This window comes from Saccharopolyspora gregorii, assembly GCF_024734405.1.
GTDB lineage: Bacteria > Actinomycetota > Actinomycetes > Mycobacteriales > Pseudonocardiaceae > Saccharopolyspora_C > Saccharopolyspora_C gregorii.
In genome coordinates, this window is the sequence record NZ_CP059556.1 from 3,664,890 (window position 1) to 3,779,816 (window position 114,927).

The window sequence follows — 114,927 nt, forward strand, 5'->3', positions numbered from 1 at the left end:
GACCCGCCGAACCCGAACTGCATGTCCGAGAAGGCCAGGCCCGCGTCCCGCAACGCCTCCCTCGCGGCGTGCACCGCCTGAGCCCGGCCGGAGACGCCCTTCGTCCGACCGAACCGGTGCATCCCGATCCCGACGATCGCCACACCGTCCGTCATGCGCGCACCTCCCGGTCCGGGGCGAACGCGAAGGTGTGCACCGGCTCGCCATCGTCGGCCGTCCGGAACGGCACCAGCTCCAAGTGCATCGGCATCCCGATCTCCAGTGCCTCCGGGTCCGGTTCCGTCAAGCGGGTCGCCACCAGGAGCTGCCCCGGCAGTTCGACGTACCCCACTCCGAACGGTTCGAACTCCTCCGGCCCCGTGTACGGATCCTTCGGCCGGAAGCCCTGGATCGTGAACGTCCACAGCGAGCCGTGCCGTGCCAGCGGGGTGTCCATCATGGACGCTCCGGTGCACCGCGGACACCCCGCCTGCCGCGGGAACGTGCAGGCGGCGCAGGCGGAGCACCGGCTGCCCAGCAGCGCCGGACCGTCCGGCGTGTCGGTGACGAGCGCGTCGTCCACCAGTCTCATCGCGACTCCCGTCATGGCGCGGCCAGCCTTCCTCCGTCGACGGCCAGCAGCGACCCGGTCGTGTAGCTCGACGTCGGCCCGCACAGGTACAGCGCCGCGCCGACGATCTCCGCGGGGTCACCCCCGCGCTTCGAGGGCCAGGCCGCGGCCATCTCCTCGAACGCGTCCATGTCCCACGCCGTGCTGATGTCGGTGAAGAACGGCCCGGCGAGGATCGTGTTCACCCGCACCAGTGGTCCGTACTCCTGCGCGAACCCCGCGGTGAGCGTGTTCAACGCCGATTTCGCCGCCGCGTACGGCAGGTCGCCGCGGGTCGGTCTGCCCGAGGCGATCGAGGAGATGTTGAGGATCGATCCGCCGTCGCGGGACGCCATCCGCTCGCCCGCGAGCGCCATCAGGCGGAACGGCCCTTTGAGGTTGACCCCGACGACCTTGTCGAACAACTGCTCCGAGACCTCGGACAGGCTCGGGTAGACGGGGGCGATTCCCGCGTTGTTCACCACGATGTCGACCGGCCCGAGGGATTCCTCCACCTCGTCGAGCAGGGCGGGAAGTCGATCCCACGCACCGACATGAGCCCCGTGCGCGCTCACCCGGCGCCCGGTGGCCTCGGCGAGCTCACCCGCGAGCCGCTCGCAGGCGTCCTTCTTCCGGGAGACCACGGCCACATCCGCGCCGGCGGCCGCGAAGGCGATCGCGATCTCCCGGCCGAGTCCGCGCGAACCACCGGTCACCAGCGCGGTCCGCCCTCGGAGCGGGCTCGGCTGCGGGCGTGCTTCGGCGACCGCTTCCGCCACGGTGCGCACCGGACCGGTGCTGTCTGCCTGCATGGCCACTCCCGTCTCGTGTCCCTCTTGCCGTGCCGCCGCTACCGCGGGATGTCTCGCCACGGAACGTTCTTGTCCCCGCGCGGTTCGGTGGGCAGGCCGAGGATGCGTTCGGCGATGATGTTTCGCTGGATCTCATCCGACCCGCCCGCGATGCGGTACCCGGGCGCACCGAGCACGTGTTCGGTCCACTGGTAGACCTCGTCACCGGTGTCGGCGATCAACCGGTTTCCGAGCACGGTGGACGCGACTTCGCTGACCTGTTTCAACTTCTGCGCCCACGCGAGTTTGCGCAGCGAGCCGATCGCCGACGGCCTGGCGCCGTCCAGTCGTGCCTCGCGGTCCCGGGTGGCCGCCAGTTCGCCGAGCTTCTCCTGCACCCACACCTCGGCCAGGCCACGCCGGACGTCGGGGTCGTCGAGCCTGCCCAGTCTGCGGGCGGTCGCCACCAGGTGCCGGTATCCGCCGCCGAGTTCGGTGTTCGCACCGGAGTGGCTGCGCTCGAATCCCAAGGTGGCGAGGGTGACCTTCCACCCCGCACCGACCGCACCGAGACGCCACGCGTCGGGGATGCGGACGTCGTCGAGGAACACCTCGCAGAACGACGCCCCGCCCGACATCTGCCGCAGCGGCCGCACGCCGACGCCCGGGGTGTCCATCGGGAGCAGGAACGCCGTGAGGCCGCGGTGCTTCGGGACGTCCGGGTCGGTGCGCGCGATGAGCTCGCCCCAGCCCGCGAACTGGGCACCGGAGCTCCACACCTTCTGCCCGTTGACCACCCACTCGTCCCCCCGCCGCTCGGCCCGGGTGGCGAGCCCGGCGAGGTCGGATCCCGCGGATGGCTCGGAGAACAGCTGGCAGGCTAGTTCGTCACCGCGCAGCAACGGCCGGACTAGGTGCCGGCGTTGTTCGGGGGTGCCGAACAGGTCGATCGTCGGAGCGATCAAATGCGCACTGGCCGACGCCAGCTCGTGCTGACCCGGTGTGTCGAACTCGCGCTCCAGCTCGGCGAACGCCTCCTCGTGCGCGGGGGTGAGCCCAGCACCACCCTCGGATTCGGGCCAGGTCAGCGCGCCGTATCCGGCGTCGAACCGCTGTCGCTGCCAGGCGCACACGCGGTCGAGCAGCGCGCGTTCCTCGTCCGCGGGCAGGTCGTGGAACACCGACACCGACGTACGGGACGCGTCGATGTCCTGACGTGGAGTCGCGTTCTGCTCAAGCCACTCGCGCGCCTCGGCGGTGAATTCGTCGATGCTCATCATCGGGCCGTCCACCCTCCGTCGACCGCCAGTACCTGGCCGGTGCAGTAGCTCGACGCCGCTGATGCGAGGAAGAGCAGCGCACCGTCCAGTTCGGACCCTTCACCGGCCCGGCGGAGCATGGTGTTGCGTTCGATCCAGCGCACCGACCGGTCGTCGGCGAACAGTGCCTCGTTCATCTCCGTGCGGAACCACCCCGGCGCCAGCGCGTTGACGCGCACACCGCGACCGCCCCAGTGCCCGGCGAGTTCCCTGGTGAGGCCGATCAGGCCGGCCTTGCCCGCGGCGTAGCTCGCCCCGCCCAGCGGTGCCGCGGAGACCAGTCCGAGGATCGAACTGACGTTGATCACCGACAGCGGACCGCCGCCGGCCGCGCGAGCCGCGAGCTGGGCCAGGTGGAACGGGGCGACCAGGTTGGTGCCGAGCACCCCCGCGAATCCGGACGGCGTCTCGTCCGACGGCTTCGCACCGCTTTCCGTGCCGGCGTTGTTCACCAGTACGTCGACCGCTCCGGTCTCGGCGATCAGCGCTTCCCTGGCCGCCTCGTCGGCGAGGTCGGCGGGTAGGACTCGCAACGCCGGATTCGTCGCCGCCAGCGCGTCGAGCTTCTCCTTGCGCCGGGCCGTGATCCACACAGTCGCGCCCGCGGTGGCCAGCACGGTCGCGAACCGTGCGCCCAGTCCTGACGACGCCCCGGTGACCAGCGCCGTCTTGCCCTGCAGTCCGAACAGTTCCCCGGGAGCCGGCACCGTCATCGCGGCCCTCCTTCGAGGATCGAGCGCCCCGAAGCGATCAGCGCGTCGATGGTGGCCGGTAGTTGCTCCTGGACCGGATCGTGGTGCACGCCCTCGCGATGCCGCTTCAGGTTGTGCCCCATGATCGCGGCCATCTTCATCCGCCCGAGCGCGCGGAACCACGCGTGGTCCGGCGGTTCCGGGTTCCCGTAGACCGCCAGCAGCTCCGCTTCGGACGGCAGCTCCGCCACGACGCGACCGACACCGGGGAACAGCGCGCCGTCGGTGAACACGCCGAACCAACCGAGGTCGACCCGCGGATCACCGAGGCTCCAGATCTCCCAATCGACCAGTGCCGTCGGTTCGGCACCGACGCAGAGCAGGTTGCCGAGGCGGAAGTCGCCGTGCACCAGCACCGGATCCACGGCCACGGGCACCGCGGCCCGGAGCGCGGACAGCAACGCCTCCGAACCGGAACGGAGTTCTTCGGGAACGGCGTGCATCGTTTGCGTCCAGCGCGCGAGCTCGTCGGCGGGTCCGAGCGGTTCCGGCACCTCGCCCCCGGCCGAGCGCAGACCGGATTCGACACCCGCGAGCGGGACGGCGTGGAGATCGCCGAGGACGCGTGCCGCCGCGACCATCCGCTCCCGGGCGACCCCCGGTGGCAGCGGCTGCTCTTCCAGCACTGGTTCCGCGGCCGTTCCCGCAGCGCACTCCATGGCGAACCAAGCGGGCTCCGCCTCGCTGCGAGCGGTGACCGCGGGAAGCGGCACCCCCGGCCCGGCGCCTGCCGCGGCCAGGGCCGACAGCACGTGCGACTGCCGCAGGACGTCGTTGCGTCCCACGGCACGGCGTCCCGGCGGCACCGCCTTGACGACATGATCGTTCCCGGCGGCGTCCGTGACCCGGTAGGTCAATCCACTGCGGCCGCCTTCCAGCGTCCGCAACGGGCCGGATCCGCCGAGCTCGGCACGCACCCGCGCACCGAGCTCGGGATCGTCGTCCACGACGGCCGGCTTCGTCATCGCAAGCTCCTTCGCCAGCAAGGTCACCACTGCTCGATCACCGCGGAACGGACCACCGGCTCAGCGACCGGTCCACTTCGGGTCGCGCTTCTCCAAGAACGCCGAGACACCTTCGGCCGCGTCCTGGGAGTTGAGCGTGACGCCCACCGCGAGGTGCTCCAGCACCATCAGCGAGGCGATGTCGGCGTCCAGCCCCCGGTCCACCGCCATCTTGGTGAGCTTCATCTGGAACGGGCTCTTGTCCGTGAGGTGGCTGATGAACTCCTCGACCGTCTCGTCCAGCTTGTCGGCCGGAGCGCTGGCGTTGACGAGGTCGAAGTCGTCGGCCTCCTTGCCGCTGAGCAACTTGCCGGTGAGCATGAGCTCCTTGGTCTTGCGGATGCCCAACATGCGCGGCAGGCGGTAGATCGGGCCGGCACCACCGAACAGGGCGCGGCGGATGTGGAAGTCACCGATCTTCGCGTCGTCGTCGGCGATCGCGAAGTCGCAGGAGATCATGACCTCGAACCCGCCCGCGGTGGCGTAGCCCTCGATGACGGCCACCGACGGCGTCGACATGTTGTAGAGCCGGTCGCAGACCTTCGCCGACACGACGGCGACGTCCATCGCGGTGCTCGAGCCGATGAAGTCGGACTGCAAGCTGTCCAGGTCGAAGCCGGACGAGAAGGTGTTCTCCCGGCCGCGGAAGACCAGAACGCGCAGTTCCGGGTCGTTGTCGATCTCGGTGATGATCTCGTCGAGCCGGTTGAGCATCGGCACCGTGATGCAGTTCCGCTTGTGCGGACGGTTAAGCCAGACGCGTGCGACGTTGCCGTCCTTCTCGAACTGGATGTCGTCCTCGACTGCCATGGTTCCTCCTTGAACTGACTTCAATTCGATAATGAGTCGCGGGCTCTCCCGTGTCAATACTTCGGACACCTCACCCGTCTCTCGGACGGCACTGGAGCCAGGGGGTCGCCGACCTGCGCCGCCACGCCCAGCGTTGCGAAGAAGGCCGCATCCCGCCCATGCTGAACTCACTTCACTTCAGATCCCAGGCCTGACGCGATGAGGAGCAGCATGCGTGCGTATCGGATGTTCAGCGACGGCCACAGCGGACTGACCGAGGTCGCCTCACCCGTGCCGCAGGCCGGCCAGGTTCGGCTGGAGGTGCTGGCCACCGGTCTCTGCCAGTCGGACCTGCACGTCCTCGACGCGACCGGAGTCCGCTCGGCCACGGCCTGGCCGACGCCGTACACGCTCGGCCACGAAACCTGCGGCCGGGTCGCCGAACTAGGGACGGGCGTGACCGGCGTGCACGTCGGCGACCAGGTGATCGTCCACGGCCCGTGGGGATGCGGGCAGTGCGCGCGGTGCGCGACGGGAAGGCCGAACTACTGCGACCAGCCCGATCCGGACGCGGCGGGGATCGGACTCGGGGTCGACGGTGGGCTCGCCGATGAGATGGTGGTCGAGGCCGGGCGCCTTGTGCCCGCCGACGGCCTTGATCCCGCTCTCGCGGCGACCCTGGCGGACGCGGGACTCACGTCCTTCCACGCGATCGGCGGCTGCCGAGACGCGCTCGCCGAACCGGACGCGCTCGTGCTCGTGATCGGCGTCGGCGGGCTGGGACACCTCGCGGTCGGTATCCTCGCCGCCCTGTCGAACGCGCACGTCATCGCCGTCGACGTCCGCGCCGACGCGCGCGATCTCGCACGCGCCTGCGGCGCCGCGACCGCCTGCGCGCCGGACGACGTCGTCGGCGCGCTCCCTGCCCGGGGAGCGGACGTGGTGCTGGACTTCGTCGGCAGCGACGCGACGATGGCGCTGGCGGCGCGATCGCTGCGCCGGGCCGGCGACCTCGTCGTGATCGGCAGCGCAGGCGGCACGCTGCCGATCGCGAAAGGGACCGCGCTGCCACTCGGAGCTCGTGTTCACGTCCCGTTCTGGGGAGCCCGCGACGAACTCGCCGAGGTCGTCGGGCTCGCACGCGACCGCGGTCTCCGCGCCGAGATCACGACCTACTCGCTCGACGACGCGGACCAGGCCCTCGACGACCTGCGGCACGGCAGGCTCCTCGGCCGCGCCGTGGTCCTTCCTTAGCGCCGCGCGAGGCGGACCCGTCCATCGGCGTCGGCACGCCCGGCGAAGCATTTCGCTGCCGGACGCGCGGACACCAAGTCAGGAACATCAACGATCTTGGGAGAACCCATGGAAAGCGTTCAAGTGCAGGTGCTCGAGCTGCCGGTCGGCGAAGTCGGTCGGCACCACTTCAAGATCGCGACCGTCGCCCTGCCCGATCTCGAACCAGGGCAAGTGCTCGTGCGCAACACGTGGACCTCGGTGGATCCCGGGCTGCGGCTGCGGTTGCGCGCCGACGCACCGCAGGGGTACTTTGCCGCGTTCCCGATCGGCGAGGCGATGGACGGCATCTTCACCGTCGGCGTCGTCGAGGAATCGCTGGCCGAAGGCTTCCCCGCCGGCAGCACAGTGTGGCACTCCTACGGCTGGCGCAGCCACGCCGTGGTCGATTCCGGTGAGGTCGCGATGAACGGCATCGCGAACCTGCGCCTGCTCGACGTCGACAGGGCTCCGGCCCAGGCGTACCTGGGCCCGCTCGGCCCGATGGGCCTGACCGCCTATGCGGGATTGCACGTGATCGACGCGCTGGGCGGCTCCGGCACGATCTGGGTGTCGGCCGCCGCAGGCGCCGTCGGCAACCTGGTGTGCCAGATCGCGAAGCGCAGCGGCCTTCGGGTCGTGGCCAGCGCCGGAAGCGACGAGAAAGTGGCCTGGCTGCTCGACGAGATCGGTGTGGACGCGGCTTTCAACCGACGTTCGCGACCGTTGGCGGAGTCGCTGGCACAGGTCGCGCCCGAGGGGCTGGACTTCTACTTCGACGGTGTCGGCGGCGCTCACCTCGATGCCGCGCTCGACGCGTTGAACAACGACGGCCGGGCCGCGCTGTGCGGCTCGATCTCCGAATACGAGGGCGAGACGGCAGGGCCGCGCAACCTGTTCCTCGCCACCTCGAAGAACCTTACCCTGCGCGGATTCCGCGGCAGCGCGCACGTTCCGCTCCTCGACGAGATGCAGCGGCGCCTCGGCGGCTGGCTGGCCGAGGGACGACTGGTCCACCGGGAGAGCGTTTACGACGGTCTCCAGGCGGCACCCACCGCCCTGGTCGACATGCTGGCCGGACGCACGATCGGCAAGACCCTCGTCCGGATCTGAGCTGCGCACGGGCCACCGGATGCGGGTGTCCCGTTGACATCCCGCGTCCCTCCCGCCCGAAGTCAGTTGAACTGACGTCAATTCATGTCTACCTTATCGGCACTGCGGCCAAACGACTCCGACGGTCGTTGCAGAGCGCAAAGGAGCGCCGATGTCGACACAAGCAATGCGCGATCGCGACCGCCTGGCCCGCCGCGCCAGCGTGGCAGCGTCAGCCGGAACGGCCATCGAGTACTACGACTTCGCCATCTACGGCTACCTCGCGGTCGTCCTGGCACCGCTCTTCTTCCCCGCCGGTGACAGCCTCGTCGGACTGCTCGGAACACTGGGGGTGGTCGCCACCGGGGCACTGGCCCGGCCCATCGGCGGGTTGATCTTCGGCCGCATCGGTGACCGGCGCGGCCGCAAGGCCGTGCTCATGGCCACCGTCGCGGTGATGGGGACCGCCACGATGCTGACCGGAATCCTGCCGACCTACGCCTCGATCGGCATCTGGGCCCCCATCCTCCTGACGCTCCTGCGCATCGTCCAAGGGCTCGCCGCCGGAGGCGAGATCGGCGGGGCCGCCTCGCTGTCCACCGAATCGGCCCCCTCCCGGCGGCGCGGCCTGTTCGGTTCCGCGACCTCGATCGGAGTGTCACTCGGCATCGCGAGTGCCGCGGGAACCGTTGCGATCCTGAGCGCCCTCACGTCCACGCAGCAGATGGCCGACTGGGGCTGGCGCGTACCGTTCCTCGTAGCCGCGCCGCTCCTGGCAGCCGCCGTGGTCTACCGGATGCGGGTCGAGGACTCCCCGATGTTCGTGCAGATGGCCAAGAAGTCCGCTGCTCCCAAAGCGCCCGTGCTCGAAGTCCTCCGGACGCACAAGGCCTCCGTCCTCCGGGTCATCGGCATCGCTTACTCGACCATGACCACCGGCGGGATCGCGTCGGTCTACTTGCTCGTCCACCTCTCGGCGGTCCTGAACTACCCGCTGACCGGGTCGCTGTGGCTGATCGTCCTGATCGTGCTCATGCCGTTGGCGGCCATCCCGTGGGCAGGTGCTCTGAGCGACCGCCTCGGTCGACGTCGTGTCCTGGCGGGCGCGATGATGGGGTTCGTCCTGCTCGCGATCCCCTGCTTCTGGGTCATGCAGCAAGGTTCGCTCCTGCTGGCCATCGTCGCGGCCCTGGTCCTGAACATCCCGTTCAGCATCCAGCAGGGCGTGGTCTACACGCAGTACAGCGAGCTCTTCCCGACCAGGGTGCGCTACACCGGGATCTCGCTCGGGTTCAACATCGGCGGTGTCATCGGCACGGGGCTCGTATCGCTGATCGCGACCGGACTGGTCAAGGTCACCGGACTCACGATCTCCCCGGCGTTCTACGCGGTGTTCGCCGCGCTGGTGGGCCTGGTCGTCGTCGCGACGATGCACGAGACCTCGCGCGAGGACATGACGGGGGAACCGGCCGCCGACGAGCCGGAACCCCGACCGGTCCGGTCATAGGCGGTCCGACGCGCCCACTCCTCGACGCACCGGAGCGGGCAGCCAGGACCCCGCGACGACCTCCTGCCCCGGCGAATAGATGCGCAGGATCAGGTAGAACTCGCCTTCCGGACACGGAAGCCAGTTCGCGGCGCCGGGATCGGCGTGGCTGATCACCAGCCGCGCCGGTCCCTCGTCACCGAGCGCCGCACTGCCCAAAGCGTGGCGATGCGCGGAGTTCGCGTGCAGCCGTCCCGTTTCTGCGCGGTAGAGGGTCACGCTCCAGAACGCGATCTGCGGTGGCTGCTCGGCGAATTCGAGGGTGTACGGCCCGTTGCGCCCGGCCAACCGCTGCCCGGTGGAGTCCACGTGCGTGTTGAACGACGTGTTCTCCTCCGCGACGTTCGCGCCGAGACCGACGTGGTTCATCACCGCGCGAGCGAGGAAGTTGTGCCCGTGCGCCCCCTTGTCGAGGACCCGCGTCCAGCCCGTGCCGGTGGCCACGCCCAACTGCGGACGTGAGGAGCGGAGCAGGGACTGGGCGGTCGCGAAGGAACGCTCCAGCGCCCCCGCTGTTGCCGGGTCGAGCACGTCCGGATCCCAGGGCCTCGGCCCGAGCAGCTCCAGCCCCCGGAACTGCCGCACGTGGACCCATTCGTCACGCGGGAAGGAGTTGAGGCGCAGCACCGCGTCGAACGCCCGGAAGAAGGCGCGCCAGTCCTCCTCCACCTCATCGGCACCCACAACGGGACCAAGACCGTCACCGGGTTCGCCGCCTGTCAACCCGACCTGGTCCTGCAGCTCGTGGACCACGTCGAGGTCACCGTCCAGCACCTGGATCCGCAGCAACAACCAGATGATGGTGGTCGCCACCCGCACGACCGCGACGTCGTCGGGCGCTTCTCCCGACCAGCCGGGCGGAACCAGCCAGTAGCGGGCCGCGGCGCTGCCGAAGGTCCGGGCGCTGATGTTGATGGAGTTGCTGTAGGCGTCGACCACCTGAACGGTGAAGTAGCGGTCTCCGAAGTCCGGGAGCCGAAGCTCGACCGGCTCCGCACCCAGGCGCACCCACGCGTTGGAGTAGAGAGTGTCCACATTGGGCGCCCGGAACGCCTGGAACTCAGGGCCGGCCGGAATGCGCTCGTGAGCGAACGAGGCCATTCGTCCCGCTGCGCCCGGACGCAGCACCTGCTCCGACATCTGCGCGTACTGCAGCACGGCGGGTGTGGCGTAGATCGTGGCCTGCACGCCCAGCACCTCGATCCAGGACGTGCGACTCCCCTGCTCTGCGGGAGTGATGTCGTCACTCGCGGATCTCCTGACCTGGGGCAGATCGTTCGTGTCATAGCCGAGCGGACCCATGTCCCACCCATCCTCACGTGCGCGTCTTTTTTAGGACAGCTCCCTCTCGCCCCTGAGGGCCGTGGTTCGACTATGCTAATTGAACCGACTTCAGCTCAGTAGGGAGCGGCGTGTCCGGCGATCGAACGATGAACCTGGCCGAGGCCGCGCGGGCGGTCCAGGTGTGGGCCTATCCCCTCGTCTTCGCCCAGCGGGTGCGCCTCAACTTCACCCAGCCGCTGGACCCGACCGCGAAGCGACCCCTCAACTCCGCGGGTGCTCCGCTGAACACCTTCGGACACCAGCGCCGGCTTTCCGATCCGACGCTGACCGCCGGCGTCGCGCCCAACGTCGACACCCTCTACTCGGTGGCCTGGCTGGACGTCCGGCACAACCGCTTCACCCTGCGATTCCCGGACTTCGGCCCCGGATACGCGAGCTTCCAACTCGCCCTGCCCGACACCAGCACTCCGATCACGGTCAGCGCACCGCCGGTGGGCGAACACCTGCCCGTGGTCTCGATCGCAGGCGGACCGGACCGGCTCGAAGTCACCGCGGACGAGGTCAGCCTGCACACCTCGTGGCGCTACGTCATGGTCGTCGGGCGGATCTTGGTCGAGCCGGAGGCGTCGGACGCCGACCTCGCCGCCACGCATCGGTTGCAGGACGCGATCGAGCTGCAGCGCCTGCCCGTCGGCGAGGCGCCGCCACCCACCGGGGACCTGGCCCTCGCCCACTTGTCCCGCGAAGACGAGACGACGGTTCCCGAAGCTTTCGCCCGCGCGCTGCGGCAGGTTCTGGACGACGCCGACCCCGCGCTCCTCGACGGCCCCCTCCGCCGGACACTGACCCGGTTGCGGCTGCTGGACAGCCCCTCGCCACCGGAATCCGCCGACGGACTCAAGCACGGGATGCAGGACATCCGTGAACACGTGCGCGGACTCAGCCGACCCGCCAACGGCTGGGCGATCAACGACAACGGAACCGATTTCGACGGAGACCACCTTGTGCGGGCCGCCGTGGCCCACTCGCAGATCTTCATCAACCCCGTCGCCGAAGCGCTGTACCCGGTGTGCGAAGTCGACTCCAACGGAGACCTCCTCGACGGCAGCGTGCACGATTACCGGCTGACCTTCGAGGCGGGATCACTGCCCCCGGCCCACGCGTTCTGGTCCCTGACCGCGTACCACGCGAAAGGCCTGCTGGTGGCCAACGGGACCGGCCGGTACGCCATCAGCGACCGCACACCCCGGCTCACGTACCGCCCGGACGGATCGCTGACCATCGAGCTCGGCGCCGCGCGACCTGACACGACGGCGAACTGGCTTCCAGTGCCCGCGGGTCCGTTCCGGCTGATGCTCAGGCTCTACCGACCGACGACCACGGAATGGGATCCACCACCCGTAATCCCGATGCCCCTGCGAAAGATGCCCTGATTTGTCCACCCACCACCCGCAGCGACATGTCGGGGCGCGCCCCCGACTGCCCAGACGCTTCCGCCCGGACACATCGCCGCCACCACCGGCAACGAGCCAGCACAAGACACCCTCATACCGCGCCCGCTAACCGAAAACGTCGGCCACCGCACCGCAACCGCCCTACGAGCACGCGACCTCGACCATGACGGCGCACCAACCAGCACCTCTCGTCCCCCCGAGTCCGACAGGGATTTCGCCGCCTCCGCGGGAAAGCCGGCGCCAGCCACACATCAGCGCCCTCCCAACCGTTGAACTCCCTTCGGGGCGATCTAGCGCTCGAGCAGGATGCGGGCGGGATCCGGCTACGTGGCCCGCTATGCAGGTCGAGCTGGGAACGGCAGCAAGAGAGGTTACGATCGCCGCATGGAGACGCGCATTGCGCGAATCCGCTACGCAGCGAGACTTGAGTCCCCCCTCGGACACGCACCAATACCCCAACGAGTCCGGGTCGAGAGTCATCTCGACCCGGACTTCGTCGTTGTGGGGATGATAGGTGAGGCGGAGGCCGAGGTTGCCGTAGAGGTCGGCCTTGTCGTCGTTGTCCGCGTTGCGGAGCAGCTCGTGTGGATCACCGATCCGGGTGACGAGTTGGTGGATCTCGTCTCGGGTGAGCTGCCGTTGGCCCTCGTGGCGGATGCGCCGCAACCCAGCGGTGGCGTCGGCACGTGTCGTGCGCTCTCTGCGGCTCTGAAGATTCCCGCGCTGCGTCGAGCACGGTTCCGGCACGTCGTAACGGGACACGACAGGGGCAGGGCAATTTTTCTGGTTGCGCATTTTTGCGTGGTGCGCAAGTTGGCGGTACGGTGGGCGGCGTGGACGGTGAGCGGAGCGGGCTGCGCGAGCGCAAGAAGCAGGAGACGCGGCTCGCGCTGAGCTGGGCGGCCATCCGGCTCGCGGTGGAGCGCGGGCTGGAGAACGTGCGGGTGGAGGACATCGCCGCCGAGGTCGGCGTCTCCCCGCGCACCTTCAACAACTACTTCGCCGGCAAGGGCGAGGCGATCGCCGCGCGGCACCTGGAGCGGGCCCGCCAGATCGCGGTGGAGCTGCGGGCGCGGCCCGCGTCCGAGCCGTTGTGGACGGCCATCACCAACGCCGCGTTGGCCCGGTTCGCGCTGGGACAGGGCGCCGGCGAGCGCGAACCGGAGCAGCAGTGGCTCGACGGCGTGCGCTTGATGATCTCGGAACCAGCGTTGCAGGGCGAGTTCATGAAGGCCAACGTCGCGGCTGAGGCCGAGCTCGCCGCCGCCGTCGCCGAACGCACCGGCACCGATCCGGCCCGCGACCTGCATCCGCGGCTCGTGGCCGGAGCGGTGGGGGCTGCGATCGCGGTCGCCACCGAGCACTGGCTGAGGGCCGCCGAGCCCACTCCGCTGGCACCGGTGCTGCGCGACGCGCTGCGGCAGCTCGCCGCGGGGTTGCCCGTGCCGTAGTCCCGACCACCACCGGACGACGCGGTCCAGCGCGTCGTTTTCCCGCGGCAGCGAGGAGAAATCCGTGACCACCGATGTCGTCATCGCAGGCGCCGGGCCGAACGGGCTGATGCTGGCCTGCGAGCTGAGCTTGGCCGGGATCCGGCCGCTGGTGCTCGAACGCCTGCCGGAGCGGACGGCGGAGCACCGCGCCAACGGACTGGTCGGCCAAGTGGTGCGGATGCTCGACCGCCGGGGCCTGTACGAGCGCCTCAGCGGGAGTTCCGGCCCGCCGCAACCGATCCCCGCCTTCGTCTTCGGCGCGATGCGGCTCGAGCTGGAGGACCTCGACGACAACCCGATGTACGCGCTGGGCGTGCCGCAACGCCGGATCGAGCAGGTGCTGGAGGAGCGCGCCGTCGAACTCGGCGCGGAGATCCGTCGCGGGCACGAACTCGTCGGGCTGGCCCAGGACACCGATTCCGTCGCCATCGACGTCGTCGGGCCGGACGGAGCACATCGGTTGCGGGCCCGCTACCTGGTCGGCGCGGACGGTGGGCGCAGCCAGACGCGCAAGCTCTCCGGCATCGGCTTCCCCGGCGCCACCAAGGACGACGTGGTCTCCCGCCTGGCACACGTCACCGTCCCGCCCTCGCTGGTGGACCCGGCGACGCTCGGCCTGAACGTGCCCGGGCACGGCTTCGTACCACCGTTCATCCACCACCGCACCGAGCGCGGCGTGCTCGCCTACGCCCCGTTCCCCGGGGGAGCACCGCTGGTGTCCACGATGGAATGGTCGGCGAACCCCGCCGACCAGCCGATGACGGTGGACGAGCTGCGCGCGAGCGCGAGCCGCGTGCTCGGCGCCGACCTGCCGCTCGGCCCGCCCGCGGGCGACGGCCCGCACCAGTTGCGCCGGTTGACCAGCGGCAACACCCGGCTGGCCGACCGGTTCCGGGACCGCCGGGTGCTGCTGGTCGGCGACGCGGCCCACGTGCACTCGGCGATCGGCGGCCCCGGGCTGAACCTCGGGCTGCAGGACGCCGTGAACCTCGGTTGGAAGCTCGCCGCCGAACTGCACGGCTGGGCCCCGTCCGGGCTGCTGGACAGCTACGAAACCGAACGGCGAACGGTGGCCCGGCGGGTCGTCATGCACACCCGGGCCCAGTCCGCGCTGCTCTCCCCCGGCGACGAGATCAGCGCGCTGCGGGAGCTGTTCGGCGAACTCCTCCACGAGCCGCGCAACGTGCAGCACATCGCGGACCTGATGTCCGGCGCGGACGTCCGCTACGAGATGGGCACCGACGCCGAGCACCCGCTGGTCGGCCGGTGGGCGCCGGACCTGCGGCTCGACACCGCCGGCGGATCCGTCCGGCTGGCGGAGCTGACCGCGGGTGCCCGGCCGCTCCTGCTGGACACGACCGGCTCGCTCGTCGACGCGCTGTCCGGCTGGCGGGACCGGGTGCAGGTCGTCACCGGTCGCGCCGACACCTCGACCACCGCGATGCTCCTCCGCCCGGACGGCTACACGGCCTGGGCGTCGAACGACGCCCGACCGGACGCCCGATCCCTCCGCGAGGCCCTGACCAAGTGGTTCGGCCCCGCCACAGCAGGTGCGTGACCACGCTCCGGGAGGAATTCCTCCGACCCGGCCCCCTCCTCGTCCGTGCGGGAGCTTCCAGCGCGACGCCGGGTGGGCGGGGACAGCGGATTCGGGCCTCACCCAGCTGATTCAGGGCCTGGGGACGCCGCGACCGACCACCCGCGACCGGCCCGGAGGAGGTCCGGGTGACGCACGAGCCGCCCGGCCACCGCACACCGGCCGGGCGGCTGCTGGACGGAATCGCGCGGGGAAGACAGCTTTGGGGACGCAGGGAGAGCCACGAGGACGAGGAGCCACGGGTGCGATTCGGCGTCAACGTACTGAACTTCGGGCCGGGCACGGACCCGTCGACGCTGCTGGGCTGGACCCGGTACGCGGAGGACCGCGGGTTCGACTTCGCGATGATCTCCGACCACGTCGCGGTCACGCCGGACGCGGCCGGACCGTACCCGGCGCCGTTCTACGACCCGTTCACCACGCTCGCCTGGCTCGCCGGGCAGACCGAGCGGATCGAGCTCGGCACGACGGTCGCGATCGTGCCGTACCGCCACCCGCTGCACACCGCCCGCGTCACCGCCAACATCGACCGGTTCAGCGGCGGGCGGTTCCTGTTCGGGGCCGGGATCGGCTGGGCGCGCCAGGAGTTCGAGGCGCTGGGGCTGCCCTTCGAGCGCCGCGGCCGGATGACCGACGAGTACCTGGAGGTCCTGACGCGGGCGTGGACCGAGGAGACGCTGTCGTTCCACGGTGAGTTCGTGTCCTTCGACGAGGTGTCCACCGGCCCGCTCCCGACCCGCCGTCCCCCGTTGTGGGTGGGCGGCAACGGGCACGCGGCGATCCGCCGGGCGGTGCGGTTCGGCGACGCGTGGCACCCGTTCAACCAGCGGGTCGCGTGGCTGCGCGACCAGGGCGTGCCCGCGCTGCTGCGCGCCGCCGAGGACGCCGGTCGCGCGGCGCCCGGCTTCGCGCCGCGGCTTCCCCTGCTGCTCACCGATTCCGCGCTGGACGACGACACGCGCCTGGCCGGGCAGGGCACGCTGGACCAGGTTCGCCGGGACCTCGGCGGGCTCGCGGAGCTCGGCGCGACGCACGTCCTGTTCGACACCTACCCCGGGACTCCGGACGAGATGCGCTCGCAGGAGGCGGACCACCGGATGCTCGACGCGCTCGCCGCGCACGTCCTCGACGGACCACGCCCCGGTCGGCGAGTGGGCCCCGGCCCGCGGGGGCCCACGCCGGACGATTCGCGGGCCCGGGCCGCCGTCGGTCGTGCGCCGGGTTCGCTCGGCAGGCCACGCTCGTCCCGGCGGGGTGATCAACGGCGATCTCCGCTGCCTTGCGGTGCGCACCCGGCCCGGCGAGGAACATCCTGCGCCGGGCATTGCCGGAGGCGGTGCCGCGTTCTTCGGCGGGCCCCGGAGGCAGGCCCGCCGAAGAACGCGGTGCTAGGCCAGCGCGTCCCGCAGGGCGCGGGCGCTCTTCACCAGCTGGGTGGGCCCCTTGCGGGCGGCGACCTCCGCGACGGCCGGGATCTCGCCCGTGGCGCCGCAGCGCGCGGCGCATTCGGTGGCGAGCGCGAGCAGGCGTGCCGAATCGCGGGGGATGTCGCCGCCGAGCAGCCCGGGCAGCGCCGCGGCGAGCACGGACCAGGTGGTGCGGTAGGCACCGGTGTCGGCCGCGGCCTGGAGCGTGGCGTGCACGTCGCTCACCTTCATCCTGCCCCCGCTCAACATCGCCCCGAGCTGCTCGCCGAGCAGTCCGGTGTCCAGCTGCCCGCGGGCGGCCAGCACCAGGAACGAGTCGAGCACGAGGTCGCGCAGGGCAGGACGGCAGCTGCCGATCTCGCCGGCCAGCAGGCGGTGCACGGCGAATCCCGCAGGGCCGCCCGCGGCGGCGAGGTGCGGCAGGAACCGCTCGTTGCCCCACCCCCGCACGAACGCGGTGTTGATGTCGCGGGCCACCACCTCGTCGCGGTGGTGCGGCAGCTGCGCGAGCCAGAAGGGGTCCAGCACGCAGCGCACCCGCTCCCGCTGCGCGTCGCCGACCAGGTCTCCGGCCGCGGGCGGCAGCGGCAGCTCGATCCCCGGGCCGGGGTGCGCCGGTCGGCACAACGCGTCGCGGTGCGCGGCCGGTTCCGCCCAGCCGGCGGGGGTGGAGTCCTGGTGCGGCAGGCCGCCGCCGCGCAGCCACCGCGCGAGCCGCCGCCCCGGTTCGGAGCGCAACGCCTCGGCGGCGCGCACGACCCGCTCGCCGGGGGCCGGGTCGACCCGCAGCAGCGCTTGGGCGAAGTCGTGCTCGGCCGCCAACACCCCGTGCTCCTCGAACACCGCGATCCGCTCCACCAGCGCGTCCGCGTCGAGAGCGCCCGTGGACCACGTGGGCGTGGCGAGCAGGAACGGCTGCGAGCCGGACTCGACGATGCGCAGCACCTCCAGCATCCGCGCGTCCAACATGGACTCCGGCGGTGACAGCACGGCCTCGTCCCGCCGGTACCGGTTCCAGATCGCACCGGTGAGAGCGAACTCCCGCGGCTCGTCACCGCGCAGCGTCCGCACGACGTCGAACAGGTACGGCCCCTGCCCGTAGAGCCCGCGCGGCTCCTTGCGGGCGACCGGGCGCAGCGCCTCGGTGAGCCCGGCCCGGTCGAGCGCGGCGTGGCGGACCACGCCGTCGAGGGCGCGTTCGAAACCGATCGGTTCCCAGTCGTCGGCGATGGCCACCGCCACCTCCTGCGCGACCTCGACCACCGTCTCGATCGGACCCGGTACCGGTTCCGGTTGCGGAGCGGGCGGAAGCGCCTCGACGCAGGTGCCGCCCGCTTCCTCGCTGCCGAGGACTTCCGCGGCACGCGGTGCGAGGCTCGCGTGCAGCCGCGCGGCCGAGGTGCGCAGCCGGGGCAGCACGTCGTCCCCCGCGGACCGCAGGTGCCGGGCGATCACGTGGAGCGCGCGCTCCTGCAGCACCACCTCCCGGTTGTCGAAGGCCAGCGCGGCGTCGAGCACCACGCGGTCCGCGCGGGCGGGATCCCCCTTCGCCAGCCGGTCGAGCCAGGACAGCTGGGTGCGGACCAGCTTCTTCTCCTCCCGCAGCAGGATCCGCGCGGACGCGTCGGAGACGAGCTCCGGTTCCAGCGGTTCCACCCGGTCGACCTCGACCAGCTGCTCCTGGGCGAGCGCGGCCACCGGCAACGACTTGTCCAGCAGCGCGAGGTGGTCCCGGACGTACCGGACGTTGTCCGCGGGGTCGGCGAGCAGCACGCGCAGGTAGTCCCGCGTCGGCTCGGTGGTCTTCCGGGTGCCGTCCTGGTGCAGGCGGGTCAGCTGGGCCTCGACGATCGCGGCGAGGTCGTCGGCCAGTTCGGCCCGCTCTTCCCGGGTGGGGGCGAGCAGCTCCCACTCCTGCGCGTGGCCGAAGGGAACCCTGCCGTCCTGCCGCACCTCCGCCACGACCCGCCGCAGCAGCGCCCGCCGCTCCAGCAGCCCGTCCTCGGCGAGCTGGACGAACGGCAGCAGCCAAGACCGCACCGGCACTCCGGGCCGTTCCAGGGCCAGGGGCAGGAACACCGGGGTGAGCGGGTCCGCACGCAGCCGCTCGACGTCCGCCGGGTCGAAGCGGGAGCTGCCTACGCGCCGGTAGTGCCCGAAGTGGTTGAACAGCCACGCGCGGAGGAACACGTCGCGGTCCGGCATCGGCGCCCCGGTTCCGCGGGCGATGTGCTCGACGAGCCGGAAACAGCACGAGTACCCCTCGTCGGGCACGGCGTCCCGGATCCGTGCCACCAGTTCGATCCGCCAGGCGACCGGGTGCACGTCGACGGCACCGCTGAGCTGCCCGCTCCGGTCGGTTGTGGTGCCGCGGAACCTGATGAGCTGCTCCGCGGCCTCCGCCGGGCTGATCGCGCAGCCCAGCGTCGCCGCGAGCCAGGCCCACTTCTGCGCGAACGTCCACTCGTCCGACCGCGCGCGTCGCGCCGCGAACAGCCGTTCGCCGCATTCGGCGTCGCGCTCCTCGGGCGGCAACCCGGGCAGGGCCTCGATCACCCCGTCGCAGTCGGCCGCCTCCACCAGTTCGAGCAACGTCACTTCGCGACCTCCTGGAACATGCGGGTGGCGAGCACGTGCGCGCACGGCCCCCGTCCGCCGCGGTACCTCGCCCACCACGGGCAGGTGCAGCTCAGCGCCCCCGCGCCGTCCGCTCGGACCAGCTGGGCCCGGGCGGGCGTGCCCACCTGGAAGATCTCGCGGTCGCGCCGGACCAGGCCCTCGGCGATCAGCGCCCGCGCCCGCCGCAGCCGGGGGTTGCGGGTCTCGACGGCACCCGCCGAGAACGGCAGGCAGCGGTGGAAGTACGCCTGCTCGGCGAGGTCGTAGCCGACCTGCCCGGAGGTGCCGAGCACGGTCAGCGCGGCGCGCACCCGTTCCGGCGGCAGGTCCGCCTGCCGGGCCAGTTCGGGCACGTCGATCGTCGGCTCCCACGCCAGCAGCGCGGAGATCAGGTCGGCGTCGGCCTCGGCGCTGCCCGTCGCGAGATCGTCGAGCACGCCGCCTTCGCCGGAGAACCCGCGCCCGGGTTCCGGCGAGAGCATCAGGGTGAGCCGCAGGTGCGGCAGCTCCACCTCCCACGCCACCGCGGTGCTCTCCTCGGCCGCCGGGGAGTACGCGCGCAGCGCGACGGCGTGCGGCAGCACGTGCCGCACCGCGTGCAACCGCTCCGGACCGGGCAGCGGGATCGCGCCCGGCACCGGCCGGGTGACGGGCCGCAGCGCGCCGCCCACCGGCAGCACCCACCGCGTGCCGCGGGCGCCGGCGGACGGGTTCGGCCGGGGCAGCGTCCGCAGCAGGGCCGCCGCTTCCGCCGCGGGCACCTCGGCACGCAGCTCGAAACCCGCGCCGAGCACCTGGGCTTCGGCGAAACCGCGCAACCAGCGCTCGGGCAGCGGGACCCGCTTCTCCACGAACCGGCCGTCGAAGGTGCGCACCGCCAGCTCGTCCGGGCCGATCGCCAGGTGCAGCGGGTCCAGACCGCCGAGCGTGGCGAGCGCCCGCTGCAACGCCGGGTTGACGTCGACGTTCGTGGTGCCGTGGCCGATCTCGTCGCCGTCGAGCCCCGGAGCCAGCACGTCGAGGCGCGCGTACACGCCGCCGCAGCCGGAGAAGGACTCCACCCGCAACCGGTCCCCGTTCGCGGTCACCACCGGGTCCCGGGACCGCGCGGCGTCGTGGCGGACGTAGCGGGCCTGCGCCACCTCCGCGACCGCCAGCACGCCTGCCGCGGCGGCGAGCGGCGCCGTCAGGAAACCGCGGAAGAACACCGGGTGGGCGACGTCCCCGCTCGGTGTGGAACCGCCGGAGGTCTCCAGCGCGAGCGCCCGGCCGGAACCGGATCCGCGCACGGCCGACGGCCGCACGTAGGAATACGTCTGGACTGCTGTCATGCGCGAACCCTACGAAGGGTCTCCGACGATTCCCCCGCGCAACGCAGAACCGCGACCGACGCCTTCGAACGAGCATCCGCGCTGCTCGAACCGCAGGTAGAACGGGTGCGCACCAGTTCGCGTGCCGACGATTCCGGCGAAAGCCGCGGTGGCGCTGAGCCGATCAGCGCAATGCGCGATCGTCCCGTTCCGACCGCCCGGAATGCGGTCCTCCCGCGAATCGGCACGATCGGGCACGGGCATTTCCCCTTCGCCCGCCGAGAACGTTCTGCCCCGGTGATCGACCCGGGCGCTGATCCGCGGGAGGAACCGGAGCGGGCGGTGCTCGCGGCGCCGGGTCGCCGAGGGGGCGGGGGTTTGCCCGCCCTGGCGGGCGGGGCACCCGCACGGTGAGGCCAGACCTCGGGAGGGCAGACCGCCCGAGGTGCTCGCCGGGGAGGCGGACGGGCTCCGGCCCGCACCGCGAGGAGGCACGAGCGGCGTCCGCAGCCCGCGAACGGTGTCGGCGAGCCTGGTCCTCCACCGGAGATCCGCGCGGGGGAAAGAGGAACCGCCATGGCGCACTCGTACGACTCGCACGACGTGGAACGGCAGACCGACCCGCGGCAGGTGCGGCGGCAGACCGGCTCCGGCCGGACCGGCGCCCCGGAGGCCGAAGCGCAGCACCCCGGTGCGAGCCAGGTCGATCCGCGGCAGACCGACACCGGGCAGCAGCCCGAGCGGGGAACTTCGTGGACGACGGGCACCCCCACCGAGATGCCCAGGGCCAAGACCAGTCCGATGGCCGTGTTCGGCCTCGTGCTCGGGTTGCTGGCGCTGCTCTGCGGGCTGACCGGCGTGCTGGCGCCGCTGGCGATCGTGTTCGGGATCGTCGGCATCGTGCTCGGCATCCTCGGGCGCAAGGACGGCATGCAGCGCGAGCGCACCGGCAAGGGCGTGGCCACGGCGGGTCTCATCATGGCCATCATCGGACTGGTCCTGGGCGTGCTGGCCGGGATCGCGTTCGTGCTGGGCGCGATGAACCCGGACCTGTTCATCCCGGCGCAGCAGCAGGTCGGTGACCTGATGACGCAGGTGCCGCGCTGATCCGCGGGGCGGGCTCCCCGGGCCACCGGGGAGAATCCCGCGGGTGGCGTGCGATCTGACGTTGTCGGTGCTGGACACCTCGCCGATCGTCGACGGTTCTTCGGCGGCGGAGGCGCTGCACCGGACGCTGGACCTGGCCCGGCTCGCCGATCGGGCCGGGTTCCACCGCTACTGGGTTCCCGAACACCACGGGATGCGCGGCGTGGCGTGCGCGGAGCCCGCGGTGCTGGCGGGGGCCATCGCGTCCGCCACGGGCTGCGCGTCGGCGCGGGCGGGGTGCTGCTGCCGAACCATCCGCCGCTGCTGGTGGCCGAGCGGTGGGGCATGCTCGCCGCCCTGCACCCGGGCCGGATCGACCTGGGGATCGGCCGGGCTCCCGGCGGTACGCCCGCGACGGCCGCGGCGCTGCGGCGGCCCCCGGACGCGACGACGGCACCGGCGCACGCCGCCGCGCTCGGCGAACTGCTGTCCTGCTTCGAACCGGAGTCGCGGGCGGTTCCCGCGCGCGGGAACCGGCCGGAGATCTGGCTGCTGGGCTCGTCCGACACCGGGGCGCGGTTGGCCGCCGAGCACGGGTTGCCGTGCGCGCACGCCCACCACCTCGATCCGGAGGGCGTGCCGGAAGCCGCGCGGGTCTACCGGGAGTCGTTCCGTCCGTCGGCGCACCTGGCGGAGCCCGCGAGGCTGGTCAGCGTGGCGGTGATCTGCGCGGAGAGCGACGCCGAGGCCGAGCGGCTCGCCGGGTCGACGCGTTGGAAGACCCTCAGCCGCTGGCGCGGGCGGCGCATCCTGCTGCCGAGCCCGGAGCGGGCCGTCGCGGAGCTGGCCGGACTGGACCGGGCGGAGGTCGAGTCCTGCTCCCCCGGCCTCGTCGTCGGCTCTCCACGAACCGTTCGGCGGGAACTGCTCGCCATCGCGGCGCGGACCGGCAGCACCGAGCTGATGATCACCACGCCGGTGCACGACCACGCGCGGCGGCGGCGCTCCTACGAACTCCTCGCCGACGCGGTGCACCCGCCCCGGCCGGGGTGACCGAGCGGGTTCCCGGCCTCGTCGGCCCACCGCCCGGCGAACTCCCGAATGAGTCGGCGTCGCGCCACGGCGGTGGGGGCGCCGGTGCCGGGCGGCGGCACCGGCGCCCTGCGTCACCAGCGGACCGCGCGGAGGTAGTCGAAGCCGACGCCCGCGGTGCGCAGCGGATCGGTCGGCTGGTCGTGCTCGACGATGTACTCGCAGGCCGACCGGGCGTGCGCGAAGATCGCCGGGAAGTCCATGGTGCCGGTGCCCGGGTCGGCCATCTCGCCGTCGGGAGCGCGGTCCTTGACGTGCAGCTGGCGGATGCGGTCCCGTTCGGCGTCGATCAGCGCGAGCACGTCCTGGCCCGCGTGCACCGCCCAGTACAGGTCGAGTTCGAAGTGGACGAACCGGCGATCGGTGCGCTCCCGCAGCACGTCGTACGGGAGGACGCCGTCCACCGGGGCGAATTCGTGGTCGTGGTTGTGGTAGCCGAACCGCAGCCCGGCGGCGCGGCACTTCCGGCCCGCTTCGTTGAGCTCGTCGGCGAAGACGCGCCAGCCGTCGGCCGTGTCGAACACGGCGTGCGGGACGACGACCTGCCGGTGGCCCAGGGCGTGGGCGTCCTCGATGAGCGCGTCCACGCCGTCGTCGAGGTCGACGTGCCCGGAGGTGGCGCGCAGCCCGAGGTCGTCGAGGATCGTGCGGAATTCGGCGGCGGTGCGCCCGTGCAGGTCCGCCGTCTCGACGCTGCGGTACCCGAGGTCGGCGACCTGGCGCAGCGTGCCGGGCACGTCCTCGTCCAGCAGGGTGCGCAGCGTGTAGAGCTGGATGCTGATGGACTCGTGCGGGATGCGGCCGCGTGGATGTCCGGTGGCCGCGGCGGCGGTGCCCGTCGCGGCGGTCGCGCCAGCGGCGGCCAGCAGGGCGGTGGTGTGCAGCAGGGTTCTGCGGGTGAGCGGCATTGCTCGTCCTTTCGAAGCGTCGTTCTCAGCGGATTCCGTGCAGCTCCAGCAGCAGGTCGTGCACGTCGGTGGCGGCGAGGCGCCCGGTGCGCTCGACGGCGGCCGGGACGCGCGGGTCGGAGCACAGCAGCACCGGCCCGTAGTCCGGGGAGTCCGGCAGCCGGCCGTGCGAGCCGCGGACGGCCCGCCCGTCGAGCGGGACGACGTTCATGGCGTAGCGCAGACCGGCCTTCTTCTTCACCAGGTTCAGCGCGGCCTTGGCGCGCACCCACCGGTCGTCGGGATCGAGGAACAGTTCGGCCGGGTCGTAGCCGGGTTTGCGGTGGATCTCCACTCCCCCGGCGAAATCGGGTGCGCGGTCCCGGTCCAGCCAGTAGTAGTAGGTGAACCAGGAATCGGGTTCGGCGACCGCGACGAGGTCCCCGGCGCGCGGGTGGTCCAGCCCGTAGCGGGCCTGCGCGGCGCGGTCGAGCACCTCGTCGACGCCGGGCAGCGCGGCGACCAGCGAGCGGACCCGGTCCACATCGGACTCGTCGCGGATGTGCAGGTGCGCGACCTGGTGGTCGGCGACGGCGAACGCGCGGGAGGCCCACGGGTCGAGGTACTCCATGCCCGCCTGGGTGTGCACGTCGAGCAGGCCTTCCGCGCGCAGCGCCCGGTTGAGGTGGACCTGCCGGTGCACCGGGGTGATGCCGTACTCGCTGAGCACCACCGTCGTCGCCCCGGCCTCGCGCGCATCGGCGAGCAGCCCGCCGAGCACTCCGTCGACCTCGGTGGCCGCGGTGCGGGCCTGCGGGCCGTGCGGGCCGTGGCGCTGCAGGTCGTAGTCGAGGTGCGGGACGTAGCACAGCAGCAGGTCCGGCCGGTGGTCGCGCAGCACGCGGCGGGCCGCGCCGGCGATCCACCGGGAGGAGGCCAGGCCCGCGGTCGGCCCCCAGTAGTGGAACAGCGGGAAGGTGCCGAGTTCGGCGGTGAGCTCGTCGTGCAGCTCCGGCGGCCGGGTGTAGCAGTCCGGGGACTTGCGCCCGTCGGCGTGGTAGATCGGGCGGGGCGTGACGGTCCGGTCGGTGCCCGCGCCCATCGCGTACCACCAGCACACGTTGGCCGCGGTGTAGCCGGGGTGGTGGCGGCGCGCGGTGTCCCACACCTTGTCGCCGAGCACGAGACCGTTGTGCTGCCGCCAGAACAGGACCTCGCCGAGCTCCCGGAAGTACCAGCCGTTGCCGACGATCCCGTGCTCGGCGGGCATCGTCCCGGTCAGGAAGGTGGATTGCACGCTGCAAGTGACCGCGGGCAGCACGGTGCCCAGTTCGGCCTGCCACCCGTCGGCGGCGACGGACCGCAGGTTCGGCATGTGGGCGAGCAACGCGGGCGTGAGGCCCACGACGTCGAGCAGCAGCACGGGTTTCACGAGACCTCCCGATCGTCGATCAGCCGCCGGGTGAACGCGAGTTCCGCGGCGATACCCGCCGCCAGGTCCGCGGGCGGCTCGGGCAGCACGGTCCAGGTGTAGGTCTCCACCTCGACGTCCGGCAGCGGACCGGGCAGGGCGGTGAGGACCTCGCGCAGCACCCCGGTCGTGGGCCGCACCGGCCCGTCGGCGGCCCAGTGCACCGGCACGTGGAAGTGCACGCGCCACGGCCCGGCCCCGGGGAGGTCGTCGAAGGCCCGTGGGAGGTCGTCGCAGCAGCTGATCCCGTCGGGACCGCGTTCCCGGACCTGGTGCAGGTAGCGGGGTTCGGCGTAGCGGGCGAGCTCGGCGCGAGCCGCGGCGGGATCCTCGACGTGCAGCGCGGCGGAGGCCTGCACCTTGACGACGTCGACACCGCTCGCCGCGATGGCGCGCACGGTCTCGGCGGGGTCGGCGAAGGACACCGCGAGGTGGCAGGTGTCCAGGCACAGTCCGATGTGCTCGGTGTCGCAACCGGGCAGCCAGGCGAGGGCGTCGGCGACGGTGTCCAGCCGGCAGCCGGGTTCGGGTTCGACCGCCAGGCGGATCCGGCGTCCCGTCCGCTCCGCCAGCAGAGCGAGCCCGCGCGCGGCCCGGTCCAGGTTCCGCCGCGCCGCGTCCTCGTCGTGGCCGGTCCACGGCGTCCGCCAGCCGAGCGGCAGCGTGGAGATGCTGCCCCGGCCGCCTTCGGGCAGCAGCGCGGCGAGGACGTCGGCGCAGTGCAGCGTGTAGCGGAGCCGTTCCGGCGTGGTCCAGGACGGCTCGTACACCCGGTGCTTGACCACCGGCTGGTGGAACCCGCGGTGCGGGAAGGCGTTGAGGGTGCGCACCACGAGCCCGCGTCCGTCCAGTTCGGACCGCAACCCGCCCAGCGCGGCGGGGTCCGCGGCCAGCTGCTCCGCGAGGTCCGCCGCCAGCCACAGGCCGACGCCGAGCACGTCGGCGCCCAGCGCCTCCCGGACCGGCTCGGCGTGCTCGGCGAGCTGGGCGCGGACCCCGTCGAGGTCTTCGGCCGGGTGGACGTTCGTGCAGTAGGACAGCATCGGCTCACTCCCGGGATCCGCGGAGCACGGAGTTGTCGGCGAAGGTGGCCGCGTCGGCGCTGAACCCGGGCAGCGGCTCCAGGTTCAGCCGTCCGCTCTGCCCGTAGAAGGCGACCGGGTTCTGCCACAGCACCCGGTCGACGTCGGCGTCGGTGAAGCCGGCGCGCAGCATCGCCTCGCCGGTGGCGCGCGTCTTCAGCGGGTCCGAGCGGCCCCAGTCGGCGGCGGAGTTGACGACCATCCGCTCGGTGCCGTGCCGCCGCAGCAGCCGCACCATCCGCTCCTCGTCCATCTTGGTGTCCGGGTAGAGGGAGAAGCCCAGCCAGCAGCCGGTGCCGGCGACCAGCTCGACGGTGACCTCGTTGAGGTGGTCGACGAGCACGCGCTCCGGGGGCAGCCCGGATTCGCGGACCACGTCGAGGGTGCGGCGGGTGCCGGCGGGCTTGTCGCGGTGCGGGGTGTGCACCAGCACCGGCAGGTCGGCCGCGGCGGCGAGCTGGAGCTGCTGGGCGAACGCGTCGTCCTCCTCGGGGGTCATCGAGTCGTAGCCGACCTCGCCGACCGCGACGACCCCGTCCTTGGCCAGGTACCGGGGCAGGACGTCGAGCACCTCGCGACATCGGGGATCGTTGGCCTCCTTGGGGTTGAGCGCGACCGTGGCGTGGTGGCGGATGCCGAACTGCGCGGCGCGGAAGCGCTCCCAGCCGATCAGCGCGTCGAAGTAATCGGTGAACGAGGTGACGCCGGTGCGCGGCTGGCCGAGCCAGAACGCGGGTTCGACGAGGGCCCGGATCCCGGCGGCGTGCATCGCCTCGTAGTCGTCGGTGGTGCGGGACGTCATGTGGACGTGCGGTTCGAAGATGCGCATCACGCCTCCAGGAGTGCGCGGGCGTCACCGGGGACGTCGCGCCCGGCGGCGCGGCGTTCGGCGGCGAAGTCGGTGACCATGCGGCGGAGTTCCTCGTCGGCGCGCCGCGGCAGCCCGGCGACGGCGGCGAGCGGCACGCCGGTGAACAGGCACTTGAGGACGCCGTGCCGCCAGGAGTGGTCGTCGAGGTGCCGGGCGAACGGCCCCATCGCGGCGGCGATGAGCCGGATGTCGTTGGCGCGCAACGCATCCCGCACCAGCTCCAGGCCCGCTCCCACCACGTCCGGGCCGAGCCCGTCGAGCGCGCGGAGCACGCCGCGCCGTTCGGCGTCGTCGCCGTGCCGGTACAGTGCCGCGACCTCCGCCACCAGCCGGTCGGGTTCCGCGGTGTCGGCGAGGGCGCGCAGCAGCCGCCCGCGCACCCGGTCGTCGACGGTGCCGTGCACGAGCCCGTGCGGATCGTCCCGGTCGAGGGGGCGGCGGCCGACGTGACGGCCCACCGCGGGGAACAGGGTCGCGATGCTCGCCGGGTCCCGGCGCACCGCCGCCAGCGCCTCGGCCACCCACGGCTGCCGGAGCGCGCCGATCGCGCGGCGCGCGACCTGCGGGGCGGCGTGGCCGTGCCGGGGCAGTTCGACGGCGGCGAGGCCGGTGTACCCGATGCCGGCCAACGCCTCCAGGGTGCCGGGGAGGTCGAGCTCGCCGTCGCCGAACTCCAGGTGCTCGTGCACCCCGGGCCGCATGTCGTCGAGCTGCACGTGCACCAGGTGGTCCCGCAACCGCCAGGCGCACCCGGCGGCGGTGTCCTGCTCCACCGCGACGCAGTGGCCGACGTCGAGGGTGATGCCGAGCGGTTCCGGCGCGCCGAGCCGGTCGAGCACGGCCAGCGCCGCGTCCACCGTGTCGACGAGCATGCCGGGTTCGGGTTCGAGCCCGAGCCGCACGCCGTGGCGCGCGGCTTCCTCGACGACCTGCGCGCTGCCGTCCAGCAACCGCTCGAACGCAGCGTGCTCGTCCACTTCGGACGGTCGAATTCCGGACCAGAACGACACGACGTCGGATCCGAGATCGGCGGCGACGCGCACCGCGCGCCGCAGGAAGTCCACCCGGCGCCCGCTGTCCGCGGAGACCAGCGTCGGGTGGTGCTTGCGGTGCGGGTCGAGGAGGTAGCGCGCCCCGGTCTCGACCACCACCGACAGGCCGAACCGGTCGAGCAGGCCGCGCACCCGGCGCACCTGCTCGGCGAGACCGGCGTCGAACGGGTCGAGCCGGTGGTGGTCGAGGGTCAGCGCGACCCCGTCGTAGCCGAGCTCGGCGATCACCCGCAGCGCGTCGTCGAGCCGGTGATCCCCGAACCCGTTGGTGCCGTAGCCGAAGCGCAGCGCCGTCACGTCGCCGACACCACCTTCCCGGAGATCCGGACCACCGGCGGGAGCGCCGCCAGCAGCGCCGCCGTGCCGAGGTCGTGCCGGGCGGTCAGCGCGATCTGCAGCGGCACCATGCCGTGGATGCCCGCGCGGGTCGCCGCGCGCGCGGTCGGCGCGTCCGGGTTCCGGCAGGCGCGCAGCTGCACCTCGCCGACCCGCGCCGCGTACCAGGCGGCTGCGGCGAGCGCCGCGATCCGGTGCAGCGGGGAGGCGCAGCGCCCGCCCACCGCGGCGACCGCCACCAGGGCGGTGGTGCCCGCGGCCGCGGCGGCCGTGACCGGGTCGGTGCCGCGGACCTCGCCGCGGGAGAGCGCGGTGACCGAGCAGGTGTGCGCGGCGAGCAGCGCCGCGGCGGGCCACGCCGCCCGGGCCCCGCCCGCCCCGAGCAGCACGTCGAGCCCGCGGCAGGCGGCCATCGCCACCGGCCCGGCGGGGCCGGTCTTGAACACCACGTCGTAGCCGACGACGGCCGCGGCGAGCGCCGCCACCAGCCCGGCCTCGGCCGACCCGACGACCGCCGCGGCGGCGGCCCCGGAACCCGCGAGCACCGCTGCGATCCCGAGCGCGGCACCGGCGCCGAGCCGTCCGGACGGGATGGGCCGCTCCGGGCGCTCCGCGGCGTCGAGCTCGCGGTCGGCCCAGTCGTTGAGCGCCATGCCCGCCCAGTACAGCGCCACCGAGGACACCGGCAGCAGCGCACGGCGCCCCCGCAGCGGACGTCCGGCGGCCGCGGCGCCGACCGCGGTGTCGCCGAGCGCGGTCAGCGCGGCCGGGGCGCGGGTCAGCGCGATCAGCGCGCGCAGCCGGCTCATCGCGCACCTCCGCCGCTGAGCGAGCGCACCCACTCGTGCAGCTCGCGGACCTGGTGGTCGAAGCGGTGCCGATCCGGGTCGCCACCGGCGCCGAACGGGGCCTTGAAGAAGCACCCGAGCGCGGTCAGCGGCCCGCTGCACCCGGCGTGGTGCCCCAGCGCGACGAGCCGGGTCAGGTCCAGCACCAGCGGCGCCGCCAGCGCCGAGTCGCACGCGGACCAGGTCAGCTGCAACGTCACCGGCGAGCCGAGGAAGCCCTCGGCGTGCACGTGGTCCCACGCCACCTTCGTCTGGCCGAGGTCCGGCACGTTGTCGATGTGCAGCGGTGCGGCGACCTCGTCGCCGAGCAGGGCGTGCAGCCCGCGGGACTTCGCGGTCAGCTTGCTCGCCGCGGTGCCCGGGTCGGCGAGCGTCGCGCCGTCACCCCCGCCGAGCAGGTTGGTGCCCGCCCAGGACCGGACCGCCAGCGCGCGTTCGGCGAACATCGGCGCGAGCGCGGTGCGCAGCAAGGTCTCGCCGGTCTTGCCGTCGGCGCCCGCGTAGGGCAGGCCGCGCTGCCGCGCCAGGGCGCCCAGCGCGGGGACCGAGATCCCGGTGGACGGGGTGAACTCCACGTACGGGCAGCCCGCCCGCACCGCCGCGCGGGCGGCCACGACGCTGGCCGGGACGGCCTCGTCCGCGGCCAGCACCGCGTCCAGGTCCGCGGCGGTCAGCAGCCGCGCCCCGGCCGGCCACGGCGGTTCGGTGGAGGCGACGTCGACCACCACGACCCGGTCCAGGTCGTGGCGCCGCGCGAACGCGGACATGTCCCCGGCCAGCCGGACGGCGGCGTCCGCCCCGGTCTCGGCGCGGGTCGCCGGGTCGAAACCGGGTCGCAGCTCCGCTTCCGCCTCGGCCAGCTGCGGTGCCACCGCGGCCACCACCCCGGCGGGCAGCACGCCCGCCGCCACCAGGCCGTCCGCGGTCTTGCGCAGATCAGCGGCGGAGATGTCGTGCCCGCCGACCACGATCTCGTCCCAGCCCGGCAACGGCGCCGAGCCGAACGCGGGCAGCTCGGTGACGCAGCCCGTCGGCGGCACCAGGCCGGCCCGCAGCGCGGCCAGTCCGACGATCGCCGTGGTCGCCACCGAACCGCGCGCGCCGATCAACCACATGCCGGTGCGACCCGGCCGTGCGTGGTCCCCCATCTGGTCACCTCCTGGAGCAGGAATGGCGGTGGCCCGACCCGCGCGGGCCACCGCCACGCTGATCAACGGTCGCCGCGCGCCCGCGCCGACCGGTCGTCCGGGGGCACGGGCCGGGACACCCCGTCCCCGGTGAAGTGCACCGCGTCGAGCGCGAACAGCTCGGTGCCCTCGCCGCGGAACACGAAGAACAGCGCGCCGGAACCGCCCGGGTCGAGCACCGGGGACGACGGCACGTCCACGTGCTCACCACCGGTGCCCGCGATCTCGACCGACTGCAGCAGTTCCCCGTCCACGGCACCGGCCCGCACTTCGATCACGCCGCCGTCCCCGGCCGCCGCGACGCGGTAGCCGATGCCGTCGACACCGGTCAGGTCCACCGGGTCGATCGAGATCCAGTCGCCGTCCTCGACGGCACCGACCTCCCGGCCACCGGCCGCATCCGGGTTCGCCACGACCTCGACGCCCTCGGCGTCGGTGAAGAACTCGGCCTGCTTCTCCGCGGGCTGCAGCACCACGCGGTCGCTGCCGGTCACCGGCGGCAGGTCTTCGGCACCGCCGTCGGTGTAGTCGGCGGTGAGCACGCCGAACACGTTCGCGTCCAGCCCGTGGCCCTCGTCGGCCGGGGTCTCGATGACGCCTTCGCAGCCGCGTTCCTCCTTGAGCGGGTGCGCGTGCGTGTCGTGGCCGAGCGCGTAGCTGACGGCGACCCGGGAGCAGTCGATCCGCTCGTCCTCGGCGTCGGTGACGCTGACCCGGAACGGAACCTCCTCGCCGAAGGCGAACACCCCGCCGTCCGGCGGGAGTTCCACCCGCACCTGCGGCGGCGTGTTACCGACGACGATCTGCACGCTGGCGTACCCGGTCTTGCCGGTCTCATCGGTGACGGCGAGCTTCGCGGTGTGCGCGCCGCGCTCGTCGTAGGTGAACGACACCGGGCCCGGTTCGGTCGAGTCGACGACGCCGTCGCCGGTGAAGTCCCACGCGTAGCTCAGCTCGCCGCCGTCGGGATCCGCGGTGCCCGCGGGGTCGAAGCCGACCGTCAGCGGTGCCTGCCCGGCGGAGGTGACGTCGGCGGCGAGATGCGGCCGCGGGGTCTTCGCGTCCGGGCTGTGCTCGATGCGGTACAGCGCCGAGTCGTCCGCCCCGCCGAAGTAGCTGGAGCCGTAGTCGAGCACGTACAGCGCGCCGTCCGGGCCGAACTCGACGTTCATCGGCCGCACCAGGTCCATCGAGTCGAAGAACGGCCGGATCGCCGCCAGCGACCCGTCCTGCCCGACCTCGAACTCCTTGATCCAGCCGCGGTCCCACTCGTAGTTGAACGCCTTCCCGTCGTAGTGCGCCGGGAACTTCAGCGGCTCGTCCAGGTCCGGGTCGAAGTGGTACACCGGTCCGCCCATCGGCGATTCCGGTCCCGCGCCGAGTTCGGGGACCGAGTCGTCGTCGTAGGCGAGCCACGCGGGTTGCGCCGGCGGCAGCTCAACGAGCCCGGTGTTGTGCGGGCTCTCGTTGCGCGGCGCCGCGCAGTCGAACGGCTCGCCGGACTCGCCGGTCGCGAAGTCGTGGTCGACGAACGGTTCGTCGTCACCGATGCAGTACGGCCAGCCCAGGTTCTGCGGTTCCCGGATCAGGTCGTACTCGACGATGCCGCCGGGTCCCCGATCCGGGTCGGCGGCGCCCGCGTCCGGCCCGTACTCGCCGAGGTGGATCCAGCCGGTGCGCTCGTCCACGGCGAACCGGAACGGGTTGCGCAGGCCCATCGCGTAGATCTCGGGCCGGGTCCGCTCGGTTCCGGGCGGGAACAGGTTGCCGTCGGGGACGGTGTAGGTGCCGTCCGGTTCGACGTGGATGCGCAGGACCTTGCCGCGCAGGTCGTTGGTGTTGCCCGCGGTGCGCTGCGCGTCGAACGCCGGGTTGCGCTCGGGGCGTTCGTCGATCGGCGTGTAGCCGTCCGAGGAGAACGGGTTGGTGTCGTCCCCGGTGGACAGGTACAGGTTCCCGTCGGCGTCGAAGTCGATCTCGCCACCGGCGTGGCAGCAGGTGCCGCGGTTCGCCGGGACGCGCAGGATCTCCTGCCCGGCGTCGAGGTCGAGCGCGCCGTCGTCGGTGAGCGGGAACCGGGACAGCGAGTTGTAGCCGTCGAACGGCGCGAAGTCCGCCGCGGTGCCCTCCTCGGGGGCGTCGCCCTCCGGGGTGTCCAGCGGGGGCGCGTAGTACAGGTACACCCACCGGTTCTCGGCGAAGCCGGGGTCCACGGCGACGCCCTGCAACCCGTCCTCGTCGTGGTTGTAGACCGGCAGGTGCGCGGCCAGCGTGGTGGTGGCGTCCGGCGTGGTGAGGAAGACGTCGCCGTCGCGGGAGGTGTGCAGCACGCGGCGGTCGGGCAGCACCGCCAGCGCCATCGGCTCGCCCAGCTTGGTCTCACCTCGGGCCAGCGTGATCTGGTCGAACGCGGTGTCCGGTGGTGGCTCGGCGGTCGCGGGCGGCAGGGTCAGGGCGGTCGCGGTCACGACCGCGAAGGTCGCGCAGGCGACCGATCCGGGTAATCGCACCAGGAGGCTCCTCATCTTCGCGGTCCCGGCGGCGGTGCCGGGACGGGTCGGGTGGTCCGCCCGGTGGCGGTGCGGAAGCCGCCGGGCGTCGGGATTTCCGGTTCGCCGGGTCCGCTCACGAGGCGAACCCGACGTCCAGGTACTGGTCGACGTTCTGCCGGGTCACCACGGCCGAGTAGGTCGTGATCGCGCGGGGGATCTCGTGCTCGGCGAGGTCGCCCATCCCGCGCGCTTGGCCGAGCAGCCGGGCCAGCGAGATCGCCGAGGAGCACATCGACGGGTTGTAGAGCACCGTCGCCTGCACCACGCCGTCGCCCGCCTTGATGCGGTCCATCATGTTGCGCGAGCCGGCGCCGCCGACCAGGAAGAAGTCGTCTCGCCCGGCGGCCTGCACCGCGGCGAGCACGCCGATGCCCTGGTCGTCGTCGTGGTTCCACACCGCGTCCAGCCGCGCCGCGGCCTGCAGCAGGTTCGTCGCCTGCCGCTCGCCGGATTCGGCGGTGAAGTCGGCGGCGACGCGCCGCGATACCCGGATCCCGTGCCGGGCGAGGCCGTCGCGGAACCCGGCGCTGCGCTCCTGGGTCAGCGGCAGCGAATCGGTGCCCGCGATCTCGGCGACGACCGGGTCTGTGACGCCGCGGCGCCGCAGCTCGGCGGCGATGTGCTCGGCGGCGTTGACGCCCATGCCGTGGTTGTCCCCGCCGATCCACACCCGGTAGGCGTCGGCGGAGTCGAAGACGCGGTCCACGTTGACCACCGGGATCCCGGCGCGGGTGGCGCGGCGAGCCACGTCGGTCAGCGCCTTGCCGTCGGCGGGCAGGATGACCAGCACGTCGACCTGCTCGTTGATCAGCGTCTCGACCTGGGCGACCTGCTGGTTGACGTCGCTGCTGCCCTCGGTGGGGCGGAACGTGACGTCCGGCAGCGCTTCGGCTTGCGCGCGGGCGTTGGTGGTCATGGCCGCCATCCAGCCGTGATCGGCGGCGGGCGCGGAGAACCCGATGGTCACCGGGGCGCCGGGGGCCGCGCCGTCACCTCCGGCGGCGACGGCGGCCGGTCGTTGCTGCTGCGGCGGATCGTTGGCGAGGCACCCGGTCAGCAGCGCGGTCGCGCCGAGTGCGCCGGTGCCGAACAGGAATCCACGACGAGGAGTTGCGGACATGGCGGTCTCCGGGAGGGGAGGAGGGGTTCAGCGGAGGGCGGTGCCGCGGCGGCGCGTGCGGGCCTGCAGCAGCACGGCGAGCACGATGATCGCGCCCTTGACGATGTTCTGAACGTCGGTTTCGAGGTTGTTGAGCGTGAACACGTTGCTCAACGTCGTGAAGATCAGCACCCCGAGCACGGTGCCGGTCATGCTGCCGCGCCCACCGGCGAGCAGCGTGCCGCCGATGACGACGGCGGCGATCGCGTCCAGTTCGTAGTACAGGCCGTTGGTGGAGGCCCCGGAGGTCGTGCGCGCCACCACCATGATCGCGGCGATGGCGCAGCAGAACCCGGCGAGCGCGTACACCAGCGCGAGGTGCCTGCGCACGTCGATCCCGGCCAGCCGGGCGGCTTCGGCGTTGCCGCCGACGGCCAGCGTGCGCCGCCCGAACGTGGTGCGGTTGAGCAGCGTCCAGCCGCCGGCGAACACGGCGGCGAAGATCCAGATCAGCACCGGGACGCCCAGCAGGTCGGCCTGGAACACCGCGCCGAACGCGGGGACGTCGACGACCTGCGTCTGCCTGCCGCTGATCCGCTCGGCCAGCCCGCGCGCGGAGGCCATCATCGCCAGCGTCGCGATGAACGGCACCACCCGCCCGTAGGCGACGAGCAGCCCGTTGACCAGCCCGCACCCGGTGCCCACCAGCAGCGCGCACCCCACCATCGCGAACGCCCCGTACGACTGGGTGGCCCAGGTGGTCATCCACACGCTGCACAACGCGACCATCGAGCCGACGGACAGGTCGATACCGCCCGCTGAGATCACGAAGGTCATGCCGACGCTGACCACGCCGATGGCGGCGGCCAGCCGCAGCACGGTGGAGATGTTGCCCTCGGTGAGGAACGCGTCCGGCCGGGTCGCGTAACCGACCGCGCACAGTCCGACGAGGACGAACACCAGCGCGGTCAGCCGGATGTCCGCCCGCGCCCACCAGCGGCTCAGCCGCGAGGGGCGGGTCGAGGCGGCGAGAGCCTGCTCGTTCATCGCGCACCCTCCACGACCAGGTCCAGCACATCGGATTCGGTGAGCTCACCGGCGGCGGCGGTGCGCACCGCGGTGCCGTCGCGCAGCACCAGCACCCGGTCGGCCAGCGCCAGCACCTCCGGGATGTCGCTGGAGACCACCACGATCGCGAGGCCTTCCGCGGCGAGTCCCCGCACCAGCGCGTACAGCTCGGCCCGGGCACCGACGTCGACGCCGCGGGTGGGTTCGTCCAGCAGCAGCACGCGGCAGCCGCGCAGCACCCACCGGCCGATGACGGCCTTCTGCTGGTTGCCGCCGGAGAACGCGGCGATCGGCCGGTGCGGGTCGGCGGGGCGCAGCTGGAGCCGGTCGACGATCTGCCGCGTCGCGGCGATCTCCCGGGCGCGGTCGACGAATCCGAACCGGCTGAACCGCGCCAGCGCGGCCAGGGTGGTGTTCGCGGCCAGCGACAGCCGCGGCAGCAGCGCCTGGTCCTTGCGCTCCTCCGGGGTGAGCCCGATCCCCGCGGCCACGGCGGCCGGGACCGAGCCCGGCCGCACCCGGCGGCCGTCCACTCGCACTTCCCCGGAATCCGGTGCCCTGGCGCCGAAAACGGTCTCCAGCAATTCGCTGCGGCCGCAGCCGACGAGACCGGCGATGCCGACGATCTCGCCCGCGTGCGCGGTGAGGCTCACGTCCGCGAACTCGCCGCGGCGCCCGAGCCCGCGCACCTCCAGCACCGGGCGCCCGGTGGCGGAACCGCCCGCCGCCTCGACCTCCGGTGGCACGCCGCCCGTCATCAGGGCGACGAGCTCGCCGGTGGTCACCTCCCCCACCGGGAGCCCGGCGGCGACCGTGGCGCCGTCCTTGATGACCGTGACGCGGTCGGCGATGCGGCGGATCTCCGCCATGCGGTGGGAGATGTAGACCACCGCGACGTCGTCGGCGGTGAGCTCGCCGATGACGCGGAACAGGTTGTCCACCTCGCCCGCGGACAGCGACGCGGTGGGCTCGTCCATCACGATCAGCCGCGCCTCGTAGTGCAACGCCCTGGCCATCGACACCAGCTGCCGCACCGCCGCGGGCAGGCTCCCGACCGCGCGGTCCGGGTCGATCTCCGGATGTCCCAGCCGGGTCAGCAGCCGCGTCGCCTCGGCGCGCGCCCGGCCGCGGCGGGTGAACCCGGCGGTGGCCCGCTCGTCGCCGAGGAAGATGTTCTCGGCGACGCTCAACCCCGGCACCAGGTCCAGTTCCTGGTACATCGCGGCGATGCCCCGCCGCAGCGCGCCCGCCGGGGAGCCGGGCGCGACCTCCGCGCCCAGCCAGCGGATCGTGCCGCCGTCCGCGGGGTGCGCGCCGGAGAGCACCTTGATCAGCGTGGACTTCCCGGCGCCGTTCTGCCCGAGCAGGCAGTGCACCTCGCCCGGGCGCACCCGCAGGTCCACCCCGTCCAAGGCGCGCACGCCCGGGAACACCTTGACGATGCCGGACATCACCAGCACGTCGTCCGCCCGCGGCCGGGTCATCTGCCGCCTCCGACCGGTGTCCACCTGCTGTGGTCGGCGGCGCTGCGCTGCACCGCGTCGAGCACCCGCTGCACCCGCAGCCCGGCGGCGAAGTCCGGGCTGGGGCTGGTGCGCTCGCCGATGGCGGTCACGAAGTCCCGCAGCTGGTGGGTGAACGTGTGCTCGTAGCCGAGCACGTGGCCCGGCGGGTACCAGGCGCGCAGGTACGGGTGATCGGCCTCGGTGGCCAGGATGCGGCGGAACCCCGCGGTGGCCGCGTCCTCGGTCGCGTCGTAGAAGGACAGCTCGTTCATCGACTCGAAGTCGAACGCGAGGCTGCCCGCGCTGCCGTTGACCTCGACGCGCAACCCGTTCTTGCGCCCCGCGGCGTAGCGGGTCGCCTCGAAGGTGCCGAGCGCGCCGCCGCCGAAGCGGGCGGTGAACATCGTCGCGTCGTCCACCGTCACCGGGCCGGTGCGGTCGGTGCCCGCGCCCAGCGGCCGTTCGGCCACGAAGGTGTCGACCAGGCCGCAAACGCTGGTGATCTCGTCGTCCAGCAGGAACTGGGCGAGGTCGACCAGGTGCGCGCCCAGGTCGCCGAGCGCCCCGGATCCGGCGCGTTCGGCCTGCAACCGCCAGGTCAGCGGGGCCTGCGGGTCGAGCAGCCAGTCCTGCAGGTACTGGGCGCGCACGTGCCGGATCCGGCCCAGCCTGCCCTGCGCGACCAGCGTCCTCGCCAGCGACAGCGCGGGAACCCGGCGGTAGTTGAACCCGACCATCGACCGGATCCCCCGCTGCCGCGCGCGTTCCGCGGCGTCGGCCATCGCGACCGCTTCGGCGACCGAGTTCGCCAGCGGCTTCTCGCACAGCACGTGCTTGCCGGCTTCCAGGGCGCTCATCGCGATCTCGGCGTGGCTGTCGCCGGGGGTGCAGATGTCGACGACGTGCACGTCGTCGCGCACCAGCGCGGATTTCCAGTCGTCGCTGGCCTCCCGCCAGCCGAGCCGGGCGGCGGCGTGGTGCACGGCGTCCTTGCGGCGCCCGCACAGCACCACCATCTCCGGCCGGACCGGGAGGTCGAAGACCCGCCCCACGGTCCGCCACGCCTGCGAGTGGACCACTCCCATGAAGGCGTGGCCCACCAGGGCGACACCGAGTGCGTTCATCCCGTCCTCCTGTCGTGCGGAGCGCGTCCAGAGCGGTGCGCGAAGCGGGGTGGTGCTGCGGGAGCTCGGGCGGCTCCTCGCCGATCGGTGTGCCGGGGATTCCCCGGTCACGGCGCGGCTGCGCCGCCGAGCACGTGGTCGCTGATCAGTCCGGCGGCGCCGACGACGCCGGCGGTCCCGCCCAGTTCGGAGAGCGCGATCGGCAGGCTGCTGGTGGCCAGCGGCGTGGATCGCCGGTAGAGCTCGCTGCGCACCTCCGCCAGCAGCGGGTGGCCGAGCCCGGCCACTCCCCCGCCGACCACGATCATCGCGGGATTCGCGAAGTTCACCAGCCCGGCCAGCACCGTGCCCAGCCGCCGCGCGCCCTCGCGCACCAGGCCGAGCGCCAGCGGATCGCCGTGGCGCATCGCGGTTCCCACGTCGTGCGCGGTGAGCACGTCGCGACCGGCGAGCAGTTCCCGCAGCTCCGGTGATTCGCCGCTGCGCGCCAGCGCGGTGGCGTCGCGGGACAGGGAGGCGCCGCTGAACCACGCCTCCAGGCACCCGGTCCGCCCGCAGCCGCACACCGGCCCGGTGTCGTGCACCGCGATGTGCCCGATGTCCCCGGCGCTGCCGTTGCTGCCGCGCAGCACCCGGTTCCCGGTGATGATGCCGCAGCCGATCCCGGTGCCGATCTTGACGAACAGGAAGTCCGGCACCGAACGGCCCAGCCCGCGGTACATCTCGCCGAGCGCCATCAGGTTCACGTCGTTGTCCACCAGCGCCGGCACGCCCAGCCGCTGCGCGAAGTACTCCCGCACCGGGTAGCGGTCCCACCCGGGCATGATCGGCGGGGAGACGGTGAACCCGTCCCGGAAGCTCACCGGACCGGGCACCCCGACGCCCACGCCGTGCAGGCCCGGCAGGTGCCCGGCGACGCGCATCTCCTCGACCACGTCGACGGCGCGGCCGAGCACGGCGTCCGGACCGTCCTTGATCTCGATGCCTTCGCTGGTGTGCGCGACCAGGTCCAGCAGTCCGTCGGTGACCCCGACGTCCAGCGAGGTGGCGCCGATGTCGATGCCGACGAAACGCAGCCGCCGGGACAGCTGCACCAGGCCGGAGCGCCGCCCGCCCCGCGAGGCGGCCTTGCCTGCGCGTTCCACGAATCCGAGTTCCTGCAACCGGGCCAGCTCCTGACCGATCTTGGAGCGGGACAGCGACACCTGCGCGGCCAGTTCCGCCGCCGCTTGGGCGCCGCCGAACCGCAACGAGGTCAGCAGGCGAGCTTGGTGTGCGTTCTCCGGTTGCACCGACTACCCCACTTCTTGCGCGGAGCGTACGAAGTTCGTCACAGAGTAGGCGAACGTTTTCTCCTGCGGTCAAGGAGAAATCGGCGATGTCCCCCGGATGTCCGCTGCCCGGACGGGTGCAGCCGACCGCGTCCGTTCGGGCGCTGCCCGGGGAATCCGGAATGCGGGGGGAAGAACGCGCCGTCTCGCCCGGAACTCCTCGCCGAGTCCACAGTGGAACGGCAAGGGCGCTGCGGGAACACCGGTCCGGACCGCCGATCGCCGACCAGCGGGCCACCCGCCATCGCGCCGAGCCGCCGCAGCGCCGAAGGATCCCTCGCCGACTGGGCCGAACGCGCCATTCCGCGCAAAACGGACGCGAGTTCCGCGGTGCCCCAGGAGCGGAGAACGGCGCCGCCGTCGAGGTGACGGCGACGCCGGAGTTCCGCGGACGCGCCTACGCCTCGGTGCTGAACGCCGCGTCGAAGGCGACCGCGGGCGGCTCGATCGCCGCCAGCTTCCGGACGAACGCGAGCGCGTCCGGGGCGCCCAGCATCCGGTCCATGCCCGCGTCCTCCCACTCCACCGAGATCGGCCCGGAGTAGCCGATCGCGTTGAGCCCCCGGAAGATCGGCTCCCACGGCACGTCCCCGTGCCCGGTGGAGACGAAGTCCCAGCCGCGCCGCGGATCCGCCCACGGCAGGTGCGAGCCGAGCCGGCCGTTGCGGCCGTTGAACTGCTTCACCGACTCCTTGCAGTCCACGTGGTAGATCCGGTCCTGGAAGTCCCACAGGAACGTCACCGGGTCCAGGTCCTGCCACAGGAAGTGGCTCGGGTCGAAGTTCAACCCGAACGCGGGGCGGTGCCCGATCGCCTCCAGCGCGCGCCGCGTCGTCCAGTAGTCGTAGGCGATCTCGCTCGGGTGGACCTCGTGCGCGAACCGCACCCCCTCCTCGTCGAACACGTCCAGGATCGGGTTCCACCGCTCGGCGAAGTCGGCGTAGCCGCGCTCCACCATCTCCGCCGGGACCGGCGGGAACATCGCCACGGTGTGCCAGATGGAGGAGCCGGTGAACCCGACCACGGTGGACACGCCGAGCTTCGCCGCCGCCCGCGCGGTGTCCTTCAGCTCCTCCGCCGCACGGGTCCGCACGCCCTCCGGTGCACCGTCGCCCCAGATCCGGGACGGCAGGATCCCGCGATGCCGCTCGTCGATCGGGTGGTCGCACACCGCTTGACCCACCAGGTGGTTCGACAGCGTCCACACCTCCAGCCCGTGCGCGGCGAGCAGGTCCAGCCTCCCCTGCACGTAGTCGTCCTCGGCCAACGCCCGGTCCACCTCGAAGTGGTCCCCGGAGCAGGCGATCTCCAGCCCGTCGTAGCCCCATCCGGCGGCCAGCCGGCACACCTCCTCGAACGGCAGGTCGGCCCACTGGCCGGTGAACAACGTGACCGGTCTCGGCATCGTGATCTCCCTTGCTCGACGGCGGGGAAGGAGCACTCACCGGGGGCCGCCGACCTCGCGGCGGAGTCGGTCCACATCGGACCGACCGGGCGCACGGCGCCCCGCATCCCGGGACACCGCCCATCTTGGAGGAGGCGGGGAGCAGATGCCAGGGGCTCAGTGCGCCGTGGGCACCAGTCGGCTCCCGGCGACGCCTTGCCCCAGCATCTCGCCACCCGGATCGAAGGTGACGGCCAGCATGACGTCCATCAAGGTCCCGACCTGCTGGTCCGGCACCGAGGCGCCACCGACCATCCGGACAGGTCGTCCTTGCCTCGGTAGAACGCGTGCAGCGCGCCATTCCCGTCCCGGTGCACACGCGCATCGGATCGCACACCGCCCTCGACGGTCGCGACAGTGCGGCCGTCGGGACGGGGACCGGCCCGAACGCATCCACCATCGAATCCCCCGACTCGACTTCGTCGACACCAGTGAAAGGTGTTGATCACGAGAACACCGCCACAATCGATCACGCCTGCGTCGAACGGCCGATCGCATGCTGTGAACGGTCGATCACCTCCGGTGAACGGGTGAACCGGGCGCCGGACCGCCGAAAGGGATCGTCGAGAATCCGATCTCGCAGCAGAACTTCCGATCCGCACCTGCCGGTGCGGTGCGCCGAATACGATCTCCGACCGCAGGGTGGGGGCGAAGGACGGGAACGGGACATGTGGCTGGTGGGATTGGTCGTGGTGGCCCTGGCGGTCGCCGGGTTCTTCTGGATGCGCCGCACCCGCGGCGAACTCCACGCGATGATCGGCACCGAGACCTCCACGATCGACGAGCTGGAGGAGCTGCGCCGCATCTCCGATGACCTCGGCGCGCGCGGCGGGTTCCGCAGGACCGCCGAGGTCGTCGGCGCCGCCCACCCCCGCCCGGAAGGCCTGCTCACCGCCGCGCTCAGCGAAGCGCCCTGCGTCTGGTACCGCTACCAGGTGGAACGGATCTACGAGCAGGTCGAGCAGCGCGACGGCCGGACCAGGCGGGTCCGCAAGACCGAAACGGTCTCCGAGCACACCTCGGAGGAGGGCTACGCGCTGATCGACGAGCAGGGCCGGACCATCGGGATCGCCCCGGCGGGGACGAAGCCCGAGGGCGTCGAGCAGTCGGTCGAGCGGTTCGAACCGCACAACGGCGGCGGTGGCGGATTCAGGTTCCAGCTGGGCGGGTTCAGCTTCGGCGACCGGAGCTCCACGATCGGCATGCGCTACAAGGAATGGCTGATCCGCCCGGGCACCCGGCTCTACGCGCTCGGCGAGGTGCACGACGCCATCGGCCCGCTGGTCCTCGGGAAACCGCAGGAGAAGGGGCACTTCATCATCGCCGCGAAGACCGAGCGGCAGCTGCGGGAGGAGCGCACGAAGCGGCACCGGCTGCTCGCCATCGGCGTGCCCGTCGCGTTCGTCGCGGGCGCCGCCCTCACGATCTTCGACCTGGTGCGCTGATCCGCGCAGGTCACGGCGCCGGCGGCTGCGCACCGCAGGGCAGGGCATACTGCTGTCGGTGAACCTGCTCGGTGAGTTCTTCGGCTGTTTCCTGTCAGCGGCGAAGCCGATGAGCAGCAACCACCCGCAGGTTCTCAGCGGTTCCCTCGCGAGGACAGCGATCTCTCCTGTGGCGGAGCCACCGGGGACATCGATCCCGCAGCGAGGGAACCGCTGAGGTTCCGCCACCCGAGTGCTACGCAACACGAGTTCGGAAGGCAGGCAGTTCACATGACATCGACCGCCGACAAGGCCGCACGGCTGCAGGAACTGCACGCGGCACCCGAACTGCTGCTCGTCGTCAACGCGTGGGACGCGATCACCGCGAAGGTGGTGGCCGAGACCCCGGGCACCAAGGCGCTGGCCACCCCGAGCCACGGCATCGCCGCCTCCCGCGGCTACCCCGACGGGGAGCGGATCCCGCGCGACGAGATGATCGCCGAGGTCGGGTTGATCGTGCGCGTCGCCGGGGACCTGCCGGTGACCGCGGACCTGGAGGCCGGGTACGGCGACCCGGGCGGCACCATCGCCCGCGCCATCGACGTCGGCGCCGTCGGCGCGAACCTCGAAGACCAGATGAAACCGCTGGACGAGGCGGTGCGGGCCGTCGAGGCCGCGGTCTCCGCCGCGCGCTCGGCCGGGGTCGACTTCGTGCTCAACGCGCGCACCGACGCGTTCCTCAAGGCGGGTGACCGGGACCCGGAGGCGGTGCTCGACGAGGCGATCACCCGGGGCCGGGCCTACCTGGACGCGGGCGCGTCGAACTTCTTCGCGCCCGGCAAGCTCACCGAGGACCAGATCTCCCGGCTCGTCGCGGAACTGGGCGAGCGCAAGGTGAACATCATCGGGGTGCCCGGCTCGGTGCCGCTGGAGACCGCGCAGCGGCTCGGGGTGTCCCGGGTGTCCTACGGGCCGTGGAGCCAGAACGTGGCGCTCACCGCGCTCGCCGAACTCGCCGAGGACGTCTACGCCGGAGGCGGCCTCCCCGAGAACACCCGCAAGCTCAACTGACGTCCCGGGTGAGTGGCCCGTTCGCCCATTCCCGTTGGGCGGGTGGGCCACTCACCTCGCTCGGAGCATCCGGCGCTGGTGCAGCAGCGCGGCGGAGCGGTGATGCCAACCATGACTCTCCTTTCGAGCACGGGACTTCGGCGCGGGGCGGGCGTCAGCCGGGCAGCAGCGATCGGTAGGTGCCGCCGTGGAACACGAGCGGTTCGGCGTCGGCGGCGATGCCGGTGGCCAGCACGCGCAGCAGCACGATGCGGTGGTCCCCGGCGGGCAGTTCGTCGTGCGGGGTGCATTCGAACCAGGCGGCGGCGTCCTCCACGAGGACCGCGCCGCGGTCGGTGGCGTGCCAGCGCACCCCGCGAACCGGTCGGCGCCGCGCGCGGCGAGCCCGCGGCTGAGCTCGCCCTGCCGGGCGCCGAGCACGCTCAGCCCGAGGCTCGGCAGCCGGGCCAGCCGCGGCCAGGTGGTGGAGGTGCGCTGCACGCACACCGACACCAGCGGCGGTTCCAGCGAGACGGAGGTGAAGCTGCTGGCGGCCATGCCGACCGGTCCGCCGTCCAGCCCGCACACGGCGAGCACCCCGGCGGGCACCGTGCCGAACACCTCCCGCAGCGCGGAGGTGTCCCGGACCGGGTGCAGCGGTGGGCGGCTCATGCGGGCACCTCCAGGTCGAGCAGCGGCGCGTGCTGCTGAGCGCCGAAGGTGTCCCGCTCCCCCGCGCCGCCCTGCGCACCCGGCCGGACCAGGGTGAGCTTGAAGGCGAGCGCGGGGGCGAAGAACGTGCACACCCGCACCTGGTCGACGCTCGTGCGGTAGAGGGCGGCGAGCCGTGCCGGGGTGAGCACGCCGCTGTCGCGCACCCGCGCGAACGTCGCCTCGTCGGTGAACATCACGTCGAAGGTGATCTCGTAGGGCCCGGCGTTCTTGCTGCGGACCACCTTCGCCAGTTCGCGCAGCGCGGTCATGCGCCGACCTCCTCGCGCACCACGGCGTGCTCGATGCCCTCGGCGTCCACCAGGTGGTAGAGGCTGAACGCGCACACCGGTCCGATCGGGTTGTCCAGCGGGGTCAGCGGCAGCGCCAGGTTCCCGGCGGTGGCCAGCTGACCCGGGTAGTTCAGGTGCAGCACCCCGACCCGCGCGCTGGTGCAGATCGCCTTCGCCAGTTCCGGGGTGGGCGCGACGGCTTCGCCGAGCACCCCGACTTCGTGGCCCGGCACGGGATGCGGTTCGCGGTCGCCCATCACCGCGTCCCGGCCGTAGACGTGGAACCGGACGGTCGCGGTCCCGTCGGCCAGTTCCGGGTGCAGTGCGGCGGTCTCCGCCTCGACGCGGGCGAGGAAGTCGTCGAGCTGCCCGATGAGGACGGGATCGTGGATGCCGCCGATGAACACGCAGCGGTGCCCGGTGATCCGGGCGCCCTCCAGCTTGAGCAGCCGCCGCTCGGTGGGTTCGAACCGGCTGCCGCGGACCCGCACGGTGCGCTCGTCGAGCTGCTCGTAGTCGCAGCCGCTCACGTCGAGCACTCCGCCGGGCCCGGCGAGCAAGTCCGGTCTGCTGTTCTCGTAGAGGGTGTGCGCGGCCACCGACAGCGGGGTGCAGCGCTGCTCGGGCCCCATCGGGCGGATGTCGAAGGAGTCGGCGCGGGCGGTGGCCAACGCACCGCCGCCCTTCGGCTCGGCGCACACCCCGCCGCATTCGAGGATCTTCCCGAGGTGCCAGGCGATTCCGGGTTCGACCCCGCGCGGCACGAGGAACGCGGCGTAGGGCGCCGGGTCGTAGGCCCGCCCGGCGACGACGACGTCGACCGGTTCGGCCAGCGCCTGTTCGAAGGGTTCGGCGCCGATCTGCGCCACCACCGCGAGCGTGTCGTCCACATCGGACTCGGTGGGCAGTTCGCCGCGCACGTTCGGCTCGATCCGGCCCTGCGCCAGGCGGTCCCGCACCAGCCCGTGCGGCACCTGCGAGTGGATCGCCGCGACGCGCAGCGAGATGCCCTGCTCGGCGGCGATGCGGCCCAGCAGCGCCACCATGCCGTCGACCTGCTCGTCGGTGCCCGCCCCGCCCGCCGAGCCGATGAGCAGCGGAATCCGGTGCCGGTGCACGGCGCGCACCATGGGGCGCAGGTCGCGCAGGTAGGACTCCTCGGTGACCAGGGTGTGCCCGAGCCCCAGCATGGACGGGCCCGGATCGGTCGAACCGGAGTCGACGACGATGGCGTCCACGCCCTCGGCCACGCACGCGTCGAAGTCCGCTTCCCGGTAGCCGTAGCCGAGCATCCCGACCGGCGAGAGCACGGTGAACTCGCCGCTCATGCCGGTACCCCGTCCACCGCCGGGAGTCCGAGGTTGCCGCGCAGCGTCTCGGCCGCGTAGTCCGGGCGGACCAGGCCGCGGCGGCGCAGCTCCGGGGTGACGAGCCGGGAGAAGTCGTCGTAGCTTCCGGGCACCGAGGCGGCGGCGAGGACGAACCCGTCCCCGCAGGTGCCGTGCAGCTCCTCCAGCCGGTCGGCGACGACCTCGGGTGTGCCCGCCACGATCTCGGCCTCGCGCAACCGGCCGCGGCCGGAGAACTCCACGAAGTCCCGCACCGACGGGTTCTCCTTGCCGCTCAACGTGATCACGCGATCGCGCAGGCCCTGGTAGGACATCGCGCGCAGCTCCGCGTCGGTGAACGGCTCCTCGTAGGGCCGGGCGCCGAAGTCGGTGTTGAGCGCTTCGCACAGCAGCGCCAGCCCGTCCTCCTCGCGGGCGAGATCTTCCAGCATCGCCTGCTTGCGCTCCACGAGCTCCGGGGTCTCCGCGGTGACCACGTTGATCAGCGGCGCGATCACCACCGAATCCGGATCGCGGCCCGCGTCCTCGATCCCCTGGCGCAGCCGGGCGTAGGTGCGGGTGCCGGATTCGACGTTCGCGAAGTGGGTGAAGATGACGTCGGCCCAGCGCGCCGCGAACTCCTGGCCGCGCCCGCTGGCCCCGGCCTGCAGCAGCACCGGCCTGCCCTGCGGCGATCGCGGGACCGGGAAGGTGCCGTGCGAGGTGAAGAACCGCCCGTCGTGGTCGAGCCGGTGCACCTTCGCCGGGTCGGCGAACTCGCCGCTGCGCTTGTCCACGCTCAGCGCGTCCGGTTCCCAGGTGTCCCACATGCGCGTGACGATGTCGACGAACTCGTCGGCGCGCTCGTAGCGCAGGTCGTGGTCGAGGTGTTCGGTGCGGCCGAAGTTCGCCGCCTCCGAGTCGTTCAGCGAGGTCACGATGTTCCACCCGGTGCGCCCGCCGGTCATCAGGTCGGCGGTGGCGAAGTGCCGGGCGATGTGGAACGGCTCGTAGTACGTCGTCGAGTAGGTGGCGGCGACGCCGAGGTGCCGGGTGGCCATCGCCATCGCCAGCATCACCACCGTCGGGTCCATCTTGACCGAGCGGATGCCGTGCCGGACGGCGAGCTCGTGGCTGCCCCGGTAGATGTCGGGCATCGCCAGCCGGTCGTCGAAGAAGGCGAGGTCGAAGCCGCCGTCCTCCAAGGTCCGAGCGATGCGGGTGAAGTAGTCCGCGGTGAGGAAGTCGCTCGCCGAGCCGGGCGCACGCCACGACCCGACGTAGTTGGAGCAGTTCTGCGCCTGGAGGAACGCGATCAGCGCCATGCTCCGCGGTGAGCTCGTCATCAGCACTCCTGGGTTCGCCGTGCCCGTTTCGCACCTCCGGCCGTGGCCGGCCGGTGGTTCCACAGCGTCGGCGAGCCGTGGCAGCATCTCCAAGCGGAGTGGCAGCATCTGCAACCAACGAGGGTGGCGGGGATGGGTGAGGAGCTCTCCGGACCGGCGCGCGTGCTGCACGTGCTCGAAGCGCTGGCCGGGCTGGAACAACCGGCGAACCTGGACGTGGTCGCGGCCGAGGCGGGGCTGGGCAAGTCGAAGACCTACCGCTCGCTGCGGGTGCTGCAGGAGGAGGGCTACGTCGACCACGTCGGCCGCAGCGGATACCGCATCGGCAGCCGCGCGGTGGCGCTGTCCTCGCTGATCGGCCCGCGTCCCGCACTGCTGCGGCTGGCCCGCCCCACCATGGCCAGGCTGGCCGCGGAGGCCGCGGAGACCACCCACCTGCACCTGCGCAGCGGCACGCACCGGGTGGTGATCCTCTCCGAGGATCCGCCGCGCAACCCGGAACGCCAGGGCGGCACCGTCGGCGAGCGCTCCCCGCTGACCTCCGGCTGCGGCGGCACCTCGATCCTGGCGTTCCTGCCCGCCGAGCAGGCACGTGAGGTGCTGCGCAGCGCCGGGACGCCGAAGCCCCGCGGGCTGCGGGCGCGGCTGTCCCGCGTCCGCGACACCGGGTTCGCACTGTCGTTCAGCGACAACCACCCGGCGCTGAACGGGATCGCCGCGCCGCTGTTCGACCCGGAGGACGGCTCCCCGATCGGGTCGATCTCCATCGCCGGGCACGAGAGCCGGCTGCCGGAGCGGGTGCTGCTGCGCCTGGTGGACCCGCTGCGCGCGGCGTGCGCCGATCTGGCGCCGCGCCTGGCGGCGTTCCTCGGCCCGAACTCCTCCGCCCGGCTGGCGAAGCTCGACGTCACGGTCCAGAACCTGCTGCCCGGCTGAGCGAACCGCGCACCCCCGTGCCGCCGGACGTCACGCTCGCGGCGGATGCCGCGCGGTGATCGAGCTGCTTGGCTGGTGGTGCTGACGGGCTTCGCCGTCGACGGAGGGAGCGTCGGTGTCCACTTCCGGGGGGTTCGGAACGCTGGTCGTGCTCCGCGCGAAGCAGGGCGAGTTCGCCGCGCTCCACGCCGTGGACGAGCGGGCGCACGTCGAGCGCGTGCAGCCGCTGCTCGAATTCATCCCGAACGGATCGACACCGGCGGGTCAGCTGGACGGGGTGGAGGCGGTGGCGCGGCGGCTGCACGGCCTCGGCCGCACGATCATGGTCGACGCCGCCGAAGTGACCGGCGAACCCGGGTTCGGTGCAGGCCCGGTGGGCGCACTCGGGGAGCTGGCCGACCGGCTGGCGCACCCGGTGGACCTCTTCGACGAGCAGGTGCCGGTTCCGTTCCTCCCGGTCGTCCGCGGCACCGCGACCGCTGACGAGCTCCCCGCGCTCGGACGCCTCTGCCAGGAGCTCGGGGCGGGCGGGGCGCTGCGGATCGGGGCAGCCGAGGTGGAGCGGGTGAGACGGCTGCTCGGCCGGCTGCGGGTCGAGCCGGGCGACCTCGATCTCATCGTCGATCTCGGCTACCTGCCGGAGCTGCCCGCGCGGGTCGTCCACCGGGCCGCCGCCGCGGTCGACGCCGCCGCCGGGTGCGGCCCGTTCCGATCGGTCAGCGTGCTGAGCGGTTCCATCCCCCGGTCGCTCGGCCGCACCTCGCTCTGGGAGCAGCCGCGCGTCGAGGAGCGGCTGTGGCGCACGCTGGTCGAGGACGGGCGCACCGACCTCCGGCTCGGTGACTACGGCATCGCGCACCCGGTGATCGGCGAGGGGCGTCGCAGCAAGCACGTCGCCCTCCGGTACTCCTGCCCGGACCACTGGCTGTACTCGCGCGAGCGGCAACCGGTCGCGGACGGCGCGGCGGAGGCGGAGAACGGGCGGGCGCGCACCGTCCGGTCGGTGTGCCGGAACCTCGTCGAGTCCGACGGGTACGCGGGTCCCGGATTCTCCTGGGGCGACCGGGAAATCCTCGACGCGGCGGAGAGCCGGGGCAGCGGGCTCGGCGCGACGAGCAAGCCGCCCGCGCTCGCCACGTCGCACCACCTCGCCTACCTCGCCGCCCACGCCGCGTAGCGGGAGCCCGGGGGTCCGCACGGGACCGAAGTGTCCGATGTGGACTCCACCGGATGCCGCCGCAGCACCGCGCCCGAACCGGGGGGTGGCTTTGCGCGCCGCCGATCTTGCCGGTACCTTGCGTGGCATGGTTCTAGACGAGAGCGGCGTGCTCACCCACTTGCGCCGCGGAGTGCTGGAGTACTGCATCCTCGCGATGGTCGACGTCGAACCGCTGTACGGCCTGGAGATCGCGCGCAGGCTCGGCGAGCACGACATCCTGCTGCAGAGCGAGGGAACGCTGTACCCGCTGCTCGCACGCCTCCGGCGGCAGGGACTCGTGGAGACCAGCCAGGTGAAGTCCACCTCCGGCCCTCCGCGCCGCTACTACGCGCTCACCGCGGAGGGCAGGTCGGCGCTGGCCACCTTCCGCAGCACCTGGTCCACCTTCCGCAGCGCCGTCGATTCCGCCATGACAGGAGAACAACGATCGTGACCAAGACCCACGCCCGCGTGCACAGCTACCTGGAAGAGCTCAACGACCTGCTGCGCGACGCACCCGCCTCCGTCCGCCGCGACGTGATCGCCGGCGTGCACGAGCACTTCGACGCCAGCGTCGGCCCGGACGCGGACGCGGCCACCGTCGACGACGCCATCGAGCGGATGGGCACCCCCGAGCAGGTCGCCGCGGAGGCGGGCGTCGAGCCCGGCCGCGCGCAATCCGCCCGGCAGGGTTCCGTGCTCGCCGCAGCGCTGGCCTGCCTCGCCCTGGCAGGCGCCTGCTCGCTCACCTACCTCATCGGCGGCCTCATGGCGCTGTCCGCGGGCTTCGACGCCGACTCCGACTGGGAGATCAACGGCCCCACCATGGCCGCCGCGTTCGTGCTCTCGTTCGCGGCCTGGCTCTGCGGCACGGTGCTGGTGGCCGTGAACCGATCCTGGTCGCGGCGGCAGAAGGCGCTGCTGATCGCCTCCTGGCCCGCGGCCCTGGTCCTCTCCGAGCTCTGCAACCTGCCCACCGGGCCGCTGTTCGCGGTCAACGTGATCAGCTTCGTCGTGCAGGGCGTCATCGGGGTCCTCGTCGTCGTCGCCCTCGCCAAGCTCTGGTTCGCGACGCGGCGTTGATGGGAATGCCTGCCGCCCGGCGCCGGAAACCCGGCGCCGGGCGGTTCCGCTGCCGACGTCAGCCGCGGAGGAACCCCAGCAGCGCTTCGTTGAACCGCGCGGGGTGGGAGGCGTTGACGGCGTGCGGACCGTTCTCGACCACCACGAGTTCGCTGTTCGCGAGCGCCTCGGCGGAACGCCGCCCGCTGACCTCGAACGGCACGATGGCGTCCGAGTCGCCGTGGATCACGAGGGTCGGCACGGTGATCTCGGCGAGGTCGCCGCGGAAGTCGGTGCGGCCGAACGCGGCGATGCAGTCCAGGGTGCCCTTCGGGGACGCGAACGACGCGATCGTCTGCGCGTGGGCGCGCTGCTGCTCGCTGACCAGCAGCCGCCCGTTCGCGGAGAAGAAGTCGGTGGTGAAGCCCTCCAGGAAGGCGAACCGGTCGGTGCGGACGCCGTCCTCGAACCGGGCGATGGTCGCGTCGTCCAGGCCACCGTCCGGGTTCTCGGCGGTCCGGTGCAGGTACGGCGGCACCGCGGCCGCGAGCACGGCCTTGTCGACCCGGCCGGAACCGCGGGTGCCGAGGTAGCGGACCACTTCTCCCCCGCCCATCGAGAACCCGACGAGCGTCGCCCCGCGCACGTCGAGGTGGTCCAGCAAGGCGTGCAGGTCGGCCGCCAGGGTGTCGTAGTCGTACCCGCCCCACGGCTGGGAGGACCGGCCGAAACCGCGGCGGTCGTAGGTGATCACGCGGTGTCCCGCGTCGATGAGCGCCGGGACTTGCTGCTCCCAGGAACGTCCGCTCAGCGGCCAGCCGTGGATCAGCACGACGGGCGGGCCGGAGCCGTGGTCCTCGTAGTGCAGCTCGATCGGGCTGCCGTTCTCGGTCCCGACGGTGACGACGGGCATGGGCTCCTCCGGTGCGGTCGATGCCGGTTGCGCGCCATCCGCATGCCCTCTCGGCCGCCGCACCAAACCTCCCGCCGCGCCGGAACGCCGCGCGCGGAGCACTCGCGAGAGCGTCCCGGAGCTCGGCGCGAGCCTCGGATCACCGCCCGCAGCAGCGGGACATCCCGCGCCAGAGGAGGTCGATGAGGGCTTCGGTCTGGGCGCGCCAGGGGCCGCGCTGGTCGAGGAAGAGGAGGCCGCCGAGGCCGCGCAGCACCACCTCCGGGTCGAGGCCGGCGCGGACGGTCCCGGCTTCGACGTTGGCGGCGAGCAGCGTCGCCACCGAGCCGACCAGCGCTTCGTGCGCGGTCTTGGGCAGCTCGCCGCGGGCGGCGGTGGCGGCGCTGAGCGCGTTCGCGAGGCCGCGCTTGGTCATCATGTAGTGCGCCAGGTGGTCGGTGGTCCACACCCGGAACGCCTGCTCCGGCGGGTGGTTCTCCAGCAGGCTGGGCACCACCTCGACCAAGTGCCGCACCTCCCGCTGGTAGACGGCGAGGATGAGGTCCTCCGGGGCCGGGAAGTGGCGGTAGACGGTGCCGACACCGACTCCGGCGTGCTTGGCGATCGCGTTGAACGACACCTCGCCGCAGCTCGTCAGCGATTCGGCGGCGGCCGCGAGGATCAGCTCGTGGTTGCGCCGCGTGTCGGCGCGCCGGTGGTTCACCGCACCCGTGCTCATCGTTCCCTCCCCTTCCGCTCTGCCCCCGAGAGCCTCCTGACCTGCGTGAAAAGACCGCGCCTAGGCATGTTTGCCGACCGGATACTAATCCGCTAGCCTCGATGAGGACAGCGGATTTTTATCCGGTTCCCGGCGCGGCGTCGTGCGCGACGTGGCCACCACCCCACCACATCATGCCGCCCGGCTCCGGGGCGCGGTTCCAGCGGAGAAAGAGTTCCTTTGCACATCTCACTCGAAGTCAACGGCAGCCAGGAGCAGCTCGACGCCGAACCCGGCGTGACGCTGCTGGACGCGCTGCGCGAACGGCTCGACATCACCGGCCCCAAGAAGGGTTGCGACCGCGGCCAGTGCGGTGCGTGCACCGTGCACGTCGACGGCCGCCCCGTGCTCTCCTGCCTCACCCTCGCGGCCGCGGTGAAAGCACCGGTGACCACTGTGGAGGGTCTGGCCGAAGGCGAAGAGCTGACCCCGTTGCAGCAGGCGTTCGTCGACCAGGACGCCATGCAGTGCGGGTTCTGCACCTCCGGGCAGATCATGTCGGCCCAGGCGGCCATCGACCAGGACGTCACCGACGTCCGCGAGTTCATGTCCGGCAACCTGTGCCGCTGCTCGGCCTACCCGAACATCATCGCCGCGATCGACCAAGCTAAGGGCACCGATGCGACAGTTTGAGCTCACCACCCCTGCCTCCGTCGAAGCGGCCACCGCGGAGCCGGCCACCTACCTGGCGGGCGGCACGACGCTGGTCGACCTGATGAAGCTCGACGTGCTCACCCCGCAGCGGGTGCAGGACATCAACGAGCTGCCGCTGCGCGGCCTCGACGCCGCGGACGGGCTGCGGATCGGCGCGCTGGAGCGGATGAGCGACGTCGCGGCGCACCCGGGCGTCTACCCGATGATCTCCCGGGCACTGCTGCTCAGCGCGTCCCAGCAGCTGCGGAACATGGCCAGCATCGGCGGGAACCTGCTGCAGCGGACCCGCTGCACCTACTTCCGCGACGTCGCGATGCCCTGCAACAAGCGCGAACCCGGCAGCGGCTGCCCCGCGCTGGACGGGGCGAACCGGATGCACGCGGTGCTCGGCACCAGCGACTCCTGCCTGGCCACCCACGCCAGCGACGTGGCGGTCGCGTTCACCGCGCTCGACGCCGAGGTGCGGCTGCTGAGCTCCGAGGGCGCGCGCACCGTGCCGCTCGCCGAGTTCTACCGGCTGCCCGGCGACACCCCCGACGTCGAGAACGACCTGCGGCCGGGCGAACTGATCACCGAGGTCGTGGTCCCGCGCCTGGACTGGGCCGCGAACTCCACCTACGTCAAGGTGCGCGACCGGCAGTCCTACGAGTTCGCGCTGTGCTCGGCCGCCGTCGCGCTGGACGTGCGGGACGGCCGCATCGCGGACGCCCGGGTGGCGGTCGGTGGCGTGGCCACCGTGCCGTGGCGGCTGCACGCCGTCGAAGAGGCGCTGCGCGGCGCACCCGCCACCGAGGAGTCCTTCGAGCACGCCGCCGGGGCTGCGGGCGAGGGCGCCCGGACGCGGGGCGCGAACGGCTTCAAACCGGCCCTGCTGAAGCGGACCGTGATCCGCGCGCTGCTCGAACTGACCGAGGGGAACCGCTGATGACCAGCCGACTCGACGGGCCGGTCAAGGCCACCGGCCGGGCCAAGTACGGGGTGGACCACAACCTGCCCGGCATGGCCTACGGATACCTGGTGCTCAGCACTGTCGCGCACGGCGAGATCGCGTCGATGGACCTCACCGCGGCCCGCGCCGCCGACGGGGTGCTCGCCGCGTATTCGCCGTTCGACCCGCTGGAGCTGGGGACGCCGACGCTGCCCGCGTTCGGCAACACCTGGGTTCCGCTGCAGGACAAGGAGGTCGCCTACTACGGGCAGCCGATCGGGTTCGTGGTCGCCGCGACCTTCGAGCAGGCGCGCGACGCCGCGCTGCTCGTCGAGGTCGAGTACCACGAGCGGCCCGCGCTGACCTCGCTGGCGGACGGGCTCGCGACCGCCGAGGACGCGCCGACCTCCGGCCACGGCGGCGGGCCGTCCCTGGACATCCTCGCCGACGGCGTCGAGTCCATCGAGGACGCACTCGCCGCCAGCACCGTGGTGGTGTCCGAGACCTACTCGACCGCGCCGCAGAACCACGCACCGATGGAACCGCATTCGGCCGTGGCGCACTGGGATTCCACCGGACTGACCATCCACAGTGGAACCCAGGCGTCGGACATGCAGGCCGCGGAGCTGTCGATGGCGCTCGGGGTCGAGATGTCCCGCGTGCACGCGGTGAACCCGTACGTCGGGGGCGCGTTCGGCGGCAAGGGCCGCACCTCGGCGCCCGCGTTCCTCGCGGCGGCCGCGTCCCGCGACCTCGGCAGGCCGGTGAAGGCGTCGCTGACCCGCGAGCAGGTGTTCACCGCCACCGCGGGCCGCGCCGCCACCGTGCAGGAGGTCTCGCTCGGCGCCGACGCGGACGGGACGCTCGTCGCGGTGCGGCACGACTCGTGGTGCAGCACCGGCGCGGACCGCTCGTTCGTGGAACCGACCTCGCACGGCACCTCCCGCGAGTGGTACGCCACGCCCAACCTGTCGCTGCGGCAGAAGATGGTGCCGCTGAACCTGCCGCCCACCACGTTCATGCGCGCCCCCGGCGAAGCCCCCGGGTCGTTCGCGCTGGAGAGCGCGATGGACGAGCTCGCGGTGGCGCTGCGGATGGACCCGATCGAGCTGCGGCTGCGGAACAACTCGATCGCGCCGCCCGGCAAGGACCTGCAGTGGTCGGCGAAGTACCTCGACGACTGCTTCCGGATCGGCGCGCAGCGGTTCGGCTGGGACCAGCGCACCCCGAACGGGCGCACCGACGGCGACTGGCTGGTCGGGCTCGGCACCGCCACCGCCATGTTCCCGGCGCTGCGCTTCCCCGCCTCGGTACGGGTCACGCTCGGCGCGGACGGCAGGGCGGAGGTCGCCACCAGCGGCGCCGACCCGGGCACCGGGCTGCTGACGGTGCTCTCCCTGGTGGGCGCGGAGACGCTGGACATCGCGCCGGAACGGGTGACGCCGAAGCTGGGCGACTCCTCGCTCCCGGCGGGCGGCATGTCCGGCGGCTCCACGGCGACCGCCAGCGCGGGCTCCTCGGTGATGCTCGCCGCGTCCACGGTGCTCGACTCGCTGCTGGAACTGGCGGCCGCGCCCGGAGCGCCGTTCGAGGGGTCCGAGGTCACCTACGCGGACGGGCAGGTGTTCGCCGACGGGCGGAGCATGCCGTTCGGCGAGCTGCTGCGGGCGGTGGGCCGCGACTCCCTGTCGGCGACCGGCTCCACCGCGCCCGGTGAGGAGCTGACCAAGCACTCGTTCAGCTCCTTCGGCGCCCAGTTCTGCGAGGTCCGGGTGCACCGCTGGACCCGGGAGGCGCGGGTGTCCCGGCTGCTCGGGGTGTTCGACGCGGGCCGGATCGTCAACGAGAAGGCGGCCCGCAGCCAGCTCAGCGGCGGCATGATCTGGGGCGTCTCGGCGGCGCTGCACGAGGCGATGGAGGTCGAGCCGAACGGCCGCATCGCCAACGGCGACTTCGCCGGGTACCTGCTGCCGGTGCACGCGGACATCCCCGACATCGACGTGCAGTTCATCGAGCACCCGGACACGCTGCACAACCCGGTGGGGGCGAAGGGCGTCGGGGAGATCGGCACCGTCGGCCTGGCCGCCGCGATCGCCAACGCGATCTACAACGCCACCGGCACCCGCGTCCGCCACATCCCCATCACCATCGAGGACCTCCTCGACGACTGAAGCACCCCGGGGGCGCGCGAACCCGCGCGCCCCCGGGGGCCGGGCACGCACCGCCTCGTGCGCGTCCGCACGGCGGCTTCCGTCGTTGCCGGCCCGTCACGCTCGTTTTCTGGTGGTGAGGAAGAGGAAGGTGCCCGGGCCGCTGGAGTCGACCACGTCCAGGCCCGCTTCGTCGAAGGCGACCGCCAGCTCCTCCGGTTCGAAGGAGCGCAGGCCGAATACCCGTTCGTGGCAGCGCTGGAAGTGGCGTTGGAACGAGCGGGTGCCGCGCCGGTAGGTGGTGGCGGTGAACGTCCCCGCCGGGTGCAGGCAGCGGGAGACCTCGGCGATCACCCGGCGCGGTTCCGGCAGCACGTGCAGCGCGTCGGAGCAGTTCGCGGCGCCGAGGAACCCGTCGGGGAACGGCAACGCGCGCGCGTCCCCCTCGGTGAACAGCACCCCGGGCACCGCGAACCGCGCGACCTCCAGCACCGCCGCCGCCGAGTCCAGGCCGAGGACGCGTTCCGGGCCGACCTGTTCGGCCAGGACCCGGGTCCAGCGGCCCGCGCCGCACGCCACGTCGAGCACCGGGCCCGGTGCGGGGCGCAGGTTGCGCCGCAGGTAGGCGTCCTCGTCGCGGACCGACACGGTCCCGCCCCAGTTGGCGCCGGGCACCGTGGCGGAGGCGGGGCGCAGCAGTTCGGCGTGGCGTCCCGCCGTCGAGTCGTGCTCCAGCAGGCGCCGGTACGCGCCGGGCCGGACGGTGCCGGTGAACTCGGGGGGATCGGGCAGCTCCGGCCAGCCGATCTCCTGCTGCACCTGGTGTTCCGCGCGGGCGCCCTGGTACGCGAGCAGCGCCGCGGTCTCCGCGTCCCACAGGTCCGCGAGTTCCGCCCCGGTCCGCGCGGGACCGGGGCTCGGCGAGAGCCGCGCCCAGAACTCCGGGGACGGCCACGCGCGCCCGATCCCGGCGGCGCAGGCGGGATCGTCGAGGTCCGGCACGGTCAGGCAGCGCCGGACGCGGGCCAGTTCGTGCTCGTCGGCGACGCGCGCCACCACCGGCAGGATCCGGTCCCGGTGCGCCGGGAAGTGCGCCAGCAGGTAGAGGACCGCGGTGCGCAGGCACTGCTCGGTGTCGGGTCGTTCCAGCAGCCGCAGCGGTGCGGCGAGACGTTCGGTGAACACGTCCCTGATCTGACCGGGCAGGTAGGAGCGGGTCGCGTCCTCCCCGGCGAGCAGCCCCAGCAGCAGCGCCACCCGCGGCCGGTTGGGGTGCGGCGGTCCGGTGAGGACCTCCATCGGCCCGATCAGGTCGGCGGGCCCGACGGCGGCCGGGTCGAGCAGCTGGCGGGCGAGCCGGGTGAAGGCCGCATCGGCCGTGTCCCGGTCCGGGTGCGCCAGCGCGGCCCGCAGGCCGCCCCAGCCCTGCCCGGGTTCCGCACCGCCTCGGCCGGGGATCCGCTGGAGTTCCGGTTGCTCTTGAGCACGCATCGACTCGACTCCTTCGCTGTTCCACCGCTGCTCCCGCCGACGCCGGAGCGGCCGGACCGGAGGGGAGTCCGGGGCGCGGCGCCGGCGTGTTCGAGGAGCGATCAGTGACCCCGGTCCCGGGGTGGGATCGCGGTTGTTCCGGCAGCGGGCGCGTCGTTGCGCCGGCTCGCGGTCGGCGGAGATCCGCTCGATCGACCGCGGGGCCCGGACCTCCTCGGCCGGGGACGGCCCCGGCGGAGGGGATGGGTCGGGATCGATCCATCATGGACGAGCGGGACCTGCGATGACGACCACCGAAAGCGTTTTCCTGCGTCCCCGCGTCGAGTGATCATCGGCTCGTTCGCGATCACCGTCGGTCGATCGGGGTGGGCGGCGCCGCCCCCGCGAGCGCGGTGCACCTCCCTCCAACGGGTAGCCGTCGCGGATCTTCCTTGCCCGGCGCCGGAGGGCGCTGCCATGCTCGGCCGCGCCTTCCGGCGGTCGATCGTCGGCGCGCTGGTCGCCCCGATCCAGGGACCTGAGCCGCGGAACCGATCCGCGGACCCGGCCGCGCGGATTTCCCTGCGCCGCAACGCATTCCCGTCGGCGGCGCGCAGGCGCCCCCGCACTCCCCCGCTCCCGCGGAGATCCAGGAGAAGACGATGCGCATCCCGCTGTGCACGGCCGCGGCCCCGGTGGCGCGATGAGCGGCGAGGACCTGGCCCGCGCCCAGGCGATCCTGAGCGACCTCTGCTTCGCCCCGTCCGCCCGCCACCCGGAGGACCGGATCCGCGACCACCTCGAACTCGACCCGGTCGAGATCGCCGAGCTGGAGCTGCAGCTGCGCAGCAGGCACCACGTCCACCTCGACCTGTGGGAGGTCTACGACCACACCCTCGCCGAGCTCGCCGCCCGGCTGGCCAGGTACACCGCACCACCGACCGCTCCCGCGCCGGAGACCGACCGCTGAACCGCCACCCGATCAGACCAAGGACCTGACGGTGCGCGACGAATCCCGGCCCGGGTCCTTGGGCTGGTCGGGTGAGGCGTTCCCTCTCGATCGAGTGCACCTCCCGGCGCGATCTTGGCCCGGTGATCGAAACCTGGTTGCCTGCTCCACCGGGACCACCCCTGGGCCGGACGGCGCATCCGACGGCCCCAGCCGACCACCGCCGCCCCGGCGGAGTAAGGACAGGTGCGCACGTGCAACCGTTCCAGCTGCCCGAGTTCTACGTGGCTCACCCGGCGAGGCTGAACCCGCACCTGGAGCGCGCCCGCCGCCACACCAAGGAATGGGCCTACCAGCAGGACATGATCGACGTCCCGCAGCAGGGCATCCCGATCTGGGACGAGCAGGACTTCGACGCGCACGATTACGCGCTGCTGTGCGCCTACACCCACCCCGACGCGCCCGGACCCGAGCTGGACCTGGTGACCGACTGGTACGTGTGGGTCTTCTACTTCGACGACCACTTCCTGGAGCTCTACAAGCGCACCCACGACATGGCCGCCGCCCAGGAGCACCTGGACCGGCTGGCGCTGTTCATGCCGATCGAGGGCCCCATCACCGAGACGCCGCGCAACCCGGTCGAGGGCGGCCTCGCCGACCTGTGGAACCGGACCGTGCCCGCGCGGTCGGCGGATTGGCGGCGCCGGTTCGTGGAGAGCACCCGCAACCTGCTCGACGAATCGCTGTGGGAACTGCACAACATCAACCGCGGCCGGCTGTCCAACCCCATCGAGTACGTCGAGATGCGGCGCAAGGTCGGCGGCGCCCCCTGGTCGGCGAACCTGGTGGAGCACGCGGTGAACGCCGAGGTGCCCGCGGAGATCGCCGCGACCCGGCCGATGGAGGTGCTGCGCGACACGTTCTCCGACGCGGTGCACCTGCGCAACGACCTGTTCTCCTACGAGCGCGAAGTGCTCGACGAGGGCGAGCTGTCCAACGGGGTGCTCGTGTTCGAGCGGTTCCTGGACTGCTCCACCCAGGACGCCGCCGAGGCGGTGAACGACCTGCTGACCTCGCGGCTGCACCAGTTCGAGCACACCGCGCTCACCGAGGTGCCCGCGCTGTTCGAGGAGCACCAGGTCGATCCGGCCGCGCGCGCCGGGGTGTTCGCCTACGTGAAGGGCCTGCAAGACTGGCAGTCCGGCGGGCACGAGTGGCACCTGCGCTCCAGCCGCTACATGAACGGCGAGACCCGCGACGACCCGATCCCGGCGAACGGGCTGTCCGGGCCGACGGGGCTCGGCACCTCCGCCGCGCACATCGCCACCTCGCTGCTGCGCACCGCACCGCAGCGCGCCCGGTCGTTCCGGCACCAGCCGTACCAGCCGGTGGGCCCGGTCCCCCGCCAGGCGATGGACATGCCGTTCACCGCGAAGTCCAGTCCGCACCTGGACCACGCCCGCGAGCACACCGTGGAGTGGGCGCACCGGATGGGCCTGCTGGAGGGCTCGGTGTGGACCGAGCAGCTGATCCGGGACTTCGACCTGGCGCTGTGCGCCTCCGGCATCCACCCGGACGCCAGCGCCGAGCAGCTGGAGCTCAGCACCGACTGGCTGGCCTGGGGCACCTACGGCGACGACTTCTACCCGGTGGTGTTCGGCCGCACCGGCGACTACGCGTCGGCGAAGGCGTGCACCGAGCGGCTGCCGCTGTTCATGCCGGTCGAGGACGAGCCGGTGCCGGAGCCGGCGAACGCGCTGGAGGTGTCGCTGCTCGACCTGTGGCGGCGCACCACCGCGCCGATGGGCACCGACGCGCGCCGCACGTTCCGCCGCACCATCGTGGTGATGATCGACAGCTGGCTGTGGGAGCTGGGCAACCAGCTGCAGAACCGGATCCCCGACCCGGTGGACTACATCGAGATGCGCCGCCGCACGTTCGGCTCGGACCTCACGATGAGCCTGTGCCGCCTCTCGCACGGCAACGTGGTGCCGCCGGAGATCTATCGCACGCGGACGCTGCGGTCCATCGAGAACGCGGCGGCGGACTACGCGTGCCTGCTCAACGACGTGTTCTCGTACCAGAAGGAGATCGAGTACGAGGGCGAGCTGCACAACTGCATCCTGGTGGTGCAGAACTTCCTGGACTGCGACAAGGACCGCGCGGTGCGGGTCGTGGTGGACCTGATGAACGCGCGGATGAGCCAGTTCCAGCACGTGGTGGCCGAGGAGCTGCCCGCGCTGTTCGAGCAGTTCGACCTGGACGACGCGGCCCGCGAAGTGCTGCTCGGCTACGTGGAGGAACTGCGGAACTGGCTGTCCGGGATCCTCGTGTGGCACGACGGCTGCTACCGCTACCAGGAGTCGGCGCTGCGCAGGCAGCCCGCGGCGGCACCGGTGGTGGCGGCCGCGGTGCTGGGAGGTCCGACCGGGATCGGCACCTCAGCGGCCCGCATCGCGGAAACTCTGCGTTCTGGAGTCTGATCCCGTTTCGTAGTTCTCCGGTGGCGGAACCTCAGCGGTTTCCTCGCTGCGGGATCGTTTTCACAGGTGGCTCCGCCACATGAGAAAACGCTGTCCTCGCGAGGAAACCGCTGAGAACCCGCTGGTGGTCCGGGTGCGTGCGTGGTCTCCGCTCAGCGGCTTCGCCGCTGACAAGAAACTGCACGACCTGCTGCTCGGGGTCGGGCGGGCCGCTTCGGGCGTCAGGTGGCGGTGGTGATGGGTTGCGGGGTCTGCTCGTCCTCGGTGCTGCGCCGGAACGGGGCCGCGAGGGTCGGCAGGACGTGGTGCCGGTTGCGGATCAGCGCGGCGATGGCGAGCACCGCGTACACCGCGCACAGCACGTAGCGCGCCGTCTGACCAGGCAGCGCGAACTGGGCGGCGAACAGTCCCAGCAGCGTCCACGCGGCCCAGCGGGGGAACCGCAGCGCCAGCAGCGCGGCCACGCCCAGCAGCGTCTGGGTGGCGGTGAGCAGGAACTCCTCGACCTGCCGGGCGTCCAGGTGCAGCGCCGTTCCCCCGCCACCGGCGAGGTAGGCCAACGGGAGGCTGCCGACGAGCAGCGTCCACTGGTTCACCTTGCTGGAGATGAGGGTGCCGATCGCGTCGTCGCCCTTGCCGCGGACCGCGAACAGGATCGCCACGATGAACTCCGGCGCCTCCGAGGCAAGCGGCGCCAGCCACTGCACCAGCAGGAACCGGTCGATGCCGAGCTCCGTGCCCGCCGCGATCAGGTTGTGCGCGAACGGTTCGGCGCAGGCGAGGATGACCGCGGCGGCGAAGACGAACAGCAGCACCACCAGCGTGCGGCGCGGCCGCTTCGGCAACCGCCCGATGGTGGCGGCCGGGCCGACCAGGTCCGGTTCCCCGACCTCGGCGCGGGAGACCTTCCACAGGTAGAACGCGAAGAACCCGAGCAGCGCGAAGCCCAGCGGCAGCGAGATCTGCCCGGTGGCGGGCACGACGAACGCGACGACCGAGGCGATGGCCAGGAACCCGAGCTCCACCCGGTACGGCGAGTCCAGGGTCAGCTCGCGCACCGTGGCGCCGGTCCGCCTCTTCGCGACGGCGAGCCCGATCAGCACCACCGAGGACCAGCCGAGGCCCAGCAGCAACCGGTTCGAGCCGGTCATGTTCGCGGCCGCGTAGGCGACGTACTCGGGGTTCGACCCGGCGGTGTGGGCGAAGTACAGGTCGACGGCGTACTCGGGAAGCACGGCGATCACGGCGAGGATCGCGATCGCCAGGCCACCGGAGATGTCGACCTGCGCGGCCTCGGTGGCCCAGGCGAGCACGAACGAGGCGGCGACGACGGCCATGCCGAACAGCAGCAGCCCGAGCAGCGGCGCCGGAGCCGCTCCGGTGGCGCGCACGACGAGCGCGGGCGCGGTAAGCGCGACGCACAGCCCGATCGGGCGCAGCAGCTTGACGAACACGGGGAGGGTTCCTTCCTCGGCGGTGGCGCCTCGCCGTGACGTCCAGGGGGTCTCGGCCAGGCGGTGCGACGGCTGGCCGAAGGTCTCGCCCACCCGGCCTGGACCGGGCGCCGCCGCCGGAGAACGCGGGGTTCTCAGCATGTCGACAGCGGGCTTGCGGGCTACTCCCCTTCGGAACGAACACGAGGCTGTCACCTGCGGCGATGTCGCCACAACCGATGATCGGAACGCCCCCGCGGCGAGATTTCCACCGCGCCGCAACGGATTCGCGCCGTCGGTGCGCCGAAACCCGCCGCGCGGCGCACCGCAGGACCGGGCGTGCCCAGCGGCGGCGGGCGGGCGACATCCGCCCGGGAGCACCGGGCGGCCACGCCGGGGCACCTCCGCCGCGCGGCCGACGACGTGACCACGCTCACGCCGGGCCGTGCGGCGCACCGCACGGCGACCGGTGATCGGCGAATGGCGTAGTTTCACTCCCAGGAGACGGGATTCCCGGTGAGGGATTTCCCGACGCCCGCCCCCGCCCGTTCCGCCCCCAGGGAGTAGCCATGTGCCGTTTGCTCGGTGTCGTCGCCCGCGAGCCCGCGGCGCTCGGCGACCTGCTGGCGGAGGAAATCCCTGAATTCCTGGATTTGTCGCGGGAACACGCGGACGGCTGGGGAATCGCGTCCTGGGCGGGCGACGAGGCGGCGGTGGTGCGCGACGTCGCGGCCGCCCACGACTCGGCCCGGTTCGCGGCGACGACGCGCACCGAACTGGATTCGGGGCTGCTGCACATCCGGCTCGCCAGCTCGGGCTCCCCGGTGGCGCCGCAGAACACGCACCCGTTCGTCGGTCCGGGAATCGCCTTCGCGCACAACGGTTTCTTCGCCCCGAGGGACGCGCTGGACCCGGTGATCCCGGCGGAGCTGCTGGCCAGCGCGGCGGGCAACACCGATTCGGAGCGCTACTTCCTGCTGCTGCGCGCGCTGCTGCGCGAGCACGACCCGGCGACGGCGATCTCGCTGGCGGCCGCGCGGATCCGGGCTCGTGCCACCGAATTCGCGAGCCTGAACTGCCTGCTGCTGACCGAAGAGGCGCTGTACGCGTACTCCGAGGAGGACCCGCGGTCGGAGGTGAGCAAGCGCCGCGGCCCGGACTTCTTCCGGCTGCGCTACCACGCGACCGCGGACCGGGTCGTGGTCGGCTCCAGCGGGCTGCCGTCCGCGGAAGCGGAGTGGTCGCTGCTGCCCTACCGCCAGGTGCTGGAGATCGGTCGCGGCGACCTGCGGGTCACCGTCCACCCCGAACTCCCGGCGGTCACCGCGGCCTGACCCGTCCGCTTCGCCCGGTTCGCGGCCGGTTCCGCGCCGAACCCGGAACGAACCTTCCCACGATGTGGTACGCCCGCGAAGTGCCGCCGCCAGCGCTTTCCGGGGCTCCGGGCGGGTTTTGCGGGGCCCCGCCCGCTCGGGTACAAACGATCACGCACTTGATCAGGAAGTGCTCGGGTCCCGCGGACATCGCCGCCGCGGACCGATTCTCCCCGTGACGCGCCCCGCACATCGGGTGCCCGCGCGCGTCCGCCGTTGACCCCGGGAAGCCGAGAACCACCATGAACAGCCCAGCACCACCCGCCGACATCACGTCCACATCGGACGGTTCGGCGAACACTCCCCGCCTGCGCAAGGAGCTCGGCTTCTGGAGCCTGACCGCGATCGGGTTCAGCGGCATCATGGGCTCCGGCTGGCTGTTCGGCGCCCAGTACGCCGCACAGGCGGCCGGTCCCGCCTCGCTGCTGTCCTGGCTGGTCGGCGGCGCCGCCTTCACCCTCATCGCGCTGGTGCTCATCGAACTCGGCGCGAGCCGGCCGGTGGCGGGCGGCATCGTGCGGTGGCCGTTCCTGTCCAACGGCCCGCTGACCGCCGGGATCGTCGGGTGGTCGGTGCTGCTGGCCACCAGCAGCGCCACCGCGGCTGAAGCCTCCGCGATCACCCAGTACGCCAGCCACTACCTGCCGTGGCTCTACGAGGGCGGCGCGCTGACCGCCCCCGGCCTGGTGCTCTCCGCCGGGCTGCTGGCGCTGGTGATGCTGCTGAACTGGTTCGGTGTCCGGTTGTTCGCGCGGGTCAACTTCGTGCTCACCGCCATCAAGTTCGGCGTTCCGGTGATCACGCTGGCCGCGCTGCTGGCCTCCGGGTTCTCCCAGGGCGGCGATCCGGTCGCCGCGGGCGGCGGGTTCGCGCCGTACGGCTGGACGGCGGCGCTGAGCGCGGTCGCCACCGCCGGGATCATCTACACCATCAACGGTTTCGCGCCGACGATCGACTTGGCCGCCGAGGCCCGCGACCCGCGCCGGGACATCCCGCGCGCGGTGCTCACCGCGATCGGCCTGGCGGTGCTGCTGTACCTGGGCCTGCAGGTGGCGTTCCTCTACGCGGTGCCGGAGAGCGCGCTCGCCGGCGGCTGGCACGGCATCGACTTCAGCTCCCCGTTCGGCGAGCTCGCGCTGCTGCTGAACCTGGGCTGGCTGGCCGCGCTGCTCTACGCCGACGCCGTGATCTCCCCCGGCGGGGCGCTGCTGGTGGGCATCGCGGGCAACAGCCGCGTCACCTACGCGATGGCGCGCAACGGCGTGCTGCCGAAGCGGGTCACCGAGGTGCACGCCGGGTCCGGGGTGCCGCGCGCGGCGCTGCTGGTGAACTTCACGCTGGCGCTGATCCTGCTCGCCCCGTTCGACGGCTGGCAGGACATCATCGGCGTGGCGGGCAACCTGTTCCTGCTGAACTACTCGGTGGCCGCGGTGTCGGCGGCCGCGTTCCGCCGGGCTCGCCCGGACGCGGTGTCCGGCTGGGTGCCGGGGATGCGCTGGATCACGCCGCTGAGCTTCGTGGTCTCCGCCGAGATCATCTACTGGTCGCAGTGGGAGAAGCTGAGCGTGGTGCTGCCGCTGGCGGTGCTCGCGGTGCCGCTGTTCGCGCTGGTCACCAAGTACCGCGGGGTGTTCTTCGCGCAGCTGCGGCAGAGCGCGTGGCTGGTCACGTACCTGGTGGTGCTGTTCGCGATCTCGGCGCTGGGCGGTTTCGGCGGTACCGAGCTGATCCCGGCACCGCTGGACAGCGCGCTGGTCGCCGTCGTCGCGCTGCTGATCTACTTCTGGGGCGCTCGCTCCGGTGAGCGGCACCTGGCGAACTCCGCCGTCGACACCGACGAGCAGGAGGCCACCGACTGATCGGCCGCGGCGGGGAACCGCCGCGCACCGGAACGGCCCGCGGCGCACCACGCACCGCGGGCCGTTCCGCGTTCATGCCTCCAGGGTGAGGCGGATGCGCTGCTCCAGGCTGCGCTGCAGGTGCGCCCGCATCGCGGCGCGGGCGTCGTCCGGGGACCGGTCGCGCAGCGCGCGCAGGATCCGCTCGTGCTCGGTGTTGAGCGTGTCGAAGTCGCCGTAGGCGCGCGGCGGCCCGCTGTCGTAGATCCGCAGCTGGGCGGTGAGCTTGACCAGCAGCCCGGTGATGGTGGCGTTGTGCCCGGCCTCCCACAACGCCTCGTGGAACCGGAAGTTCCCGGCGCGCACCTCGTCGTCCGCGGCGGAGCCGCAGCACTGCCGGTGGTGGTGTTCCAGGCGGGCGATGTCCAGGTCGGTGTGGCGCAGCGCGGCGGTGGCGGCGGCCTCGGATTCGAGGGCGAGCCGCGCCTCGTAGATCTCCACCACGGCTTCCGGGCGCCCGGCCCGAACTCGGTAGCCGCGCACCGCGCGTTCCAGCAGGCCGTCGTGTTCGAGCAGCGCGAGCGCTTCGCGGATCGGGGTGCGGGAGGCGGTGGACGGCCGACTCGTCGCTGCCGGTGACGAGGTCCGGCACGTGAGCGCGCCCGTGCGGCGATGTCCGGGCCACCGCCCCCGCACCCAGCCGCCACCTCGACGAGGACCGAATCCATGACCCAGCCCTTCCCGGACGCCACCGCGGCCGCCGACGCCTTGGCGCTGCTGCGCGAACGCACCCCGCTGGTGCAGTCGCTGACGAACCTGGTGTCGGCGAACCTGCTCACCAACGTGCTGCTCGCCGCGGGCGCCACCAACGCCGTCATCGACGACCCGCACGAGGCGGGCGGGTTCGCCCGCATCGCCGACGCGGTCCTGATCAACCTGGGCACTCCGCACGACGAGCAGGCCGCCGCGTTCACCGCCGCCGCCGAGTCCGCGCGCGCCGCCGGGCACCCGTGGGTGCTGGACCCGGTGGGCGTCGGCGGGCTCCCGTGGCGCACCGAGCTCGCGGGCGGCCTGCTGGCCCACCACCCGACCGCGATCCGCGGCAACGCATTTGAGATCACCGCGCTGGCCGGGACGGCCGGTTCCGGGCGCGGGGTGGACAGCGCCTCCGACGCGGCCGAGTCGGTGCCCGCCGCGCGTGCCCTGCTGGCGAGCACCGACGTGGTGTCGGCCTCCGGGCCCGTCGACCACATCACCGGGCGCACCGCGACCGGCGAGATCACCACCGTCCGGGTGCACGGCGGCAGCGCGCTGCTGCCGAAGGTCACCGCCACCGGATGTTCCCTCGGTGCTCTCAGCGCCGCCTACCTCGCCGTGGCACCCGATCCGCTCACCGCGCTGGTCGCCGCGCACGCGCACTTCGCGATCGCCGCCGAACGCGCCGAACCGCGCAGCGGCGGGCCGGGCACGTTCGTACCCGCGTTCCTCGACGCGCTCGCCGCAGTGGAACCCGCGGACCTGCGCGCCGGTGCCCGCATCGACCTCGCGCCGACCGGGCGGCGATGACCGTGGGCGTCCGGACGCTGTGGTACCTCACCCCCGCCGACGGGCGGTACCCGTGGAGCCCGGGCGGGCTGCACCCGTTCGACGCGGACCGCTACGCGGAACTGGCCCGCACCATCGACCGCGGCGGTTTCCACGGGGCGCTGGTGGCGACCTGGCCGAACGACCCGTTCGTCTCGGCCGGTTTCGCCGCCGCGCAGACCCGGCGGATGAAGTTTCTCGTCGCCGTCTACGCCCGGATGATCCCGGCGCGGCTGCTGGCCGAGAAGGCGCTCGCCTTCGACGCGTTCAGCGGTGGCCGGTTGCTGATCAACGCGGTGAACGGGCGGGACAACATCCTCGCCCGCTACGACATGGACACCGAGCACGACGAACGCTACGAGCTCGGCCGGGACTACTGGAAGCGGTTCCGGGAGCTCTACGCCGAAGGCGCCGAGTCGAACTTCCCGAACACGCCGCTGCGCCTGGAACCCACCCGGCCGGACGGGGTGCCGATCTGGGGCGCGGGTGATTCGGCCGCAGGGCTGGAGAACTCGGGGCACGTGCTCGACACGTACCTGACGATGATGCGCGATCCCGCTTTCCTGCGGGAGAAGTTCGACGCGGCCCGCGCCTCCGCCGCCGCGCAGCGCCGCGAGCTGACCGGGTTCGGGGCGCTGGCCGGCGTCATCACCCGCCGCACCGAGGCGGCGGCGCTGGAGCGGTTCCGCTCCCTGTTCGAGGAGACCGGCGTCGAGCGGATCACCGAGGTGCTGGACCGGGCCGTGCGCAGGCGCACCCACGGCAGGCAGGACCTCGCCACGTTCACCGCCCGCGACGCGCAGCGGCAGGGCTGGGTGGATTCGCTGCTGGCGGGGCGGATCCCGGAACCGGCGGACCTGGTCATCGGGGACGGGTTGTACGCGGGCATCACCGCCTGGTCGCCGCTGGACATCTTCGCGACCGGTTCGTCGGCGGTGTACTTCGTCGGAACTCCGGACCGGATCGCGGGGGTCGTCGCGGACGTACGGGAACGCACCGGGCTCACCGACCTGATCCTCGCCGGGTGGCCGCTGGCCGCGGAGGCGGAGGTCGTCGCCGAGCACCTGGTGCCGCGGTTCGCCGAACTCTGACGCCTGAGCGGGACCCACCACCTGCGGTGTCCCGCATCGTGGCCACCACGGTGCGATCTTGGCGCGACGGGGCGCGGCGAACGTAGAGTTCTCGGTGCGGTCAGCGAGAATCCCGGCTCCGCCCGGCTCGCCACCGCCCGGCGAGGGAGGAACCGATGCGGGACACCGTGCGCGGCCCCGGCTTCCGGGGCGCCCGCCGACGGCACGTGGACCTGCTGCGCGTCGCCAGCGCGGCCTGTCGCTGAGCACGCCGCTCGCGTCCCGTCCGCGCCGTTCCCTCCGCAGGAGGTCCGTCCCCGCATGTCCGCACATCCCGAGCACCCGCTGCACCTGGCCGTCGCGCTCGACGGCGCCGGGTGGCATCCCACCGCGTGGCGCGACCCGCAGGCCACGCCGCAAGCGCTGTTCACCCCCGGCTACTGGACCGCGCTGGTCCGGGCCGCCGAACGGGGCCTGTTCGACTTCGCCACGATCGAAGACGCGCTGGGCCTGCAGTCCGACGACCACCTCAGCACCACCGACCGCCGCACCGACCGGGTGCGCGGGCGGCTCGACGCGGAGCTGATCGCGGCGTTCGTGGCACCGCTGACCAGCCGCATCGGCCTGGTCCCGACGGTCACCACGACGCACACCGAGCCGTTCCACCTCGCGTCGGCGCTCGCCACGCTCGACCACGACAGCCTGGGCCGCGCCGGGTGGCGGGTGCAGACCTCGGTGCGCTCCGACGAGGCCGCGCACTTCGGTCGCCGCGCCCTGCCGGAGATCCGCCGCGACGCCCTCGGCACCCCGGAGGTCGACGCCGCGGTGGCCGACCTGTTCGAGGAGGCCGGGGACGCCGTCGAAGTGGTCCGCCGGTTGTGGGACAGCTGGGAGGACGGCACCGAGATCCGCGACGCCGCCACCGGCCGGTTCCTGGACCGGGACAAGCTGCACCACGTCGACTTCACCGGCCGGTTCTTCTCGGTGCGCGGGCCGGGGATCGTGCCGCGCCCGCCGCAGGGCCAGCCGCTGGTGGTGGTGCTGGCGCACGGCCGGACCGTCTACGAGCTCGCGGCGCGCTCGGCGGATGTGGTCCTCGTGACGCCGCAGCAGGCGAGCGACGTGCCGCGGGTCGTCGCCGAGGTGCGGGCCGCCGAGCAGGCCGTGGGCCGCACCGGCGCCCCGCTGCGCATCCTCGCCGAGCTGGTGGTCGCGCTGGACCCGGACCCGGCCGCCGCCCGGGAACGGGTGGGGCGGCTCGACGGGCTCGCCGGTTCCCCGCTGCGCTCCGACGCGGCGATCGTCACCGGCTCCCCCGGCGAGCTGGCCGACGTGCTGCAGGAGTGGCGGGCGGCGTCGCCGGAGCTCGACGGGTTCCGGCTGCGTCCCGCGGTGCTGCCCACCGACCTGGACGCGTTGGCCGACGAGCTGGTGCCCGAACTCCAGCGGCGCGGGGTGTTCCGCGGCGAGTACGACTCGGTCAGCCTGCGCGAGCGCTTCGGCCTGGTCCGACCGGCCAGCAGGTACGCAAGCACCCCGGAGGTGGCCCGATGAGCGCGGCCAAGCAGGTGATCCTCGGCGCCTACTTCCCCGGCGTCAACCACGACACCGTGTGGAGCGACCCGGCCTCGGGCAGCCACATCGACTTCGCGTCCTTCGAGCACTGGGCGCGCACCGCCGAGCGCGGCAAGCTGGACCTGCTGTTCCTGGCCGAGGGCCTGCGGCTGCGCACCCGCGGCGAGGCGATCTTCGACCAGGACGTGGTGGGGCGGCCGGACACGTTCACCGTGCTGGCCTCGCTGGCGGCGATCACCGAGCACGTGGGGCTGGCGGGGACGATCAACTCGACGTTCAACGAACCGTACGAGCTGGCCCGCAAGTTCGCCACCCTCGACCTGCTCTCCGGCGGGCGGGCGGCGTGGAACGTGGTGACCAGCTTCGACGCGCCCACCGGGGAGAACTTCCGGCGCGGCGGGTTCCTGCACCCCTCGCAGCGCTACGAGCGGGCCGGCGAGACGCTGGCGGCGACGCGGCGGTTGTGGGACTCGTGGGGCTCGGACGCGGTGGTGGCCGACCAGGAGAGCGGCCGGTTCCTGCGCGACGAGCACGTCGGCGACTTCTCGTTCCGCGGCGAGCAGTTCGACATCGCCGGGCGGTTCTCCACGCCGCGCTCCCCGCAGGGGCACCCGGTGGTGCTGCAGGCCGGGGAGTCCCCGGCGGGGCGGGACTTCGCGGCGGCGAACTCGGACGCGATCTTCTCCCGGTACCAGCGGTTCGACGAGGCGCGCGCGTTCTACACCGACGTGAAGGCGCGGGTGCGCAAGGCGGGCCGGGACCCGGACGAGGTGAAGATCCTGCCGTCGGCGGCGATCATCCTCGGCGACACCGAGGCCGACGCCCGCGATCGGCACGCCGACATCCGCAGCCGCCAGGTGGACCCGTTCACCTCGATCGTGCTGGCCGAGACGGTGTGGAACCGGGATCTGTCCGATGTGGACCCGGACGGGCCGGTGCCCGACCTGGAACCCGCGCCGGACGCCCCCAAGTGGATCAAGGGCCGGGCTCCGTTGACGCAGGACGCGCACGCCACCGCCGAGGCTTGGCGGGAGCTGGGCCGCCGCGAGGGGCTCACGTTGCGGCAGGTGGTGACGAAGGTGTTCGACCGCAACGTCTTCGTCGGCACCCCGTCCTCGGTGGCCGCCGAGATCGACCGCTACGTGCGGGAGGGGGCCGTGGACGGGTTCATCCTCGGCTCGCACGTCAGCCCGTCGGGCCTCGACGAGGTGGTGGACCGGGTCGTCCCGCTGCTGCAGGACCGCGGCGTGTTCCGCACCGAGTACACCGGTACGACGCTGCGGGACAACCTCGGCCTCGCACCGGCGTCCCGCTTCGGCGAACCCGGCACCGCCGGCTGATCCACCAGGTGAGTGGCCCATCGGCCCGGTCACGATGGGCGAATGGGCCATTCACCTGAGTGGTCCGGGGACTCGACGGAGCGAGGTCGCGGTCAGCAGCACCAGGAGCGCGGCCAGCGGGGCGGTGCAGGTGGCGGCGAAGCCCCAGCGCGCGTCCAGGTGGTACAGCGGTACCCACAGCACCGGTGCCAGCGCACCACCGAAGAACTGCGCCGCCAGCGCCAGCGACGCCGCCCCGCCCCGGTTCGACGGCGCGCTCGTCGCGGCCAGCTCGTTGACGATGGTGCGGATGCCGGTGACCGCGGCGCCCGCCAGCAGCACCCCCACGACGACCAGCAGCGGGTCCGGGCCGAGCGCCGCGGCGAGCAACCCGGCCGCGAGCAGCGCGTTCAGCACCAGCCCCAGCGGCCGCGGCCCGACCCGCTCCGCCGACCGGCCCAGCGGCCCGGCGGCGGCCACTCCCGCCACGCCGAACGCCGCGCTGACCAGACCTCGTTGCACCGGCCCGAAACCGAAGTCGTCGGCGACGCGCAGCACCACCAGCACGGTGAGCCCCACCGCGCCGAGGTAGCTCAGGAAGGACAGCGCCGCCGCCGACCCCAGCCTGCGGTTGACCAGCACCCGCCACGGCACGGCACCGGTGGCCCGGCGGGCCGCGGCGGCCGCGTCCGGCGGCAACAGCACCAGCACGACCGCGAGCAGCGCGGGGAAGACGAACGCGAACCGCCAGTGCCACGCCGCCGCCACCCCGGTGATCAGCGGGCTGAACCCCTGACCGGCGGCCTGCATCCCGGCGAACCAGCCCAGCGCGCGCCCGCGCCGCTCCCCCGGCACCAGGTCGATGATCGAGGCCACCAGCAGCGGGGTGATGAACGCGTTCGCCGCGCCCTGCACGGCGCGGCCGAGCAGGAACAGCTCCATCGTGGGCGCCACCGCGCACAACGCGGACACCAGCGCGAACACCAGCAGCGCGGCGCGCACGACCCGCCCGCGGCCCCAGCGCTCCGCCAGGGTCCCCGACACCAGCAGCAGCGCCGCGAACGGCACCATGTACGCGGTGACGGCGGCCGCGGCGGCGGTCACCGAGCCGTGCAGCCCGGCCGCGACCTCGTGCACCATCGGGGTGACCATGGTGCTGCCGTAGGGGCCGAGGAACCCGCCCGCGTACAACGGCCACACCCGAGGTCCGCGCCCCGCCCGGCTCGCCATGGTCGGCACCTCCCAGCGCACCGGCCGGTGCCGTCCGCCGTCCCGCCCCGGTTCAGATCCGGACGAGGTTCTCGACCACCTTGCCGTATCCGGAGTCCTCCTGCACCAACCCCCAGCTCACCATCCAGTCGTAGGTGCGCTGGAACTCCTCCTGCGGGTAGGGGCGCGGTTCCACGAACCGCAGCCGGTCCAGCCGGAAGTCCTCGACCGAGAGCCGTTCGATCTCCGGCGGCACCTCGCCGATGAGGTGGTGCAGGTACGGCCGCGGGTCCTCGCCGAGCTTGCGCACCGCCTTCACCACCGCGCGGTTGATCGCCTCGTAGGTGCCGGCGGGCAGGTCGGGGCTCGCGATCTTTGAACCCACGTAGTAGGCCTCCGCCAGCAGCGCCTGGGACTACCTGCCGAGCTACCACACCGGGGTGCTCATCTCCGGGGACGACGTCATCCGCGACCACCCCGACGTGCTGCGGCGGGCGTTGCGCGCCTACTTCGCCTCCTACACCGACGCGAAGGAGAACCACGCGACCTACGTGCCGTGGTTGCAGGGGAAGTTGAAGCTGGACCCGGAGGCCGTCGCGCGCGCCATCCGGCAGGAGGACGACGTGTGGGACGACAACCCGGACGTCGATCCCGCCGCGATCCGGCGCAGCCAGGAGATCGAGGTCGAGGTGGGCAACCAGGACCGGATCTACGACGCGGACCGCTACATCGACCTGCGCTTCATCCCGCAGGAGTTCCGCAAGCCCTTCACCTACCCCCGGCCCCGCGCCGGGCGCTGATCGGACGGGAGCCGTCATGGCGATCTTCGAAGTGCGGTCGGTGCACAAGTCGTTCGGTGCGAACGAAGTGCTCTCCGGCATCGACCTGGACGTGGCCGCGGGCGAGTTCGTCTGCCTGCTCGGGCCGAGCGGTTGCGGGAAGAGCACCCTGCTGGAGGTGCTCGCCGGGTTGCAGGAGCCGAGCTCCGGCGAGGTGCGCTTCCGCGGTGAACCGCTCACCGGGCCGCGGGAGGGCATCGGGGTGGTGTTCCAGGACGCGTCGCTGTACCCGTGGCGCACGGTGCTGGCGAACGTGGAGCTGGGGCTGGAGATCCGCGGGGTGGGCCGGGGCGAACGCCGCGCCGCCGCCCGCGAGCACCTGGACCTGGTGGGGTTGTCCGGCTACGAGGACGCCTACCCGCACCACCTCTCCGGCGGCATGCGGCAGCGGGCGGGCATCGCGCGGGCGCTCACCGCGGAACCGGAGGTGCTGCTGATGGACGAACCGTTCGGGGCGGTGGACCACCTCACCCGGATCCGGCTCCAGCAGGACCTGCTGCGCATCCGCGCGCGGACACGGGGGGGACGGTCGTGTTCGTGACGCACGACGTCGGGGAGGCGGTGTTCCTCGCCGACCGGGTGCTGCTGCTGGCGGCGGGACCGGGACGGGTCGTGCGCACCTTCGACGTCGACCTGCCGCGGCCGCGGGAACGCGGTTCGCTGCCGCTGCTGCAGGAGGAGAGCCGCATCTACCGGGCACTGTCCGAATCGGACGGACGGGCCGAGCCGGTCGGTGGCTGAGCGCCGCGCGGGGTCCGGCGGCGCCGATCCGCGAACCGGCGCCGGTGATCACGACGTTCGGCCGGTGCGGTCCCGGGTCACGCGATCGACCGGGAGTCGTCGTGCGCCGCGTGCGAGCAGCCGATGATCGCGTCCAACCGGTCCCGGGTCCGCACGAGCTCGTCGACCTGCCGGTCGATGCGGTCCCGCTCGGCGACGAGGCGGTCCATCATGGCCGGGTCGGCTTCGCCGGTCTCCACGCACGGCAGCAGGCCGAGGATCAGCTTGCTGGACAGCCCGGCGGCGTAGAGCTGCTGGATGAGCCGCACCCGTTCCACCGCGGCCTCCGAGTAGGTGCGCTGCCCGCTGGCGGTGCGCTCGGCTCGCAGCAGGTGCTGTTCCTCGTAGTAGCGCAGCGCCCGCACGCTCACCCCGGTCCTGGCGGCCAGTTCCCCGATCCGCATCGCGCTTCCTCCTCGTGCCCGCCGGGCAGCGGTGGTAATCCCGGCCACAATCGGTTTCCTCTGACGTCGGCGTCAGGTTTTACCGTAGCGGAAGCACGCACCCCACCGCACCAGTTCCCGAGGAGAACCCGTGTCCAGCAGCAACACCTCCGACCGCGCGGCGAAAGCGCTGTCCCGCCCGTTCGAGCTGGGCGGCACGACCGTGCCGAACCGCATCGCGATGGCGCCGATGACGCGCGACCTCTCCCCCGGCGGAGTGCCCGGCGCGGACGTCGCCGCCTACTACGCGCGCCGCGCCGCCGCCGGCACCGGGCTGATCATCACCGAGGGCACTTACGTGGACCACCCCTCGGCCGGGCTCAGCGACTCGATCCCGCGCTTCCACGGCGAGGACGCGCTGGCCGGCTGGAAGAACGTCGTCGCCGAGGTGCACCAGGCGGGCGGGAAGATCTTCCCGCAGCTCTGGCACGTCGGGATGGCCCGCCCCGCAGGCGCCCCGCCGTTCCCGGACGCCCCGCCGATGGGCCCGTCCGGGCTCGACCTCAAGGGCGAGGAAGCCGGGCACGCGATGACCCGGACCGACCTGGACGCGGTCGTCGAGGCGTTCGCCCAGGCCGCCGCGGACGCCGAACGCGTCGGGTTCGACGGCGTGGAGCTGCACGGCGCGCACGGCTACCTCATCGACCAGTTCCTGTGGGAGCGCACCAACCGCCGCACCGACGCCTACGGCGGCGACCCGGTGTCCCGGACCCGCTTCGCCACCGAGGTCGTGGCCGCCGTGCGCCGGTCGGTCTCCGCCGACTTCCCCGTCGTGTTCCGCACCTCGCAGTGGAAGATGTACGACTACCAGGCGCAGCTGGCCACCACGCCGCAGGAGCTGGAGGCCGTGCTCGCGCCGCTCGCGGAGGCCGGGGTGGACGCCTTCCACGCCTCCACGCGGCGGTACTGGCGGCCGGAGTTCGAGGGCTCCGACCTGAACCTCGCCGGGTGGACCAAGAAGCTCACCGGCAAGCCGTCCATCACGGTCGGCTCGGTGGGGCTGAACCAGGAGTTCACCGGGGCGTTCACCGGCCAGACCTCCGAGATCACCGACATCGATGCACTGGTGGAACGGCTGGAGCGCGACGAGTTCGACCTGGTCGCGGTGGGCCGCGGACTGCTCGCGGACCCGCTGTGGAGCGAGAAGGTGCTCTCCGGGCGCCTGGACGAGGTCGCCCCGTTCAGCTCCGAGCTGCTCACCTCGCTGTACTGACCGCACGCGCGACGGCTCCCGCCGTTCCGGCGAACCGGAGGGCGGGAGCCGTCTCGGCGATGCGTCAGGTCGTGGTCGTCAAGGCCGGGGGCTCACTTGCGCCAGCCGCCCCAGTGGTGGCCCCAGCCCCAACCGTGACCCCAGCCCCAGCCCCAGCCGTGGCCCCAGCCCCAGCCCCAGCCGTGGTGGTGGCGCCGGCCCCAGCCGCCGGAGCTGTGGACGAAGATGCTCTTCACTTGCATGATCATTACCTGCTTCCCACGAACCCGGCAGGCGAAATCAGTTCCGTCCACCGGTGCCTCGGTGCTGCTGCGGATTCGATGGGAGTCGTTCTTCGCGGCCCCGTACGCGTCGGGTGGTCGACTCGGCGGGCCAGGCCCGGCGCGATTGCCCCCAGGTTAGCCCCGCGCGGCGCGCCGGGACCACGGGAATTCGGCCCGCACGCGGTGCGTGGCCGGGGGCGCCCACCTGCGCGGCGCCCCCGCGCGGATCACTCGGTGGCGTTCAGGTCCACGTCCACGGTGAAGTCGTCCTCGCCGTCGAAGTAGTTCGAGTCGTCCTCGGACGGCGAGTAGGTGTCGACGATCATCTTGCCCGCGTCCACGTCGAACTGCAGCAGCCGCAGGTAGCCGAGCCCGCCTTCCGGGGCGCTCTGGTAGTCGGCGAGGATCTCCGGCACGGTGCGACCGCCGCCGAGGTCCTTCACGTTGTGCGTGGCACCGTGGTTGTGCCCGCACAGCACGGCCTTCACGTTGCGGTGCGGCTCGACGATCCGGTCGAAGATCTCCTGGCCCTGCTCGCTGTAGGAGCCGTCGGTCTCCAGGTACGCGTGCACGCTGATGATCACCGGGGTGTCGGGGTGCGCGGCGAGGACGTCCTCCGCCCAGGCGAAGTCCGCCTCCTGCATGTCCCAGGTCAGCGACAACATCATGACCTGCTCGCCCGCCACGTCCACGAGGTCGTAGTGCTGGCGGTTGTTCTCGAACGACTCGCCGCGCACCGGGGAGCCGGCGAACCGGTCGTCACCGAAGTAGTCCGCGTAGAGCCCGTCCACGTCGTGGTTGCCCTCCACGACGCCGTACGGGAACTTCGCGTCGTCCAGCACCTTCATGCTGGCGTCGGCGTTCTTCCACTGGTCCTCGTCATCGGAGTCGTCCACGATGTCGCCGGTGTGCGTCGCGTAGCCGATCTTGCGCTCGGCGGCGTTGTCGACGAGCCACCGGGTCTGCGCGTCGAAGTGCTCGGGGTGGCTCTCCGAGTAGTACTGGGTGTCCGGGATCCAGGCGATCGCGGCGTCGTAGCTGCCCGGGTCGGGCAGCTCGGCGGCACGCGCACCGGGGCCCGCGAGCGCGCTGGGCGCGGCGATCGCGGTGGCGGCGGTCAGGCCGGTGGCGGCCAGGGCGATCAGCAGACGGCGGTCGGGCTTCACTGCGGCTCCTCGGCTCGGCGTACGTCCGGCACATCGTGCCGCCGCCGCGTGGAGCCGGGCCCAAGCCGCGCCGACCCCCTGGTGAACCGCCCCTGAACACGCCGCGATCACCGGATTTCCCGGTTCTCCCGCGAACGACCGGGCGTCCGGCTGGTACGAAACCGTGACGGGACGACGACGAGGTGCGGACGAGCGCGGGACACGGTGGGGCCCATGCACCTCCGAACCCGTTCCTTCGCGCTGCTCTGCGGGCTCGCGCTGACGACGGCGGTGGCGGGCGCGGTTCCCGCGTCGGCCATCGTCGGCGGCACCGAGTCCGCGGAGCCGTACTCGTTCATGGTCTCGCTCCAGTACGACCCGCCCCGCCCGGACGGGCACCGGTGCGGGGCGGTGCTCATCGCGCCGCGGTGGGCGGTGACCGCGGGCCACTGCGCCAACTCGCCGACCGGGGCGACGGCGGGCGTTCCCCGCGGCTGGCAGGTCCGCATCGGATCGCTGGACACCACCACCGGCGGCGAGGTCACCGAGGTCGACGCGTTCTACCGGCGGCACAACTCCTACGACCCGCCCGGCGAGGACATCGCGCTGCTGCACCTGCGCGATCCCGCGCAGGCCCGGCCTGCCCGGCTCGCGGACAGCGCGCCCGCAGTCGGGGCACCCGTCCGGATCCTGGGCTGGGGTGCGGCTGCGGCCGGCTGCGGTGACTTCGACGACCCCGAGTGCTACCCCAGCACGCTGCGCGAAGCCGACACCCGGGTCGTGCCGTTCGCGGAGTGCTGGGACGACGACGGCAGCACCTCGCCGTTGTGCATCGGTCAGGCCGAGCCGCCCGTCGGGCCGGGCATGACGGACTCCGGCGGGCCCGCCCTGGTCCGCGACGGCGACGGGTGGGCGTTGGCCGGGACGGTCATCGGACCCGGCACCAGGGGCACCGACTTCCCCGACATGTACACCGATGTCGCGGCGAACCGCGCCTGGATCGAGGGCATCGTGTCCGGGACCGACGTGCCCCCGTTCGACCCGGTCCCGAACGTGGCGGGCACGGCCGAGGTGGGCGAGTGCCACGGGTCGGTGGTGCGCACCGCCACCGCGCGCCCGGACGATCCGGCGCTGGCGCTGACCAACGGCCACTGCCTGCCGAGCGGACGGCCCGCGCCCGGGTCCGCGGTGGTGGACCGGCCCGCCGACCTGGCGGAACCGGTCACCATCAAGGACTCCGCCGGCTACTCGCTGGCCACCTCCCGCGCGGTCCGGCTGGAGTACGCGACGATGACCGGCACCGACATCGCCCTGTACCGGCTGGACAAGACCTACGCCCAGCTGGGCGCGGAGGGCGCGACCGTGTTCCGGCTGCCCACCACCCCGCTGCGCGCCGGTGACCGGATGTTCCTGTCCCGCCTGGACGGCCGCCCGGAGTGCGCGGTGGAGGCGGTACCGCGGCACCTGCGGGAGGACGGCTACCAGCAGGACGACCCGGTGCGCTATGCCCCCAGCGACACCTGCGCCAGCAGGCCCGGCGATTCCGGCGCGGCGCTGCTGTCCCCGGACGAGCGCACGATCGTGGGCATCAACAACACCTCCAACCGCGACGGCGAGCAGTGCACGAACGACAACCCGTGCGAGGTCGACGAGAACGGGGACGTGACCGCGGTGCGGGGCCGCAGCTACGGCCAGCAGGTGCACCTGATCTCCGCCTGCCTGGCCGCGGGCTCCCGGTGGGACGGGTCCCGGCCCGGCTGCGCGTTGCCTGCCGCAGCGCCCCCGGCCCGCTCGCCCGGCGAGTGACCGGGGCGAGCGGACCGACCGAACGGCTCAACCGAGCTCGGCGACGACCGCGTCGGTGATCTCGGTGGTCTTGGCGGTCCCGCCGACGTCGGGGGTGCGGATGCCCGCGGCGGCGGTGGCGTCGATGGCGTCGCGGAGGCGGGTCGCCTCGGCGGGCAGGCCGAAGTGGTCGAGCATCAGGGCGGCGCTGCCGAGGGCACCCGCCGGGTTCGCCAGGCCCTGCCCGGCGATGTCGGGCGCGGAGCCGTGCACCGGTTCGAACATGGACGGGAACCGGCGCTCCGGGTTCAGGTTGGCGCTGGCGGCGAGGCCCAGGCTTCCCGCCAGCGCCGAACCCAGGTCGGAGAGGATGTCGGCGTTGAGGTTGGAGGCCACCACCACCGACAGGTCCTCCGGCTTGAGCACGAACTTGGCGGCCATCGCGTCGACGAGCACGCTCTCGGTCTCCACGTCCGGGTAGTCGGCGGCGACCCGCTCGAACACCTCGTCCCACAGCACCATGCCGTACTGCTGGGCGTTGCTCTTGGTCACCGACGACACCTTCTTGCGCGGGCGCTGCCGGGCTAGGTCGAAGGCGAAGCGGATGATGCGTTCGCAGCCGTGCTCGGTGAACAGCGCGGTCTGCAGCGCCACCTCGTTGCCGGGTCCGCGGCCGGAGAGGTTCCGCCCGCCGAGCCCCGCGTACTCGCCCTCGCTGTTCTCCCGCACCACCACCCAGTCCAGCTCGGTGTGGTCGGCCTTGCGCAGCGGCGAGGTGATGCCGGGGTGGAAGCGCACCGGGCGCACGTTGGCCCACTGGTCGAAGTTCTGGCAGATGTTGAGCCGCAGCCCCCACAGGCTGATGTGGTCGGGCACCGACGGCCAGCCGACGGCGCCGAAGTAGAGGGCGTCGAAGTCGCGGAGCTGCTCCAGGCCGTCCGCGGGCATCATCCGCCCGGTCTCGGCGTAGTATCCGCAGCCCCACGGGAATTCGGTCCAGTCGAAGGCGAACGCGCCGCCGGAGCCCGCCGCGAGGGCGTCGAGCACGGTGCGACCGGCGGCGACGACCTCCTCGCCCACCCCGTCGGCGGGGATGGCGGCGATGCGGAAGGTGCGGGTGGCGGGTGCTGCTGGCATCGGTCACTCCTGGGGGTCGCTGCGGGCGGTGGTGGCCCGAGTGAAGCCCGGCGGCGCAGCGCGCGTCCAAGACGCGTTAGCGATGCGATGCATAGGCCGGGCCTATCCGCGCCGTTCAGCGGGCCTCGTCCAGGTAGTCGGCGGCCCGGTGCTCGCGGGCGACCGCGCGGAACGCTTCGGCGATCGGGGTGAGCGGGGCGGTGCGGCTCAGCAGCGCCACGTGCAGCCGGGCCGGGTGGTCGATGCGGGCGAGGCGCAGCCCGCAGCGCCGGGCCAGCGGCGCCCACGCGGCGGGCAGCACGGCGAGCCCCACGCCTTGCAGCACCAGCGGCAGGATCGACGTCCGGTGCGCCACTTCGGCGGCGATCCGCACCGGCACTCCCCCGGCGAGCGCGTCGTCGACGATGCCGCGCATCAGGCTGCCCGGCGGGGAGGCGATCAGCCGCGCGTCGGCGAGGTCGGCGAGCCGCACCGGATCCGCGGCGGGGAACTCATGCTCCGGGGCGCCGACGAGCAGGAAACCCTGCTCCTCCAACGGGATCACCTCGACCCCTGGCGCGCGCGGCGGCGCGGGAGCGCCGACGAGACCGAGCTCGCAGGCGCCCTGCTTGATCAGCTGCACCACCTCGTCGGCGGTGAACGCCGCGTCGGCACCGACGACGACGCCGGGGTGGCGCCGGGCGAACTCGGCGGTGAGCGCGCCGAGCGGTTCGATGCCGGGCGAGGGCATCGTGGCGAGTTCCACCCGCCCACGCAACACGCCCTTCACCGAGTCCACGGTGGCGCGCGCGGCCCGCAGGTCCCGCAGCACCTGCCGCGCCGGGCCGACGAGTTCGCGGCCCGCGTTGCTGATCACCACGCCGCGCCCGACCCGGTGGAACAGCCGCACCCCGAGTTCGCGTTCGAGCCCGGCGATGGCCTGCGACAGCGACGGCTGCGCGAGGTGCAGCGCCTGGGCGGCGCGGCCGAATCCGTCGTGGTCGACGACGGCGAGGAAGTACTCCAGCTGCCGGGTGTCCATCGGGTCGGCCTCCCGCGTCGGGCGTCGTCGCAGCGTGCGCGGCATTCATTCGGTGAACCTATGGCTCGGGTAGCAACTTACTCTTGGACGCCGCGACGGCGGCCGGGCCACCGTGGTTCCCACGTTCCGGCCGGGTCGAGGAGGATTCATGGGGCGGGTGCTGGTCGCGCTCGATTCGTTCAAGGGTTCGCTCGACGCGGCCACCGCCACCGCCGCCCTCGCCCGCGGGTTGCGCCGGCACCGCAGCCGGCCGGAGGTGCTGGAGCATCCGGTCGCCGACGGCGGCGAGGGCACCTTGGACGCGTTCGAGGCGGCCGGGTTCGAGCGGGTGCCGGTGCGGGTGCGCGGCCCGGTCGGCGGCGAGGTGATCACCGGTTTCGCGCACCGCGACGGCATCGCGGTCGTCGAGTCCGCGGACGCGTCCGGCCTGGGCAGGCTCCCGGGCCCGCCGTCGCGGGAGACCGCGGTGGCGGCGTCGACCTGCGGCACCGGGCAGGTGATCGCGGCCGCGCTGGACGCCGGGCACCGCGAGGTGGTGGTCGGGCTCGGCGGCAGCGCGAGCACCGACGGCGGCGCCGGGCTGCTGGCCGCGCTCACCGGGCGGGACCCGGAGCTCCCCCGGTCGGCCGAGCTCGCCGGGCTGCACGCCCGGCTGCGCGGGCCGGACGCGGCGCGGCTGGTGGTGGCCTGCGACGTGGACAACCCGCTGTGCGGGCCGCACGGCGCGGCCGCGGTCTACGGGCCGCAGAAGGGCGCCGACGCCGCGCTGGTCGCCGAACTCGACCGGGACCTGCGGGAGTGGGCCCGGGAGCTGGCGGCCGCGACCGGGCGGGCGGTCGCGGACTCGCCCGGCGCCGGAGCGGCCGGTGGCGCCGGGTTCGCGCTGCTGGCGCTCGGCGGACGGCGGGCAGCGGGCATCGAGCTGGTGCTCGACCTGACGGGCCTCGCCGACCGACTCGCCGGCGCGGACCTCGTCGTCACCGGTGAAGGCGCGCTGGACCGGCAGACGTTGCGCGGCAAGGCACCGGCCGGGGTGGCGCGCGCCGCCCGGGACGCCGGTGTCCCGATCGTCGCCGCGGCAGGCCGGAATCGGCTGTCCACTCCGGACTTGGCGGCGGCCGGGTTCGCCGCGGCGTTCGCGCTCGCCGACCTCGAGCCCGACCCGGCGCGCTGCATGCGCGACGCCGCACCGCTGCTGGAACGGCTCGGCGCGCGCATCGCCGAACGGCTGCTCCCCCGCGGCTGATCCCGGACCCCACCCGAACGACGTGCAGGAGAGTGCAATGACGCATACCGCACCGCAGTCCGCCCCGAAGCCCTGGTACCGGCAGTTGTACGTGCACGTGCTGATCGCCATCGTCGTGGGCGTGCTCCTCGGGTGGTGGCGGCCCGAGCTCGGCGAGGCCATGCAGCCGATCGGCACCACGTTCATCGCGGCGATGAAGATGCTGATCGGGCCGATCGTGTTCCTCACCATCATCGGCGGCATCGCCAACGTCGCCGACCTGAAGAAGGTCGGCATCACCGGGTTGAAGGCGCTCACCTACTTCCAGCTGGGCACGATCGCCGCGCTGGTGCTGGGGCTGGTCGCCATCAACGTCACCCGGCTCGGCGTCGGAGTGCACGCCCGGCCGGAATCGCTGCACGCGAGCGGGAACGCCCAGCAGTACATCGCCGACGGCGAAGGGCAGCACTGGTGGGAGCTGCTCACCCACCTGGTCCCGGAGAGCTTCTTCGGCGCGTTCGTCGACGGCGACATCCTGCAGATCATCTTCCTGGCCGTGCTGTTCGGCATCGCCGTCAAAGCGGTCGGGCCGGTCGGCGAGCCGATCATCGCCGGGGTGAACCGGCTGACCGAGGTCGTGTTCAAGGTCCTGGGCTTCGTGATGAAGGCCGCGCCGCTGGGCGCGTTCGGCGCGATGGCCTACGCGGTCGGCGCGTTCGGGGTGTCCACGTTGAGCAGCCTGGGCACGCTGATCGCGCTGTTCTACGGGACTTCGCTGTTCTTCGTGGTGGTGGTGCTCGGCGGGGTGCTGGGCGCCTACGTGCGGTTGAACATCTTCCGGTTGTTCCGGTACTTCAAGGAGGAGTTCCTGCTGGTGCTCGGCACGTCCACCGCGGAGCCGGCGCTGCCGGGGCTGATGCGGAAGCTGACGGCGCTGGGCGCGGACCGCGCGACGGTGGGGCTCGTGGTGCCGACCGGGTACAGCTTCAACCTGGACGGCGCGGCGATCTACCTGTCGCTGGCGGCGCTGTACATCGCGCAGGCCACCGACACGCCGTTGAGCATCGGGCAGCAGCTGGGCCTGCTGGCGGTCATGCTGCTGACCTCGAAGGGCGCGGCCGGGGTCGCGGGCGGCGGGTTCATCGCGCTCACCGCCACGTTGTCCACCATCGGCACGGTGCCCGCTGCGGGCATCATGTTGATCTTCGGCATCGACAAGTTCATGTCGGAGTGCCGGGCGCTGGTGAACTTCTACGGCAACGCGGTCGCGACGCTGGTGATCGCCAAGTGGGACGGGGCGCTCGACGTGGACCGCGCGCGAGCGGTCCTCGCCGACCCCACCGGAGCCGCGAACCCCGCCACGACCCCGAATTCCGATACCTCGACCGACCACGAAGCTCCGACCCCGAGCGATCCTCCCACCACTCCGGCGAAGACCGGCCCCGCGGAGGACGCAGTGGACCCCGCCATCCGCTGACGGCGTCCGCGTCGCGACGAAGAGCGTTGCCGCCCTGCCTTCGGACCTGCCCGGCTGCCGCTACCCGCTCACCACGCGAAGAACCCGATCCCCGTCTTGCGGCCGAGTTCCCCGCGCTCGACCTTGTCCCGCAGCAGCTGCGGCGGGGCGAACCGCTCGCCGAGCGTGGCGCGCAGGTGTTCGGCGATGGCGAGCCGCACGTCGAGCCCGACGAGGTCGGTGGAGCGCAGCGGCCCCATCGGATGCCGGTAGCCGAGCCGCATCGCGGTGTCCACGGATTCGGCGTCGGCGACGCCCTCTTCGAGCATCCGGATCGCCTCCAGGCCGAGCAGCACGCCGAGGCGGCTGGTGGCGAAGCCCGGCGAGTCCCGCACCTGCACTTCGGTCTTGCCGAGGCCGCGCACCCAGTCGCGGGCGCCGCCGAGCACGTCCGCGGCGGTGTCCGGACCGGCGACGAGCTCCACGAGCTGCGAGGCGGGCACCGGGTTGAAGAAGTGCATCCCGAGGAACCGCCGCGGTTCGCGCAGGGCCGCGGACAGTTCGGCGATCGGCAGCGAACTGGTGTTGGAGGCCAGCACCGCGTCCGGGCCGAGCACGTCCTCCACCGCGGTCAGCACGTCGACCTTGAGCTCCAGCTGCTCGGGCACCGCTTCGACGACCAGCTCGACGCCGCCCGGCAGGTCCGCGACGTCGGTCAGCACCCGCAGCCTGGCGAGCAGGTCCGCGGGGCCCTCGGCGAGCTTGCCGCGGTCGGCGGCCCGCCGGACGCTGCCCGCGATCCGGTCGGTCGCGGCGGCGGCGCCGTCCGCGCCGCTCTCCACGATGGACACGTCGGCGCCTGCGATGGCGAAGGTCTGCGCGATGCCCGACCCCATCCGGCCGCCGCCGATGACGGCGACCTCGCCGGGGACAGCTGGTGTGCTCATGACTTTCCTCCGCTCCCAGGACCGGGGTGGCGCCCCGGCGTCGTCAGTGCCTGCTGCCACCGCGGACGGCCCGCTCCGCCGGACCGGGACCGGCGGAGCGGTCCCGGACCGGCGCGGGGCGCGCTGGCCGGGGCCCATTCTTAACCGTCCGGTCGGTCGGTGATCAACCCGGTCCCCCGGTAGCGGGCTCCCGGTACGGCCGATCCGGTGAACGGCGGTGCGGCCGGTGGGCGCAGCACCGCCGTCACAGCCCCAGCATCACCGTCTTCGCCTCGGTGTAGGCGTCGAGGACGTCGGTGCCGTGCTCCCGGCCGAGACCGGACTGCTTGAACCCGCCGAAAGGCACGCTCCCGCTGCTCATCTCCTGCCCGGAGTTGATCCACACCGTGCCGGCGCGCAGCCGCGCGGCGGTGCGGTGCGCGGTGCCGACGTCGCGGGTCCACACCGAGGCGGACAGCCCGTAGGTGGTGTCGTTGCCCGCCCGCACCACCTCGTCCTCGTCGGTGAACGGCTGCAGCGCCGCGACGGGCCCGAAGATCTCCTCCCGCGCGACCCGCATGTCCGCGGTGACGTCGGTGAGCAGCGTCGGCGGCACGAACAGCCCGCCGATGCCCGTGCCACCCGCGGCGATCGTGGCGCCTTCCTGCCGGGCGAGGTCCAGGTAGGAGGTGACGCGCTCGTAGTGCCCGCGGAACGCCAGCGGCCCCATCAGCGCCCGCGGGTGGAACGGGTCGCCGATCGGGATGCGCGCGAGCTCCGCGGTCAGCAGCTCGGCGAACCGATCGCGCACGGGTTCCTGCACGAAGATGCGGCTGCCCGCCACGCACGCCTGCCCGCTGCCTGCGCAGAACCCCATCGCGGCCTGCGCGGCGGCGGCCTCCAGGTCGGCGTCGGCGAACACGATCGCGGGCGATTTCCCGCCCAGTTCCAGGGTGACGCGCGCCAGCGAGTCCGCGGAGGTGCGCACGATGTGCTTGCCGACCTCGCCCGAGCCGGTGAAGCTGATCTTGTCGACACCGGGGTGCGAGATCAGCGCCTGCCCGGTCACGTCGCCCGGACCGGTGATCACGTTGACCACCCCGGCGGGAAGTTCGGCGGCCAGCAGGCCCGCGAGCCGCAGCGCGCTGAGCGAGCTCTGCTCGGCCGGTTTGAACACCACGGTGTTGCCGGTCGCCAGGACGGGCGCCAGCTTCCACGCGGCCTGCAGCAGCGGCCCGTTCCAGGCGACGATCGCGCCGACCACGCCGACCGGCTGGCGCAGCACGTAGTGCAGGCGGGACGGGTCGGTCGGGCCGACCTGGCCGTAGAGCTTCGTGGGCCAGCCCGCGTAGTGCCGGAACACCTCGGCGGCGTGCTCGACCATGCCGCGGGTCAGCGCCAGCGGTGCGCCCATCTCCAGCGAGTCGAGGGTGGCGAGCTCCTCCTGGTGCTCCCGCAGCGCGTCGGCGATGCGCAGCAGCGCGTCGCCGCGGCGCTGCGGGCTCAGCGCGGACCAGGACGGGTCGTCGAACGCGGCGCGGGCGGCGGCGACCGCGGCGTCCACGTCGCCCGCGTCGGCGAGGGCGATCTCGGCGAGGTCCTGCTCGGTGGCCGGGTCGACGGCCGGGAACGACGCACCCGCGCGGGCCTGCCGCCACTCCCCTCCGATGAACAGCCCGTGCGGGCGTGCCAGGAATGCGGGGCGCGGGCGCGGCGTGGACGCGTCGAGGGACAGCGGTGCGGGCACGGTTTCCTCCGGTGGTTCGGCGACCGCGCGCTTCGCGGCCGTGCCACGACTCTGCGGCCTGCACGCGGAAACCTCGGAGGTCCGCGGACCCTAGGAATCCCCGACCCACCTTCGAGGATCGCCGTCAGGCGCCGGTGATCACCATCGAGATCAGCACCACCACGAGCAGCACCAGGTACGCCCCCGCGTGCACTCGGTCCGGGATCCGCCCGGTCACCCGCTTCGTCACCGCGATCGCGGGCAGCGAACCGCACAGCAGCGCCGCCGCGGCGAGCAAGTCGACGAATCCGATCCGCCCCGCCACGGCCACCGCCGGGGACCCGAACGCGTACACGGCGGTCCCCGCGAGCGCGATCGGCACGCTCAGCGGGTTCGCCATCGCCGCGGCGTCCGCCATCGGGAAGCCCCGGCGCCGCAGCAGGGGGACGGTCAGCACGCTGCCCCCGACTCCGAGCAGTGCGGCCACCGCGCCGATCCCGGTGCCGCCCGCGGTCGTGGTGGCGCGGCCGAGCGGGCGCGGCGGCACGGCGCGGTCCCGGGAGCCGAGGAACCCGCTGCGAAACAGCCCGTCCACGATGGCGATCGCCAGGTACGCCACGAACAGCAGGTGCAGCACCCCGTCCGGCACCAGCCCGGCCAGCAGCGACCCGAACACCGCGCCGACCGAGATGAACAGCACCAGCGGCCACAGGTAGTCGCGGCGCAACCGCCCGGCGCGGGCCTGCGCCAGCGTCGCCGACACCGAGTTCACGATCATCACCGCGGTCGAGGTCGCCACCGCCACGTGCATCGCCTCGGACCCGGAGGTGGCGACGACGAACCCGAACACCACCGGCACGGTCACGAACCCGCCGCCGAAGCCGAACAGCACCGTGGTGATGCCGGTCAGGCAGCCGAAGCAGAACAGCACGAGGAAGGAGATCAGCACTTCCAGCACGCTAGGCGCCCGGCGCACTGGCCCGCATTCGTCGTCCGGCCACGTTCCTCCGAGCACTCGCCGAACCGGGCATACCATCGCGGGGTGCGCAACGTGCCGATCGCGGAGCTGGAGGACCTGGACCGGCCGGTGCTGGCGATCGGCACCGACTACCCGCCGGGCCACCTGCTTCCGATGCACCGCCACCGCCGCGCGCAGCTGCTGTACGGCGCGACCGGGGTGATGCGGGTGGAGACCGCGGACGGCGACTGGACGGTCCCGGCGCACCGCGCGGTGCTCGTCCCCGCCGGGACCGATCACCAGGTGCTGATGAACGGCGTGACCACCCGCAGCCTGTACCTGGAACCGCGGGCGGTGCCGTGGTTCCCGGACCGGTGCCGGGTGGTGGAGGTGTCGCCGCTGCTGCGCGAACTGCTGCTGGCCGCGGTGGACGTGGAGCCCGAGTACGACCCGGCCGGGCGGGACGGCGCGCTGGTGGAGCTGGTGCTGCACGAGATCCGGTCGCTGGCGCCGCTGCCGTTCGACCTGCCGCTGCCGCGCCACCCGGGGCTGCGCCGGTTGTGCGAACGGTTCCTGGCCGCCCCGGACGTGCACGACCCGAGCTCGCGGTGGGCGGCGGAGCTGCACGTCGGCGAGCGCACCTTCAGCAGGCTGTTCCCGGCGCAGACCGGGTCGACCTTCCACGCGTGGCGGCAGCGGGCGTGCGCGCTGCACGCGGTGCGGTCGCTGGCGTCGGGGCGCACCGTCACCTCGGTCGCCGCCGAGCTGGGCTACGGCAACCCGGCGGCGTTCACCACGATGGTCAAGCGGGAGACGGGCTCGGCGCCCAGCGCGTTCCGGCCGTGACGGCTCCGGCCGCGCTCAGCCGGCGCCGGTCGGGTCCTCGTCGGTGCGGTCGCGCGCGGCCCGCTGCTCGTGCACGGCGTCGCGGTGCTTGGCGTGGGCGCGGCGCAGCGAATCCCGCAGGCCCGGCTCGTCGTGGATCTCGGCCCGGAACTTCGCGGGCAGCGCGTCGAGCCGGCGCTCTTCGTCGAGCAGCTTCTCGTAGGTGCGCTGCCGGGCCGCCGGATCGGTCTCGTAGCCCTCGTCGAGGTACTGCTCGGCGTGCCTGCGGGCCCCGGCGATGGTGTTCTTCGCCCGGCCCCGCGCGCTCAGCAGCGAGGCCAGCACGGTGATCACCAGCACGCCGATGATCACGCCCAGGGACACGCCGGTGCTGATCTCCACGACGTGCACCGGCCGGCCGCCGTTGATGAACGGCACGTTGTTCTCGTGCAGGGCGTGCAGCACGAGCTTGACGCCGATGAACCCGAGGATGACCGCCAGCCCGTACGACAGGTAGATCAGCCGGTCCAGCAGCCCGTCGATGAGGAAGTACAGCTGCCGCAACCCCAGCAGCGAGAACGCGGTGGCCGTGACCACCAGGTACACGTTCTGGGTGAGCCCGAAGATCGCCGGGATCGAGTCGAGCGCGAACAGCAGGTCGGTACCGCCGATGGAGACCATCACCAGCAGCATCGGGGTGAGCATCCGCTTGCCGTCGACGTGGGTGAACAGCTTGTCGCCGTCGTAGTCGTCGCTGGTGTGGAAGAACCGCTTGGCCAGCCGGATGATCACGTTGTCGGCGGTGCGGTCCTCGGAGTCCGAGGACCGCAGCAGGTTCCCCGCCGTGATGAGCAGGACGAGCCCGAACAGGTAGAACACCCACGCGAGGGTGTTGATCAGCGCGGCGCCGATGAAGATGAACCCGGTCCGCGCGAACAGCGAGAACACGATGCCGAACAGCAGCACCTTCTGCTGGTCGGCGTGCGGCACCTTGAAGCTGGAGATGATGATCAAGAAGACGAACAGGTTGTCCACCGACAACGCCTTCTCGGTGACGTACCCGGCGAAGTACTCCGCGCCCATCGTGGTCCCGCCGAAGATCCACACGAGCAGGCCGAACACGATGGCGATGCCGACGTAGAGCGCCGACCACACCGCCGCCTCCCGCAGCCCCGGGGTGTGCGGCTTCCGGACGTGGAAGACGTAGTCGAACAACAGCAGGCCGATGATGACGACGATCGTCAGGATCCAGACGTAACCGGGAACGCTCATCTCAGGCCAGCCAGGCCAGCGCGGCGACGACGAGCGCGCCGGTGCCGGTGCGCAGCGTCGGCTGGAGCACCGGCGCGAAGGTGCCGGAGTGGTTGACCGGGATGTCCTGCGCGACCCGGCCCTCCCTGCTGGCCCGTTCGAACCGATCGGGGTCGGTGCCGCCGAACGCCCAGTACGAGTACGGAATCCCCCAGGCGGCGGGCAGGTCGCCGAAGTCCTCGCTGGCGGTGACCCGCCCGATGTCCTCCACCCGGTCGGCGCCGAAGTGGCCGGTGAGCGCGGCGGTGACCTTCTCGGTGGTGCCGGCGTCGTTGTCGGTGAGGGAGAACCGGGCGACCATCTCGAACTCGGGTTCCCGCGGGGAACGGGACGCCTGGCACTCGGCGCGGACGATGCGCTCCACCGCGTCGAGGACCTGGCTGCGCGTCCGCTCGTCGTAGGTGCGCAGGTTCAGCTCGATGGTCGCCTGGTCCGGGATGACGTTGCTCTTCGTTCCGGCGAGGATGCTGCCGACGGTGAGCACCACCGGGTCGGTGGGCGCGACCTCGCGGGACACGACGGTCTGCAACCGCACCACGATGTGCGCGGCGAGCACCACCGGGTCGACGGTCGCCTGCGGCATCGAGCCGTGCCCGCCGCGGCCGTGCACGGTGATGCGCATGCTGTCGGCGGCGGCGAACGTCGGTCCGGCGTGGGTGCCGACGATCCCGGCCGGGTACGGCATCACGTGCTGGCCGAGGGCGACGTCGGGTTTCGGCACCAGGTCCGCCAGCCCGTCGTCGACCATGCCCTGCGCGCCGTCCCCGGCCTCTTCGGCGGGCTGGAACAGGGCGATGACGGTGCCGCTCCAGTGCTCGGTGCCCGCCGCGAGCAGTTGCGCGGCGCCGAGCAGGCAGGTCACGTGCACGTCGTGGCCGCAGGCGTGCATGACGGGCGAGCCCTCGCCGTCCGCGCCGGAGGTGGCGGTGCTGGCGTAGGGCAGTCCGGTCGCCTCCCGCACCGGCAGCGCGTCCATGTCGGCGCGCAGCAGCACCACCGGGCCGGATCCGTTGCGCAGCACCCCGACGACTCCGGTGCCGCCGACGCCGGTGTGCAGCTGGTAGCCCTGCTCGCGGAGCCGTCCGGCGACCTTCTCCGCGGTGCGGTGCTCCTGGTGGGACAGCTCCGGGTGCTGGTGCAGGTCGCGGTAGAAGTCCTCCTGCCAGCTCGTGGCGTCCTCGGCTCCCGCGAGCACGGACGAGACGGGATCGGCGGTCATGGCGGCTCCTCGCTCTGTCGGACTCCCTTGGATTGTGCGCAGCGGCCGGAGCGTTCGCCGGGCGGCGACCGCGGAAACCGTCGCGGCCGGTCAGTCCTGCTCGCGGGAGCCGCGGCCGGGCGCGGTGGGGACGTTGAGCTCGAACACGACGCCGGACATCCGGATCGCGAAGCACACCGGCGCGGCCACCCCCGCCACCACCAGCGGCCCCAGGTCGAGGTGCGCGGCGCCCACCGCGATCCCGGCCCCGACCAGCGCGGGCACCGCGTACAGGTCGCTGACCAGCACGGTCGGCACCTTCCGCAGCATCACGTCGCGCAGCGTGCCGCCGCCGACGGCGGTGAGGCCGCCGAGCAGCACCGCCTGCACGCCGCCGAGCCCGAACTCCAGCGCCTTCGTCGCCCCGGTCACGCAGAACACGCTCAGCCCGATCGCGTCGAACACCACGATGAGCACGGTGAACCGCTCCAGCGGCAGGCTCAGGAAGAACGCCACCAGCGCGCCCGCCGCGGCCGCACCCAGGTACGCGAGGTCGCTGAACGTGGCGGGCGGCAGCGACTGGATGAGCACGTCCCGCAGGATTCCGCCGCCCAGCGCGGTCATCATCCCCAGCGTCAGCACCCCGACCAGGTCGAGCCGCACGGCCCGCACCGCGGTGAGCGCCCCGTTGAGGCCGAACGCGAACGTCCCGACCAGGTCCAGCACCAGCAGCAGCTGCGACGACTCCGCCATCCCAGCAGTGTGCAACCGGGTGCCGCGCCACGGGCACCGGGTGCGCTAGAGCTCGGTGCTCTTGGTGGCGTTGCCGTGGGCGAGGTGGACCGGGTAGCGGGACTCGTTGCGGTCGATCTTGTCGTGCGCGGCCCGGACGAGGTCGATGCCGGTGGCTTCGGCGAACTGCACCAGGTACAGCAGGACGTCGGCGGCTTCGTCGGCGAGCCGCCCGGTCAGCTCGCCGTTCGCGAGCCCGTCGGCGACGGCGGTGTCGTCGAGCCACTGGAGTTCGGCGATCAGCTCCCCCGCTTCGCCGCCGAGGGCCATCGCGAGGTTCTTCGGGGTGTGGAACCGGCCCCAGTCCCGCGCTTCGGCGAAGCCGCGCAGCCGGGACCGGAGCTCTGCGATGCTGTCCATGCGGTCACGGTAGCGGCGGGCGCGATCAGCTCCGCGGGGCGCTCCCGGCGAACTGCATGGCCTTGTACGGCCAGTTCCGCTCGGTGTTCCACTGGCTCACCACGAGGTGCAGGTCGTCGAGCGTGGAGCCGGGCACGATGTAGCCGCCGTAGAGCTGCGCGACGTGCCCGCTGGAGTGGTCCTCACCGGGCCAGGACGAGCCGTGCACGGCGGTCGCGCGCGGCGCCTCGTACAGGTTCGCGGTGGGCACGTCCAGGTTCAGCACGTCGATCCGGTAGTCGCCCGCGTTGAACAGCGACAGCAGCCACCGGCCGCCGACGGGCCGCAGGCACAGCTCGCCGTAGGCACCGGTGAGCGCGATCGTCGGCGGGTTGCCCCACGCCCACCGGCCGTCGCGGAACCCCCAGCCCTCCCAGGCACCGGGATCGGTGATCCGGTCGGCGGGCACCCGGTGCAGCAGCAGGCCCTGGTCGCGGCGGAAACCGGTGGTGAACGCGTACGCGTAACCGTCGTCGCCGAGCCCCCAGGTCAGCATCTGGAACAGCCCGCCGTGCAGGTCGCCGGGCCAGGTGGTGCCGGTGTGCTGCCAGGTCTCGCCGTTGTCGGTGGAGCTGTGCACCTCGGTCCAGTGCACGTTGCCGATCCCCTCGCACACCATGACGTGCAGGTACATCACGTCCCCGACGGTGATCAGGTCGGTGGGGATGACGGTGCTGACGCGCCGCCCCTGGATCACGGAGTCGTGCTGGTACGGCAGCGCTTGCCCGGCGTAGGAGTCGGGCCCGGCGGAGCCGGTCCAGCCGATGCCCGCGGTGGCGGTGGCCGGATCGGCGAACAGGACCACCGGGGAGCGCCAGCCGGGACCGCCGACGCCGGCGCGTTCGAAGGTGTCGCCGAAGACCGACACGATCCGCCCGTCCGGTGCCTGCGCCATCACCCCCAGGTCGGTGCCGCCGATGCCGAACCGGTCCGTCACGCCCGGTCCGGTCAAGTCCTTCACCTTGCGCACCCGCTGGCCGTCCTCTCGGTCCCGCACCGGCCGGTCCGGTGCCGTCACCCGACTGTAGGTGCGCGGGCCCCGGTGATCGCACGCCGGGCGCGGCGCTAATCGGGGTTCGCCGCGTCGGCCGCGGGCTCGGAACCGGCCTGCGCCGGCCGCTCGGCACCCGGCTCCGGCGGCCGCTCGGCACCGGCCTCCGCCGCCGGTCCGGCACCCGGCTCCGCCGGTTCGGCACCTGGCTCCGGCGGCGGTTCGGCGAGCGCCCGGATGCCCGCGTTGAGCAGCGCGATGACCGGTACCGAGAACACCGCGCCCGCCACGCCCGCGCCGAGGAACCCGGCGGTCACGCCGAGGACGATCGCCAGCGGGTGCAGCCGCACCGCGTGCCCGAGGATCAGCGGCTGCAGCACGTGCCCCTCCAGCTGCATGACGCCGACGACCACCGCGAGCACGATGATCGCGGGCAGCGGCCCGGTCGTGACCAGCGCCATGAGCACCGCGATCGAGCCGGTGATCATCGCGCCGACGTAGGGCACGAACGCGCCGAGGAACACCAGCGCGGCCAGCGCCGCCGACAGCGGCACTCCGACGAGGGCGCAGCCGACGCCGATGCCCACCGCGTCCATCAGCGCCACGGCCGCGCTCGCCCGCACGTAGGCGACCAGCGAGTGGAACGCGTGCTGCCCGGCCACGTCCACCCGGTCCCGCACGTGGGCGGGCACGGCGACCCGCAGCGCGAACCGCCAGATCCGGCCGCCGTCGCGCAGGAAGAAGATCAGCGTGAACAGCGCCAGCAGCAGTCCGCTGCCGACGCTGAGCACGGTCGTCGCGGTGCTCACCGCCCCGGCGGTGAGCCCGCTCTGGCTGGTGCGCAGGTAGTCGGTGATGCGCTGCACCCAGTCGTCCAGCTGTCCCTGGCTGAGCCGCAGCGGCCCGGTGCGCAGCCAGTGGTGGACGCCCTCCACGGTCTGCGCGGCCTGCGCCTGCAACCCGGGCAGCCCGTTGATCACGGTGATGACCACGAGCGCGAGCACCCCGCCCACCACCACCAGCCCGAGCAGCAGCGCCAGCACGGTCGCGGCGGTGCGCGGCACTCCCCAGCGGGTGAGCCGGTCGACCAGCGGCGCCAGCAGCGCGGCCAGCAGCAGCGCCACGCCGAGCGCGATCACCAGCTCCGCGAGCACCGACGCGATCCGCCCCAGCACGAACAGCACCGCCGCGATCGCGAGCAGCCGCCAGCTGACGGCGCCCGCGACGCGCAGTCCGCGCGGCACGTCGGGTGCCTCCCGTTGTTCCACACCGCACGTGATCGCCCGAACCGGTCGGGATTAAACGTGGCCCGGCCGGGCCCGGGCGTGTCGGCGGTGGCTGGTAGGAGTTCTCCGACGCGGGACGAGCGGCCGGTGGGCCGGGTGGGAGCGAAGCGATGCCGTTCGCCGACGAGCTGGTGGGCGCCGACGTGGCGCGGGACCTGGCGCGGGTGTTCGAGGGAGCGACCGGCGCACCGCCGCACGCGGTGCGGGCCGCGGCGGCGCGGCTGGGCCCGCTGGGCCTGCGGCAGCGCTGCGACCTGCTGCGGGACGCGCTGCTGGCGGACGTGCCGGGTGATTCCGCCGCGCTGCTGGACGCGGTGCGGGCGGCGCGCGAGTCCCCCGAGTTCACCGGCTGGCTGGTGTGGCCGGTGACCGAGGCCGTGGTCGCCCGCGCCGTGGCGGAGGGCACCGGAACGGCGTTCGACGCGGCGTTGGATTCGCTGGCGGAGCTGACCCCGCTGCTGAGCTCCGAGTTCGCGCTCCGCGGCCTGCTGGAGCAGGACCTGCACCGCGCGCTGGGCCGGATCCGGGAGTGGACGGCTTCCCCCGACGAGCACGTGCGGCGGCTCGCGTCCGAGGGCACCCGGCCGTACCTGCCGTGGGCGAAGCGGGTGCGGGCGCTGCTGGCCGAACCGACCGCCACGGTGCCGATCATCGACGCGCTGCACGGCGACACCAGCGACTACGTGCGCCGCTCGGCCGCCAACCACCTCAACGATCTCAGCCGCGACCACCCGGAGCTGGTCGTGGAGACCGCCGCGCGCTGGCTCGGCGAGCCGGGCGAGCACACCTCGCGGGTGGTGCGGCACGGGCTGCGGACGCTGGTCAAGCAAGGCCACCCGGGGGCGCTGGCGCTGCTCGGCTACTCCCCCGCGCCGCAGGTGCGGGTCGGGGAGCTGTCGCTCGACGCGGGCAACGTCGCCATCGGCGGGGCGCTGGAGTTCCGCAGCACCCTGGTCAACACCGGTGCCGAACCGGTCGCGCTCGCCGTCGACTACCTGGTGCACCACCGGAAGGCGAACGGCGGGCGGACCGCCAAGACCTTCAAGCTCACCACCCGGACGCTCGAACCGGGCGGCACCTGGGAGCTGGCCAAGCGCCACTCGTTCCGGGAGATCACCACCCGCCGCTACCACCCGGGCGGGCACGCGGTGGAGCTCCAGGTCAACGGGGTCGTCCGCGCCCGCGCCGAGTTCACGCTGACCGCCGCCCGCTGAGCCGTGCCGCCGCGAGATCGTCGGTGGCGTCTGGTTCCATCGGGAGCGGATGATCATTCGCGGAGCTGGAGGTGCGGTGGTGCGGGAGGCGACCGGGGGTTCGGTGGCGCGCTGGGTCGAGGTGTACCTGGAGCACCTGCAGGCCAGGAAGCTCGCCGCGAACTCGCTGCGCGCCTACCGGCTGGACCTGGGTTCGGTGGGTGCGGCGCTGGCCGAGATCACCGGCACCCGCGTCGCGGAGCTGCCGGTGGCGGAGGTGACCGCCACCGAGCTGCGCTCCGCGTTCGCCCGGCACGCCGCGGCGCGCTCGGCGTCCTCGGTCACCCGCGCCTGGTCCACCTGGAACGGGTTCTTCGGCTTCCTGGTGGTGGAGGGCGCCGTCGGCGGCAACCCCATGCAGGTGGTGCCGAAACCGCGCAGCGCGCCGCCGACGCCGAAACCGCTGCAGGGCGAGGACACCCCGGAACGCCTGCTGCGCCTGGTCGCCGAAGGCGGGCGCCGGGCCCGGAACCCGTGGCCGGAGCGGGACCTGGCGGTGCTGGCGGTGCTGCTGTGCACGGGGGTGCGCTCGGCGGAGCTGCTGGACCTCACGGTCGCGTCGCTGGCCGGGCGTCCCGGCGACCGGCGGCTGCACGTGCGCGGGAAGGGCGGCAAGAACCGGTCCATCCCCATCGAGGGCGCGCTGGACGAGGTCGTCGGCGCCTACCTGAGCTCGCGGCGGGTGCGGTTCGGCGACCGGCTGCCCGGTGCCGAGCCGTTGTTCGTGGACCACCGCGGCGAGCCGCTGCGCCGCGGCGGGTTGCAGTACCTGGTGCGCCAGTCGCTGCGCGCGGCCGGGATCTCGGACCGGGTGCAGCGCGGCGCGATGGTGCACGCGCTGCGGCACACGTTCGCGACGCGGCTGGCCGAGGACGGGGCGAACGCGGCGGAGATCGCGAAGCTGCTCGGCCACGCGTCGATCAACTCCAGCCAGACCTACATCGACGTGACCGCCCGCGAGCAGCGGATGTCGGTGCGCGCCAACCGGACCCACCAGGTCCTCACCGACCTCGCCCCGCGCCGCTCGCCCGGCTGACCGCGCGAACGGCCGGTCATCCGGTCGAGGCGGGCGCCGCTCCCCAAGCTCCGGTGTCGGTGGTGAGGCCGAGGACCGCGCCCCGCGGGTCGGCGATCAGCACCACCTCGTCGAGCACCGGGTGCCGCACTTCGGCGACGACGCGGCCGCCGCCGGCGACGGCGCGGTCCGCTGCCTCCCGCACGTCCTCGGTGGCGAAGTGGCACACCCAGTCCCAGCGCCCGTCCAGCCGCGCGGCCGAACGCGCCGCCAGCGGGCGGTCCCCGGCGAGGTAGCGGTCGCCGTCGACGGCCCAGCCCAGCGTGGACGCCCAGAACTCGTCGGAGCGCTGCTGCTCGGCGCTGTGCAGGTCCACCCAGCGGGGTTCGCCGCGGCGCGGACCGGGCGCCCACGGGCCGTGCTGCGCCCGCCCGGTCACCATCCGCGCGGTCACCTCGTCGGGCCCGACGAGATCGCCGTCGTGGCGGGCTCCGGCGAAGACCACGTACCAACCGGGCCGCACACCGTGCGTGGCGGGCCGCAGCGAGGCGCAGTGCCGCTGCCCGATCCAGCACTCGAACCCGCCCGCCACCGAGTCCCACACCCGCCAGCCCAGCAGGTCCTGGTGGAACAGCGCCGCACCCTCCGGGTCGGTGGTGATCAGTTCGATGCGACGCAGACCGCGCACGGCGGTGGGCTGGGGCACAGCGGGGTCGTCCTTCGGGATCGAGCAAGAGCCAGAGTCCCATACTGTCCCCCGAACGTGGAACGAACAATGCTCCATTCGGAGGTACGGCCGGGCGTTCGCGGTCACGTCGACCACGCTCCGCAATCACCGTCCGGCGGCGTAACCCTGCATGCCGCGTGGATTGGCCGCCGCGGAGAGCACCCCCGTCTCCGGGTCGCGGGCCACCGCGCTGAGCCTGCCCTCCGACCACGGCTCCCCCACGGTCACGTCGTGCCCGCGCCTGCGCAGATCGGCGATGGCCGAGTAGCCGATGCGCGACTCCACGGTGACCGAGCCCGGCCGCATCGCCCGCGGGTAGAAGGAGCCGGGGAAGCTCTCGGTGTGCCAGTTCGGCGCGTCGATCGCGCCCTGCAGGTCCCAGCCGCCGCGGACCGGTTCGCGCAGCGCCACCGACAGGAAGAAGTGCGTGCTCCACTGGTCCTGCTGGTCCCCGCCGGGCGTGCCGAACGCGAGCACCGCCTCCCCGCCGCGCAGCGCCAGCGACGGGGTCAGCGTGGTGCGCGGGCGCCTGCCGGGCGCCAGCGAGTTCGGCAGGCCGGGCTCCAGCCAGGCCATCTGCAGGCGGGTGCCGAGGGGGAAGCCGAGCTCGCCGATGACCGGGTTGGAGTGCAGCCAGCCGCCGCTGGGCGTCGCGGCGATCATGTTGCCCCAGCGGTCGACCACGTCGAGGTGGCAGGTGTCGCCGCGGGTCTCGCCGTCGCGGGCCACGGTGGGTTCGCCGGCCCCGGCGGGGGCGACCAGGTCCAGCGGGCCGTCCTGCACCCGTTGGACGTGCGCGCTGAGCCGGGGCGTGCGACCACCGGGGCTGCCGGGCCGCAGCTCGTGCGAGGCGCGGTCGCCGATCAGCGCGCGGCGCCGCGCGTTGTAGCCGGGGTCGAGCAGTTCGGCGACGGTGACGTCGGTGCCGTCGCCGTACCAGGCCTCCCGGTCGGCCATCGCGAGCTTGGTGCCTTCGACGAGGGTGTGCAGGTAGTCGGCGGTGCCGAGGTCGAGCGAGTCGGGCAGCAGCGCGAGCTGCTGCAGCAGCACCGGTCCCTGGCTCCACAGCCCGGCCTTGCACACCGTCCAGCCGTTCCAGTCGTGGCGGGCGGGTTCCTCGTAGGTGGCGCTGAACCGGGCGAGGTCCTCGCCGGTGAGGGTGCCCGCGTGCCGCTCCCCCGAACTGTCCATCGTGGACTCTGCGGCGGCCGCGGCGAGCTCCTCGGCGATGAAGCCCTCGCGCCACACCCGGCGGGCGGCGTCGATCCGCGCCTCCCGGGACGGTCCGGTGGCCTCGGCCAGCACGCGGCGCCAGGTGCGGGCCAGGGCCGGGTTGCGCAGCAGCGCGCCCGGTGCGGGCGGGCGGCCGCCGGGCAGGTACAGCTCGGCGGAGCCGGGCCACTCGGCGCGGAACAGGTCCTGCACGGTGCGCACGGTCCGCCCGATGCGCTCGACCGCCGGATGCCCGTTCTCGGCGTAGCCGATGGCGCGGTCGAGCACGTCGGCGAGCTCCTTCGTGCCGTGGTCGCGCAGCAGCAGCAACCACGCGTCGAACGCGCCCGGCACCGCGGCGGCCAGCGGACCGGTCCCCGGCACCAGCTCCAGGCCGAGGTCCCGGTAGTGCTCCACGGTCGCGCCGGCGGGAGCGGGGCCCTGCCCGCACAGCACCACCGGATCCCGGCCCGCGGGGGCGAAGATGATCGGCACCTCACCGGCCGGCCCGTTCAGGTGCGGTTCGACGACGTGCAGGACGAACCCGGCCGCCACCGCCGCGTCGAAGGCGTTGCCGTCGTCCTCCAGCACGGCCATCGCCGCCGCGGACGCCAGCCAGTGCGTCGAGGACGCCATGCCGTGCGTGCCCTGCAGAGTCGGTCGGGTGGTGAACAACTCGGTCCCTCCGCCGGTCGGGTTCGCACAGTCAACACCACCGGACGGCGTAGATCCAAGACTCCGCAGCGGGCTCAACCGCGCGGTGAACCGCTCCGGGACGGGTGCGGCCGAGCGCTCCGGCGGGGCCGGTGCTGGTGGTACCGGTTTCACCGCGGATCGCGGCGCCGCCGTGGCCGTCGACGGCCGCGGGCCGCCGGGCGATTCGCGGCGGGCGCGGCACCGCCGGTACCGACCGGCTCCCAGGTTCAGGGGCCGAGCGGGTGGTCCCGGGCGGCCCGCGCCGCGCCCCGGTTCAGCACCGGCGCCCCGCGAGGCGGGCGCTGACGCCCGGGCACTGCCGCCGGGTGGTGTCGAGGAATTCGGCGAGCACCGGGGAGCGGTCCGCGCCGCGGAAGGACATGACGAGCTCGGGCAGGTCGATGCGCGGGCGCACCTCGCAGATCCAGGTGTCGGGGCGCGCGGCGACGCGCAGGCAGGCCGGCGCCAGTCCCACTCCGATGCCGCAGGCGGCGAGCCCGAGGATGGTGTGCACGTCGCGGGCTTCGACGGCGCGGTCCAGCGCGGCCGGGTCGAGCACCTCGCGCAGGGCGGTGCACAACGCCGGTTCCTGGTCGGCGGGGGCGACGACGAGCTGCTGGTCCCGCAGCTGCTCCGCCCGCACCGAGCGCTGCCCGGCGTAGGGGTGGCCGGTGCCGACGACGGCGACGAGCCGGTCGGTGCCGACGGTGACGGAGGTCAGGTCCTCCGCGCCCGCGCCGCGGGGTGCGCCGCGGCCGATGGCGACGTCGAGCTCGCCGTCGAGCAGGGCGGCGGCGCTGCGCGCGGTGGACATCTCGTGCAGCCGCAGCCGCACGTCCGGGTGCTCGCGGCCGAAGCGCCCGAGCAGCGGCGGCAGCAGTTCCAGCAGCGCCGAGCCGATGAACCCGAGGCGCAGCCTGCCGGTCTCGCCGCGCGCCGCCCGTCCCGCGTCGAGCGCGGCGCCCGCCATCTCGGCCAGCGCGGCCCGCGCCCGTTCCAGGAACGCCTCGCCCGCGGCGGTGGGGAACACGCCACCGGGGGTGCGGTCGAACAGCCGGGCGCCGATCTCCCGCTCCAGCGCGGCGATCTGCTTGGACAGCGGGGGCTGGGCGATGCCGACGGCGGCCGCGGCCCGGCCGAAGTGCCGGTGTTCGGCGAGGGCGAGCGCGTAGCGCAGGTGCCGTGCTTCCACCTGCGCAGCCTAGCGCCGCGATACCTGCGAGGTATCGGGATCGTGCTCGTCAGATATGCGGGTGGATCACCGCGGTCCGCCGGGGTGGACTCGTGAGCGACCCCGATCCCGGACGACGGAGGATTCCGTGCCCGATGAATCCGCTGTGGACACCGTGTTCGTGCTCGTGCACGGAGCCTGGCACTCCTCCGCGCAGTGGGCGGCGACGCAGCGGGCGCTGGCGGCGCGCGGCGCGGCGAGCACCGCGGTCGACCTGCCCGGCCACGGCTTCGACGCGCCGCTGCCGACCGGTTACCTGCTGCCGGGCCAGCCGGGACTGGCCGAGGAGGAGTCCGCGCTGGCCGGGCTGACCATGGACGACTGCGCCGCGTCGCTGGTGACGGCGCTGCGCGAGGTCCGCCGCTGGCCCCGGGTGGTCCTCGTCGCGCACAGCGCCGGTGGTGGACCGGCCTCGCTGGCCGCCGAGCTGGCGCCCGACCTGGTGGACCGGTTGGTGTACCTGTCGGCGTTCGTGCCCGCGGGACGGCCGCGGTTCGCCGACTACGTCGCCGCCCCGGAGAACGCGGACGCGCTCGGCGCCGGGCTGCACGTGGGCGACCCGGCGCGGCTGGGCGCGGCGCGGATCAACCCGGCCTCGCCGGACCCGGAGTACGTGGAGCTGCTGCGGCGGACGCACTACGGCGACGTCCCGGCGGCGGAGTTCGACCGGTGGCGGCTGGCGCTGAGCCCGGACCTGCCGACCGCGATCCCGCGCACCCCCGTCGCGCTGACCGAGCAGCGCTGGGGCGGCATCCCGCGTTCGTTCGTCCGCCTGGGCGCCGACCGCGCGCTCACCCCCGCCGTGCAGGACCTGATGGTCGCCGAGGCGGACGCGGCGATGCCGCGGAACCCGTTCACCGTGCACCAACTGCCCGGGTCGCACACGCCGTTCGCCACCCGGCCGCGGGAGCTCGCCGCGACCCTGCTGTCCGCACTGGACTGATCAGGCCTCCAGGGCCGCGATCCTGGTGTCGAGGTAGGCGTCCCAGTCGGCGGCGCGGCTGCGCAGGTGCGGTTCGATCCGGTCGTCGGTGTGCACCATGAACCGGTTCGCCAGCACCGCGTCGGCCAGCAGCTCGCCGACGGAGCCGGGTTGCCGCGCCTCGAACTCGGCACCGGGGCCGCGGGTCGCGGTCGGCGGCCCGAACGAGCGGATCGACCCGGCGATGCCGGTCACCACCGGCCCCGGGCACAGCACGGTCACCCCGATGCCCTGCGGCCGCAGGTACAGCGCGAGCCCTTCGGAGAGCTGGACCAGGGCGGCCTTCGACGCGGCGTAGGGCAACCGGTCGTAGGCGTAGCTGAACAACCCGGCGAACGAGGCGGTGTTGACCAGGTGCCCCGATCCGCGCTCCAGCAGCAGCGGCAGGAAGACCGCGTTGCTGCGCACCACGGACAGCAGGTTGACGTCGAACACCCGCTGCCACTCCGCGACGGGGATGTGCTCGGGCAGCCCGCGGGTGAGGACCCCGGCGTTGTTCATCACCAGGTGGACGTCGCCGAACTCGGCGAGGGCGGCGTCGCGCACCCGCTCGAACTCGCCGTCCCGAGCCACGTCGCAGGTGACGGCGACGGCCGATCCGCCGTCGGCGCGGATCTCCGCGGCGGCGCGTTCGGCACCGGTTCCGTCGACGTCGGCGAGGACGATCCGCGCCCCGCGGCGGGCGAAGGACCCGGCCGCGGCACGTCCGATCCCGCTCGCCGCACCGGTGATCACCGCGACCGCATCGCACATCGTGTCCACTGTGGTCTTCCCTCCCGCCGGTCCCGCCGAGCACGGGACGTCCTGCGGTTCTACCCCGGATCGGCCCCACCGGGCGTCGCCCGGATGGACGCCGGCGAGGTCCGGACCACCGGATTCCTGTGACGCAGCGCACGTTCTCAGTGCGAAGCAGAATCTTGATCGGTTCCAGAAAGTTCTCCAGAATGCTGCACGTGCCGAGCAACACCGCGGATCACCGGCGAATGCTGCGCGAGGCCGAGCTGCGCGTGACGCGCCCCCGCCTGGCGGTGCTGGCCGCGGTGCACGACCGCCCGCACGCGGGCACCGACACCATCATCGACGCCGTGCGCGGCGAACTCCCCAAGGTCTCGCACCAGGCCGTCTACGACGTGCTGCGCGCGCTGACCGCCGCGGGCCTCGTGCGCCGCATCCAGCCGATGGGCTCCGTCGCCCGCTACGAGGCCAGGGTCGGCGACAACCACCACCACGTGGTGTGCCGGTCCTGCGGGGTCATCGCCGACGTGGACTGCGCCGCGGGCACCGCGCCCTGCCTGGCCGCCTCCCACTCCCACGGTTTCGAGATCGACGAAGCCGAGGTCATCTACTGGGGCCTGTGCCCCGAATGCGGCTCCACTTCGGATCCCGACCGACACCACTGATCCCGAAAGGAATTCCCGGTGACTGACAGCGCTGACGCCGCGACCGGGGGCTGCCCCGTCGCGCACGGCATCCCCCACCCCACCCAGGGCAACGGCAACTCCACCTGGTGGCCGAACCGCCTCAACCTGAAGCTGCTCGCGAAGAACCCCGCGGTGGCGGACCCGATGGGCGGGGACTTCGACTACGCGGCCGAGTTCCGGACCCTCGACCTGCCCGCGGTGAAGCAGGACATCCAGGACGTCCTCACCACCTCGCAGGACTGGTGGCCCGCCGACTTCGGGCACTACGGCCCGCTGATGATCCGGATGGCCTGGCACAGCGCGGGCACCTACCGGGTCAGCGACGGCCGCGGTGGCGGCGGCGCCGGTCAGCAGCGGTTCGCGCCGCTGAACAGCTGGCCGGACAACGTCAGCCTGGACAAGGCCCGCCGCCTGCTGTGGCCGGTGAAGCAGAAGTACGGCCGCAAGCTGTCCTGGGCCGACTTGCTGATCCTCGCGGGCAACGTGGCGCTGGAATCCATGGGCTTCCCGACCTTCGGCTACGCCGGTGGCCGCGTCGACACCTGGGAGCCCGAGGACGACGTCTACTGGGGCGCCGAGACCACCTGGCTCGGCAGCGACAAGCGCATCTCCGGTGGCGAGCGGCGCGACCTCGAACAGCCGCTGGGCGCCACCCACATGGGCCTGATCTACGTGAACCCGGAAGGTCCCGAGGGCGAGCCGGACCCGATCGCCGCCGCCCGCGACATCCGCGAGACCTTCGGCCGGATGGCGATGAACGACGAGGAGACCGTCGCCCTCATCGCCGGTGGTCACACCTTCGGCAAGACCCACGGCGCCGCCCCCGACTCGAACCTGGGGCCGAACCCGGAGGCCGCGCCGCTGGAGACCCAGGGCCTCGGCTGGACCAACGGCTACGGCACCGGCAAGGGCGCCGACACCATCACCAGCGGGCTGGAGGTCACCTGGACCTCCACCCCCACCCAGTGGGGCAACGGCTTCTTCGAGAACCTCTTCGGCTACGAGTGGGAGCTGTACCAGGGCCCCGGCGGCGGCTGGCAGTGGAAGCCGAAGGACGGCGGCGGCGAGGGCACCGTCCCCGACGCGCACGACGCGTCGAAGAAGATCGCGCCGAACATGCTCACCACCGACCTCTCGCTCAAGCTCGACCCGATCTACGAGCAGATCTCCCGCCGGTTCTGGCAGAACCCGCAGGAGTTCGCCGACGCGTTCGCCCGTGCCTGGTTCAAGCTGACCCACCGCGACATGGGCCCGGTCGACCGCTACCTCGGTCCGGAGGTCCCCGCCGAGGAGCTCATCTGGCAGGACCCGATCCCGAAGCCGGACCACGAACCGGTCGGCGCCGCGGAGATCGCCGAGCTCAAGGAGCGCATCGCCGCCACCGGGCTCACCGTGCCGCAGCTCGTCGGCACCGCCTGGGCCGCGGCGTCCTCGTTCCGGGGCAGCGACAAGCGCGGCGGCGCCAACGGCGGCCGCATCCGGCTGGAGCCGCAGCGCAGCTGGGAGGTCAACAACCCCGACCAGCTCGCCACCGCGATCAGCGCGCTGGAAGGTGTCCAGGAGTCCTTCAACGCCGCGGGCGGCAAGCAGGTCTCCTTCGCCGACCTCGTGGTGCTCGCCGGCTCGGTCGGCGTCGAGCAGGCCGCGAAGGCCGCGGGCCACGACGTCGAGGTCCCGTTCACCCCGGGCCGCGGCGACGCCACCGCCGAGCAGACCGACGTCGAGTCCTGCTCGCACCTCGAACCGGCCGCCGACGGCTTCCGCAACTACGCGGGCAAGGGCGCCGCGCTGCCCGCCGAGTACCAGCTGGTCGACCGGGCGAACCTGCTCACCCTGAGCGCGCCCGAGATGACCGTGCTCGTCGGTGGCCTGCGCGCCCTCGACGCCAACTTCGACGGCTCGAAGCTGGGTGTGCTCACCGACCGGCCGGGGACGCTGAGCAACGACTTCTTCGTCAACCTGCTCGACATGCGCACGACGTGGAAGCCCGCCGACGAGACCTCGGAGACCTTCGAGGGCCGCAACGCCGCCGGTGAGCTCGTCTGGACCGGCAGCCGCGTCGACCTGGTCTTCGGCTCGAACTCGGAGCTGCGGGCCGTCGCCGAGGTCTACGCCGCCGACGACGCGAAGGAGAAGTTCGTCCGCGACTTCGTCGCCGCCTGGCACAAGGTGATGGAGCTCGACCGCTTCGACCTCGCCTGATCCCACGACCGTTCCACGACCGGCGAGCCCCCCGTCCGCGCACCTGCGGGCGGGGGCTCGTCCGCGTTGGCCCGTCCGCCGCACCGTCGGGCGCCCCGGCTCGGCCAGGTGGCCGTGTTCCCGGCGAACCCCGCCCACCCCCTCGACCCGGCTGTTAGAAAGGATCTCGACGGCGAACCCGGGGGGACGCACCGTGGACATCGACCGGACGCGACGAGAGCTCACGCTCTTCGCCGACTACCACAGCTTCGAGATCCGCGACGCGCACGCGGACTACGACCTGGCCGCCATCGACGACACCACCGCGGACCTGCGCCGCGACCTGATCTCCAGCCGCGACGGCGTGGTCACCATCGGCACCGCGCGGCGCCGCGACGTCCGCGTCGTCATCGAGATCGGCGCCGAGGCACCCGTCTGCGAACTCGCCTCCTGGGACCACGTCACCGAGGCCTCCGTGGAGATCGCCAGCGGGCAGATCCTGGTGCTCGGCGGCTCCGACAGCAGGCACAGCGCGCACCACTTCCCCGTGCCGGTGGGCGTCTACCGGGTCCGGACGCGCTGCGCCGGGTTCGGCACCATCAGCGCCGACGGCACCGACGGGGCCGAGGTCTACCGGGTGCAGATCTGGCCGGGCACCGCGCGGCGCACCACCGTCCTCAAGCGCTTCACCGGCGAGCTCCCCCGCCGCTGACCGCACGCGCACCGCCGGCACCGGCGGACGGCGGCATCCGTTGCGCCGATCACCGCGTTCACCTGATCTTCGCGCGGCGCGCCGTTCGGCCGAGCGGGCGCATATTGCACAATGACCCGCATGGCCAGCGACGAGAGCACCGCCGACGACCGGCTCACCCCCGCGGACCCCCGCACCGAGCCGAACCCGCAGCACGGCGAGCTCGATCACGCCGGAACCGATCACGCCGAAACCGATCACGCCGGACCGGTCCGCGAAGAGCCGACGCACGCGGAGAAGCTCCAGCACACCCGCACCGCCGGGACCTGGGCCGCGGTCGTCGTCGCGACCATCGCGCTGATCGTGCTGCTGGTGTTCATCCTGCAGAACCTGCAGCCCACCTCGGTCACCTTCCTCGGCCTGCGCGGCGACCTGCCGGTCGGCGTGGCGCTGCTGCTGGCCGCCGCGATCGGCGGGCTGCTCGTGGCGCTGGTCGGCGCGGCGCGCATCCTGCAGCTGCGCCGCACCGCCAACCGCCGCAACCGCTGACGCCCCGCGAGCGCGACACCACCAGTACCGCGACGACCCGGAACCCGCGAGTTCCGCGACCGCCAACGGTCGGCGACGGCTCGCGCGGGTCGAGCTCGCACCCGCCGCCGTCCGGCGCCCGCCCGGTCCCGCAGCGGCCCCGGCCCGTCCGAACCGGACGAGCCGGACCGTTCGCCGCGCCGGGTCCCGGATCACGTCCCCGGGTGGCACGGCGCGGACTTCGCGCTCGTCCGGTCGGCGTACATTTGACGCGGGCGCGGGCCGCGGCGCGCGCCCGCAGCACCGAGTCCGCCCCGGTTCGCCGGCCGCAGCACCGAGAGAGTTGATCGGGTGAGTGCCCCCACGGTGACCACGCAGGACCGCGCCGACGGGCAGCCCCGACCCCGACTCCTCCGCCGGGCCGCGCCGTGGCTGCGCGCCGCCGCCGCGGTCCTCGCCGGGCTGCTGCTCTACGCCGCTTCCCCGCCGCGCGACCTGTGGTGGCTGGCGCCGCTCGCGGTCGCGCCGCTGGCCGTGGTGGTGCACGGCCGCCGCACCCGCGCCGGGTTCGGCCACGGCCTGCTGTTCGGGCTGGGCTACATGCTGCCGCTGCTGGGCTGGATCCAGGACTTCCTCGGCGTCCAGTTCGGCCCGTGGCCGTGGCTCGGGGTGGCGCTGGTCGAGGCGGTGTTCCTCGGGCTCGCCGGGGCGGGCATGGCGCGGGTGAGCCGGTTGCCGGGCGCTCCGGTGTGGATGGCGGCGGTGTTCGTGCTCGCGGAGGTGCTGCGCGACTCCCAGCCGTTCGGCGGCTTCCCGTGGGGGCGGCTGGCGTTCACCCAGCCGTCCGGGGCGCTGCTGCCGCTGGCCTCGGTGGGCGGTGCCGTGCTCGTCACCTTCGCCGTCGCGCTCGTCGGCTGCGGGCTCGGCGTGCTGGTGCTGCGGCTGCGGGCCCGGGACCGGTGGGTCGTCCCGGCGGCCGCCGCGCTGGTGCCGCTGCTGGCGGGTGCCGCGCTGCAGCCCTCGATCGGCGTCGAGCCGCAGGCGGGGACCGCGCGGGTCGCGGTCGTGCAGGGGAACGCGCCGGACATCGGCCTGGACCTGCTCTACGAGGACGACGTGCTGCACGACAACCACATCCGTGGTGCCCGGCAGCTGGCCGCGGACGTCGACGCAGGCCGGGTGCCGCGCCCCGACCTGGTGGTGCTGCCCGAGCAGGTCGGCAGCTGGGGACCGACGCGCTACGACCCGCAGCTCACCGCGGTCACCGAACGACTCGGCGTCCCGGTCGTCGCGGGCGGGTTCGCGGTGGACCGGGACGGCACGTTCCGCAACCGCATCGTCGCGTGGAACCCCGGTTCCGGCGCCGGGGACGAGTACGCCAAGCAGCACCTCGTCCCGTTCGCCGAGACCATCCCGATGCGCTCGGTCGCCCGCCTGGTCAGCCCGTTCGTGGACCGCTTCCAGCAGGACATGGTGCCGGGCGACCTGCCCGGCGTGCTGCGGGCCGGCGCGGTCCGGCTCGGCGTCGGGCTCTGCTACGACGTCGCCTACGACGACGTGTTCGCCGGGGCGGCCCGGGACGGCGCCACGCTGCTCGCCGTGCCCACCAACAACGCCTGGTACGGGCACTCCGAGATGAGCTGGCAGCACCTGGCGATGTCCCGGCTGCGGGCGGTGGAGCACGGCCGCGCCGTCGTCGTGTCCGCGACCAGCGGCATCAGCGCCATCATCGCCCCGGACGGGACCATCGCGAACCGCTCGGAGCAGTTCACCGCGCAGAACCTGGACGGCGAGGTCCCGCTGCGCACCGAACGGACCCCCGCCACCGCGCTCGGCGCCGCCCCGACCTGGGTGCTGTCGCTGCTCGGCGCCGGAGCGCTCGTCGCCACCGCGCGGCGGCGCACCCACGACAAGAACTGATACGCCCTGCCGCGCGTTCACCTGGGGGACGTGCGGCCCGAAGGAGGAACGTCATGACGGACCGGCACGCCCCCGACGGTGCAGCGGGGCCGTCCGGCTCAGCCCTGGTGGTCATCCCCACCTACGACGAGCGGGAGAACCTGGGCCCGGTGGTGGCGCGGCTGCACGCCGCGCTGCCCGCCGCCCACGTGCTCGTCGTCGACGACGGCAGCCCGGACGGCACCGGCGAGCTCGCCGACGAGCTCGCGGCGGCCGACGATCGGGTCCACGTGCTGCACCGCACCGACAAGGCCGGTCTCGGCGCCGCCTACGTCGCCGGGTTCGAATGGGCGCTGGCGCACGACTACGCGGCGGTCGTGGAGATGGACGCCGACGGTTCGCACGCGCCGGAGGACCTGGCGCGGCTGCTGGCGATGCTGGAGGAGACCGGCGCCGACGTGGTGATCGGTTCCCGCTACGTGCCGGGCGGCCGGGTGGTGAACTGGCCGTGGTACCGGCAGGCGCTGTCCCGCGGCGCGAACCTGTACTCGAAGTACACCCTCGGGGTGCCGGTGAACGACAGCACCGCCGGGTTCCGGGCCTACCGCCGCGAGGTGCTGGCGGAGCTGGCGCTGCACGACGTCGCCTCGCACGGCTACTGCTTCCAGGTGGACCTGACGCTGCGGTCGGTGGAGGCCGGTTTCACCGTGGTCGAGGTGCCGATCACCTTCACCGACCGCGAGTTCGGCAAGTCGAAGATGAGCGGCGACATCGTCCGCGAAGCACTGGTCCGGATCACCGGGTGGGGCGTGCGCCGCCGCGTCGCCCAGCTGCGCGACCTGCTGCCGGGCGGCTGACCGACCGGTGGCGTTCCCGCCGAGCCCGCGGACCGGACCGAGGGCCCGGACACGAAGACGCCTGGGCTCCCCCGCACGGGGCCCAGGCGTTCGATGTGCTCAACCCGCGAGGTGCGGGGTGGTGCTGTGTCGCTCGGTCAGGCGGAGTGGCTGCGCCGGCCGCGCAGCACTTCCAGCCGCTCGTTGAGCAGCTCCTCCAGTTCGGGGATGCTGCGGCGTTCGAGCAGCATGTCCCAGTGGGTGCGCGGCGGTTTGGCCTTCTTCTGCTCCGGTTCCGATCCATCGATGATCTTGGATTCGGAGCCGTGCAGGCGGCACTCCCAGGTCGGCGGGATCTCGGCGTCGTCGGAGAACGGCACCTCGAACTCGTGGTCCTTGGGGCAGGCGTAGCGCACCGTCCGGCGCGGTGCGAGGTCGTGGTTGCGGTCGGTCTCGTAGCTGACCGCTCCGAGCCGGCTGCCACGCAGAACGCGATCGGCCATGACGGTTCCTTTCACTTCGGCCCGGAGCAGCGTCCGGACGGGTTGTGCTCACCGAGTGCAACGACGGACCGGCCGTCGCCTGTTCCCGGCGCGGGACTTTCGGTTGCCGTCGGTGACGTTATTCACTCGTCAACGACATCGTCCCCTCTAGAGATGCAAGCAGGCCGCGTTCGTGACGCGTTCTCGCTCCCGCAACCTAGAGGTTCCACCGAACAGGTGATAGTGCCAGATGAGTTGTCACTAAGGGCAAGTTAACCTTCGCTCTCTTGTCAGAATTGCAAGCGAGATCACCTGCAGGCCACCGGGCCTGCCCGGAACTCGATCACGTTGTGTATCGGTACTCCGCATCCCAGACCTGCGACGCTGCGTACCGGCATATGCCAATGATGCCGGTGCGCTCACCACATCGCATCACTGGCCCGGGTACACCCCTCTTCGATTCAGAGGCGCTCCGGAGGCCGGTTCCCGACCGCCTCGATCGCCCGCCGCACCGGCACCATCGAGACCAGCACCAGCCCGACGACGAAGAAGACCACCAGCGAGATGATCGCCAGCCGGAACGACCCCGTGGCCTGCCCGACCCCGGCGAAGACCAGCGGACCCAGCCAGGACGTGGACCGCTCCCCCACCTCGTAGAGCGAGAAATACTCGGCCTCCTTGCCCTCCGGCACCATCTGGCTGAACAACGAGCGGGACAGCGCGTTGGTGCCGCCGAGCACCAGCCCGATGCCGACGGCCAGCCCGTAGAACTGGAACTGCTGACCAGCCTGGACGAAGTAGGCCGCGGCCAGCACCCCCACCCAGACCACCAGACTGATCATGATCGTCTTCTTCGCGCCGATCCGGCCTGCCAGCAGGCCGTGCAGCACCCCGCCGACGAAGGCGATGAACTGCACGATCAGCAACGTGATGATCAGCGACTCCTGGGGCAGCCGCAACTCCATGTCACCGTACTGAGCGGAGACCTGGGTGACGGTCGCGATCCCGTCGGTGTAGATCATGTACGCGCCGAGGAAGGCCAGCGTCAGCGGGAACCCGCGCGCCTGCTTGACGGTCGAGGCGAGCTGCTTGAAGCCCGCGGTGATCACCGAGGCGCCCCGCTCCCCGCCCTCCGGCTGGTGGTGGCGCCCCAGGACCGCCAGCGGCAGCAGCGTGAACACCGCCCACCAGATGCCGGAGGAGACGAACACCAGGCGCACCGCGGCGTCCTCGCCGAGCCCGATCGCGTCGTGCCCGAGGTACAGACCCAGGTGCAGCGCGAGCGCGGTCCCGCCGCCGAGGTAGCCGAACGCCCAGCCGCGCGAGGACAGCGCGTCCCGCTCGTCGGCGTCGGCGATCTCCGGCAGGAACGAGTAGTAGACGACGACCGACGCCCCGAAGCAGATGTTCGCAGCGATGAAGAAGACCAGCCCCCACCGCCAGTTCCCGGTGCCGACCAGCCCGAGCAGCGAGGTGGCGAGCGCACCGCCGAAGGCGAACAACGCGAGCATGCCGCGCTTGTTCTGCGTCCGGTCGGCGATGGCGCCGGTGATCGGCAGCACCAGCACCTGCACCACGGTGGCCGCCGAGAGCAGGTACCCCCACAGCGAGCCTGCCGGGAACACCAGGCCCAGCACCGAGATGTCGCAGTCGACGAGCGAATTGCCGCCGGGGCAGGCCGCGCTCCCGTTGCGGGCGACGTCCGCGGTGGCGGCCTCGGTGGCCACGCTCGTCAGGTACAGCGAGAGGAACACCGTCGTCACCGACGTCGGGAACACCGAGTTGGCCCAGTCGTACCAGCACCAGCCTCGCTGCTCCCGGCGTCGTCCCACCGCGTCCGGCGGAGCTCCGCCCAGCACGCTCATACCTCTCCGTCCTCAAGTGTTCACTCGATAGGGGTAACGGGGACTGTATCGGCTCCGGATCAAGGCTCGATCGCGGTGCGATGATCTTGGTGCCGACCGGCTCGCCACCCCTCTTCCCCAGAATCAGGTCCGCTCCGGCGCCGTCCCGCCGAAGCGCTCGCCCAGCACCTCGCGCAGCAGGTCCGGCCGATCGGTCACGAGCCCGTCGACCCCCAGGTCGAGCAGCCGCCGCATCTGCTCCGGCTCGTCCACCGTCCACGCGTGCACTTCCCGTCCCCAGCGGTGCGCCGTGCGCACGAACCGCGGATCCACCACCTGGATCCGCCCGCGCCGCGGCGGCACCTGCGCGGCCGCGCCGTCCACGCGGGACCGCAACCCCCAGCCGCCGTAGCGCGACGCCCCCCACAGCGTCGTCACCGCTCGCCGCCCCATCGACGTCAGCAGCGCCTCGCCCCCGCCCCGGCGGAGTTCGCGGAGCCGCCGGTCGTCGAAGGACGCGAGGCAGACCCGGTCCCACGCGTCGTGCCTGCGCACCACCTCCAGCACCGGCCGGACGGCGGTGTCCTCCTTGACGTCGATGTTGAGCAGCGCCTGCGGCAGCTCCTCCAGCACGTCGTCGAGGCGGGCGACCGGTTCCCGGCCGCCGATGCGGGCGGAACCGACCGCCGACCACGGCAGCCGACGGATAGTACCGCGCCCGTCGGTGGTGCGATCCAGGCTCGGATCGTGGTGCAGCACGACGACGCCGTCGGCGGTGGCGTGCACGTCGGTCTCGACGTAGCGGTAGCCCTCGGCGACGGCGCGGCGCAGCGCGCTCAGCGAGTTCTCCATGTCGTGCAGGTCGCCGAGGTGCCAGCCTCGGTGGGCGAACGCGCGCGGCCAGGGCCCCTGGAGGAACGGGTGGGTCACGGGAGCTCGGGTCCTTTCACGAACCGGGCGGGCGTGGGGACCGCCCCACTCTGCCCGACGCGATCCGCCCGGCGGCACCCGCACCGGCGTGGCAACGAGATGTTCGCCGCGGGGTCGCATTACCGTTGCGCACCGTGGACAGCCCGCCCGAGATCGAACAGACCACCCCGATTGGTCCCGAGACCGCCCGTCGTCGCGGCGAGCGGCACTGCTCGTGGTGCGGCCGCAGGCTCACCTCCTCCGGACGGCAGGGCAGGCCGCGGTTGTACTGCACCCAGTCGTGCAGGCAGCGCGCCTACGAGCGGCGCGGCGCGGTGCAGCGCTCCGGGCTGCCCGAGGACGCGGTGGTGCTCTCGGCCGCCGAGATCGCCGACCTGCAGGACCGGCTGTTCCAGCTGCGTTGCGCGGCCGAGGACGTCGGCACCGCCGCCGAGGACGGCGCGAGCACCGCGGAGCTGCGGAAGATGGCCGCCGAGGTCGTCGCGGTCGCCGCTGAGCTCGAACGCCTCCGCTGACGCCGTTCGCCCGAGCGGAATCGGGCGACTCCCCCGAGTCGAACTGCTCTGGCAGCCGCCGCGCGCACCCGCCACCCTCGGAGGCCGCGCCTGCGAAGGGGGTCCCGTGTTCCTGCCCGCGAAGACCGTGCTGGTCGGCGTCGACGGTTCGCAGCACTCGTCCCGCGCCGCGACGTGGGCGGCCGCGGAGGCCGCACGGCTCGGCGCCTCGCTGCACCTGGTACTCGCGCACGACGCGGCGCACCGGGAGCGCGCCGAGGAGCAGGTCCGCGAGATCGCCGTCGAGTGCCGCGCCGCCGAACCGGACCTGCACGTGCGCGCGCAGGCGGTGCCCGCCGACCCCGCCGAGGACCTGGTCTCCCGCTCGGCCGACGCCGCGCTGCTCGTCGTCGGCTCCCGCGGGCGCGGCGCGGTGCGGGACGCGTTGCTGGGTTCGGTGAGCACCGCGGTCGCCACGCACGCGGGCTGCCCCGTCGTGGTGGTCCGCGGCGAGCCGAGCGGTCGCGGGCCCGTGGTGGTGGGGCTCGACCTCTCGCCCACCAGCAGGCCCGCGCTGCACTTCGCCTTCGACCGCGCGGACCGCGGCGGCGCTGAGCTGGTGGTGGCGCAAGCGCTGCCGGACGCCTACTTCCTCCCGTCGATCCTGGAGGACCCGGAGCGCCAGCGGCTCCAGGAGGACGCCGAGCAGCAGGTCGGCGGGGAGCTCGCCGTGTGGCGCGAGCGCTACCCCGAGGTGGTGGTGCGCCGGGTCGCGACCGACCAGCACCCGGTGGAGGCGCTGTGCTCGCAGGCGGTCGGCGCCCGGTTGCTCGTGGTGGGCCACCGCTCGCGGAGCGCCGCGGCGACCCGGCTGGGCTCGGTGGCGCTGGGCTCGCTGCACCACTCGCCGTGCCCGGTGGCGGTCGTGGGCGACCAGGTCGACCTGGACTGGTAGCGGCCCGCGAGGTGCGGGGAGCGGTCAGCGCGCTTCGGCGAGGCGCTTGAGGTGGTCCAGGGTCGCGGTCATGTTCCGTTCCAGGTCACCCAGCCGACGCCGCACGAACTCCGCCTCCGCTTCCGGCTTCCGCTCGATCGCCGCGGTGAGCCCGGAGCGGTGCGTGCCCAGCCGGACCGCGTACTCCAGATCCGTTCCGCCGTCGCGCGGGACCAGGGCGAACCGCCAGGTGGCGATGGGATCGTCCGGGTCCGCCACCGCCCAGCCGAAGGCGCGGCCCGGCTCGCACTCGACGACGTGCGAGGTGGTCGTCCACTCCCCCAGCAGATCGTTGCGGTTGTGGCCGTGGAACCGCGCGCCGAGCCCGGGCCCGGTGGCACCGTCCAGCCACTCCACGGCCTGCAGTTCGGCGCTGGCCGCGGGCAGCAGCGCGATGTCGGACACGACCGGCCACACCTGCTCCGGGGTCGCGTCGATCCAGGTGCGCGCGCCGGCCGTCGGCCGGTCGGCGAGCCGCGCGCTCGTCCGCTCCATCGTGGAACGCCCTCCTCCGCCGCGATGGGCGGCGCGGTGCCGCCCGCGCGGAACGTTTCACCCGGCGCACCCGTGGTGTCAAGGCGCCCGCGAGCACCGGACCGGCACCGCGGAGTCCGAAGAGGACACTCCGCGGGCCTCGGCGCGCGGCGAGCGCCGTCCGTAGCATGGAGCGGTGGCAGCGAGCGGAGGACGCGCGGTGGGCATGGCATCGGCCGCACCGGCCGGAAGGCGCGTTCGAGCAGGTCAGCAGCATGATCCGAGTGCTGTGCCGGACGCCGGGCGTGGTATGATCAACACGCGACTCCGCGACTCCGCGACTCCGCGACTCCGCGACTCCGCGACTCCGCGACTCCGCGACTCCGCGACTCCGCGACTCCGCGACTCCGCGACTCCGCGACTCCGCGACTCCGCGACTCCGCGACTCCGCGACTCCGCGACTCCGCGACTCCGCGACTCCGCGACTCCGCGCCGCGACTCCGCGACTCCGCGACTCCGCGACTCCGCGACTCCGCGACTCCGCGACTCCGCGACTCCGCGACTCCGCGACGGCCCCCTCCTAGCGCCGGGCGGTCGACGCCGGGCAGCATGGGCCGGTGCTCACTCGATCGCCGGACGACACCGTGACGCGTGAGCCGCGGCGCGGCCGGGTCGCCGCGGACGAGCCGGAGCACGGCACGTTCGGCCCGGTGCGCACCGTGCTGGTCATCGCCCGCACCATCACCTCCACCGCCCGCCTGCTGGACGCGCTGCGGTTCTTCCGGGACGACTTCCGGGTGGACCTGGTGTTCACCGTGAACGACACCTCCCCGCACAGCGGCGGCGCGCTGGAGCTGCTGCGCGAGGCGCGCGCCGAGCGGATCGTCCCGTGGTCGGCGGTGCACGACCTCCCGTACGCGCTGGCGATCTCGGCGAGCGAGAACATCGACTTCGCCGAGCTGGACCTGACCCGGCCGGTGGTGGTGCTGCCGCACGGCATCGGCTTCAACAAGCACGTGCACGACCCGAAGACCGGCGGGACCAGGCTGGCCGGTCTCCCTCCGGACCACGCGCTGCGCAGCGGGAAGGTGCTGCTGACGCTGGCGCACGAGTCGCAGCACCGCCAGCTGCTGGCGGTGCGCCCGGAGGTCGCGGGCAACACCGCCGTCGTCGGTGACCCGACCTTCGACCAGTTGCGGGCGAGCCTGCCGCTGCGGGACCGGTTCCGGCGGGAGCTGGACCCGCGCGGGCGGCGCCTGGTGCTGCTGAGTTCCACGTGGGGCGGCGAGTCGGCGCTGGGCCGGTGCCGGGAGCTGGCGCGCCGGTTGTGCGCGCAGCTGCCCGCCGACGAGTACCGGGTGGTGCTGGCGATGCACCCGAACATCTGGTCGCGCTACGGCGATCTGCGGGTGCGGACCTGGTTCGCGGACGCGCTGGACGCTGGTGTGCTGCTGCTGCCGCCGGACGGGGGCTGGCAGGCCGCGCTGGTGGCCGCCGACCAGGTGGTGGGCGACCACGGCTCGGTGAGCCTGTACGCGGCGTGCTTGGGGAAACCGGTGCTGCTGGCCGCGGTCGGCTCGGAGAGCGTGCCGGGCACGCCGGTGGAGGTGCTGGCGCGCACGGCTGCGCACCTCGACGCGGACGGGGATCTGCGGGCCCAGCTGGCCGAGTCGTGGCGGGCGCACGATCCGGCGCGGTCCGCCCGGCTGGCCGGGCAGGTGTTCGCGCACCTCGGCGAGGCGACCGGGGTGCTGCGGGAGGTGCTGTACCGCGCGCTGGACCTGCCCGTCCCGGACGGGGAACCTCCGCTGCTGCAACCGGCGGATCCTCGGCCGTACCGGCGGGAACCGGCCTCGTTCGAGGTGTTCACCGAGTTCACCGGGCCGGACCGG

General features: G+C 73.0%; 103 protein-coding genes and 3 pseudogenes (2 of these 106 running past the window's edge). 48 read left to right on the forward strand and 58 right to left on the reverse strand.

The annotated features are described in order from the left end of the window. The 7 genes in view from H1226_RS15945 to H1226_RS15975 are tightly spaced (at most 60 nt apart) and all read right to left on the reverse strand, a layout consistent with a single transcriptional unit that may run on beyond the window. Nucleotides 1-155: the 5' portion of a thiolase family protein gene (locus H1226_RS15945; RefSeq protein ID WP_258341428.1), read on the reverse strand. It extends 994 nt beyond the left edge of the window; only the first 155 of its 1,149 coding nucleotides appear in the window; its start codon is at nt 153-155; its stop codon lies beyond the left edge, outside the window. Then, a complete protein-coding gene (locus tag H1226_RS15950) occupies nt 152-571 on the reverse strand; it encodes a Zn-ribbon domain-containing OB-fold protein (protein WP_258341429.1) in 420 nt (139 codons plus the stop codon). The genes H1226_RS15945 and H1226_RS15950 overlap by 4 nt, the downstream gene beginning before the upstream one ends. A gap of 11 nt (nt 572-582) precedes the next feature. Next, complete coding sequence (locus H1226_RS15955; protein ID WP_258341430.1) at nt 583-1,401, reverse strand: SDR family NAD(P)-dependent oxidoreductase; 819 nt, start codon at nt 1,399-1,401, stop codon at nt 583-585. A 38-nt stretch (nt 1,402-1,439) separates the two neighbouring features. Then, entirely contained in the window at nt 1,440-2,660 is a 1,221-nt protein-coding gene (locus H1226_RS15960; RefSeq protein ID WP_258341431.1) for an acyl-CoA dehydrogenase family protein, read from the reverse strand. Next, a complete protein-coding gene (locus tag H1226_RS15965; protein WP_258341432.1) occupies nt 2,657-3,412 on the reverse strand; it encodes an SDR family NAD(P)-dependent oxidoreductase in 756 nt (251 codons plus the stop codon). The genes H1226_RS15960 and H1226_RS15965 overlap by 4 nt, the downstream gene beginning before the upstream one ends. Then, on the reverse strand, nt 3,409-4,416 hold the full coding sequence (locus tag H1226_RS15970; protein ID WP_258341433.1) for a phosphotransferase family protein: 1,008 nt from the start codon (nt 4,414-4,416) through the stop codon (nt 3,409-3,411). Before H1226_RS15970 ends, H1226_RS15965 begins: the two co-directional genes overlap by 4 nt. A gap of 60 nt (nt 4,417-4,476) precedes the next feature. Continuing rightward, nucleotides 4,477-5,265, reverse strand: coding sequence for an enoyl-CoA hydratase/isomerase family protein (locus tag H1226_RS15975; protein WP_258341434.1), 789 nt, complete (start codon nt 5,263-5,265; stop codon nt 4,477-4,479). 210 nt (nt 5,266-5,475) lie between these two features. Between H1226_RS15975 and H1226_RS15980 the strand changes: the two genes are divergently transcribed. The 3 genes from H1226_RS15980 (at nt 5,476) to H1226_RS15990 (ending at nt 9,115) form a co-directional block, all read left to right on the forward strand. Next, entirely contained in the window at nt 5,476-6,498 is a 1,023-nt protein-coding gene (locus tag H1226_RS15980) for an alcohol dehydrogenase catalytic domain-containing protein (protein WP_258341435.1), read from the forward strand. Between the two features lie 123 nt (nt 6,499-6,621). After that, a complete protein-coding gene (locus H1226_RS15985) occupies nt 6,622-7,629 on the forward strand; it encodes an NADP-dependent oxidoreductase (protein WP_258341436.1) in 1,008 nt (335 codons plus the stop codon). 151 nt (nt 7,630-7,780) lie between these two features. Beyond that, on the forward strand, nt 7,781-9,115 hold the full coding sequence (locus tag H1226_RS15990) for an MFS transporter (protein WP_258341437.1): 1,335 nt from the start codon (nt 7,781-7,783) through the stop codon (nt 9,113-9,115). Here H1226_RS15990 and H1226_RS15995 read toward each other — a convergent pair. Continuing rightward, nucleotides 9,110-10,456 carry a DUF1254 domain-containing protein gene (locus H1226_RS15995; protein WP_258341438.1) on the reverse strand — a complete coding sequence of 449 codons (1,347 nt, stop codon included), beginning with the start codon at nt 10,454-10,456 and terminating at the stop codon, nt 9,110-9,112. The two genes, H1226_RS15990 and H1226_RS15995, sit on opposite strands and share 6 nt — an antisense overlap. Nucleotides 10,457-10,566: 110 nt before the next feature. Here H1226_RS15995 and H1226_RS16000 point away from each other — a divergent pair, with 110 nt between their 5' ends. The 4 genes and pseudogenes from H1226_RS16000 to H1226_RS16015 all read left to right on the forward strand — a co-directional run. Then, nucleotides 10,567-11,871 carry a DUF1214 domain-containing protein gene (locus H1226_RS16000; RefSeq protein WP_258341439.1) on the forward strand — a complete coding sequence of 435 codons (1,305 nt, stop codon included), beginning with the start codon at nt 10,567-10,569 and terminating at the stop codon, nt 11,869-11,871. An 854-nt stretch (nt 11,872-12,725) separates the two neighbouring features. Beyond that, the gene (locus H1226_RS16005) at nt 12,726-13,343 is read left to right on the forward strand and encodes an acyl-CoA-like ligand-binding transcription factor (protein ID WP_258341440.1); all 618 of its coding nucleotides are present in this window, start codon (nt 12,726-12,728) and stop codon (nt 13,341-13,343) included. A 64-nt stretch (nt 13,344-13,407) separates the two neighbouring features. Further along, nucleotides 13,408-14,943, forward strand: a complete 1,536-nt coding sequence (locus H1226_RS16010; protein WP_258341441.1) for an FAD-dependent monooxygenase — start codon at nt 13,408-13,410, stop codon at nt 14,941-14,943. Between the two features lie 281 nt (nt 14,944-15,224). Further along, a pseudogene (locus H1226_RS16015) lies at nt 15,225-15,968 on the forward strand (TIGR03619 family F420-dependent LLM class oxidoreductase); the annotation flags it as partial. A 402-nt stretch (nt 15,969-16,370) separates the two neighbouring features. Here H1226_RS16015 and H1226_RS16020 read toward each other — a convergent pair. Together H1226_RS16020 and H1226_RS16025 are read right to left on the reverse strand one after the other, a co-directional pair. Next, entirely contained in the window at nt 16,371-19,007 is a 2,637-nt protein-coding gene (locus H1226_RS16020; RefSeq protein ID WP_258341442.1) for a DUF6493 family protein, read from the reverse strand. Continuing rightward, the gene (locus H1226_RS16025) at nt 19,004-20,359 is read right to left on the reverse strand and encodes an SWIM zinc finger family protein (RefSeq protein ID WP_258341443.1); all 1,356 of its coding nucleotides are present in this window, start codon (nt 20,357-20,359) and stop codon (nt 19,004-19,006) included. The genes H1226_RS16020 and H1226_RS16025 overlap by 4 nt, the downstream gene beginning before the upstream one ends. Before the next feature lie 555 nt (nt 20,360-20,914). Here H1226_RS16025 and H1226_RS16030 point away from each other — a divergent pair. The 3 genes and pseudogenes from H1226_RS16030 (at nt 20,915) to H1226_RS16035 (ending at nt 22,477) form a co-directional block, all read left to right on the forward strand. Continuing rightward, nucleotides 20,915-21,445, forward strand: coding sequence for a DUF4190 domain-containing protein (locus H1226_RS16030; RefSeq protein WP_258341444.1), 531 nt, complete (start codon nt 20,915-20,917; stop codon nt 21,443-21,445). 67 nt (nt 21,446-21,512) lie between these two features. After that, a pseudogene (locus H1226_RS28175) lies at nt 21,513-21,638 on the forward strand (LLM class flavin-dependent oxidoreductase); the annotation flags it as partial. Nucleotides 21,639-21,652: 14 nt separating this feature from the next. Next, nucleotides 21,653-22,477 (forward strand): MsnO8 family LLM class oxidoreductase, encoded by an 825-nt coding sequence (locus tag H1226_RS16035; RefSeq protein ID WP_309148734.1) that lies wholly within the window; start codon nt 21,653-21,655, stop codon nt 22,475-22,477. 113 nt (nt 22,478-22,590) lie between these two features. On the opposite strand, the gene H1226_RS16040 is transcribed toward H1226_RS16035, so the two are convergent. The 15 genes from H1226_RS16040 to H1226_RS16110 all read right to left on the reverse strand — a co-directional run bounded on the left by H1226_RS16040 (nt 22,591) and on the right by H1226_RS16110 (nt 40,628). Next, nucleotides 22,591-23,424, reverse strand: coding sequence for a sugar phosphate isomerase/epimerase family protein (locus H1226_RS16040; protein ID WP_258341445.1), 834 nt, complete (start codon nt 23,422-23,424; stop codon nt 22,591-22,593). A gap of 25 nt (nt 23,425-23,449) precedes the next feature. Next, nucleotides 23,450-24,835: an alkaline phosphatase family protein gene (locus tag H1226_RS16045; RefSeq protein WP_258341446.1), complete on the reverse strand. Its 1,386-nt coding sequence runs from the start codon at nt 24,833-24,835 to the stop codon at nt 23,450-23,452. Continuing rightward, nucleotides 24,832-25,917 (reverse strand): metabolite traffic protein EboE, encoded by a 1,086-nt coding sequence (gene eboE / locus H1226_RS16050; protein ID WP_258341447.1) that lies wholly within the window; start codon nt 25,915-25,917, stop codon nt 24,832-24,834. Before eboE ends, H1226_RS16045 begins: the two co-directional genes overlap by 4 nt. A 4-nt stretch (nt 25,918-25,921) precedes the next feature. Beyond that, nucleotides 25,922-26,785, reverse strand: coding sequence for a TatD family hydrolase (locus H1226_RS16055; RefSeq protein WP_258341448.1), 864 nt, complete (start codon nt 26,783-26,785; stop codon nt 25,922-25,924). Further along, nucleotides 26,785-28,176 (reverse strand): EboA domain-containing protein, encoded by a 1,392-nt coding sequence (locus H1226_RS16060; protein ID WP_258341449.1) that lies wholly within the window; start codon nt 28,174-28,176, stop codon nt 26,785-26,787. The genes H1226_RS16055 and H1226_RS16060 overlap by 1 nt, the downstream gene beginning before the upstream one ends. After that, a complete protein-coding gene (locus H1226_RS16065; RefSeq protein ID WP_373690081.1) occupies nt 28,173-29,015 on the reverse strand; it encodes an SCO3242 family prenyltransferase in 843 nt (280 codons plus the stop codon). Before H1226_RS16065 ends, H1226_RS16060 begins: the two co-directional genes overlap by 4 nt. A gap of 5 nt (nt 29,016-29,020) precedes the next feature. Next, a complete protein-coding gene (locus tag H1226_RS16070; RefSeq protein WP_258341451.1) occupies nt 29,021-30,211 on the reverse strand; it encodes an inositol-3-phosphate synthase in 1,191 nt (396 codons plus the stop codon). A gap of 62 nt (nt 30,212-30,273) precedes the next feature. Continuing rightward, nucleotides 30,274-32,775, reverse strand: a complete 2,502-nt coding sequence (locus H1226_RS16075) for a PQQ-dependent sugar dehydrogenase (RefSeq protein WP_373689956.1) — start codon at nt 32,773-32,775, stop codon at nt 30,274-30,276. Nucleotides 32,776-32,875: 100 nt separating this feature from the next. Further along, nucleotides 32,876-33,922 carry a substrate-binding domain-containing protein gene (locus H1226_RS16080; RefSeq protein ID WP_258341452.1) on the reverse strand — a complete coding sequence of 349 codons (1,047 nt, stop codon included), beginning with the start codon at nt 33,920-33,922 and terminating at the stop codon, nt 32,876-32,878. A gap of 27 nt (nt 33,923-33,949) precedes the next feature. Beyond that, on the reverse strand, nt 33,950-34,948 hold the full coding sequence (locus H1226_RS16085; protein WP_258341453.1) for an ABC transporter permease: 999 nt from the start codon (nt 34,946-34,948) through the stop codon (nt 33,950-33,952). Then, a complete protein-coding gene (locus tag H1226_RS16090) occupies nt 34,945-36,453 on the reverse strand; it encodes a sugar ABC transporter ATP-binding protein (protein ID WP_258341454.1) in 1,509 nt (502 codons plus the stop codon). The genes H1226_RS16085 and H1226_RS16090 overlap by 4 nt, the downstream gene beginning before the upstream one ends. Continuing rightward, nucleotides 36,450-37,598 carry a Gfo/Idh/MocA family protein gene (locus H1226_RS16095; RefSeq protein ID WP_258341455.1) on the reverse strand — a complete coding sequence of 383 codons (1,149 nt, stop codon included), beginning with the start codon at nt 37,596-37,598 and terminating at the stop codon, nt 36,450-36,452. Before H1226_RS16095 ends, H1226_RS16090 begins: the two co-directional genes overlap by 4 nt. Nucleotides 37,599-37,705: 107 nt before the next feature. Then, nucleotides 37,706-38,890 (reverse strand): ROK family protein, encoded by a 1,185-nt coding sequence (locus H1226_RS16100; protein WP_258341456.1) that lies wholly within the window; start codon nt 38,888-38,890, stop codon nt 37,706-37,708. A gap of 436 nt (nt 38,891-39,326) precedes the next feature. After that, nucleotides 39,327-40,334 (reverse strand): sugar phosphate isomerase/epimerase family protein, encoded by a 1,008-nt coding sequence (locus tag H1226_RS16105; protein WP_224977412.1) that lies wholly within the window; start codon nt 40,332-40,334, stop codon nt 39,327-39,329. A 156-nt stretch (nt 40,335-40,490) separates the two neighbouring features. Then, on the reverse strand, nt 40,491-40,628 hold the full coding sequence (locus H1226_RS16110) for a hypothetical protein (RefSeq protein WP_258341457.1): 138 nt from the start codon (nt 40,626-40,628) through the stop codon (nt 40,491-40,493). Between the two features lie 413 nt (nt 40,629-41,041). Here H1226_RS16110 and H1226_RS16115 point away from each other — a divergent pair, with 413 nt between their 5' ends. Next, entirely contained in the window at nt 41,042-41,818 is a 777-nt protein-coding gene (locus H1226_RS16115) for an E3 ubiquitin ligase family protein (RefSeq protein ID WP_258341458.1), read from the forward strand. 270 nt (nt 41,819-42,088) lie between these two features. Next, nucleotides 42,089-42,868: an isocitrate lyase/PEP mutase family protein gene (locus H1226_RS16120; protein WP_258341459.1), complete on the forward strand. Its 780-nt coding sequence runs from the start codon at nt 42,089-42,091 to the stop codon at nt 42,866-42,868. A gap of 154 nt (nt 42,869-43,022) precedes the next feature. Here H1226_RS16120 and H1226_RS28345 read toward each other — a convergent pair. From H1226_RS28345 to H1226_RS16145, 4 genes and pseudogenes are all read right to left on the reverse strand, one after another. Further along, nucleotides 43,023-43,519: pseudogene (locus tag H1226_RS28345) on the reverse strand (flavin reductase family protein). Continuing rightward, on the reverse strand, nt 43,516-43,830 hold the full coding sequence (locus tag H1226_RS16135) for a DUF4387 domain-containing protein (protein WP_258341461.1): 315 nt from the start codon (nt 43,828-43,830) through the stop codon (nt 43,516-43,518). Before H1226_RS16135 ends, H1226_RS28345 begins: the two are co-directional and overlap by 4 nt. Further along, on the reverse strand, nt 43,827-45,179 hold the full coding sequence (locus H1226_RS16140; protein WP_258341462.1) for a DUF1446 domain-containing protein: 1,353 nt from the start codon (nt 45,177-45,179) through the stop codon (nt 43,827-43,829). The genes H1226_RS16135 and H1226_RS16140 overlap by 4 nt, the downstream gene beginning before the upstream one ends. Then, complete coding sequence (locus tag H1226_RS16145) at nt 45,176-46,525, reverse strand: NtaA/DmoA family FMN-dependent monooxygenase (RefSeq protein WP_258341463.1); 1,350 nt, start codon at nt 46,523-46,525, stop codon at nt 45,176-45,178. Before H1226_RS16145 ends, H1226_RS16140 begins: the two co-directional genes overlap by 4 nt. Nucleotides 46,526-46,657: 132 nt before the next feature. On the opposite strand from H1226_RS16145, the gene H1226_RS16150 reads away from it, so the two are divergent. From H1226_RS16150 to H1226_RS16165, 4 genes are all read left to right on the forward strand, one after another. Next, nucleotides 46,658-47,461: an IclR family transcriptional regulator gene (locus H1226_RS16150; RefSeq protein WP_258341464.1), complete on the forward strand. Its 804-nt coding sequence runs from the start codon at nt 46,658-46,660 to the stop codon at nt 47,459-47,461. Between the two features lie 115 nt (nt 47,462-47,576). Further along, a complete protein-coding gene (locus H1226_RS16155) occupies nt 47,577-48,638 on the forward strand; it encodes a beta family protein (protein WP_258341465.1) in 1,062 nt (353 codons plus the stop codon). 127 nt (nt 48,639-48,765) lie between these two features. Further along, a complete protein-coding gene (locus H1226_RS16160; protein WP_258341466.1) occupies nt 48,766-49,113 on the forward strand; it encodes a PadR family transcriptional regulator in 348 nt (115 codons plus the stop codon). Continuing rightward, nucleotides 49,110-49,742 carry an HAAS signaling domain-containing protein gene (locus H1226_RS16165; RefSeq protein WP_258341467.1) on the forward strand — a complete coding sequence of 211 codons (633 nt, stop codon included), beginning with the start codon at nt 49,110-49,112 and terminating at the stop codon, nt 49,740-49,742. The genes H1226_RS16160 and H1226_RS16165 overlap by 4 nt, the downstream gene beginning before the upstream one ends. Nucleotides 49,743-49,800: 58 nt before the next feature. On the opposite strand, the gene H1226_RS16170 is transcribed toward H1226_RS16165, so the two are convergent. Then, nucleotides 49,801-50,634, reverse strand: coding sequence for an alpha/beta fold hydrolase (locus tag H1226_RS16170; protein ID WP_258341468.1), 834 nt, complete (start codon nt 50,632-50,634; stop codon nt 49,801-49,803). 139 nt (nt 50,635-50,773) lie between these two features. Then, nucleotides 50,774-51,352, reverse strand: coding sequence for a TetR/AcrR family transcriptional regulator (locus H1226_RS16175; RefSeq protein WP_224957777.1), 579 nt, complete (start codon nt 51,350-51,352; stop codon nt 50,774-50,776). Nucleotides 51,353-51,571: 219 nt separating this feature from the next. Between H1226_RS16175 and H1226_RS16180 the strand changes: the two genes are divergently transcribed. From H1226_RS16180 to H1226_RS16190, 3 genes are read left to right on the forward strand one after another with little or no spacing between them, the layout of a single operon-like run. Then, nucleotides 51,572-52,024, forward strand: coding sequence for a (2Fe-2S)-binding protein (locus H1226_RS16180; protein WP_258341469.1), 453 nt, complete (start codon nt 51,572-51,574; stop codon nt 52,022-52,024). Then, nucleotides 52,011-52,970: an FAD binding domain-containing protein gene (locus H1226_RS16185; RefSeq protein ID WP_258341470.1), complete on the forward strand. Its 960-nt coding sequence runs from the start codon at nt 52,011-52,013 to the stop codon at nt 52,968-52,970. The genes H1226_RS16180 and H1226_RS16185 overlap by 14 nt, the downstream gene beginning before the upstream one ends. Continuing rightward, nucleotides 52,970-55,144 (forward strand): xanthine dehydrogenase family protein molybdopterin-binding subunit, encoded by a 2,175-nt coding sequence (locus H1226_RS16190; RefSeq protein WP_258341471.1) that lies wholly within the window; start codon nt 52,970-52,972, stop codon nt 55,142-55,144. The genes H1226_RS16185 and H1226_RS16190 overlap by 1 nt, the downstream gene beginning before the upstream one ends. A 96-nt stretch (nt 55,145-55,240) precedes the next feature. Here H1226_RS16190 and H1226_RS16195 read toward each other — a convergent pair whose 3' ends face one another. Then, the gene (locus H1226_RS16195; protein ID WP_258341472.1) at nt 55,241-56,614 is read right to left on the reverse strand and encodes a class I SAM-dependent methyltransferase; all 1,374 of its coding nucleotides are present in this window, start codon (nt 56,612-56,614) and stop codon (nt 55,241-55,243) included. A gap of 682 nt (nt 56,615-57,296) precedes the next feature. Here H1226_RS16195 and H1226_RS16200 point away from each other — a divergent pair. Both H1226_RS16200 and H1226_RS16205 read left to right on the forward strand, forming a co-directional pair. After that, the gene (locus H1226_RS16200) at nt 57,297-57,563 is read left to right on the forward strand and encodes an acyl carrier protein (RefSeq protein WP_258341473.1); all 267 of its coding nucleotides are present in this window, start codon (nt 57,297-57,299) and stop codon (nt 57,561-57,563) included. Nucleotides 57,564-57,796: 233 nt separating this feature from the next. Next, entirely contained in the window at nt 57,797-60,025 is a 2,229-nt protein-coding gene (locus tag H1226_RS16205; RefSeq protein WP_258341474.1) for a terpene synthase family protein, read from the forward strand. 221 nt (nt 60,026-60,246) lie between these two features. On the opposite strand, the gene H1226_RS16210 is transcribed toward H1226_RS16205, so the two are convergent. Continuing rightward, nucleotides 60,247-61,479 carry a sodium:proton exchanger gene (locus H1226_RS16210; RefSeq protein WP_258341475.1) on the reverse strand — a complete coding sequence of 411 codons (1,233 nt, stop codon included), beginning with the start codon at nt 61,477-61,479 and terminating at the stop codon, nt 60,247-60,249. 548 nt (nt 61,480-62,027) lie between these two features. Between H1226_RS16210 and H1226_RS16215 the strand changes: the two genes are divergently transcribed. Further along, nucleotides 62,028-62,792 carry a class II glutamine amidotransferase gene (locus H1226_RS16215; protein ID WP_258341476.1) on the forward strand — a complete coding sequence of 255 codons (765 nt, stop codon included), beginning with the start codon at nt 62,028-62,030 and terminating at the stop codon, nt 62,790-62,792. A gap of 281 nt (nt 62,793-63,073) precedes the next feature. Continuing rightward, a complete protein-coding gene (locus tag H1226_RS16220; protein ID WP_258341477.1) occupies nt 63,074-64,690 on the forward strand; it encodes an APC family permease in 1,617 nt (538 codons plus the stop codon). 72 nt (nt 64,691-64,762) lie between these two features. Here the strand turns inward: H1226_RS16220 and H1226_RS16225 are convergent, their stop codons facing one another. Further along, a complete protein-coding gene (locus H1226_RS16225) occupies nt 64,763-65,365 on the reverse strand; it encodes a GntR family transcriptional regulator (protein WP_258341478.1) in 603 nt (200 codons plus the stop codon). Between the two features lie 30 nt (nt 65,366-65,395). Here H1226_RS16225 and thiM point away from each other — a divergent pair, with 30 nt between their 5' ends. The 5 genes from thiM to H1226_RS16245 all read left to right on the forward strand — a co-directional run bounded on the left by thiM (nt 65,396) and on the right by H1226_RS16245 (nt 70,238). After that, a complete protein-coding gene (thiM, locus tag H1226_RS16230; protein WP_258341479.1) occupies nt 65,396-66,235 on the forward strand; it encodes a hydroxyethylthiazole kinase in 840 nt (279 codons plus the stop codon). Beyond that, the gene (locus tag H1226_RS16235; RefSeq protein ID WP_258341480.1) at nt 66,232-67,344 is read left to right on the forward strand and encodes an LLM class flavin-dependent oxidoreductase; all 1,113 of its coding nucleotides are present in this window, start codon (nt 66,232-66,234) and stop codon (nt 67,342-67,344) included. Before thiM ends, H1226_RS16235 begins: the two co-directional genes overlap by 4 nt. Nucleotides 67,345-67,499: 155 nt before the next feature. After that, on the forward strand, nt 67,500-67,589 hold the full coding sequence (locus H1226_RS28350; RefSeq protein ID WP_344928209.1) for a putative leader peptide: 90 nt from the start codon (nt 67,500-67,502) through the stop codon (nt 67,587-67,589). Nucleotides 67,590-67,644: 55 nt separating this feature from the next. Further along, a complete protein-coding gene (locus tag H1226_RS16240; protein WP_258341481.1) occupies nt 67,645-68,877 on the forward strand; it encodes an LLM class flavin-dependent oxidoreductase in 1,233 nt (410 codons plus the stop codon). Next, nucleotides 68,874-70,238 carry an NtaA/DmoA family FMN-dependent monooxygenase gene (locus H1226_RS16245; protein ID WP_258341482.1) on the forward strand — a complete coding sequence of 455 codons (1,365 nt, stop codon included), beginning with the start codon at nt 68,874-68,876 and terminating at the stop codon, nt 70,236-70,238. The genes H1226_RS16240 and H1226_RS16245 overlap by 4 nt, the downstream gene beginning before the upstream one ends. A 51-nt stretch (nt 70,239-70,289) precedes the next feature. Here H1226_RS16245 and H1226_RS16250 read toward each other — a convergent pair whose 3' ends face one another. Together H1226_RS16250 and H1226_RS16255 are read right to left on the reverse strand one after the other, a co-directional pair. Next, nucleotides 70,290-71,447 carry an MFS transporter gene (locus H1226_RS16250; protein WP_258341483.1) on the reverse strand — a complete coding sequence of 386 codons (1,158 nt, stop codon included), beginning with the start codon at nt 71,445-71,447 and terminating at the stop codon, nt 70,290-70,292. 52 nt (nt 71,448-71,499) lie between these two features. Then, on the reverse strand, nt 71,500-71,811 hold the full coding sequence (locus tag H1226_RS16255) for a substrate-binding domain-containing protein (protein WP_258341484.1): 312 nt from the start codon (nt 71,809-71,811) through the stop codon (nt 71,500-71,502). 55 nt (nt 71,812-71,866) lie between these two features. Here H1226_RS16255 and H1226_RS16260 point away from each other — a divergent pair, with 55 nt between their 5' ends. From H1226_RS16260 to H1226_RS16270, 3 genes are read left to right on the forward strand one after another with little or no spacing between them, the layout of a single operon-like run. After that, complete coding sequence (locus H1226_RS16260; protein ID WP_258341485.1) at nt 71,867-72,226, forward strand: substrate-binding domain-containing protein; 360 nt, start codon at nt 71,867-71,869, stop codon at nt 72,224-72,226. Between the two features lie 16 nt (nt 72,227-72,242). Next, a complete protein-coding gene (locus H1226_RS16265; protein WP_258341486.1) occupies nt 72,243-72,806 on the forward strand; it encodes an ABC transporter ATP-binding protein in 564 nt (187 codons plus the stop codon). Then, a complete protein-coding gene (locus tag H1226_RS16270; RefSeq protein WP_258341487.1) occupies nt 72,803-73,006 on the forward strand; it encodes a hypothetical protein in 204 nt (67 codons plus the stop codon). The genes H1226_RS16265 and H1226_RS16270 overlap by 4 nt, the downstream gene beginning before the upstream one ends. Before the next feature lie 77 nt (nt 73,007-73,083). On the opposite strand, the gene H1226_RS16275 is transcribed toward H1226_RS16270, so the two are convergent. After that, nucleotides 73,084-73,449: a MerR family transcriptional regulator gene (locus H1226_RS16275; RefSeq protein WP_258341488.1), complete on the reverse strand. Its 366-nt coding sequence runs from the start codon at nt 73,447-73,449 to the stop codon at nt 73,084-73,086. Between the two features lie 130 nt (nt 73,450-73,579). On the opposite strand from H1226_RS16275, the gene H1226_RS16280 reads away from it, so the two are divergent. Then, complete coding sequence (locus H1226_RS16280; protein ID WP_258341489.1) at nt 73,580-74,701, forward strand: NADH:flavin oxidoreductase; 1,122 nt, start codon at nt 73,580-73,582, stop codon at nt 74,699-74,701. Nucleotides 74,702-74,793: 92 nt separating this feature from the next. Here the strand turns inward: H1226_RS16280 and H1226_RS16285 are convergent, their stop codons facing one another. Both H1226_RS16285 and H1226_RS16290 read right to left on the reverse strand, forming a co-directional pair. Further along, complete coding sequence (locus H1226_RS16285) at nt 74,794-74,943, reverse strand: hypothetical protein (protein ID WP_258341490.1); 150 nt, start codon at nt 74,941-74,943, stop codon at nt 74,794-74,796. Nucleotides 74,944-75,191: 248 nt separating this feature from the next. Beyond that, entirely contained in the window at nt 75,192-76,130 is a 939-nt protein-coding gene (locus H1226_RS16290) for a metallophosphoesterase (protein ID WP_258341491.1), read from the reverse strand. 213 nt (nt 76,131-76,343) lie between these two features. On the opposite strand from H1226_RS16290, the gene H1226_RS16295 reads away from it, so the two are divergent. Next, a complete protein-coding gene (locus tag H1226_RS16295; protein WP_258341492.1) occupies nt 76,344-77,915 on the forward strand; it encodes a S1 family peptidase in 1,572 nt (523 codons plus the stop codon). Nucleotides 77,916-77,942: 27 nt separating this feature from the next. Here the strand turns inward: H1226_RS16295 and H1226_RS16300 are convergent, their stop codons facing one another. Further along, nucleotides 77,943-79,031 carry a tartrate dehydrogenase gene (locus tag H1226_RS16300; RefSeq protein WP_258341493.1) on the reverse strand — a complete coding sequence of 363 codons (1,089 nt, stop codon included), beginning with the start codon at nt 79,029-79,031 and terminating at the stop codon, nt 77,943-77,945. A 115-nt stretch (nt 79,032-79,146) separates the two neighbouring features. Next, nucleotides 79,147-80,097 (reverse strand): LysR family transcriptional regulator, encoded by a 951-nt coding sequence (locus H1226_RS16305; protein WP_258341494.1) that lies wholly within the window; start codon nt 80,095-80,097, stop codon nt 79,147-79,149. Between the two features lie 103 nt (nt 80,098-80,200). On the opposite strand from H1226_RS16305, the gene H1226_RS16310 reads away from it, so the two are divergent. Together H1226_RS16310 and dctA are read left to right on the forward strand one after the other, a co-directional pair. Further along, complete coding sequence (locus tag H1226_RS16310; RefSeq protein WP_258341495.1) at nt 80,201-81,298, forward strand: glycerate kinase; 1,098 nt, start codon at nt 80,201-80,203, stop codon at nt 81,296-81,298. 37 nt (nt 81,299-81,335) lie between these two features. Continuing rightward, nucleotides 81,336-82,754: a C4-dicarboxylate transporter DctA gene (gene dctA / locus H1226_RS16315; RefSeq protein WP_258341496.1), complete on the forward strand. Its 1,419-nt coding sequence runs from the start codon at nt 81,336-81,338 to the stop codon at nt 82,752-82,754. 68 nt (nt 82,755-82,822) lie between these two features. Here the strand turns inward: dctA and H1226_RS16320 are convergent, their stop codons facing one another. The 3 genes from H1226_RS16320 to H1226_RS16330 form a co-directional block, all read right to left on the reverse strand. Continuing rightward, nucleotides 82,823-83,680 (reverse strand): 3-hydroxyacyl-CoA dehydrogenase family protein, encoded by an 858-nt coding sequence (locus H1226_RS16320; protein WP_258341497.1) that lies wholly within the window; start codon nt 83,678-83,680, stop codon nt 82,823-82,825. A gap of 244 nt (nt 83,681-83,924) precedes the next feature. Beyond that, nucleotides 83,925-85,406 carry an aldehyde dehydrogenase family protein gene (locus H1226_RS16325; protein WP_258341498.1) on the reverse strand — a complete coding sequence of 494 codons (1,482 nt, stop codon included), beginning with the start codon at nt 85,404-85,406 and terminating at the stop codon, nt 83,925-83,927. A 124-nt stretch (nt 85,407-85,530) separates the two neighbouring features. Beyond that, nucleotides 85,531-86,334: a sulfite exporter TauE/SafE family protein gene (locus H1226_RS16330; RefSeq protein WP_258341499.1), complete on the reverse strand. Its 804-nt coding sequence runs from the start codon at nt 86,332-86,334 to the stop codon at nt 85,531-85,533. A gap of 93 nt (nt 86,335-86,427) precedes the next feature. On the opposite strand from H1226_RS16330, the gene H1226_RS16335 reads away from it, so the two are divergent. Then, on the forward strand, nt 86,428-87,189 hold the full coding sequence (locus H1226_RS16335) for an AraC family transcriptional regulator (protein WP_224961368.1): 762 nt from the start codon (nt 86,428-86,430) through the stop codon (nt 87,187-87,189). Nucleotides 87,190-87,204: 15 nt separating this feature from the next. Here H1226_RS16335 and H1226_RS16340 read toward each other — a convergent pair whose 3' ends face one another. The 6 genes from H1226_RS16340 to H1226_RS16365 form a co-directional block, all read right to left on the reverse strand. Further along, the gene (locus H1226_RS16340) at nt 87,205-88,440 is read right to left on the reverse strand and encodes a TerC family protein (RefSeq protein ID WP_258341501.1); all 1,236 of its coding nucleotides are present in this window, start codon (nt 88,438-88,440) and stop codon (nt 87,205-87,207) included. 1 nt (nt 88,441) lies between these two features. Continuing rightward, entirely contained in the window at nt 88,442-89,698 is a 1,257-nt protein-coding gene (locus H1226_RS16345) for an amidohydrolase (RefSeq protein WP_258341502.1), read from the reverse strand. Between the two features lie 90 nt (nt 89,699-89,788). Continuing rightward, nucleotides 89,789-90,430, reverse strand: coding sequence for a trimeric intracellular cation channel family protein (locus H1226_RS16350; protein ID WP_258341503.1), 642 nt, complete (start codon nt 90,428-90,430; stop codon nt 89,789-89,791). A gap of 45 nt (nt 90,431-90,475) precedes the next feature. Next, entirely contained in the window at nt 90,476-90,829 is a 354-nt protein-coding gene (locus tag H1226_RS16355; RefSeq protein ID WP_258341504.1) for a nucleotide pyrophosphohydrolase, read from the reverse strand. Nucleotides 90,830-90,854: 25 nt separating this feature from the next. Beyond that, nucleotides 90,855-91,886, reverse strand: a complete 1,032-nt coding sequence (locus tag H1226_RS16360) for a DUF4185 domain-containing protein (protein ID WP_258341505.1) — start codon at nt 91,884-91,886, stop codon at nt 90,855-90,857. Nucleotides 91,887-91,933: 47 nt separating this feature from the next. After that, nucleotides 91,934-93,127 (reverse strand): AI-2E family transporter, encoded by a 1,194-nt coding sequence (locus tag H1226_RS16365; protein ID WP_258341506.1) that lies wholly within the window; start codon nt 93,125-93,127, stop codon nt 91,934-91,936. 128 nt (nt 93,128-93,255) lie between these two features. Between H1226_RS16365 and H1226_RS16370 the strand changes: the two genes are divergently transcribed. Then, complete coding sequence (locus H1226_RS16370; protein WP_258341507.1) at nt 93,256-94,359, forward strand: DNA alkylation repair protein; 1,104 nt, start codon at nt 93,256-93,258, stop codon at nt 94,357-94,359. 79 nt (nt 94,360-94,438) lie between these two features. Further along, nucleotides 94,439-95,434: a tyrosine-type recombinase/integrase gene (locus tag H1226_RS16375; RefSeq protein ID WP_258341508.1), complete on the forward strand. Its 996-nt coding sequence runs from the start codon at nt 94,439-94,441 to the stop codon at nt 95,432-95,434. Nucleotides 95,435-95,450: 16 nt separating this feature from the next. Here the strand turns inward: H1226_RS16375 and H1226_RS16380 are convergent, their stop codons facing one another. The 3 genes from H1226_RS16380 to H1226_RS16390 form a co-directional block, all read right to left on the reverse strand. After that, complete coding sequence (locus H1226_RS16380) at nt 95,451-96,119, reverse strand: VOC family protein (RefSeq protein WP_258341509.1); 669 nt, start codon at nt 96,117-96,119, stop codon at nt 95,451-95,453. Nucleotides 96,120-96,245: 126 nt separating this feature from the next. Beyond that, a complete protein-coding gene (locus tag H1226_RS16385; RefSeq protein WP_258341510.1) occupies nt 96,246-98,027 on the reverse strand; it encodes a gamma-glutamyltransferase family protein in 1,782 nt (593 codons plus the stop codon). Between the two features lie 295 nt (nt 98,028-98,322). Further along, entirely contained in the window at nt 98,323-99,240 is a 918-nt protein-coding gene (locus tag H1226_RS16390; RefSeq protein WP_258341511.1) for a LysR family transcriptional regulator, read from the reverse strand. A gap of 127 nt (nt 99,241-99,367) precedes the next feature. Here H1226_RS16390 and H1226_RS16395 point away from each other — a divergent pair, with 127 nt between their 5' ends. Continuing rightward, nucleotides 99,368-100,222 (forward strand): alpha/beta hydrolase, encoded by an 855-nt coding sequence (locus H1226_RS16395; protein ID WP_258341512.1) that lies wholly within the window; start codon nt 99,368-99,370, stop codon nt 100,220-100,222. On the opposite strand, the gene H1226_RS16400 is transcribed toward H1226_RS16395, so the two are convergent. Next, nucleotides 100,223-101,014: an SDR family oxidoreductase gene (locus H1226_RS16400; protein ID WP_258341513.1), complete on the reverse strand. Its 792-nt coding sequence runs from the start codon at nt 101,012-101,014 to the stop codon at nt 100,223-100,225. Between the two features lie 230 nt (nt 101,015-101,244). On the opposite strand from H1226_RS16400, the gene H1226_RS16405 reads away from it, so the two are divergent. From H1226_RS16405 to H1226_RS16430, 6 genes are all read left to right on the forward strand, one after another. Next, entirely contained in the window at nt 101,245-101,661 is a 417-nt protein-coding gene (locus H1226_RS16405; protein WP_258349432.1) for a Fur family transcriptional regulator, read from the forward strand. An 18-nt stretch (nt 101,662-101,679) separates the two neighbouring features. Beyond that, the gene (gene katG / locus H1226_RS16410; RefSeq protein WP_258341514.1) at nt 101,680-103,884 is read left to right on the forward strand and encodes a catalase/peroxidase HPI; all 2,205 of its coding nucleotides are present in this window, start codon (nt 101,680-101,682) and stop codon (nt 103,882-103,884) included. A 193-nt stretch (nt 103,885-104,077) separates the two neighbouring features. Continuing rightward, on the forward strand, nt 104,078-104,575 hold the full coding sequence (locus H1226_RS16415) for a hypothetical protein (protein ID WP_258341515.1): 498 nt from the start codon (nt 104,078-104,080) through the stop codon (nt 104,573-104,575). 120 nt (nt 104,576-104,695) lie between these two features. Then, complete coding sequence (locus H1226_RS16420; RefSeq protein WP_258341516.1) at nt 104,696-105,103, forward strand: LapA family protein; 408 nt, start codon at nt 104,696-104,698, stop codon at nt 105,101-105,103. Between the two features lie 330 nt (nt 105,104-105,433). After that, a complete protein-coding gene (lnt, locus tag H1226_RS16425; RefSeq protein ID WP_258341517.1) occupies nt 105,434-107,002 on the forward strand; it encodes an apolipoprotein N-acyltransferase in 1,569 nt (522 codons plus the stop codon). A gap of 53 nt (nt 107,003-107,055) precedes the next feature. Beyond that, complete coding sequence (locus H1226_RS16430) at nt 107,056-107,838, forward strand: polyprenol monophosphomannose synthase (protein WP_258341518.1); 783 nt, start codon at nt 107,056-107,058, stop codon at nt 107,836-107,838. Between the two features lie 137 nt (nt 107,839-107,975). Here H1226_RS16430 and H1226_RS16435 read toward each other — a convergent pair whose 3' ends face one another. The 3 genes from H1226_RS16435 to H1226_RS16445 all read right to left on the reverse strand — a co-directional run bounded on the left by H1226_RS16435 (nt 107,976) and on the right by H1226_RS16445 (nt 111,073). Further along, complete coding sequence (locus H1226_RS16435; protein WP_184479487.1) at nt 107,976-108,320, reverse strand: RNA polymerase-binding protein RbpA; 345 nt, start codon at nt 108,318-108,320, stop codon at nt 107,976-107,978. Between the two features lie 440 nt (nt 108,321-108,760). Next, nucleotides 108,761-110,164 (reverse strand): MFS transporter, encoded by a 1,404-nt coding sequence (locus tag H1226_RS16440; RefSeq protein ID WP_258341519.1) that lies wholly within the window; start codon nt 110,162-110,164, stop codon nt 108,761-108,763. Between the two features lie 123 nt (nt 110,165-110,287). Continuing rightward, entirely contained in the window at nt 110,288-111,073 is a 786-nt protein-coding gene (locus H1226_RS16445) for a glycerophosphodiester phosphodiesterase (protein ID WP_224967422.1), read from the reverse strand. 134 nt (nt 111,074-111,207) lie between these two features. Here H1226_RS16445 and H1226_RS16450 point away from each other — a divergent pair, with 134 nt between their 5' ends. After that, complete coding sequence (locus tag H1226_RS16450; protein WP_258341520.1) at nt 111,208-111,588, forward strand: hypothetical protein; 381 nt, start codon at nt 111,208-111,210, stop codon at nt 111,586-111,588. Between the two features lie 106 nt (nt 111,589-111,694). Next, the gene (locus tag H1226_RS16455) at nt 111,695-112,522 is read left to right on the forward strand and encodes a universal stress protein (RefSeq protein ID WP_258341521.1); all 828 of its coding nucleotides are present in this window, start codon (nt 111,695-111,697) and stop codon (nt 112,520-112,522) included. Nucleotides 112,523-112,546: 24 nt separating this feature from the next. Here H1226_RS16455 and H1226_RS16460 read toward each other — a convergent pair whose 3' ends face one another. Further along, nucleotides 112,547-113,056, reverse strand: a complete 510-nt coding sequence (locus tag H1226_RS16460) for an SRPBCC family protein (protein ID WP_258341522.1) — start codon at nt 113,054-113,056, stop codon at nt 112,547-112,549. Nucleotides 113,057-113,652: 596 nt separating this feature from the next. Here H1226_RS16460 and H1226_RS16465 point away from each other — a divergent pair. Next, on the forward strand, nt 113,653-114,927 hold the 5' portion of the coding sequence (locus tag H1226_RS16465) for a UDP-N-acetyl glucosamine 2-epimerase (protein ID WP_258341523.1). Its footprint extends 411 nt past the window's final position; 1,275 of the gene's 1,686 nt are visible here — the first part of the coding sequence; it begins with the start codon at nt 113,653-113,655; its stop codon lies beyond the right edge, outside the window.

Coding starts and splice junctions, on each gene's coding strand:
- H1226_RS16105 (WP_224977412.1), bottom strand. CDS start 40,334: ATGCCGAGACCGGTCACGTTGTTCACCGGCCAGTGGGCCGACCTGCCG.
- H1226_RS16200 (WP_258341473.1), top strand. CDS start 57,297: ATGAGCGGCGAGGACCTGGCCCGCGCCCAGGCGATCCTGAGCGACCTC.
- H1226_RS16195 (WP_258341472.1), bottom strand. CDS start 56,614: ATGCGTGCTCAAGAGCAACCGGAACTCCAGCGGATCCCCGGCCGAGGC.
- H1226_RS16080 (WP_258341452.1), bottom strand. CDS start 33,922: ATGTCCGCAACTCCTCGTCGTGGATTCCTGTTCGGCACCGGCGCACTC.
- H1226_RS16340 (WP_258341501.1), bottom strand. CDS start 88,440: ATGAGCGTTCCCGGTTACGTCTGGATCCTGACGATCGTCGTCATCATC.
- H1226_RS16240 (WP_258341481.1), top strand. CDS start 67,645: ATGTCCGCACATCCCGAGCACCCGCTGCACCTGGCCGTCGCGCTCGAC.
- H1226_RS16075 (WP_373689956.1), bottom strand. CDS start 32,775: ATGAGGAGCCTCCTGGTGCGATTACCCGGATCGGTCGCCTGCGCGACC.
- H1226_RS16440 (WP_258341519.1), bottom strand. CDS start 110,164: ATGAGCGTGCTGGGCGGAGCTCCGCCGGACGCGGTGGGACGACGCCGG.
- H1226_RS16430 (WP_258341518.1), top strand. CDS start 107,056: ATGACGGACCGGCACGCCCCCGACGGTGCAGCGGGGCCGTCCGGCTCA.
- H1226_RS16310 (WP_258341495.1), top strand. CDS start 80,201: ATGGGGCGGGTGCTGGTCGCGCTCGATTCGTTCAAGGGTTCGCTCGAC.
- H1226_RS16175 (WP_224957777.1), bottom strand. CDS start 51,352: ATGAGCACGGGTGCGGTGAACCACCGGCGCGCCGACACGCGGCGCAAC.
- H1226_RS16140 (WP_258341462.1), bottom strand. CDS start 45,179: ATGAGCGGCGAGTTCACCGTGCTCTCGCCGGTCGGGATGCTCGGCTAC.
- H1226_RS16405 (WP_258349432.1), top strand. CDS start 101,245: ATGCTGCGCGAGGCCGAGCTGCGCGTGACGCGCCCCCGCCTGGCGGTG.
- H1226_RS15990 (WP_258341437.1), top strand. CDS start 7,781: ATGTCGACACAAGCAATGCGCGATCGCGACCGCCTGGCCCGCCGCGCC.
- H1226_RS28350 (WP_344928209.1), top strand. CDS start 67,500: ATGCGGGACACCGTGCGCGGCCCCGGCTTCCGGGGCGCCCGCCGACGG.
- H1226_RS16145 (WP_258341463.1), bottom strand. CDS start 46,525: ATGACGAGCTCACCGCGGAGCATGGCGCTGATCGCGTTCCTCCAGGCG.
- H1226_RS16110 (WP_258341457.1), bottom strand. CDS start 40,628: ATGGTCGGTGGCGCCTCGGTGCCGGACCAGCAGGTCGGGACCTTGATG.
- H1226_RS16420 (WP_258341516.1), top strand. CDS start 104,696: ATGGCCAGCGACGAGAGCACCGCCGACGACCGGCTCACCCCCGCGGAC.
- H1226_RS15960 (WP_258341431.1), bottom strand. CDS start 2,660: ATGATGAGCATCGACGAATTCACCGCCGAGGCGCGCGAGTGGCTTGAG.
- H1226_RS16215 (WP_258341476.1), top strand. CDS start 62,028: ATGTGCCGTTTGCTCGGTGTCGTCGCCCGCGAGCCCGCGGCGCTCGGC.
- H1226_RS16235 (WP_258341480.1), top strand. CDS start 66,232: ATGACCGTGGGCGTCCGGACGCTGTGGTACCTCACCCCCGCCGACGGG.
- H1226_RS16085 (WP_258341453.1), bottom strand. CDS start 34,948: ATGAACGAGCAGGCTCTCGCCGCCTCGACCCGCCCCTCGCGGCTGAGC.
- H1226_RS16090 (WP_258341454.1), bottom strand. CDS start 36,453: ATGACCCGGCCGCGGGCGGACGACGTGCTGGTGATGTCCGGCATCGTC.
- H1226_RS16265 (WP_258341486.1), top strand. CDS start 72,243: ATGGCGATCTTCGAAGTGCGGTCGGTGCACAAGTCGTTCGGTGCGAAC.
- H1226_RS16185 (WP_258341470.1), top strand. CDS start 52,011: ATGCGACAGTTTGAGCTCACCACCCCTGCCTCCGTCGAAGCGGCCACC.
- H1226_RS16040 (WP_258341445.1), bottom strand. CDS start 23,424: ATGCCGCTCACCCGCAGAACCCTGCTGCACACCACCGCCCTGCTGGCC.
- H1226_RS15975 (WP_258341434.1), bottom strand. CDS start 5,265: ATGGCAGTCGAGGACGACATCCAGTTCGAGAAGGACGGCAACGTCGCA.
- H1226_RS16305 (WP_258341494.1), bottom strand. CDS start 80,097: ATGCCGCGCACGCTGCGACGACGCCCGACGCGGGAGGCCGACCCGATG.
- H1226_RS16055 (WP_258341448.1), bottom strand. CDS start 26,785: ATGCGCATCTTCGAACCGCACGTCCACATGACGTCCCGCACCACCGAC.
- H1226_RS15970 (WP_258341433.1), bottom strand. CDS start 4,416: ATGACGAAGCCGGCCGTCGTGGACGACGATCCCGAGCTCGGTGCGCGG.
- H1226_RS16030 (WP_258341444.1), top strand. CDS start 20,915: ATGGCGCACTCGTACGACTCGCACGACGTGGAACGGCAGACCGACCCG.
- H1226_RS16220 (WP_258341477.1), top strand. CDS start 63,074: ATGAACAGCCCAGCACCACCCGCCGACATCACGTCCACATCGGACGGT.
- eboE (WP_258341447.1), bottom strand. CDS start 25,917: ATGCTGTCCTACTGCACGAACGTCCACCCGGCCGAAGACCTCGACGGG.
- H1226_RS16115 (WP_258341458.1), top strand. CDS start 41,042: ATGTGGCTGGTGGGATTGGTCGTGGTGGCCCTGGCGGTCGCCGGGTTC.
- H1226_RS16285 (WP_258341490.1), bottom strand. CDS start 74,943: ATGCAAGTGAAGAGCATCTTCGTCCACAGCTCCGGCGGCTGGGGCCGG.
- H1226_RS16120 (WP_258341459.1), top strand. CDS start 42,089: ATGACATCGACCGCCGACAAGGCCGCACGGCTGCAGGAACTGCACGCG.
- H1226_RS16250 (WP_258341483.1), bottom strand. CDS start 71,447: ATGGCGAGCCGGGCGGGGCGCGGACCTCGGGTGTGGCCGTTGTACGCG.
- H1226_RS16025 (WP_258341443.1), bottom strand. CDS start 20,359: ATGACAGCAGTCCAGACGTATTCCTACGTGCGGCCGTCGGCCGTGCGC.
- H1226_RS16190 (WP_258341471.1), top strand. CDS start 52,970: ATGACCAGCCGACTCGACGGGCCGGTCAAGGCCACCGGCCGGGCCAAG.
- H1226_RS16070 (WP_258341451.1), bottom strand. CDS start 30,211: ATGGGGGACCACGCACGGCCGGGTCGCACCGGCATGTGGTTGATCGGC.
- dctA (WP_258341496.1), top strand. CDS start 81,336: ATGACGCATACCGCACCGCAGTCCGCCCCGAAGCCCTGGTACCGGCAG.
- H1226_RS16435 (WP_184479487.1), bottom strand. CDS start 108,320: ATGGCCGATCGCGTTCTGCGTGGCAGCCGGCTCGGAGCGGTCAGCTAC.
- H1226_RS16170 (WP_258341468.1), bottom strand. CDS start 50,634: ATGCCCGTCGTCACCGTCGGGACCGAGAACGGCAGCCCGATCGAGCTG.
- H1226_RS16095 (WP_258341455.1), bottom strand. CDS start 37,598: ATGAACGCACTCGGTGTCGCCCTGGTGGGCCACGCCTTCATGGGAGTG.
- H1226_RS16460 (WP_258341522.1), bottom strand. CDS start 113,056: ATGGAGCGGACGAGCGCGCGGCTCGCCGACCGGCCGACGGCCGGCGCG.
- H1226_RS16275 (WP_258341488.1), bottom strand. CDS start 73,449: ATGCGGATCGGGGAACTGGCCGCCAGGACCGGGGTGAGCGTGCGGGCG.
- H1226_RS16370 (WP_258341507.1), top strand. CDS start 93,256: ATGCCGTTCGCCGACGAGCTGGTGGGCGCCGACGTGGCGCGGGACCTG.
- H1226_RS16345 (WP_258341502.1), bottom strand. CDS start 89,698: ATGACCGCCGATCCCGTCTCGTCCGTGCTCGCGGGAGCCGAGGACGCC.
- H1226_RS15965 (WP_258341432.1), bottom strand. CDS start 3,412: ATGACGGTGCCGGCTCCCGGGGAACTGTTCGGACTGCAGGGCAAGACG.
- H1226_RS16400 (WP_258341513.1), bottom strand. CDS start 101,014: ATGTGCGATGCGGTCGCGGTGATCACCGGTGCGGCGAGCGGGATCGGA.
- H1226_RS16245 (WP_258341482.1), top strand. CDS start 68,874: ATGAGCGCGGCCAAGCAGGTGATCCTCGGCGCCTACTTCCCCGGCGTC.
- H1226_RS16135 (WP_258341461.1), bottom strand. CDS start 43,830: ATGACCGCGCTGCGCGAACTGGCGAAGGTGGTCCGCAGCAAGAACGCC.
- H1226_RS15995 (WP_258341438.1), bottom strand. CDS start 10,456: ATGGGTCCGCTCGGCTATGACACGAACGATCTGCCCCAGGTCAGGAGA.
- H1226_RS16350 (WP_258341503.1), bottom strand. CDS start 90,430: ATGGCGGAGTCGTCGCAGCTGCTGCTGGTGCTGGACCTGGTCGGGACG.
- H1226_RS16160 (WP_258341466.1), top strand. CDS start 48,766: ATGGTTCTAGACGAGAGCGGCGTGCTCACCCACTTGCGCCGCGGAGTG.
- H1226_RS16150 (WP_258341464.1), top strand. CDS start 46,658: ATGGGTGAGGAGCTCTCCGGACCGGCGCGCGTGCTGCACGTGCTCGAA.
- H1226_RS16295 (WP_258341492.1), top strand. CDS start 76,344: ATGCACCTCCGAACCCGTTCCTTCGCGCTGCTCTGCGGGCTCGCGCTG.
- H1226_RS16355 (WP_258341504.1), bottom strand. CDS start 90,829: ATGGACAGCATCGCAGAGCTCCGGTCCCGGCTGCGCGGCTTCGCCGAA.
- H1226_RS15955 (WP_258341430.1), bottom strand. CDS start 1,401: ATGCAGGCAGACAGCACCGGTCCGGTGCGCACCGTGGCGGAAGCGGTC.
- H1226_RS16320 (WP_258341497.1), bottom strand. CDS start 83,680: ATGAGCACACCAGCTGTCCCCGGCGAGGTCGCCGTCATCGGCGGCGGC.
- H1226_RS16300 (WP_258341493.1), bottom strand. CDS start 79,031: ATGCCAGCAGCACCCGCCACCCGCACCTTCCGCATCGCCGCCATCCCC.
- thiM (WP_258341479.1), top strand. CDS start 65,396: ATGACCCAGCCCTTCCCGGACGCCACCGCGGCCGCCGACGCCTTGGCG.
- H1226_RS15980 (WP_258341435.1), top strand. CDS start 5,476: ATGCGTGCGTATCGGATGTTCAGCGACGGCCACAGCGGACTGACCGAG.
- H1226_RS15950 (WP_258341429.1), bottom strand. CDS start 571: ATGAGACTGGTGGACGACGCGCTCGTCACCGACACGCCGGACGGTCCG.